The sequence below is a fragment of the Vreelandella rituensis genome, assembly GCF_003336665.1.
GTDB lineage: Bacteria > Pseudomonadota > Gammaproteobacteria > Pseudomonadales > Halomonadaceae > Vreelandella > Vreelandella rituensis.
The window spans coordinates 115,344-212,976 of the sequence record NZ_QPIJ01000002.1; the positions used below are offsets into that span (position 1 = coordinate 115,344).

The 97,633-nt window shown below is 58.6% G+C and carries 93 protein-coding genes and 3 pseudogenes (1 of these 96 running past the window's edge); 40 read left to right on the forward strand and 56 right to left on the reverse strand.

Translation table 11 applies throughout. The annotated features are described in order from the left end of the window. On the forward strand, positions 1 to 2,035 hold the 3' portion of the coding sequence (locus DU506_RS02330; protein WP_114485345.1) for a malate synthase G. It extends 140 nt beyond the left edge of the window; 2,035 of the gene's 2,175 nt are visible here — the last part of the coding sequence; its start codon lies beyond the left edge, outside the window; the stop codon is at positions 2,033 to 2,035. Positions 2,036 to 2,153: 118 nt separating this feature from the next. Beyond that, positions 2,154 to 2,570 carry a PaaI family thioesterase gene (locus DU506_RS02335; protein WP_114485346.1) on the forward strand — a complete coding sequence of 139 codons (417 nt, stop codon included), beginning with the start codon at positions 2,154 to 2,156 and terminating at the stop codon, positions 2,568 to 2,570. On the opposite strand, the gene DU506_RS02340 is transcribed toward DU506_RS02335, so the two are convergent. Then, on the reverse strand, positions 2,567 to 2,965 hold the full coding sequence (locus DU506_RS02340; protein WP_114485347.1) for a DUF423 domain-containing protein: 399 nt from the start codon (positions 2,963 to 2,965) through the stop codon (positions 2,567 to 2,569). The two genes, DU506_RS02335 and DU506_RS02340, sit on opposite strands and share 4 nt — an antisense overlap. A gap of 103 nt (positions 2,966 to 3,068) precedes the next feature. Between DU506_RS02340 and thiS the strand changes: the two genes are divergently transcribed. The 4 genes from thiS to trmB all read left to right on the forward strand — a co-directional run bounded on the left by thiS (position 3,069) and on the right by trmB (position 6,636). Further along, positions 3,069 to 3,269: a sulfur carrier protein ThiS gene (gene thiS, locus DU506_RS02345; protein WP_114485348.1), complete on the forward strand. Its 201-nt coding sequence runs from the start codon at positions 3,069 to 3,071 to the stop codon at positions 3,267 to 3,269. A 30-nt stretch (positions 3,270 to 3,299) separates the two neighbouring features. Continuing rightward, a complete protein-coding gene (locus DU506_RS02350; RefSeq protein ID WP_114485349.1) occupies positions 3,300 to 4,097 on the forward strand; it encodes a thiazole synthase in 798 nt (265 codons plus the stop codon). Positions 4,098 to 4,413: 316 nt separating this feature from the next. After that, entirely contained in the window at positions 4,414 to 5,784 is a 1,371-nt protein-coding gene (gene iscB, locus DU506_RS02355) for an RNA-guided endonuclease IscB (protein ID WP_114485350.1), read from the forward strand. A 90-nt stretch (positions 5,785 to 5,874) separates the two neighbouring features. Then, positions 5,875 to 6,636, forward strand: a complete 762-nt coding sequence (trmB, locus tag DU506_RS02360) for a tRNA (guanosine(46)-N7)-methyltransferase TrmB (RefSeq protein ID WP_114485351.1) — start codon at positions 5,875 to 5,877, stop codon at positions 6,634 to 6,636. 55 nt (positions 6,637 to 6,691) lie between these two features. Here the strand turns inward: trmB and DU506_RS02365 are convergent, their stop codons facing one another. After that, positions 6,692 to 8,071 carry an L-serine ammonia-lyase gene (locus DU506_RS02365; RefSeq protein ID WP_114485352.1) on the reverse strand — a complete coding sequence of 460 codons (1,380 nt, stop codon included), beginning with the start codon at positions 8,069 to 8,071 and terminating at the stop codon, positions 6,692 to 6,694. A 208-nt stretch (positions 8,072 to 8,279) separates the two neighbouring features. Between DU506_RS02365 and DU506_RS02370 the strand changes: the two genes are divergently transcribed. Continuing rightward, the gene (locus DU506_RS02370) at positions 8,280 to 9,206 is read left to right on the forward strand and encodes a LysR substrate-binding domain-containing protein (protein WP_114485353.1); all 927 of its coding nucleotides are present in this window, start codon (positions 8,280 to 8,282) and stop codon (positions 9,204 to 9,206) included. A 233-nt stretch (positions 9,207 to 9,439) separates the two neighbouring features. On the opposite strand, the gene DU506_RS02375 is transcribed toward DU506_RS02370, so the two are convergent. Further along, entirely contained in the window at positions 9,440 to 10,357 is a 918-nt protein-coding gene (locus DU506_RS02375) for an AEC family transporter (protein WP_114485354.1), read from the reverse strand. A gap of 66 nt (positions 10,358 to 10,423) precedes the next feature. On the opposite strand from DU506_RS02375, the gene DU506_RS02380 reads away from it, so the two are divergent. Further along, positions 10,424 to 10,975, forward strand: a complete 552-nt coding sequence (locus DU506_RS02380; protein WP_235825404.1) for a hypothetical protein — start codon at positions 10,424 to 10,426, stop codon at positions 10,973 to 10,975. 2 nt (positions 10,976 to 10,977) lie between these two features. After that, positions 10,978 to 11,577, forward strand: coding sequence for an SCO family protein (locus DU506_RS02385; RefSeq protein WP_114485355.1), 600 nt, complete (start codon positions 10,978 to 10,980; stop codon positions 11,575 to 11,577). Between the two features lie 42 nt (positions 11,578 to 11,619). On the opposite strand, the gene DU506_RS02390 is transcribed toward DU506_RS02385, so the two are convergent. The 7 genes from DU506_RS02390 to DU506_RS02420 all read right to left on the reverse strand — a co-directional run bounded on the left by DU506_RS02390 (position 11,620) and on the right by DU506_RS02420 (position 17,818). Continuing rightward, positions 11,620 to 12,684, reverse strand: coding sequence for an alpha/beta hydrolase family protein (locus tag DU506_RS02390; RefSeq protein WP_114485356.1), 1,065 nt, complete (start codon positions 12,682 to 12,684; stop codon positions 11,620 to 11,622). 5 nt (positions 12,685 to 12,689) lie between these two features. After that, positions 12,690 to 13,370, reverse strand: a complete 681-nt coding sequence (locus tag DU506_RS02395; protein ID WP_114485357.1) for a BamJ family beta-barrel-assembly machinery protein — start codon at positions 13,368 to 13,370, stop codon at positions 12,690 to 12,692. 177 nt (positions 13,371 to 13,547) lie between these two features. Continuing rightward, positions 13,548 to 13,991: a universal stress protein gene (locus tag DU506_RS02400; RefSeq protein ID WP_114485358.1), complete on the reverse strand. Its 444-nt coding sequence runs from the start codon at positions 13,989 to 13,991 to the stop codon at positions 13,548 to 13,550. Positions 13,992 to 14,012: 21 nt separating this feature from the next. Continuing rightward, on the reverse strand, positions 14,013 to 15,296 hold the full coding sequence (locus tag DU506_RS02405) for a TRAP transporter large permease (protein WP_114485359.1): 1,284 nt from the start codon (positions 15,294 to 15,296) through the stop codon (positions 14,013 to 14,015). Positions 15,297 to 15,326: 30 nt separating this feature from the next. Next, entirely contained in the window at positions 15,327 to 15,905 is a 579-nt protein-coding gene (locus DU506_RS02410; RefSeq protein ID WP_114485360.1) for a TRAP transporter small permease, read from the reverse strand. Positions 15,906 to 16,091: 186 nt separating this feature from the next. After that, complete coding sequence (locus tag DU506_RS02415) at positions 16,092 to 17,108, reverse strand: TRAP transporter substrate-binding protein (protein ID WP_114485436.1); 1,017 nt, start codon at positions 17,106 to 17,108, stop codon at positions 16,092 to 16,094. A 137-nt stretch (positions 17,109 to 17,245) separates the two neighbouring features. Further along, a complete protein-coding gene (locus DU506_RS02420) occupies positions 17,246 to 17,818 on the reverse strand; it encodes a TIGR02444 family protein (protein ID WP_114485361.1) in 573 nt (190 codons plus the stop codon). Between the two features lie 28 nt (positions 17,819 to 17,846). Here DU506_RS02420 and DU506_RS02425 point away from each other — a divergent pair, with 28 nt between their 5' ends. Continuing rightward, positions 17,847 to 19,805: an ABC-F family ATP-binding cassette domain-containing protein gene (locus tag DU506_RS02425; protein ID WP_114485362.1), complete on the forward strand. Its 1,959-nt coding sequence runs from the start codon at positions 17,847 to 17,849 to the stop codon at positions 19,803 to 19,805. Between the two features lie 23 nt (positions 19,806 to 19,828). Here the strand turns inward: DU506_RS02425 and dtd are convergent, their stop codons facing one another. The 8 genes from dtd to DU506_RS02465 form a co-directional block, all read right to left on the reverse strand. After that, on the reverse strand, positions 19,829 to 20,266 hold the full coding sequence (gene dtd / locus DU506_RS02430) for a D-aminoacyl-tRNA deacylase (protein ID WP_114485363.1): 438 nt from the start codon (positions 20,264 to 20,266) through the stop codon (positions 19,829 to 19,831). Between the two features lie 27 nt (positions 20,267 to 20,293). Further along, a complete protein-coding gene (gene thiD / locus DU506_RS02435; protein ID WP_114485364.1) occupies positions 20,294 to 21,103 on the reverse strand; it encodes a bifunctional hydroxymethylpyrimidine kinase/phosphomethylpyrimidine kinase in 810 nt (269 codons plus the stop codon). A 179-nt stretch (positions 21,104 to 21,282) separates the two neighbouring features. After that, positions 21,283 to 22,392, reverse strand: a complete 1,110-nt coding sequence (locus DU506_RS02440; protein ID WP_114485365.1) for a TRAP transporter substrate-binding protein — start codon at positions 22,390 to 22,392, stop codon at positions 21,283 to 21,285. Between the two features lie 90 nt (positions 22,393 to 22,482). Next, entirely contained in the window at positions 22,483 to 23,886 is a 1,404-nt protein-coding gene (locus DU506_RS02445) for a TRAP transporter large permease (protein ID WP_114485366.1), read from the reverse strand. Further along, a complete protein-coding gene (locus DU506_RS02450; RefSeq protein ID WP_114485367.1) occupies positions 23,886 to 24,458 on the reverse strand; it encodes a TRAP transporter small permease subunit in 573 nt (190 codons plus the stop codon). The genes DU506_RS02445 and DU506_RS02450 overlap by 1 nt, the downstream gene beginning before the upstream one ends. Before the next feature lie 168 nt (positions 24,459 to 24,626). After that, on the reverse strand, positions 24,627 to 25,424 hold the full coding sequence (locus DU506_RS02455; RefSeq protein ID WP_114485368.1) for an endonuclease/exonuclease/phosphatase family protein: 798 nt from the start codon (positions 25,422 to 25,424) through the stop codon (positions 24,627 to 24,629). Further along, positions 25,425 to 26,057 carry a thiol:disulfide interchange protein DsbA/DsbL gene (locus DU506_RS02460; RefSeq protein ID WP_114485369.1) on the reverse strand — a complete coding sequence of 211 codons (633 nt, stop codon included), beginning with the start codon at positions 26,055 to 26,057 and terminating at the stop codon, positions 25,425 to 25,427. Positions 26,058 to 26,210: 153 nt separating this feature from the next. Continuing rightward, complete coding sequence (locus DU506_RS02465) at positions 26,211 to 26,831, reverse strand: c-type cytochrome (RefSeq protein WP_114485370.1); 621 nt, start codon at positions 26,829 to 26,831, stop codon at positions 26,211 to 26,213. Positions 26,832 to 27,159: 328 nt separating this feature from the next. On the opposite strand from DU506_RS02465, the gene yihA reads away from it, so the two are divergent. Beyond that, complete coding sequence (gene yihA / locus DU506_RS02470) at positions 27,160 to 27,807, forward strand: ribosome biogenesis GTP-binding protein YihA/YsxC (protein ID WP_114485371.1); 648 nt, start codon at positions 27,160 to 27,162, stop codon at positions 27,805 to 27,807. Here yihA and DU506_RS02475 read toward each other — a convergent pair. Then, positions 27,737 to 28,540, reverse strand: coding sequence for an HAD family hydrolase (locus DU506_RS02475; protein ID WP_114485372.1), 804 nt, complete (start codon positions 28,538 to 28,540; stop codon positions 27,737 to 27,739). The two genes, yihA and DU506_RS02475, sit on opposite strands and share 71 nt — an antisense overlap. A gap of 161 nt (positions 28,541 to 28,701) precedes the next feature. On the opposite strand from DU506_RS02475, the gene DU506_RS02480 reads away from it, so the two are divergent. The 5 genes from DU506_RS02480 to phoU all read left to right on the forward strand — a co-directional run bounded on the left by DU506_RS02480 (position 28,702) and on the right by phoU (position 33,921). Next, on the forward strand, positions 28,702 to 29,664 hold the full coding sequence (locus DU506_RS02480; RefSeq protein WP_114485437.1) for a PstS family phosphate ABC transporter substrate-binding protein: 963 nt from the start codon (positions 28,702 to 28,704) through the stop codon (positions 29,662 to 29,664). 95 nt (positions 29,665 to 29,759) lie between these two features. Further along, positions 29,760 to 30,875 (forward strand): ABC transporter permease subunit, encoded by a 1,116-nt coding sequence (locus DU506_RS02485; protein ID WP_114485373.1) that lies wholly within the window; start codon positions 29,760 to 29,762, stop codon positions 30,873 to 30,875. Beyond that, positions 30,872 to 32,326, forward strand: coding sequence for a phosphate ABC transporter permease PstA (gene pstA, locus DU506_RS02490; RefSeq protein ID WP_114485374.1), 1,455 nt, complete (start codon positions 30,872 to 30,874; stop codon positions 32,324 to 32,326). The genes DU506_RS02485 and pstA overlap by 4 nt, the downstream gene beginning before the upstream one ends. A 59-nt stretch (positions 32,327 to 32,385) precedes the next feature. After that, entirely contained in the window at positions 32,386 to 33,156 is a 771-nt protein-coding gene (pstB, locus tag DU506_RS02495; protein WP_235825411.1) for a phosphate ABC transporter ATP-binding protein PstB, read from the forward strand. A 39-nt stretch (positions 33,157 to 33,195) separates the two neighbouring features. Further along, on the forward strand, positions 33,196 to 33,921 hold the full coding sequence (phoU, locus tag DU506_RS02500; protein WP_114485376.1) for a phosphate signaling complex protein PhoU: 726 nt from the start codon (positions 33,196 to 33,198) through the stop codon (positions 33,919 to 33,921). Between the two features lie 82 nt (positions 33,922 to 34,003). On the opposite strand, the gene phoR is transcribed toward phoU, so the two are convergent. From phoR to argH, 8 genes are all read right to left on the reverse strand, one after another. Beyond that, positions 34,004 to 35,296, reverse strand: a complete 1,293-nt coding sequence (gene phoR / locus DU506_RS02505) for a phosphate regulon sensor histidine kinase PhoR (protein ID WP_114485377.1) — start codon at positions 35,294 to 35,296, stop codon at positions 34,004 to 34,006. 1 nt (position 35,297) lies between these two features. Next, positions 35,298 to 35,987, reverse strand: a complete 690-nt coding sequence (gene phoB, locus DU506_RS02510) for a phosphate regulon transcriptional regulator PhoB (protein WP_114485378.1) — start codon at positions 35,985 to 35,987, stop codon at positions 35,298 to 35,300. 98 nt (positions 35,988 to 36,085) lie between these two features. Beyond that, complete coding sequence (locus DU506_RS02515; RefSeq protein ID WP_114485379.1) at positions 36,086 to 37,012, reverse strand: tyrosine recombinase XerC; 927 nt, start codon at positions 37,010 to 37,012, stop codon at positions 36,086 to 36,088. Continuing rightward, positions 37,005 to 37,715, reverse strand: coding sequence for a DUF484 family protein (locus tag DU506_RS02520; RefSeq protein WP_114485380.1), 711 nt, complete (start codon positions 37,713 to 37,715; stop codon positions 37,005 to 37,007). Before DU506_RS02520 ends, DU506_RS02515 begins: the two co-directional genes overlap by 8 nt. 47 nt (positions 37,716 to 37,762) lie before the next feature. Next, on the reverse strand, positions 37,763 to 38,596 hold the full coding sequence (gene dapF / locus DU506_RS02525; protein WP_114485381.1) for a diaminopimelate epimerase: 834 nt from the start codon (positions 38,594 to 38,596) through the stop codon (positions 37,763 to 37,765). Next, positions 38,596 to 39,867: a diaminopimelate decarboxylase gene (gene lysA / locus DU506_RS02530; RefSeq protein WP_114485382.1), complete on the reverse strand. Its 1,272-nt coding sequence runs from the start codon at positions 39,865 to 39,867 to the stop codon at positions 38,596 to 38,598. Before lysA ends, dapF begins: the two co-directional genes overlap by 1 nt. Next, on the reverse strand, positions 39,868 to 40,041 hold the full coding sequence (gene lptM, locus DU506_RS02535; RefSeq protein WP_220254274.1) for an LPS translocon maturation chaperone LptM: 174 nt from the start codon (positions 40,039 to 40,041) through the stop codon (positions 39,868 to 39,870). Then, entirely contained in the window at positions 40,041 to 41,444 is a 1,404-nt protein-coding gene (argH, locus tag DU506_RS02540) for an argininosuccinate lyase (protein ID WP_114485384.1), read from the reverse strand. Before argH ends, lptM begins: the two co-directional genes overlap by 1 nt. Before the next feature lie 255 nt (positions 41,445 to 41,699). Here argH and hemC point away from each other — a divergent pair, with 255 nt between their 5' ends. The 4 genes from hemC to DU506_RS02560 are packed head-to-tail and all read left to right on the forward strand — an operon-like array spanning position 41,700 to position 46,250. After that, entirely contained in the window at positions 41,700 to 42,644 is a 945-nt protein-coding gene (gene hemC, locus DU506_RS02545; protein ID WP_114485385.1) for a hydroxymethylbilane synthase, read from the forward strand. After that, on the forward strand, positions 42,641 to 43,420 hold the full coding sequence (locus DU506_RS02550; RefSeq protein WP_114485386.1) for a uroporphyrinogen-III synthase: 780 nt from the start codon (positions 42,641 to 42,643) through the stop codon (positions 43,418 to 43,420). Before hemC ends, DU506_RS02550 begins: the two co-directional genes overlap by 4 nt. A gap of 17 nt (positions 43,421 to 43,437) precedes the next feature. After that, positions 43,438 to 44,970: a uroporphyrinogen-III C-methyltransferase gene (locus DU506_RS02555; protein ID WP_181870669.1), complete on the forward strand. Its 1,533-nt coding sequence runs from the start codon at positions 43,438 to 43,440 to the stop codon at positions 44,968 to 44,970. Continuing rightward, on the forward strand, positions 44,967 to 46,250 hold the full coding sequence (locus DU506_RS02560; protein WP_114485387.1) for a heme biosynthesis HemY N-terminal domain-containing protein: 1,284 nt from the start codon (positions 44,967 to 44,969) through the stop codon (positions 46,248 to 46,250). Before DU506_RS02555 ends, DU506_RS02560 begins: the two co-directional genes overlap by 4 nt. A 116-nt stretch (positions 46,251 to 46,366) precedes the next feature. Here the strand turns inward: DU506_RS02560 and DU506_RS02565 are convergent, their stop codons facing one another. The 7 genes and pseudogenes from DU506_RS02565 to DU506_RS02590 all read right to left on the reverse strand — a co-directional run bounded on the left by DU506_RS02565 (position 46,367) and on the right by DU506_RS02590 (position 53,794). Continuing rightward, complete coding sequence (locus tag DU506_RS02565) at positions 46,367 to 47,026, reverse strand: hypothetical protein (RefSeq protein WP_220254275.1); 660 nt, start codon at positions 47,024 to 47,026, stop codon at positions 46,367 to 46,369. Between the two features lie 112 nt (positions 47,027 to 47,138). Then, positions 47,139 to 49,976 carry a two-partner secretion domain-containing protein gene (locus DU506_RS02570; RefSeq protein WP_181870670.1) on the reverse strand — a complete coding sequence of 946 codons (2,838 nt, stop codon included), beginning with the start codon at positions 49,974 to 49,976 and terminating at the stop codon, positions 47,139 to 47,141. Positions 49,977 to 50,081: 105 nt separating this feature from the next. After that, positions 50,082 to 50,207, reverse strand: a pseudogene (locus DU506_RS22735) (ESPR-type extended signal peptide-containing protein); the annotation flags it as partial. Positions 50,208 to 50,248: 41 nt separating this feature from the next. Then, complete coding sequence (locus DU506_RS02575) at positions 50,249 to 51,928, reverse strand: ShlB/FhaC/HecB family hemolysin secretion/activation protein (protein WP_220254277.1); 1,680 nt, start codon at positions 51,926 to 51,928, stop codon at positions 50,249 to 50,251. 578 nt (positions 51,929 to 52,506) lie between these two features. Beyond that, positions 52,507 to 52,953 carry a type II 3-dehydroquinate dehydratase gene (gene aroQ / locus DU506_RS02580; protein WP_114485390.1) on the reverse strand — a complete coding sequence of 149 codons (447 nt, stop codon included), beginning with the start codon at positions 52,951 to 52,953 and terminating at the stop codon, positions 52,507 to 52,509. 20 nt (positions 52,954 to 52,973) lie between these two features. Beyond that, positions 52,974 to 53,405 carry a fluoride efflux transporter CrcB gene (gene crcB / locus DU506_RS02585; RefSeq protein ID WP_235825407.1) on the reverse strand — a complete coding sequence of 144 codons (432 nt, stop codon included), beginning with the start codon at positions 53,403 to 53,405 and terminating at the stop codon, positions 52,974 to 52,976. Continuing rightward, positions 53,399 to 53,794 carry a fluoride efflux transporter FluC gene (locus DU506_RS02590; RefSeq protein ID WP_114485392.1) on the reverse strand — a complete coding sequence of 132 codons (396 nt, stop codon included), beginning with the start codon at positions 53,792 to 53,794 and terminating at the stop codon, positions 53,399 to 53,401. Before DU506_RS02590 ends, crcB begins: the two co-directional genes overlap by 7 nt. Positions 53,795 to 53,853: 59 nt before the next feature. Between DU506_RS02590 and DU506_RS02595 the strand changes: the two genes are divergently transcribed. Then, a complete protein-coding gene (locus tag DU506_RS02595) occupies positions 53,854 to 54,708 on the forward strand; it encodes a DUF72 domain-containing protein (RefSeq protein WP_114485440.1) in 855 nt (284 codons plus the stop codon). A gap of 232 nt (positions 54,709 to 54,940) precedes the next feature. Continuing rightward, positions 54,941 to 56,284: a sodium-dependent transporter gene (locus tag DU506_RS02600; protein WP_114485393.1), complete on the forward strand. Its 1,344-nt coding sequence runs from the start codon at positions 54,941 to 54,943 to the stop codon at positions 56,282 to 56,284. A gap of 88 nt (positions 56,285 to 56,372) precedes the next feature. On the opposite strand, the gene DU506_RS02605 is transcribed toward DU506_RS02600, so the two are convergent. Continuing rightward, positions 56,373 to 56,594, reverse strand: coding sequence for a PA3496 family putative envelope integrity protein (locus DU506_RS02605; protein WP_114485394.1), 222 nt, complete (start codon positions 56,592 to 56,594; stop codon positions 56,373 to 56,375). Positions 56,595 to 56,852: 258 nt separating this feature from the next. Between DU506_RS02605 and DU506_RS02610 the strand changes: the two genes are divergently transcribed. The 4 genes from DU506_RS02610 to DU506_RS02625 all read left to right on the forward strand — a co-directional run bounded on the left by DU506_RS02610 (position 56,853) and on the right by DU506_RS02625 (position 62,880). After that, entirely contained in the window at positions 56,853 to 58,319 is a 1,467-nt protein-coding gene (locus DU506_RS02610; protein WP_114485395.1) for a dihydrolipoyl dehydrogenase, read from the forward strand. A 200-nt stretch (positions 58,320 to 58,519) separates the two neighbouring features. Continuing rightward, positions 58,520 to 59,374, forward strand: a complete 855-nt coding sequence (hexR, locus tag DU506_RS02615) for a transcriptional regulator HexR (RefSeq protein ID WP_114485396.1) — start codon at positions 58,520 to 58,522, stop codon at positions 59,372 to 59,374. Between the two features lie 96 nt (positions 59,375 to 59,470). Next, on the forward strand, positions 59,471 to 61,672 hold the full coding sequence (gene uvrD, locus DU506_RS02620) for a DNA helicase II (protein ID WP_114485397.1): 2,202 nt from the start codon (positions 59,471 to 59,473) through the stop codon (positions 61,670 to 61,672). Positions 61,673 to 61,791: 119 nt separating this feature from the next. After that, positions 61,792 to 62,880 carry a TRAP transporter substrate-binding protein gene (locus DU506_RS02625; RefSeq protein WP_114485441.1) on the forward strand — a complete coding sequence of 363 codons (1,089 nt, stop codon included), beginning with the start codon at positions 61,792 to 61,794 and terminating at the stop codon, positions 62,878 to 62,880. Positions 62,881 to 62,959: 79 nt separating this feature from the next. On the opposite strand, the gene DU506_RS02630 is transcribed toward DU506_RS02625, so the two are convergent. Further along, positions 62,960 to 63,382: an acyl-CoA thioesterase gene (locus tag DU506_RS02630; protein ID WP_114485398.1), complete on the reverse strand. Its 423-nt coding sequence runs from the start codon at positions 63,380 to 63,382 to the stop codon at positions 62,960 to 62,962. Positions 63,383 to 63,627: 245 nt separating this feature from the next. On the opposite strand from DU506_RS02630, the gene cysZ reads away from it, so the two are divergent. From cysZ to DU506_RS02645, 3 genes and pseudogenes are all read left to right on the forward strand, one after another. Next, positions 63,628 to 64,359 (forward strand): sulfate transporter CysZ, encoded by a 732-nt coding sequence (cysZ, locus tag DU506_RS02635; protein WP_114485399.1) that lies wholly within the window; start codon positions 63,628 to 63,630, stop codon positions 64,357 to 64,359. 84 nt (positions 64,360 to 64,443) lie between these two features. Then, positions 64,444 to 64,926, forward strand: coding sequence for a copper chaperone PCu(A)C (locus DU506_RS02640; protein WP_114485400.1), 483 nt, complete (start codon positions 64,444 to 64,446; stop codon positions 64,924 to 64,926). Between the two features lie 88 nt (positions 64,927 to 65,014). Then, positions 65,015 to 65,185 (forward strand): annotated as a pseudogene (locus DU506_RS02645) (zinc ribbon domain-containing protein); the annotation flags it as partial. 161 nt (positions 65,186 to 65,346) lie between these two features. Here the strand turns inward: DU506_RS02645 and ubiA are convergent. Together ubiA and DU506_RS02655 are read right to left on the reverse strand one after the other, a co-directional pair. Further along, the gene (gene ubiA / locus DU506_RS02650; RefSeq protein ID WP_114485442.1) at positions 65,347 to 66,237 is read right to left on the reverse strand and encodes a 4-hydroxybenzoate octaprenyltransferase; all 891 of its coding nucleotides are present in this window, start codon (positions 66,235 to 66,237) and stop codon (positions 65,347 to 65,349) included. Between the two features lie 60 nt (positions 66,238 to 66,297). After that, entirely contained in the window at positions 66,298 to 66,804 is a 507-nt protein-coding gene (locus tag DU506_RS02655) for a chorismate--pyruvate lyase family protein (protein WP_114485443.1), read from the reverse strand. Positions 66,805 to 66,932: 128 nt separating this feature from the next. On the opposite strand from DU506_RS02655, the gene DU506_RS02660 reads away from it, so the two are divergent. The 4 genes from DU506_RS02660 to yccS all read left to right on the forward strand — a co-directional run bounded on the left by DU506_RS02660 (position 66,933) and on the right by yccS (position 71,194). Further along, on the forward strand, positions 66,933 to 68,105 hold the full coding sequence (locus DU506_RS02660) for an NAD(P)/FAD-dependent oxidoreductase (RefSeq protein WP_114485401.1): 1,173 nt from the start codon (positions 66,933 to 66,935) through the stop codon (positions 68,103 to 68,105). A 149-nt stretch (positions 68,106 to 68,254) separates the two neighbouring features. Then, on the forward strand, positions 68,255 to 68,527 hold the full coding sequence (locus DU506_RS02665; RefSeq protein WP_114485402.1) for an HU family DNA-binding protein: 273 nt from the start codon (positions 68,255 to 68,257) through the stop codon (positions 68,525 to 68,527). Continuing rightward, positions 68,527 to 68,883 (forward strand): hypothetical protein, encoded by a 357-nt coding sequence (locus DU506_RS02670; RefSeq protein WP_114485403.1) that lies wholly within the window; start codon positions 68,527 to 68,529, stop codon positions 68,881 to 68,883. The genes DU506_RS02665 and DU506_RS02670 overlap by 1 nt, the downstream gene beginning before the upstream one ends. Positions 68,884 to 68,959: 76 nt before the next feature. Then, the gene (gene yccS / locus DU506_RS02675; protein ID WP_114485404.1) at positions 68,960 to 71,194 is read left to right on the forward strand and encodes a YccS family putative transporter; all 2,235 of its coding nucleotides are present in this window, start codon (positions 68,960 to 68,962) and stop codon (positions 71,192 to 71,194) included. Here yccS and recG read toward each other — a convergent pair. Both recG and DU506_RS02685 read right to left on the reverse strand, forming a co-directional pair. After that, positions 71,185 to 73,266, reverse strand: coding sequence for an ATP-dependent DNA helicase RecG (gene recG / locus DU506_RS02680; RefSeq protein ID WP_114485405.1), 2,082 nt, complete (start codon positions 73,264 to 73,266; stop codon positions 71,185 to 71,187). The two genes, yccS and recG, sit on opposite strands and share 10 nt — an antisense overlap. Continuing rightward, positions 73,263 to 74,198 carry a hydrogen peroxide-inducible genes activator gene (locus tag DU506_RS02685; protein ID WP_114485406.1) on the reverse strand — a complete coding sequence of 312 codons (936 nt, stop codon included), beginning with the start codon at positions 74,196 to 74,198 and terminating at the stop codon, positions 73,263 to 73,265. Before DU506_RS02685 ends, recG begins: the two co-directional genes overlap by 4 nt. Before the next feature lie 125 nt (positions 74,199 to 74,323). On the opposite strand from DU506_RS02685, the gene DU506_RS02690 reads away from it, so the two are divergent. After that, positions 74,324 to 75,205, forward strand: a complete 882-nt coding sequence (locus DU506_RS02690) for an SDR family oxidoreductase (protein ID WP_114485407.1) — start codon at positions 74,324 to 74,326, stop codon at positions 75,203 to 75,205. 33 nt (positions 75,206 to 75,238) lie between these two features. On the opposite strand, the gene thpR is transcribed toward DU506_RS02690, so the two are convergent. The 5 genes from thpR to gmk all read right to left on the reverse strand — a co-directional run bounded on the left by thpR (position 75,239) and on the right by gmk (position 79,316). After that, on the reverse strand, positions 75,239 to 75,760 hold the full coding sequence (thpR, locus tag DU506_RS02695; RefSeq protein WP_114485408.1) for an RNA 2',3'-cyclic phosphodiesterase: 522 nt from the start codon (positions 75,758 to 75,760) through the stop codon (positions 75,239 to 75,241). Between the two features lie 5 nt (positions 75,761 to 75,765). Then, positions 75,766 to 76,155, reverse strand: coding sequence for a RidA family protein (locus DU506_RS02700; protein WP_114485409.1), 390 nt, complete (start codon positions 76,153 to 76,155; stop codon positions 75,766 to 75,768). 30 nt (positions 76,156 to 76,185) lie between these two features. After that, positions 76,186 to 78,321 carry a RelA/SpoT family protein gene (locus DU506_RS02705; RefSeq protein ID WP_114485410.1) on the reverse strand — a complete coding sequence of 712 codons (2,136 nt, stop codon included), beginning with the start codon at positions 78,319 to 78,321 and terminating at the stop codon, positions 76,186 to 76,188. 22 nt (positions 78,322 to 78,343) lie between these two features. After that, on the reverse strand, positions 78,344 to 78,604 hold the full coding sequence (gene rpoZ, locus DU506_RS02710; protein WP_114485411.1) for a DNA-directed RNA polymerase subunit omega: 261 nt from the start codon (positions 78,602 to 78,604) through the stop codon (positions 78,344 to 78,346). 79 nt (positions 78,605 to 78,683) lie between these two features. Beyond that, positions 78,684 to 79,316: a guanylate kinase gene (gmk, locus tag DU506_RS02715; protein WP_114485412.1), complete on the reverse strand. Its 633-nt coding sequence runs from the start codon at positions 79,314 to 79,316 to the stop codon at positions 78,684 to 78,686. Between the two features lie 196 nt (positions 79,317 to 79,512). Here gmk and DU506_RS02720 point away from each other — a divergent pair, with 196 nt between their 5' ends. Beyond that, positions 79,513 to 80,124 (forward strand): DNA-3-methyladenine glycosylase family protein, encoded by a 612-nt coding sequence (locus DU506_RS02720; protein ID WP_114485413.1) that lies wholly within the window; start codon positions 79,513 to 79,515, stop codon positions 80,122 to 80,124. Positions 80,125 to 80,264: 140 nt separating this feature from the next. Here DU506_RS02720 and DU506_RS02725 read toward each other — a convergent pair whose 3' ends face one another. The 4 genes and pseudogenes from DU506_RS02725 to iscB (DU506_RS02740) all read right to left on the reverse strand — a co-directional run bounded on the left by DU506_RS02725 (position 80,265) and on the right by iscB (DU506_RS02740) (position 84,166). Then, positions 80,265 to 80,984 carry a Crp/Fnr family transcriptional regulator gene (locus DU506_RS02725; RefSeq protein WP_235825408.1) on the reverse strand — a complete coding sequence of 240 codons (720 nt, stop codon included), beginning with the start codon at positions 80,982 to 80,984 and terminating at the stop codon, positions 80,265 to 80,267. Between the two features lie 326 nt (positions 80,985 to 81,310). Then, positions 81,311 to 81,770, reverse strand: a pseudogene (locus tag DU506_RS02730) (zinc ribbon domain-containing protein); the annotation flags it as partial. 56 nt (positions 81,771 to 81,826) lie between these two features. Further along, positions 81,827 to 82,705 (reverse strand): YicC/YloC family endoribonuclease, encoded by an 879-nt coding sequence (locus tag DU506_RS02735; protein WP_114485414.1) that lies wholly within the window; start codon positions 82,703 to 82,705, stop codon positions 81,827 to 81,829. A gap of 90 nt (positions 82,706 to 82,795) precedes the next feature. Further along, positions 82,796 to 84,166 carry an RNA-guided endonuclease IscB gene (iscB, locus tag DU506_RS02740; protein WP_114485415.1) on the reverse strand — a complete coding sequence of 457 codons (1,371 nt, stop codon included), beginning with the start codon at positions 84,164 to 84,166 and terminating at the stop codon, positions 82,796 to 82,798. A gap of 71 nt (positions 84,167 to 84,237) precedes the next feature. On the opposite strand from iscB (DU506_RS02740), the gene DU506_RS22430 reads away from it, so the two are divergent. Both DU506_RS22430 and rph read left to right on the forward strand, forming a co-directional pair. Further along, positions 84,238 to 84,360: a hypothetical protein gene (locus DU506_RS22430; RefSeq protein WP_268877298.1), complete on the forward strand. Its 123-nt coding sequence runs from the start codon at positions 84,238 to 84,240 to the stop codon at positions 84,358 to 84,360. A gap of 211 nt (positions 84,361 to 84,571) precedes the next feature. After that, complete coding sequence (gene rph, locus DU506_RS02745; protein ID WP_114485416.1) at positions 84,572 to 85,309, forward strand: ribonuclease PH; 738 nt, start codon at positions 84,572 to 84,574, stop codon at positions 85,307 to 85,309. Between the two features lie 126 nt (positions 85,310 to 85,435). On the opposite strand, the gene DU506_RS02750 is transcribed toward rph, so the two are convergent. Continuing rightward, positions 85,436 to 86,203: an exodeoxyribonuclease III gene (locus DU506_RS02750; protein ID WP_114485417.1), complete on the reverse strand. Its 768-nt coding sequence runs from the start codon at positions 86,201 to 86,203 to the stop codon at positions 85,436 to 85,438. A gap of 144 nt (positions 86,204 to 86,347) precedes the next feature. On the opposite strand from DU506_RS02750, the gene pyrE reads away from it, so the two are divergent. Further along, on the forward strand, positions 86,348 to 87,025 hold the full coding sequence (gene pyrE / locus DU506_RS02755; protein ID WP_114485418.1) for an orotate phosphoribosyltransferase: 678 nt from the start codon (positions 86,348 to 86,350) through the stop codon (positions 87,023 to 87,025). Here pyrE and DU506_RS02760 read toward each other — a convergent pair. Continuing rightward, complete coding sequence (locus DU506_RS02760) at positions 87,010 to 87,489, reverse strand: tRNA (cytidine(34)-2'-O)-methyltransferase (protein ID WP_114485419.1); 480 nt, start codon at positions 87,487 to 87,489, stop codon at positions 87,010 to 87,012. The two genes, pyrE and DU506_RS02760, sit on opposite strands and share 16 nt — an antisense overlap. A gap of 74 nt (positions 87,490 to 87,563) precedes the next feature. Here DU506_RS02760 and rep point away from each other — a divergent pair, with 74 nt between their 5' ends. Continuing rightward, a complete protein-coding gene (gene rep / locus DU506_RS02765) occupies positions 87,564 to 89,621 on the forward strand; it encodes a DNA helicase Rep (RefSeq protein WP_114485420.1) in 2,058 nt (685 codons plus the stop codon). 119 nt (positions 89,622 to 89,740) lie between these two features. Here rep and DU506_RS02770 read toward each other — a convergent pair whose 3' ends face one another. The 5 genes from DU506_RS02770 to DU506_RS02790 all read right to left on the reverse strand — a co-directional run bounded on the left by DU506_RS02770 (position 89,741) and on the right by DU506_RS02790 (position 96,010). Then, positions 89,741 to 90,580 (reverse strand): c-type cytochrome, encoded by an 840-nt coding sequence (locus DU506_RS02770; RefSeq protein WP_235825409.1) that lies wholly within the window; start codon positions 90,578 to 90,580, stop codon positions 89,741 to 89,743. A gap of 189 nt (positions 90,581 to 90,769) precedes the next feature. Continuing rightward, on the reverse strand, positions 90,770 to 92,596 hold the full coding sequence (glmS, locus tag DU506_RS02775) for a glutamine--fructose-6-phosphate transaminase (isomerizing) (RefSeq protein ID WP_114485422.1): 1,827 nt from the start codon (positions 92,594 to 92,596) through the stop codon (positions 90,770 to 90,772). An 85-nt stretch (positions 92,597 to 92,681) separates the two neighbouring features. Next, positions 92,682 to 94,049, reverse strand: a complete 1,368-nt coding sequence (glmU, locus tag DU506_RS02780; RefSeq protein ID WP_114485423.1) for a bifunctional UDP-N-acetylglucosamine diphosphorylase/glucosamine-1-phosphate N-acetyltransferase GlmU — start codon at positions 94,047 to 94,049, stop codon at positions 92,682 to 92,684. 1 nt (position 94,050) lies between these two features. Continuing rightward, the gene (locus DU506_RS02785) at positions 94,051 to 95,163 is read right to left on the reverse strand and encodes an FAD:protein FMN transferase (RefSeq protein ID WP_114485424.1); all 1,113 of its coding nucleotides are present in this window, start codon (positions 95,161 to 95,163) and stop codon (positions 94,051 to 94,053) included. A 46-nt stretch (positions 95,164 to 95,209) separates the two neighbouring features. Beyond that, positions 95,210 to 96,010 carry an undecaprenyl-diphosphate phosphatase gene (locus tag DU506_RS02790; protein WP_114485425.1) on the reverse strand — a complete coding sequence of 267 codons (801 nt, stop codon included), beginning with the start codon at positions 96,008 to 96,010 and terminating at the stop codon, positions 95,210 to 95,212. Between the two features lie 201 nt (positions 96,011 to 96,211). Here DU506_RS02790 and DU506_RS02795 point away from each other — a divergent pair, with 201 nt between their 5' ends. After that, a complete protein-coding gene (locus DU506_RS02795) occupies positions 96,212 to 97,375 on the forward strand; it encodes a cation diffusion facilitator family transporter (protein WP_235825410.1) in 1,164 nt (387 codons plus the stop codon). Positions 97,376 to 97,633: the final 258 nt, after the last annotated feature.

Below are 97,633 nucleotides of genomic sequence, written 5' to 3' on the forward strand. Positions count from 1 at the left end.
ACCCAAGAATCAGCAACTGCTGAAAACTCGTGACACCCTGCAAGAAGAACTCGATACCTGGCATCGCGAAAACCCAGGCCCCGTACAGGACATGCCTGCCTATCGCGCCTTCCTAAAGAAAACTGGTTACCTTGTTCAAGCACCGGCACATGTCTCGGCGACCACCACCAATGTCGACCGTGAAGTCGCCGTTCAGGCCGGTCCCCAGCTGGTGGTTCCGGTAAGCAACGCTCGCTACGCGCTGAATGCTGCCAATGCCCGTTGGGGCAGCCTGTACGATGCGCTTTACGGCACCGATGTCATCTCCGAAGCCGATGGCGCCGAAAAAGGCACCAGCTTCAATCCCAAGCGTGGCCAAAAGGTCATCGCCTACGCGCGTGGCGTGCTTGACCGTGCCGCACCGCTGGCCACCGGCTCGCACCGTGATGCCGTGAAGTACGTGCTGCGCGACGAGCATTTGATCGTGACCCTGGAAGGCGGGCGTGAAACCGGCCTCAAGGACCCGGACAAGCTGATCGGCTTCACCGGCGATGCCGCCAAGCCCGAGACCATCCTGCTTGCCAACAACGGCCTGCACCTGGAAATCCAGATCGATCCGACCCACCCGATCGGCAAGACGGATCCGGCGGGCGTCAAGGATGTCGTCGCGGAAGCCGCCCTCACCGCCATCATGGATTGCGAAGACTCCGTCGCCGCCGTGGATGCCGAAGATAAAGTGGGTGTCTACAGCAACTGGCTGGGCCTGATGAAGGGCGATCTCGAAGAACAGATCGAAAAAGGCGGCAAGACCAGTACACGTCGGCTGCATGCCGACCGTACCTGGCAGACCACCGATGGCGGTAGCGTCACCCTGCCCGGTCGCTCCTTGATGTTCGTGCGCAACGTGGGGCATCTGATGACCACACCGGCGGTACTCGATGCCGACGGTAACGAGCTGCCGGAGGGGATTCTGGATGCAGTGATGACCTCGCTGCTTGCCCTGCATGACCTCAAGAAGGATGCCAGCCAGCCGCGCAATTCGCGTACCGGCTCGGTGTATATCGTCAAACCGAAAATGCATGGCCCCCAGGAAGTGGCCTTCGCCAACGACCTGTTCTCGCGCGTCGAAGACATTCTGGGCATGCAGCGTGACACCCTGAAAATGGGCATCATGGACGAGGAGCGCCGTACCACGGTCAACCTCAAGGCCTGCATTGCAGAAGCGTCGTCACGGGTGGTGTTCATCAACACCGGTTTCCTGGATCGCACCGGTGACGAGATGCATACCGCCATGGAAGCCGGGCCGATGATCCGCAAGGGCGACATGAAAAACGCTGCCTGGATCGGTGCCTACGAGCGCAACAACGTTCTGGTCGGTCTGGCCTGCGGGCTGCGTGGCCGCGCTCAGATCGGCAAGGGCATGTGGGCCATGCCGGATCTGATGCACGACATGCTCGAGCAGAAGATCGGCCATCCCAAGGCCGGTGCCAACACCGCCTGGGTGCCTTCACCCACCGCCGCCGCTCTGCATGCGCTGCACTACCATCAGGTCAACGTGACCCAGGTTCAGCGCGAACTGGAAGACCAGGGCGAGCCGGACCTTCTGGATGACCTGCTTAGCGTGCCGGTGGCGGAGAACGCCAACTGGTCGGATGACGAGATTCAGCAGGAACTCGACAATAACTGCCAGGGCATCCTGGGTTATGTGGTGCGCTGGGTCGAACACGGCGTGGGCTGCTCCAAGGTTCCGGACATCCACAACGTCGGCTTGATGGAAGACCGCGCCACGCTGCGCATCTCCAGCCAGCACATCGCCAATTGGCTGCACCATGGTATCGTTGACGCAGCGCGCGTCGAAGAGACCCTGAAGCGCATGGCCAAGGTGGTCGACAAGCAGAATGCCGATGACCCGACTTACACCGCCATGAGTGACGATTTCAACGCCTCCACCGCCTTCAAGGCCGCCAGCGACCTGATCTTCAAGGGTCGCGTGCAGCCTTCCGGCTATACCGAACCGTTGCTCCACGAATGGCGCCAGGTGCACAAGGCCAAGTAAGCGGCCAATACTGCACGACTCAGCCCCGAGCTCGCACCTCGGGGCTTTTTTAATTATGCTTTCTTACGTTAACGTTAACGGATCCTTACAACCACACCATCATCCAAGGATAACCCCAATGACCGTGATGACTGTCGAGCAAATCGAGCATTTTCTGGACGAGGTATTTCCCCAGCGCATGGGCAAGATCGAAGGTGTGGGTGAAATGAGCGCCACCATGCGCTTGAAGATCGGCAACCAGCACCTGCGCCCCGGCCCTCGGGTTTCCGGCCCCACCATGATGGGCTTTGCCGATGTCGCCTTGTACGTGGCGATACTGGCGCAAATCGGCCCGGAAGCGATGGCGGTCACCTGTGATCTAAATTGCCATTTCTTGCGGGCCGCCTCGGGCGATCACGACATTATCGCCCACGCCAAGCTGTTCAAGCTCGGCCGCCGGCTGGCGGTGGGCGAAGTGCAGATATTCTCGGCCAGCGACGACATCCGGCCAGTGGTGCATGTCACGGCAAGCTACGCGCTACCGGAACAACGCTAGGCGTTGGGTTCCGAAGAGCGGCGGCGCTCGGCCATCAAGGCCACCACCGCAAGCGCCAGCCAGCCGGCGATCAACAGCGCCCCACCGAGCGGGGTTACCAGGCCAAGGTTCCAGCCCCCCAGCGCCATGGCATACAGCGACCCCGAAAAAGCCAGCATTCCCAGCGCCCACAGCCCTAATACCCAGCGCTGGCCCGCCAGGGGCATGGACGCACGCCAAGCCAACACCCCAAGCATCGCCAGAGTATGCCAGGCTTGATAGCGCACACCGGTTTCAAACACCCCGACCATGACGGCACTGGCATGTGCCGCCATTCCATGGGCGGCATAAGCGCCGGCGATCACCATGACCGCACCGGAAAGCGCCACGCCCACCCACCATGCCTTGTCACGCATCCTTGTCTCTCCTGTTGGCATTGTCTTATTCCCCTTTTCCCATACCTTGGTCTTGTCTGAGCCGCTACAATAGGGGCGTTTTCATATCATTTGAGAGGATGCCATGCAGATTCAACTCAACGGCGAACCTCATGCGCTCGACAGCGCCGTCACGGCGGCCGACCTGGTCGAGACACTCGGGCTGACCGGTCGCCGTATCGCCGTGGAGATCAACGAGCAAATCGTGCCGCGCAGTCAGCTGGCCGAAACGCCTCTCTCCGACGGCGATCAAGTAGAAATCGTCCATGCCATCGGTGGTGGTTAAGCTACCGGCTTTATCTTGAGGAAACGTTCAATGACACAACAATTCAACGACAGCCCACTGACACTGGCCGGACAGACCTTTCATTCACGGCTGCTGGTGGGCACCGGCAAATACAAGGACATGCAGGAAACCGGCGAAGCGATTGCCGCCAGCGGCGCTGAAATCGTCACCTTTGCCGTGCGTCGCACCAACCTGGGGCAAGACGCCGAGGGGCCCAACCTGCTGGACGTGGTGCCTCCCAGCCGCTATACCCTACTGCCCAATACCGCCGGATGCTACACCGCCAAGGATGCGGTACGCACTTGCCGCCTGGCGCGCGAACTGCTCGATGGCCATAAACTGGTCAAGCTGGAAGTGCTGGGTGACGAAACCACCCTTTACCCCAACGTCGTGGAAACCCTGAAAGCCGCCGAAACCCTGCTGGCCGACGGCTTCGACGTCATGGTCTACACCAGCGACGACCCCATTGTGGCGCGTGAACTGGAAGCCATGGGCTGCTGCGCCATCATGCCGCTGGGCTCGTTGATCGGCTCCGGTCACGGCATCCAGAACCCGCATAACGTGCGCTTGATCGTGGAACAGAGCTCCGTCCCGGTGTTGGTGGATGCGGGTATCGGCACCGCCTCGGATGCCGCCATGGCCATGGAGCTGGGCTGCGACGGCGTTCTGCTCAATAGCGCCATCGCTCATGCGCGTGAGCCGCTGCGTATGGCCCGTGCCATGCAGCTGGCGGTACAGGCCGGACGCGACGCCTTTCTCGCCGGGCGGATGCCGCGCCGCCAGAGCGCTGAGCCGTCTTCCCCCTTTGCCGGTCGTATCAACAGCTGAAACCCGACCCCACGCTACTCGAGACCTCGTCAACTACCTCGCCCTAAAGGACGAGGCTTGTGACAGCAAGCCCGGTTGACCAGGGAAAGCGGTAGCCAACCCGCTACGTTTGCAATAGGTCGTCAAGACCCACCGCCGAATGCTTCGCTCAGTGCGGCGCTCTGGAAGATCAGGATCATGCTGGTGAAAGGTAAAGCGCCGTAGGTTCTGGTCGCTACCGCAAGGTAGGAGCCGGTTGCAGACATTCCCGGGGGGAGACAGGTTGGAAGACCTGCGTCACCAGGCCCGTAAGGGTTCTATTTAAGAAGGAAATCGCATGGCGGTGTTCGTATTGGGAAAGAACAAGCAGCCGTTGATGCCGTGTAGTGAAAAGCGCGCCCGACTGCTGCTGGAGCGTGGCCGGGCGGTGGTGGTGAACCTGACGCCTTTCATGATCCGCCTGCGTGATCGCTGCCAGCGCGACTGCACCTTACAGCCGACGTTGCTGGGCATTGATCCGGGCAGCAAGGAAACCGGCCTGACGCTTATGCGCCTGGAAGACAACGCAACGGACGAGCAGGCACCGGCGATCCGTCATGTGCTTTGCCTGTTTCAGTTGGTGCATCGGGGCTTCCAGATTCGCCAAGCCTTGGAGCAACGTGCCGGTTTTCGGCGTCGGCGTCGCAGCAAGAACCTGCGCCATCGCAAGCCACGCTTCGACAACCGGACGCGCAAGAAAGGCTGGCTACCACCCAGCCTGCAACACCGGGTCGATACCACCATGGCCTGGGTGGGCAAGCTGTGCCGCTGGGCGCCGGTGACTCACCTGAGCATGGAGCTGGTGCGTTTCGATCTGCAGAAGATGGAAAACCCCGAGATTTCCGGCATTGAGTATCAACAAGGCACGCTCCTGGGCTATGAGGTGCGTGAATACCTGCTCGAAAAATGGGGTAGAAAGTGCGCCTACTGCGGTACCGGTGATACGCCCCTGGAGATCGAGCATGTGGTAGCGAAATCTCGGAACGGCTCTAGCCGGGTGGCCAACCTGACCATCGCCTGTCACGACTGCAACCAGGCCAAGGACAGCCAGTGGCTTGCTGATTTCTTTGCCACCAACAAGGGACTCAAGAAACGCCTCAAAGCCAATGGCTTGTCGGCGGAAGTCCGCCTTGAGCGCGTCCAGCGCCAGCTCAAATTACCGCTGCGGGATGCCACTGCCGTCAACGCCACCCGCTGGGCACTGTTCGGTGCAATGAAGTCCACTGGTCTACCCGTCGCCGTGGGCAGCGGCGGTCGCACCAAGTACAACCGTCAGCGCCTGGGTATTCCCAAGACCCATGCGCTGGATGCGGCCTGTGTCGGCAAGTTCGACACCCTGAAAGGCTGGCGGGTACCCACCCAGGTCATCAAGGCCATGGGGCGCGGCCGTTATCAGCGCACCCGGCTCGACAAGTTCGGCTTTCCGCGTGGCTACCTGATGCGCCAGAAGCAAGTGAAGGGCTTTCAGACCGGCGATAGGGTCAGGGCGATTGTCCCGGCCGGCAAGAAGGCCGGCACGCATACGGGTCGCGTGGCAATCCGCAAGACTGGCAGTTTCAATATTCAAACCGAACAGGGCGCGGTACAGGGCATCTCCTGGCCCTACTGCACTCTGTTGCAACGCGGTGATGGCTACGGCTACCACCAGATACCCACGACTCAACACTAAAGGAGGCGCGGACAGGGAATCCCGAGTCGTGCGGCGCACGACGCGCTATCCCTCCCGGCGCTAAAGCAACCGGGTTTCCCGCGCAAAACGATGATAGAACCATACGACAACGTCGGTAACGAAGAAACGGCTGCGGAAAATAGCGGCCCGGAAAACCCGGACGCCCCGCTGCATCGGCGCGGCATCAAAAGCTACGTGATCCGCGGCGGGCGCATGACCCAGGCCCAGACCCGCGGGCTGGAAGCTATCTGGCCGCGTCTGGGCGTCAGTCTTGCCGACGGCCTCCAGGACCTTGATGCCCTGTTCGGGCGCCGGGCGTCACGCGTGGTGGAAATCGGCTTCGGCATGGGCAATTCGCTGATCGAACAGGCCGAGAGCCACCCTGAAACCGATTTCATCGGTATCGAGGTGCATGCCCCAGGCGTGGGCAAGTTGCTCGATGAAGCCGACAAGCGCGGTCTGACCAACCTGCGCATTTATCGCGAAGACGCCTTGGCGGTACTCGAGCAGTGCCTGCCGGAAGGTTCGATCGATACATTGCAACTGTTCTTCCCCGACCCCTGGCCGAAGAAGAAGCATCACAAGCGGCGTATCGTGCAGCCGGCCTTCGTCGAGTTGATTCGGACCCGCTTGAAGCCCGGTGGCAACTTTCACCTGGCCACCGATTGGGAAGCCTATGCCCAATGGATGGCGGAGCTCATGGACGCCGCTCCCGGCTTCGCCAATACCGCCGAAGCATCGAGTGCCCCTTATGTGCCCCGCCCGGCCTTTCGTCCGCTCACCAAGTTCGAAGCCCGCGGCGAACGCCTGGGTCACGGCGTATGGGATCTGATCTACCAGCGTAGCGACTGAAAACGGCGGCTCTATCAGCCTCGAGTGCTGTGACTCTTCCATGAAACCAGGTCTATCAGCACTCGATGGTATTGACCGCCAAGCCGCCACGGGACGTTTCCTTGTATTTATCCTGCATGTCGGCACCGGTATCGCGCATGGTGCGAATCACTTTGTCGAGCGAGATGAAGTGTTCGCCATCGCCCCGCAAGGCCATCTGAGCGGCATTGATCGCTTTCACCGACGCAATGGCATTGCGCTCGATACAGGGGATCTGAACCAGCCCTCCTACCGGGTCGCAGGTCAACCCCAGGTTATGTTCGAGCCCGATCTCAGCGGCATTCTCGACCTGACCCACGCTGCCCCCAAGCACCTCGGCAAGGCCGGCAGCGGCCATGGCACAAGCCGAACCGACCTCTCCCTGACACCCTACCTCGGCTCCTGAAATTGACGCATTCTTCTTGCACAGGATGCCCACGGCCCCGGCAGCCATCAGAAAATCCACCACGTCTTCCTCTCGGGCTTTGTCGTGAAATTTCATGTAATAGCACAAGACTGCCGGGATAATGCCCGCCGCCCCATTGGTAGGCGCCGTCACCATACGCCCCCCGGCGGCATTCTCCTCGTTTACCGCCAGCGCGAAGACATTGACCCAATCCATGGCCGAGAAGGTCGAGGCAAATACGCTGTTATCCTCCTCCATGACCAGCAAACGACGGTGCAATGCCGCTGCCCGGCGTTTCACTTTTAACCCGCCGGGCAGAATGCCTTCATGTTGAAGACCGGCCTTTACGCACGCCTGCATGGCTTCCCAGATTTTTCGAAGCCCGGCACGAACCTCGGCTTCGCTGCGCCAGGCCATTTCGTTGGCCATCATCAGTTGGCTGATACGCAGGCCATGCCGGCGACAAAGCCTCATCAATTCAGCCGCCGAGTTGAAGTCATACGGCAAGGGCGTGGTATCGCTATCCAGCTCACCGGTGCTGGCCTGCGCCTCGTCGATGACGAAGCCACCGCCCACCGAATAATAGGTGTTGCGGTACAGTTCGCCATCCCGACTGTAGGCGATCAAACGCATGGCATTGGGGTGATGCGGCAGGCTTTCCTCGTGCAATTGCATATCCCGGCACCAGTCGAAGGCAACCGCCAGGTGGCCGTCGAGCTGCAAGGTTTGGGTGGCTTGTAGGGCCTCGATGGCGGGCGTGATCATCGCCGGGTCGATATGGTCGGGGCGCTGCCCCATCAAGCCCATGATCACGGCCCGGTCGCTACCATGGCCAAGGCCCGTGGCGGAGAGAGAACCAAACAGCTGTACTTCCATTCTTGCCACACGCCTCAGCCGGTTGGCGTCGCGCAGTGCCGCCACGAAGTCGTAGGCGGCACGCATCGGGCCTACCGTATGCGAACTCGACGGCCCAACGCCGACCTTGAAAAGATCGAATACACTGATGGACATCTCGTTTGCTCCAAGGCGACATCGAGCATCGCCATCAACTCAATATTTAGCTGAACTCTATCTGGCAGCCATGCATGAGCCCGTCTAAATCATAAAGGAAACTATCAATATGGCCAGCTGCCTAAAATAGGCGTTTTCGCTATATTCAACGCACTTTGCACTGGGCACAATCGATAATATCTTTCCTACACTTTAGCAGAACTCAAACATGAACCGTCAGCTCAACGCCCAGACCCACGCCTGGCTAAAAGTTTTCGCGGTCAGCGCCAGACACTTATCCTTCACGCGTGCCGCCGAGGAATTGAATGTCACCACCGGCGCCATCAGTCAACAGATCAAGCAATTGGAGAAGCGGCTGGGCTTCAAGTTGTTCCTGCGTCGCCCGCGCCAGCTTGAGCTGACCGAAGAAGGCAGCCGTTTGGCCGCCGTGGTGGATGAGGCTTATCAAGCGGTGGGGCTCGAGGTTAAACGGCTGCGCTCCGGGGTGATGAGCGGTATCATTCGGCTACGTAGCGTGCCCTCTTTTCTAGCCCGCTGGCTGATGCCGCGCTTGCCACGCCTGCAGGCGCGCTTTCCCGATATCGAGCTGCATCTGCTGGCCGAAGACAGCACCATCTCGCTGCGTGACGTCGACTTTGACTTGGCCATCGACCTCAACGATGGCCAGATTCCAGGGTTTTCGATCACGCCGTTGATGGAGGAGTACATCTTTCCCGTCTGCTCTCCGGCGCTGCTACGCAAGCACCCACCGTTGCGCCGCCCCGAGGATCTGGCCGAGTACCCCTTGCTGCATGACGTCACGGCTTGGCGTGGTAGCCATGACTACGCCGAATGGGAATATTACTTGCAAGCCATCGGTGCCCCGCATGTCAACGTGCAGCGTGGCTACACCTTCAACCGCAACCAGCTGACCATTGGAGCGGCGACCGCCGGCATGGGCGTGGCCATCGCTCGTCAGACGCTGATCAGCGGCGAGCTGGAAAGCGGCACCTTGGTTGCGCCTTTCTCCGAGCGGGTCGCCACCGGCATGCATTACGGTATCCTGAATAGCCCGGGCGCTCTGGATGATCCCCGGGTTCTGGCGGTGCATGACTGGATCGTCAATGAGGCGCGCAGCCCTGTTCCACTGGGCTGATGTGTAACCTACACGGGGGCATGGCATAAAGCTGGGGGGGCGTTGCGAAAAAAGAAAGCCGCCCTGCAGGAGGGCGGCAAAAGACCGTGACTAGCAATGAGAGGGAGAAACCATGACAGAAACTGGCAAGTTCCGTCTTGGTCGTGTAGCGCCTCACCAACGCCACACCCACACTGTAATCATTCTCATTTAACGCGTCAATAATAATGCGAATCTTTTTTATTTAGTTTTTCTCATCCTCCCGCCAGGCGTAGCCAGAGAGGCAACGTGACCATGGCCAAGAGTGTCTGACCGGTAATCAAGGCGGCCATCATTTCAGCATCACCGCCCAATTGGCGCGCCAAGATGTAGGCTGATGTGGCCGTGGGTAGCGCGGCGAACAGCAAAGCAACATCGCGGCTGACCGTATCCAGCCCCAGTAATGTCGCCAGCACTAGCACCATTAGCGGCATCAAGCCCAGTTTGATCATGTTGGAGGCAACGAGGCCGCGATCAAGACGCAACAACGCCATCGGGCGCAGCGCCACCCCCACCGCCACCAACCCCAGCGGCAGTGCCGCGCGCCCGACAAGCTCCACGGCACCTCCGCTCCAGCCGGGCAAGCCCACCCCGGAAAGATTCAACGTAATGCCTGCAATACAGGCCAGGATCAAAGGATTGCGCGCCAGAGCGGCAAAACTCTTGCCCAGGCTGGAAGGCCCCAACGTACCGGCAGCGATAAAGCTTCCCACACACAGCACATTGACCACCGGCACCATTAAAGCCACCGCGACCGCAGCTGTGGTGGCGCCCAAGCTGCCATGCAAGGCCGCCGCTCCGGCGACGCCCACATAGGTATTGAAGCGTACCGCCCCCTGAAATACCGAGGTGAAGGCCGGCGCCTCCAGCCCGAGCCAGTGACGCAGCCGCCACAGCAAGAAACTGCCTAGTAGAATGGCGCCCAACAGCACCAATGCCAGGCGGCCTACCGGCACCTGGTTGACGTCGGCAGTGGCCAGAGTGGACACCAACATGGCGGGGAACAACAGGAAATAGATCAAGCGTTCCATCTGCGGCCAGAAAGTGGCACTCGGCTGGCGCCAATGGCCCAGCAAGGCACCCAGTAGAATCAGCAAGAAAAGTGGCCCCAGCGCACCCGCAACACTTCCCATTATGGTTATTCCTCCTCGTATTCTGCGACATCCCGGCACAGGGGCTTCACGCTAAATGCTGCTAGTATGGAAAACACTTTCCGCCACACTTGCGTAGTCACTTATTCTGCCATGAACACCACTCCGGAATCCGCCGGCGCATCGCCAGGCTATCCCATCCTACGGCTGTTGACGTTACTCACCTGCCTGGCGCTTGCCGTCAGCGGCTGGTATTTACTCACGCATTGGCTACGTGACGATACCAACGTAACCTGGTTTCCTGCCCAGCCGGGGTGCAATTTGCATGAAGCACCCTGCTCGGCGACGCTGGGTAAACATGGTCGCATTTCCCTGGCCATCGATACGGAAGGCCATATCGAGGCGCTACAACCCCTGCCCTTGAACCTGCATCTGGAAGACATTCAGGCAAGCTCTGCCGAGGTGGATTTCGTCGGGCGTGACATGGACATGGGCCTGCACCGTTTTCCGCTTGAAAAAACCGCACCCAATCTGTTTTCAGGGATCGGCCAAGTGGGTATATGCACTCAAGCAGTCATGCCTTGGCGTGCCCGTGTGATTATCGATACCCCACAGGGCAAGATGGGCAGCTGGTTCGATTTCGACGTAACCCGGAGTTAACGATGTCACGAAAAATACTCGGTCTGGGAATCGGCGCCGTTACGCTTGTATTGATAGCGTTCGGCGGCATTGCCTGGTACGACCACCAGCAAGCCTCTTCCTCCAATGGGGATATCATCGGCGGCCCGGTAGAGTTACCGTCCACTCAAGGCGATTTTTCACTGACCCAGCTGGCCGACGACCAGATCGCTGTACTCTCGTTCGGCTATACCTACTGTCCCGACATCTGCCCCATGAATCAGTCGGTCAAGCGTCAGGCATTACAGAAACTGAGCGCCGAGCAGCGTGAAAGAGTCGTGCCGGTGATGGTTTCCGTCGACCCGGAGCGCGATACACTGGAACGCCTGAAGGAATACATGGGTTATTTCGGCGAGGAATTTATCGGGGCTACCGGCAGCCAGGCGCAGCTTGAAGAACTGGCTGAGCGCTACGGGGTGATCTGGCGGCGGGTAGAGACGCCGGAGTCGTCCATGGAATACACCATCGACCACAGCGCCTCATTATATCTGGTCAACCCTGAGGGCAAGCTTCTTCAGCGAGTGCTGTATTCACCCACCCCCCATGCCCTGGTTTCAGCGCTTCAAGGCGTGCTGGAAGGTTGAGAGGGGCCCTCTCTTGAGACGCCCCTCGTCGTGAGAAGGGCTCTATTGAGATGACCTCTCGGTAGATTCCTGCAGACGCGACAGCATGGCCATCAAGGCTTCGATTTGAGTACCGCTGCGTGTTTCATGCAGGGGACTTATCTGCCAGGTGCTTTCGGCAAACCCCCACCAGTCCCAACAGCCCTGGGGGTTGCCCAAAGTGGTGGTTGCCTGGGGATAAAGTACCACTTGCTCATGTTCAAGTGCCCAACGGTTCAAGCCACTGTAACGCACAAAGGTCTCACCGATCTGTTCATGGCTCATCTGGCAGCCATGCAGCGCTAGTGTTACCCCACAATCGCCGTCGGCACAGCCCGGCGGCAGGAACAGGTAGCCCACGTCAGCCAGTCCCTTGGCATCGAATTCCGCCTGATCGAAGCGCAGTAATTCACCGTCCTGCCCAGAGGCTTGCGCCTCCCGCTGAGGATGCAGCCACTCCATCATATCGTCGGCAACACCCTTGTCGCAGGATAAAACGTGGCTTCCCCCACCTTCCTGACAGTCTCCCAACGTCTCGGGCGCTACGGTTTCCTCTTGGGGCAGGCGTACCGGCCAGCCATGTCCCGCCTGTTCATCGCGCACCACCTTGAGCTGCTGGTCAGGCGCATCCAGCCAGGTGGAAAACTGCTCCGCCAACGCATCGCTCAACCTGGGGTCGAACACCGGATCATTCTCGCCATGCCAAATGAAGACCTTCAGTTGGCTAAGCGCCTCTCGGCTACCGATTTCGCCGCGCTCGGCATAATCCTGGCGACGCTGCTCCAGTTGGTCGAGATCAGGCAATCCCCGGCGCGTCATCATGCATTGATTCAACGCCAGGCTAAGCGAGCCTTGCGAACAACCCCAGGGACCGGCAGCCAGCACGCCCAGACCGTTAAAACGCTCTGGCCAAGCCACTGCCAGCTGGCTGGCCATATATCCCCCGGAGGATACCCCCACCACACTCACTTGCTCGGTAGAGGTTGCCAAAGCAGGCAACGCCATCGGGGTTTCAGCCGTTTCCTCCGCATGCAGTGACGCTGACATTCCCAGACCCATCAGCACACAAACTGTCATGGTGCGTTTCATGGCGGTTACTCGACGTCCAACAATTCCACGCGGAACGTCAGTGTTTCATTGGGGCCGATGGGACCTTGGCCTTGAGCGCCATAACCGAGTTCGGCGGGAATATAGACCATCCAGGTGTCGCCTACGCTCATCAGCTGCAGCGCTTCCTGCCAGCCTTCGATCACTTGGCTGACCTGAAAGCTGACCGGTTCACCGCGATCGTACGAGCTATCGAATACGGTGCCATCCAGCAGCATGCCTTCGTAATGAACTTCGACGGTGTCTTCAGACCCCGGTGTAGCGCCGTCTCCAGCCTCGACCACTTCGTATTGCAGGCCGGATTCGGTTACCTTGACTTCCTCGCGAGCGGCATTCTCTTCCAGGAAGGTCTCACCGACGTCCAGGTTGGCTTGAGCAGCCTCCTCCTCCTCGGCCTGACGAGCTTCCAGAGAGCGTTGCTGAAAAGCCATCAAGGCGTCGGACATCTGCTCTTCGCTCAAGGCAAGTTCATTGCCTTCAAAGACATCACGCATGCCTTGGGTAAAGGTATCCATGTCCAGATCGCTGATGTCTTCCTGCATGCTTTCGCCCAAGGTTACCCCAAGGCTGTAGGCCAGTTGTTCTTGCTCGGTTTCCGGTGCGGCCAACGCCAAGGGCGAGGCGACCAACAGACCTGTCAGAACAGTAGAAGAAAGCAGTGTTTTCATTACATAACCTTAATTAGACGATTGATAAGAAAAAGCTAAAAAGAAAAGCTAATAGGAAAAAGCGCCATGCATCAATAAATAACCAGTTTCACACAAAGCCTAACACCAGCGGGCCGAGGCTGCATCCGCCTCGGCCCGCTATCAGTACGAATCAGAAATCTCGGTAAGACGTCTCGATCACACCACCAGTGTAGGACAGTGTGCCGAGCCCGCCACACGTTGCGCCACACTACCCAGCAACGCACCTTTTTCGCCATTGGTGCCTTGGGCACCGATCACGATAAGGTCACAATCGTGCTTGAACGCAAAACGCGAAATAATGCGCGACGGCTGCCCTCCCTTGATAAAGGAACGCACACTAAGCGCATCAACCCCAAGCTCGATAGCGTGCGCCTTGGCGTGCATAGCGATTTCCGTGGCGTACTCCTTGAGTGCTTCATCAGGTATATCGAGTTTGGCCGGACGTACCATGGAAAGCGATGCTTCAAGCAAACTGTGATGTTTGAAGACACACAGCAAATAAAGTTCGGCACCGGTCAACAAATGTAGCGCTGCCGCTTTTTCCAGTGCGTTCAGGGCGCCCCTCGAACCATCCACCGGTACCAGTATGCGATTGAACATTCAGCGACTCCTTATGGATGGTTACCGGAAGGCCAAGTCACGCAAGAACAGCGCGATTTGCGGGAACATGATCAACAGTGCCGCAGCCAATATCAGCATGAAAACAAACGGAGGCGTGCCTTTTATCACATCCCAGTAGGGCCGCTTGAAAATCGCGATGGCTGTGAATATGTCGCACCCGAAGGGCGGTGTCGCCGACCCTATCGCAACCTGCAAGGTGATCAAGATACCTACCAACACCGGGTCCAGGCCTGTCGACGCCACGGCCGGTGCAAAGATCGGCGTCAACACCAGGATCACCACGATGGGGTCGACGAACATGCAAGCTACGAAGAAGGCGATACAGATGGCGATCAACACCCCTGTAGGCCCAGCCTCGTTGACCCCGACGGTTTCGAGGATAGCCTGTGGAATCTGGGCGAACGAGATGATCCATGAGAAACCGTTGCCCACTCCCACTAGGATAAATACCACCGCGGTGATCAGGCCGGTGGATTTGGCAATCGCATAGATATCGTTCATCTTCAGCGAGCGGAACACCACGAACTCAAGCAGAATGGCATAAAGCACACAGGCAGCGGCGGCTTCCGTAGGGCTGAAAATACCGCCGTAGATGCCTCCGACGATGATCACCGGAAAACCCAGCGGCCATAATGCCTGACGCACGGCGGAAAGACGTTCCCGCCAGGTGGATTTGGGCTCGGTAGGCACGTCACGTATCACCGCGTAAAGCACGCAGTAAGCTGAAAACATCAAGAGAATCAGCAGCCCTGGCCCGATACCTGCAATGAACAGCTCGGCGATCGACGTACCGGAAATGACCCCATAGATGATCATGCCGATACTCGGCGGGATCAGAAAGGCAATATCACTGGCATTGATGATCAAAGCCAAGGTGAAGGAGTCGGAATAGCCGGCCTTGAGCATCTTGGGGCGCAAAGGTGAACCGACGGCGACTACCGTGGCCTGAGTGGAACCCGAGACAGCGCCGAACAAGGTACAGGAAGCGGCGGTACTCACTGCAAGCCCACCTTTCACGTGCCCGATAAAGGACATCACCATGGCGATAAGGCGATTCGCCGATTGGCCACGCGTCATGATGTCGGCGGCAAGGATGAACATGGGAACCGCGATCAGCGAGGCTGGGCGAATACCCGCCACCATCTGCTGAATAAAGGTCTCCATTTGACCCAAGCCATTGAACATCATGTAAAAACCGATGACCGCCGCGGTTATCAACGGCACCATCATGGGAAAGCCCAGCAACAGCAAGGCAATCATGGTCACAACCATTATCGTCGTCATTATTCGTTCCCCCGGGCATGACGCCCTAGATCAGACTTCCGTTTCCGTATCCTTGTAACCATCAAGTACAGCGGTCGATAGATACACATCACGCGTTGTCATGTTCTTGATAGCCGTCAGCAGGTACTGGATACCCGTGATCAAGAACCCCAATGGCACCCAGATATAGATCACCCAGATCGGGAATCCCAACGCCGGAAGAATCCTGCCTCGCGAATAGAGGTCAAGAATGTAGTAGATCGAGTAGTAAAGCAGGAAGAACATCACCATCGCGGTGAACAGGGAGATGAAAATCATCAGCGCCTTGCGCCCTCCCACCGGGAGCGCATCGTAAATCGCCGACATGCGGATATGACGACCGTGACGCGCCGCATAACCGACCCCCGCAAAGGTGATCATGATGATCAATATCCGATTGATTTCACCGGAAAAGAAAATGCTCTCCCCGAATACGAAACGGGCAATGACATTGGCAATGGTGTTGAAAGCCATCAACAAGACGCCCATTGCTAGAATGACTGCTTCAAGTTTGCTGATTAGCGTATCGACCGTGCCGAGTACCCCCGGAAGGCCGGACCGGTAATTTCTTTCATTTTCTTCATCAGACATGGCCGCACTCCCTTTTCTGCAGCTGATGCAGTAAAAACATGGCTTCCTAGCAGCTTACCGGCAAAGCCCCTGTTGGTATGCCGTTCGGTTCAACGCTGGCTGGACGCAGATACAGATACAGGTACAGGTACAAACGACAAGGGGGCAGCTTAGCTGCCCCCTTGTCACTTGCTCTTGCCAGTAATATCAGTCCTCGGTCACTGCTTCGAGGTCTTCATGGAACTGGTTCAGCAATTCACGGCCGCCTTCGCCCGTCATTTCGATGTATTTTTCCTCAACCTGCGGGGCACGTTCCTTGAATGCCTGCATCTGCTCTTCGGTGAGACGGGTCACTGTCACTTCATCGGAGGCTTCCTGGATCTTTTCCAGTGATCTTTCGGCCAACCCTTGAATGTGCTCGATGGTATGGTCGTAGGCCGCATCAGAGGCATCCTGGACCAACTGCTGGTCGTCCTCGGAAAGCCCTTCGTAGAAGTCCTGATTGGCCATCATCGCGGTAGTGAACCAGCCGTGACCGGTGAAGGTCAGGTGTGGCGATACTTCATAAAGACCGCCGGACTCGATCCAGAAGATCGGATTTTCCTGGCCATCGAGAATGCCTGTCTGCAAACCGCCATAGACTTCGCCCCAAGGCAGCGGCGTGGCGGTGGCGCCGAAGGCATTGTAGGTCTCGGCCAACAGCGGATTGGTCATCACGCGGATTTTCTTGTTATCGAAGTCCTCGGGAGAAGTAATCGGCTCGTCGGCTGTCACCACCATTTCGCCTTCCGGGTACATCTGCAGCAGTTCCAGGCCGTGCTCTGCGTATAGCTCCGGGAACATCTCGTTGATGGCTTCGCTTTCGTCGAAGAACTCGAGCACAGTTTCCATATCGGTAGGTAACAGATAGGGAATGAAGAAGATTTGCGCCTCGGGAATCAGCGAGCCGGTAAAGCCGGGGGACTGGTTGACGAATTGCAGGATACCACTCTGCGTCTGCTCCATGATGTCATCCGACTCGCCCAGCTCGCCGAAGCGGTAGACCTGAACCGAATGATCGGAATTCTCTTCGATATAATCCTTGAAGGCATGAGCGAACACATCCTGAACGTCACCTTCGTATTCTTCGTGGGCATAACGCCAGTTGTCGGCATAGGCGGCTGCCGATAGACCAAATAGCAGGGCACCAATACTTGCGGTGGTTAGAAGCTTGCTTGTTTTCATCAATTGGGCTGTTTTCATCAAGTCGTTCCCCTTGCAATAGGTTGCATAACCATTGGCTATGCAGATTACCCGAAGCGGTATCACCACCCGGCGTTTAAGCAAGATGGCAGTCATTTCAGACGTAATTTGAATTCAGGCTAGCGCGCTACATGCAGGGGGTCAAGCTGTCGCCCCAACGTCTGCCAGGCACTTTCAAGGGTTGAGGCTGAATAATCCAGCGCTTCATCCCGGTCTGCTTGGTCTTGCGTAACCACTTGGTTTTTTAGCCACCAAGCACTGTCACCCGGGGATACTGGCATCACTCGCAAGCGAGCTTCAAAGGTCGTTTCGTCCAACGCCCACTCCTGCCAGCGTTGAAGGTTTTCACGCTCCGCCAGAAGCTCCGCCTGCTTGAGCGTTTCTCTCAGCGCCATCACCCCTTGCCTGGTAGCTGCCTCGGTTTTGAGCCCACGACGCAACTCGCGTAACACAGCAGTGACCTCATGCTGCCAACGCAGGCGTTCTTCCTGGTACTTTTCCACCAGCTCAGGCGAGGCCTGAAGGCCGTGACTATACAGCCAGCCATGAAACAGCAATTCGCATACATCCACCCCGGCCTCGTCCTGCAAGCGCAGGCAAGCGGCTTCAACACCGGGGCATGAGTACCATTTCAAGGCAAAGTCCCACAGAGGAGTCTGCTCCAAGTGCGCCAATCGGTTAGAATCACCCATCGTATTACCCTTTGATTCGGGAGCCTGCATGATCGCACTGCGCCAAGTTGCCCTGCAACGCGGCACCCAGCCGCTACTGGAAGACGCCGACCTTACCCTCAATGACGGCGTCAAGGCCGGCATCATCGGAGCCAACGGGGCCGGTAAAACCAGCCTGTTCAAACTGTTGCTGGGTGAACTGGGTCCGGATCGTGGCGATATTCACATGAGCGGGGGCCAGCGAATCGCTCATATGGCCCAGGAAGTGGAGACACTCGACCGTGCCATTCTCGACTACGTTCTGGATGGCGACCATGCCTTGCGCGAAGCCGAAGCTCAACTGGAAGACGCACGCCGGCGCGACGACGCTCACCGTGAAGCCGAACTGCACGGCTTGATCGAAACCCTGGACGGCTATCGTGCCGAATCCCGCGCGGCCCAGTTGCTGGTGGGGCTCGGCTTCGTCCAGGCAGATCTCAAGCGTCCATTATCGGCTTTTTCCGGGGGCTGGCGGATGCGCATCAATTTGGCACGCACCTTGTTCATGCCCTCGGATCTATTGCTGCTCGACGAGCCCACCAACCACCTGGATCTCGATGCGCTGTTGTGGCTTGAGCAGTGGCTCGGCCGTTATCCCGGCACCTTGCTGCTGATTTCCCACGACCGAGATTTTCTCGATGCGGTCTGTGATCACATCGTTCACGTTCATCAGCAGCAACTGACCCTGTATCGCGGAAATTATTCACGTTTCGAGCGTACCCGGGCGGAGAAACTTGCCCTGCAACAGGCCGAAGCCGCCAAGCAACAGGCGCGCCGCGAGGAAATCGAGCGTTTCATCGCCCGCTTCAAGGCTCAGGCCACCAAGGCCCGTCAGGCACAAAGCCGGGTCAAGATGCTGGAACGCATGGGCACCATTGCCATGGCCCATGTCGATTCACCCTTTCACTTCACCATTCCTGCCGCCGACAAGACATCTCACCCCCTGCTGGTGCTGGATGACGCTCGGCTGGGCTACCGCGACAAGGATGGCAACGAGAACGTACAGCTGGAGCAAGTGAAGGTGTCACTGCTTCCCGGCCAACGTATCGGTTTGCTTGGCCCCAATGGCGCGGGTAAATCCACCTTGATCAAGTCGCTGATCGGTGACTTACCGCTTCTTTCGGGCAAGCGGGTTCCCGGTGAGCATCTGGCTATCGGCTATTTTGCCCAGCATCAGCTGGAAAGCCTGGACCTTTCCACCACCGCATTCGTGCATGTTCAACGCCTGTCGCCTACCGCCAGCGACCAGGAAATTCGCAACTTTCTGGGGGGCTTTGGTTTTCATGGAGACGACGCCTTCGGCAAGGTGGCGACCTTTTCCGGCGGGGAGAAAGCCCGGCTGGCGCTGGCCCTGGTCGCCTGGGAAAAACCCAACCTTTTGCTGCTGGACGAGCCCACCAACCACCTCGACTTGGAAATGCGCGAAGCCTTGACCGAAGCCTTGGCGGCCTTCGAGGGCACCGTCATTCTGGTCTCTCACGACCGTCACCTGTTGCGCGCCACGGTGGATGAATTCTGGCGCGTGGCCGACCATCGCGTCGAACCATTCGATGGCGATCTCGAGGATTATCGCGCCTGGTTGAAGACGCGCCTGGAAAACGTGCGCCGCGACAGCCGCAGCGAAAAGGCCGAACGCCAGGCGGAACAGGGAGGCGGTGAAAGCCGCGAAGAGCGCAAGGCCGCACGCAAGGCCGGCGCCGAACTTCGGGAAAAATTGCGTCCGCTCAAGCGCAAGCGCGATAAGGTCGAACGGGAGATGGAAACCGCTCAGCAGGCACTCAGTCAGGTGGAAGAGCAGCTCGGCGATGCCGACCTCTATACCGATGGCGCACGCAAGGAAGAGCTGACTCGGGTATTGGCGCGCCAAGCCGAACTGACCACCCGCCTCAATGCCGCCGAGCAACAGTGGCTTGCCGCCGAAGAGGAACTCGAAGCCATGGAGGCACAGTTAGTTTCCAGCAGCGAATGAACACATGCTGAAAGTCGCAAGCTTCAGCTTTCGAGCAGGAACGTCACCGGGCCGTCGTTGATCAGCGATACCTGCATGTCGGCACCGAATTGTCCACTGGCGACAATCGGCCAGGCACGCCTTGCCTGGGCAAGCAGGTAACTAAACAATTGCTCACCCTCGGCGGGCACGGCGGCACTGGAAAAGCCGGGGCGCAGCCCTTTGCGCGTATCGGCGGCCAAGGTGAACTGTGGCACCAGCAATATGCCGCCCTCTACTTGCTGCACGTTGAGATTCATCTTGCCGTCGGGGTCGCTGAACACCCGGTAATGCAGCAACTTGTGCAGCAGCTTGTCAGCCGCCTCTTGGCCATCCTGCTTTTCCACTCCGACCAGCACCAGCAGGCCCTGGTCGATGGCGGCTACGCTGGCCCCGGCGACGCTGACATCCGCCCGGCTGACACGCTGAATCAATGCCTTCATGTTGTCTCCTTCTCTACGATTGACCGCTTACCACCAACCATGAAAATGATGCACCGGACCCTGGCCCTTACCCACTTCCAATCGGTGGCTTTGCGTCAAAGCCTCGCTCAACCAGGCCTTGGCGAAGGCCACCGCCGGGGATAATGCATCGCCTTGAGCCAACCGTGCGGTAATCGCGGAGGATAACGAACAACCGGTGCCGTGAAGATTGCGGGTCTCGACACGCCTGCCTTCCATCCATTCGCAGCTATCCGCGTCGATAAGCAGGTCGGGGCAGTCGCTTTGCTCCAGGTGACCGCCTTTGAGCAACACGGCTTTCGCCCGCAGTCGACGCAGGGCAGGCACCAACGCCAGCATTTCTTCGCGGCTTCGGGGAACCGCTGTCCCCAACAAGACGGCGGCTTCCGGCAAGTTAGGCGTAATCACATCCGCCAGAGGCACCAGAACGTTACGTACGGCAGTGATGCCGGCGTCATCCACGAGCGTATCGCCACTCTTGGCCACCATGACCGGGTCGAGCACCACCCAGCGCGGCCGTTGGCGGGCCAAGGCCTGCGCAATCACCTCGGCGACCTCAAGGCTCGCCACCATGCCAATTTTTACCGCATCGATGCGCACATCTTGCAACAGGGTGTCGAGTTGTTGGCCGATAAATCCCGCCGGAACAGGGCAGACGCCGGCCACCCCTTGAGTATTCTGGGCGGTCAGCGCGGTTATCACACTGGTGGCATAGGTCCCCAGGGCCGAAAACGTCTTGATATCTGCCTGGATACCGGCACCGCCCGAGGGGTCGGAGCCGGCAATGGTCAATACATTGGGAATAAAGTTTTTTGCCATGACATCCTGCTTTGCGGTTCTTGAAAGCTGTTTTTAAATCATTGCTCTTGAAAACATCTGCTCTTGAAGACACCTGCTCTTGAAAAGATCGTGTTGAAAAGAACGTGCCTCAGTGTACGCAAAAAGCCGCCCGGAGGCGGCTTGGCTTGGTATTGGAGGGGCTTTTTAATCCCGTCAGATCACTCGACGGTGCCGCCTTCCGGGTTGCGAGCATTGTAATAGGCCTGCTCAGAAATCGCATGATAGTTGACGACCTTGTCCTGAAAGTCACGATACGATTCATGGATGCGACCTGCCAGCTCACTGGATTCGGCCAGCTCAGCCACCACATCTTCGGAGTGCTCGCGGGCCTGGTCCAGCACGTCGTCAGGGATGCGACGCAGTTCGACGTCGTGCTCGTTGATCAGCGTTTCGAGCGCATCGTTGTTACGGGCGGTGTACTCGTCCAGCACCGAGGCATTGATGTCGCGTACCGCCGTTTTCAGGATCGCCTGCAGATCGGCAGGCAATGATGCCATGGCTTCTTCGTTGATGATCGCCTCGAACATCACGGTCGGCTCGTGCCAGCCCGGATAATAGTAATAGTCCGCTGCCTGGTGCAGACCGAAGGCCAGGTCGTTGTAGGGACCGATCCATTCGGTGGCATCGATGGCACCGGACTGCAGTGAGGTGAATATCTCACCACCCGGCATGTTGACGATAGCCACACCCATGCGATTCATCACTTCCCCACCGAGGCCGGGCATGCGCATTTTCAGGCCGTCCAGATCATCGACGGAATTGATTTCCTTGTTATACCAACCGCCCATCTGCACACCGGACGCCCCGGCGACCAGCACATCGACACCGAAAGGCTCGTACAGCTCATTCCACAGCTCCATGCCTCCGCCGTAATGCAGCCAGGCATTCATTTCCTGGGCATTCATGCCGAACGGTACCGCGGCGAAGAATTGCGCGGCTGGTGCCTTGCCCTTCCAGTAGTAAGAAGCGGAATGTCCCAGTTCGGCAGTGCCTTCGGATACCGCATCGAATACCTCAAAACCCGGCACTAGCTGGCCGGCACCGAAGACTTCAATGGTGAGACGGCCATCGGACATTTCCTCGACCAGTTCCGCCAGACGCTCAGGGCCTTGGCCAACCCCCGGGAAATTCTTGGGCCAGGAAGTGACCATTTTCCACTCGAAGGTTTCCTGGGCCTGAGCTGCATTATCGAAGCTTGATACCACCATCATTCCTGAAGAGGCGACGGTGGTCATGGCCACGGCCATGGCAAGTGACTTGAGTTTCATGCGATGTACCCTGGTTTTGTTATGAACATTGTTTCGAGATGCCCGTTACCGAGCAAAGGTGCATTGCAGCACCGCGTTCAGCTCTCATGTTCAGAACTGATCCGGCAGCCAGGTCGCTAACTGTGGCATGAATGCCAGCGCAGTCAACATGGCAAGTTGCAATACGATGAACGGAATGACGCCGCGATAGATGGCCGAGGTCGGTACCGATTCAGGCGCAACCCCGCGCAAGTAGAACAGGGCAAACCCGAAGGGCGGGGTAAGAAAGGATGTTTGAAGGTTGATCGCGATCATGATGCCCAGCCAGATCGGATCCACCCCCATGGCCAGCAGGATAGGACCGACAATCGGCACCACCACGAAAGTGATTTCGATAAAGTCGAGAATGAACCCAAGCAGGAAGATGACCAGCATGACAATAATCGTGGCACCGACCACACCGCCCGGCATGCCCTCGAACAGCCCGGTAACCAGCTCTTCACCGCCATATGCACGAAATACCAGCGAGAACAATGCCGCACCGATAAGAATCAGAAACACCATGGTGGTGACGTTGACGGTGGAACGCAGCACTTCCCCGAGCACTTTGAAACTCAAGCGCCGATAGGCAAGCGCGAGCATCAGGGCGCCGAAGGCACCCACGGCGGAGGCCTCGGTAGGCGTGGCGAAACCACCCAGAATCGAGCCCAGTACGGCGACGATCAACACGATCGGCGGCACCATGCCTTTCAACAACAGCAGCCCGATCCCCCCGGTATGGCCCAGCTCTTCCATCAGTTCTTTGCGGTCGGCGGGAGGAGCCGCTTCCGGTTTCCACCAGGAAATGAAGGCCACATAGGCGATGTAGAGTACGACCAGCAGCAAGCCGGGTACCAGAGCGCCCATGAACAGATCCCCCACGGAGACCGTCTTGGGGCTGAAGATTCCCATGGAAAGCTGGGCTTGCTGATACGCCGATGAGAGCACGTCACCCAGAAGCACCAAAGCGATGGACGGCGGGATAATCTGCCCCAGCGTACCCGTGGCACAAATGGTACCTGTGGCTAACGGCACGCTGTAACCACGCTTGAGCATGGTGGGCAGCGACATCAACCCCATGGTGACCACGGTAGCGCCAACGATGCCGGTAGAGGCTGCCAGCAGCATCCCCACCAGGGTCACGGAAATGCCCAGCCCGCCACGCATCGAGCCGAACAGCAGTGCCATGGCGTCAAGAAGCGTCTCGGCTACCTTGGATTTTTCCAGCAATACCCCCATCAGCACGAACAAGGGTACCGCCAGAAGCGTCTGGTTGGTCATGATGCCGTAGAGACGATTGGGAAAGGCCGAGAGATACCCCCCATCAAAGTGGGCGTCGACACCCATGGCTTCCAGCCCCATTCCCAGACCGGCAAAGGCCAGTGCCGTCCCTGCCAGGGATAGCGCCACCGGATAACCGAACATCAATACGATACAAATAACTGCAAAGAGCACCAGTGGCATGAATTCCAACATCAGATGCGCTCCTTGAGGTGGGGCTCTTGTTCAACGGTCAGAGGGACCAGGCGTCCTGTAAGAATCCACCAATGGCGCACCGCCTCGACCAGGCCTTGCAGGATCATCAAGCCGGCAAATGCAGGGATCAGCGTCTTGAGCAGAAAGACACCGGGGATGCCCCCGGAGTCCGGCGAGCCTTCAAAAATACGCCAGGAGCTACTCACATAACCCAGGCTGGTGAGAATCACGAATATCATGACCGGCATTAACAGAAAGAGCGTACCCAGGAGGTCCACCAGCGCTTGGCGCTTGGGACGCATGCCGCGATAGAAGATGTCCACGCGAACATGCCCATCGTGGCGCAGGGTATAGGCAGCCGCCAGCATGAAAACCACGGCATGCATGTACATGACGGATTCCTGCATGAAGATACTGTTCACACTGAACATGTAGCGCAATACCACAATCAGAAACTGCACCAGCATCATTGCCAGAACCAACCAGGAAAGGCTACGGCCCAACAGTTCGGAGCAACGATCCAGTTTGGCTATCACGGCAGGCAATTCACCGGAATAGGACGTGGTGGACATGGCGTTCTCGCTATGAAAGGGGGATGATATTGTAGGATTTATCTTCCAGAGTGCCAAAAAACGCCCAAAAGCGCACGCTAAATCAACCAACGCTGCCTATACGTTCGCGTCGCCTTCACCACAAGCTTATCGGTATAAAACCGTCAGTATGGAAACGTCGCTATGACGTTATTGTAATGCCAGGCGGCATTTCTCAGGCAGCGCAACATCCACCGCAATGGGCAAATGATCGGAAAACAGATGGTCAAGCACACGGACGTTAGTGGCTTGGAGCGATTGCGACAACAGGATGTGATCGAGCCCACGCCGCGGCTGCCAGGAAGGATAGCTCAACAGCGGCTTGACTGGATGCAAAGGAAAGGCGCTAGTGAAACGCTCATGAGCGTGCAGCTGATCCTGGGTACAGTTTAGATCCCCCATGACCACCACATGCCGCAACGGCTGGATAATCTCGCTCAGGTAATTCAACTGGCGTACACGGCCACGATGGCTAAGCGCCAGATGCGCAACGAAGATATGCAGCGCATCCGGCCCTTCGCCATAGCGAGCATGAATGGCTCCCCGCCCCGGTAAGGTGCCGGGCAGGCGATATTCTTCGATCCGGCTGGGCACCAAATGCGAGAGCAAGCCATTACTGTGCTGGGCGATGCGCCCCAGGTTGCGATTGAGTTGTTGGAAATGATGAGGAAACCCGGCGTGCGTGGCCAGATACTCCACCTGGTTGATTCGGCTTGAACGAAAGCTACCCCCATCTACCTCCTGTAACCCGACAATATCGAAATTTCCGAGCACGTCGCTCATCATCTCCAGTCGTTTTAACCGCTGGGGATGAGGCAGAAAGTGCTGCCAGCTGCGGGTGAGATAGTGGTGGTAGGCCGAGGTCTGAATGCCGACCTGAAGATTGAAGGTCAACAGACGCAAATTGCCGCCTTTCTGCAGCGGCAACCTGTTGCCCAGTCTGGACATTTACTCAGCACGCTCCGTGCGCACACGTTCGACCAGGGCACCCGCGATCTGCGGCATATTGTCCAGGCTACCGGCACTGCTGGGAGTGATCACGTAACGGCCGTCCACGATCAAGGCCGGTACGCCCATCAGGCGCATGTCGCGCATACGGCTATTGGCTTCATTGACGTGACGACGCACATTAAACGAGGTAAAAGCATCACGCGCCTCGTCTTCGCTGACGTCGTAATCACTGAAAAATTCAGCCACGTCATCGACTGCGGTCAAGCTCTGGCCGTCTTCATGAATGGCATGAAAGAAGTCTTCATGAACGGCGTCGAGAATTCCCAGTTCCTGAGCGGCATAGAATGCCTGGGCATGCTTGTTCCAATCGCCCCCCATGGTAGCGGGCAGCCGCTGGAAGGTGACGTCATCGGGCTGTTCGGCTACCCAGGCGTTAAGCGGATCTTCGAGGTTGTAGCAATGCGGGCAGCCATACCAGAAGGCTTCGGTGACTTCGATCTGACCTTCTTCGACCTGCGTTTCCACCGGTTTGTCGAGCACCGTGTAATGCTCGCCTTCGACCAACTGGGCGGCGTTGGCCAACGTGGAAAGGGTCAAACCAGCTACCGCTACCATTAGCGTCTTTAACATGTCATTGATTCTCCGTGGGAAAGCAACGTTACGACAGCACTTGCCGCGCCGGGTTCCTCAACCGTTTCGTAATGGCGCTGCTGAATCCGGCCATGGCCGGATTCGTCGATCAACCGCTGCGCTACCGGGCTGGATCAATTCAGGCTGTGAAGATCAATTCAGACCATGAAGATAGTTGGCCACGGCCTGCATGTCGGCATCGCTCATCTTCGAGGCAATGTCACGCATGATACGGTTCGGATCATTGGCACGCTCACCGGCAGCAAAATCTTTCAGAGTGGCGATAGTATACTGAGTGAACTGTCCGGAAAGTGCCGGATAGACGGCACTCCCAATGCCTTGGCCGGTCGGTGTATGACAGGCGGCACAGGCGGGGATGCCCTTGGCCATGTCACCGGCACGGAAAATCTCTTCGCCACGTGCCAATAACTCACCTTCATCCACGGCCTGGCCTACGTTGGGGTCTTTAGCGGAATAGTAAGCCGCAACGTCCCACGCATCCTGGTCGGAGTAGTTATCGACCAGACCGGCCATTTGAGCTACCACACGGTTGCCGTCACGGATGTCCATGATTTGCTTGGCGATATACGACATTTGTTGCCCCGCCAAGTGCGGGAAGGTAGGCACGGAGCTAAGACCTTCCTGACCGTGACAGGCTGCACAGGTTTGCGCTTTTTCCCGACCCGCCGCCGCATCCGCGTCAGCTTGAAGGTCGGCGTGAACGGTGCCGACGGCACCCATGGTAATTGCCAGGCTTGCCAGTAACTTTCTCATTGCTGTTCCACTATGCCGTTAGGTTATTGACTGCTACGCATCCTGGGCGCCGCCCGGTCTTATCAACATTACCAAGCTGAGCCGCCCCTGTGCCACGGTGGCGAACAAGGCGTTGGTTGGTCGCTGCCGGCCAGAGCGCGATGGTACACTAACGCCACAGGTCGCAGATACAAAACACTTGCATTATACCGAATCACCTAGGCGGCGGGAATGCAACTCCCGACCTGCTTTAGGGGTAGATTCACCACTTTGCATCCAAATCGCTGTTTCAAGGAGTGATTTGCGTGCTATTGCCCTTGCGGTTTTGTCATTTTCAGGATCTTTCTACATGCCTACAAGCCCCCAGGACAACGCGCCTATCAAGCGCTTGAACTACCCTACTGCCAGCTTCATGACCAGCGCACCGACACTTGCCCAGTGCCCGTCCGACATAGGCGCTGAGGTGGCATTCGCCGGACGATCCAATGCCGGAAAGTCCAGCGCTATCAATGCCTTGACTCAGCAGAAAGGGCTCGCCCGCACCTCGCGCACGCCGGGGCGTACTCAGCTGATCAATTTCTTCAGCGTGGCCAACGACGAAGCCCTGCGCCTGGTCGACTTGCCCGGTTATGGTTACGCCCAGGTACCCGAGGCGGTCAAGCTCGAATGGCAACGCCACCTGTCCGAATACCTGCGCGAGCGATTCAGTCTGCGTGGTCTGGTGTTGCTGATGGATGTGCGTCACCCCTTGACCGAATTCGACCAAATGATGCTGGGCTGGGCCGACAAACGCGAAATGCCGGTACACATCTTGCTGACCAAATCGGACAAACTAAAGAACGGTCCCGCCAAGGCGGCGCTGCAGAAGGTTCGCTCACGCCTGCATGAATGGGAGGACCTGGTGTCGATTCAACTGTTCTCCTCGCTCAAGCGGGAAGGGGTGGATACCTTGTCGCAGCGCCTGGATCAGTGGTTGTCACCCCCGAACGAGACATAGGCGCAAGGCGCTCGATCAACGCCGGCAAATCACTTACGTGAGCCAGGCGGTGCACCCCGGATGGCAAGCGAAGTGGCGGCGCCTGAAGGGGAGCTATCCAGGCAACCTGCATTCCCAGCCGCTGGGCCGGCAACACATCGTCACACCAGGAATCTCCCACATGCAGCGCCGCTGAGGGCGCCACCCCCATCCGCGCCAGTGCCGCCAGAAAAGGCCTCGGATCAGGTTTTGGCGCCAACATTTCACCGGCAGCAATCATGACATTGAAGTGGCTTGCAAAGGGCAGCCGGGCCAGGTGGATATTGCCGTTGGTGATCGCCGCCAGCTTGAAGCGTTGCCCCAGGCAAGCCAGCAACGGCGCTACTTCCGGATGAGGCGTGACCTCCAGACGCAAACGGCGAAACTCATCCATGGCGGCGGCGGCCCACATGATCGCGCTGCTGCGTGGCAGTTTCAGAGTTTGTAGCTGCTCAGCCAAGGCCCGTTCACGCAGCCAGGTGAAGTCGCCACGCCGCAAGGCATGGGTTTGCGCCAGCTGTAAACGGCGGCTCTGATAATCGGCCAGCCCCAGGCGCTCGGCAAGTTGCAGGGGTTCGCCACCCTGCGTCTGCTGCCAAGCATCCAGACACTGGCTCAGCCAGGCGTAATGGCCATGTTCTGTGCGCTGCATCACCCCGCGGTTGTCCCACAATGTATCATCTAGGTCGAAGGTCAGCGCTTGCAATCGCTTCATGGTTTACTCCGCTCATGAGAAGGCGTTCAAGAAGGGCCTGATGGCGGCTCGGTGGTGCTATACACTGCCAAAGGCACAGGAAAACACAAGAGGGCAACCGCTTGAACGAAGACGGCTCACTTCCTATTTACAAGCATATCCACAGTGACATTCACGGCGCCATGGGTAATCCAGGCAATATCCAAGCACCCCTTCACAGAGCACGGGCGCTGTTTATCCGGCTACTGCTGGCGGTGCTGCTGACAAGCTCTCCCGGGGCATGGGCCGGTAATATCGAAGGCACCCTGGGGGCCGTAGGCTCGGACACCATGGCCGGGCTGATGCTGCGCTGGGGTGAAGCCCTGGTGACTCGCCACCCCGACGTTCGGCTGCAATTTCAAGCCAGCGGTTCCGCCAGCGCCCCGCCGGCGCTACTCGCCGGAACCACGCGGTTAGGGCCGATGTCACGCCGGATGACAGCCGAGGAACACCAGGCTTTCGAGAAGCGCTATGGTTATCCGCTGCTTGAACTGAAGGTAGCATTGGATGCCTTGGTGGTAGCGGTGCATCGTCACAATCCTTTGCGCCAGCTGAACCTGGCTCAGCTGGATGCCATCTTTTCCAGCACACGGGCATGTGGCGAACAGGCACCACTGAGACGCTGGCAAGCCTTTCCCGCCACCCTTGACTGGCCCTACGGCAAGATTGCCCTGCATGGCCGCAACCTGGCCTCCGGCACCTATGGGTTGTTTCGCCAACGGGTGCTATGCGGCGGCGAATTTCGCCGTGATATCAGCGAGTATCCCGGCTCCTCGGCGGTCATCGCCGCCGTGGGCGAATCTCCCGGTGCCATGGGCTATGCCGCCTACAATCATCTGACGCCGATGGTCCACCCACTCGGGATAGCCGAGCAGGATAGCCAAGCCGTCCTGCCTACCGAAGAAGCCATTCAGTCCGGCCGTTATCCGCTGTCGCGCTTTCTGTATCTTTACGTCAACCTACCGCCGAATGAGACACTGCCTGCTGCCGAGCGGGCCTTTATCGAACTGATTCTCTCCGACGAAGGGCAGCGTATTGCCCGAGCCGCTGGTTTTGTGCCTCTTTCCGCCCCTACACTCAAGGCGCAAGAACTCTCCGGGGATTAAGCTGTCACCCGGCTGTCATAAAATTGTCTTACGCTGGGTCAGCGTCCCTCTTGCTCACCCAGCGTTTCCACTTGTGAGTCTTCATTGATTTCACCATGACACCATCACCCGATACGCTCAATCAGCGCTTGCGCCTGGCCCGCGACCGCCTCGCTACCGGTTTGATCACCGCTGGCGGCATCGGTGTTCTGTTAGCGGTACTGGCGATCGCCGTGTTTCTGCTCTGGGAAACGCTGCCGCTGCTGCGTCTGGGCGACACCCTAGCCTTGGCCAAGCTGACCCCGCTGGCCTGGGGTACCCTGAAAGCCGCTTTCTACGCGCTGCTGTTCGCCGTGCCCCTAGCGCTGGGTGCGGCAATGTATTCGGCGCTGTTCATGTCCACCCGCCTGCGCCACCGGCTCAAACCCACGCTGGAAATGATGGAGGCCATTCCCGGTGTGGTGGTGGGGTTTATCGCTGGTCTGATCATCGCCCCCTGGGTTGAGCGTCACCTGGCCGGCACCTTGCTGCTGGTAATCGGCTTACCACTGAGCGCCCTGCTCGTGGGAGTGGCCTGGCATCACCTCGGCACTCGCCTGCAGCGCACGCTTCCCTTGAGCTGGGCGGGATTGTGGCTGGTGCCCTGGTTCGTCTTGATGATTGTCTTAATATTCTGGGTCACGCCCCAGCTGGAACAGTACCTGCCCGAAGGTGACTTGCGCCGTTTTCTGGATAAGCAGTGGGGCATCGACTATGCCACCCGCAATGCCATGATCGTGGGAGTGGCCATGGGCTTCGCTGTGATTCCAAGTATTTACGCCCTGGCCGAAGACGCCCTGGCCGACGTGCCTAAAAGCTTGCTCGAAGGCGCCCAGGCGCTAGGCGCCACCCGCTGGCAGGCGCTGTGGAAAGTGGCCTTGCCTACCGCCGGGCCTGGGCTATTTTCAGCAGTGATGATCGGGGCCGGGCGTGCGGTGGGCGAGACCATGATCGTCTTGATGGCCAGTGGCAATACCGCCCTGTTCAGTGCCAGTCCCTTTGAAGGCATGCGCTCGATTTCAGCGGCCATTGCCATTGAGTTACCTGAAGCCGCACCCGACAGCCTGACCTATCATTTATTGATTCTCGCCGCCCTGGCGTTGTTCGTGTTCACTTTCCTGGTCAATACCCTGGCGGAAGCGGTGCGTCAACGACTGAGACGTCGTTACCGGCGCCTGGAAGGCCATCCATGATCCAGCGCCTGGCAAAAAACCGTGATGAGGCCTGGCCATGGTTGAGCGCGGCGAGCGTTGCGCTTTCGCTGCTCATGCTGGCCGCATTGATGAGCTTGCTGGTGGTGCGCGGCCTGGGCCATTTCTGGCCGGCACCGATTGAAGAAGTCACGCTCGCCGATGGCCAGGTCATCGCCGGGCATGCGGTGCGCGAAGCTCCCCTGCCTGACCGCCCCGGCCATGAACGGCTGTATTACACCGCCAATCGCGACCTCGACGGTGCGCTCTGGCAATGGGTGGCGCTGGACGCCATTCAAACGCGTTCCACCCCGGCTGACCTGGTGCTTCTCGACCGCGCGTCCTGGGGAGATTTCGTCGGCCGACTGGTGGCCGTGGTGACGCCGAACGAGCGCTTGGAAGGCGAAGCTGCCTGGCAGGCGTTGCAGCAGCACCTGAACCAGAGAAACGCGGTAGCCAATGGCGCACCCTCCAGTGCCGCCTCCGGTGACAGCCATGTGCCTGGTGATACTTATCTGCCCGGAGATACTTATCTAATAGTGGAAAGCGTCGAGGGGCGTCGACGACAGCAACCCTTACATGACATTCATCGGGCCCAGCGCCCCAATGCCATGTCCATGGGTGAGAATATTCAGACTTGGGGCGGCGCTGTATGGCGTTTTCTCAGCCAGGGGCCGCGAGCGGCCAATACCGGCGGCGGCGTCTGGCCAGCCATTTTCGGTACCGTCCTGATGGTGTTGCTGATGTCACTTCTGGTGACCCCCTTCGGCGTGCTGGCAGCGATCTATCTCAATGAAATTGCGCATCAAGGACGCCTGACGCGGCTGGTGCGCATCGGGGTGCGTAATCTCGCCGGGGTCCCTTCGATCGTCTACGGTGTCTTCGGCCTGGGAGTATTCGTCTACGGCATCGGGGGAAGCCTCGATGAATGGTTCTTCAGCGACACCCTGCCCTCACCCACTTTCGGCACCGGGGGCTTGCTGTGGGCATCCTTGACCCTGGCGCTTCTGACCTTGCCGGTGGTGATCGTGGCGACGGAAGAAGGTCTGGCGCGAATTCCCGATGCCCAGCGCGAAGGGGCGCTGGCCCTGGGCGCCACCCGCCTGGAAATGCTCACCCGGATCGTGCTGCCGATGGCCGCCCCGGCCATGCTGACCGGGGTGATTCTCGCCGTGGCGCGCGCCGCCGGCGAGGTCGCGCCCCTGATGCTGGTAGGTGTCGCCAAACTGGCGCCCCAGATGCCGTTGGATGGTGAATTTCCCTATCTGCACCTGGAGCGCAAGTTTATGCACCTTGGCTACCATATCTTTGATACCGCCTTTCACGGCGAAGATGTCCAGGCTGCTTTGCCCTTGGTGTACGCCACGGCATTGCTTCTGGTGTTGATTGTGCTGGTGCTTAACCTGACTGCCATATTTCTGCGTCATCATCTCAGGCGCGAACGAGGAAACTGATGCAAGCGTCGTTACCGAAATCCGCTCCCGGCAGCTCCGCTTCCGACAGTGCTGCGGTCATGCATTTCGCCACGACCGAGAGTTGTCTGGATATCAATGATTTCAGTCTGGCCTACGCCGGCGTGCCCGCCTTGCAGCACTTATCACTGCAGGTACCGCGTCACCGGGTCACGGCGTTCATCGGACCTTCCGGCTGTGGCAAGTCGACCCTGTTGCGGGCCATCAACCGGCTGCACGACCTGAACGAGTCGGTGACTCTCAGCGGGAACATTCAATTGGAGGGCCGGGACATTCACGCCCCCCAGCTGAACGTGGCGGAATTGCGTCGACGGGTAGGAATGGTGTTCCAGAACCCCAATCCTTTTCCTATGTCGATTTATGAAAACGTCGCCTTTGGTCTGCGCCTGCAAGGCCGAATGCCCAAACGCAAACGCGATGACACTGTCGAATGGGCGCTGCAGTCAGCCGCGCTGTGGGAGGAGGTAAAGGATCGTCTGTACCGCTCTGCCTGGACCTTGTCGGGTGGGCAGCAGCAGCGTCTGGTCATCGCCCGTACCCTGGCGGTGCGCCCTGATGTACTGCTGCTGGATGAGCCGGCCTCGGCGCTCGACCCCATCTCGACGCTCAAGATCGAGGAGCTGATACGCAACCTGAAGTCGCAACTGACCCTGGTGCTGGTCACTCATAACATGCAGCAGGCAGCCCGGGTTTCGGACTACACGGCCTTTCTCCAAGGGGGGGAATTGGTGGAATACGGCCCCACCGATAGCGTGTTCACCAATCCGCGCCTGCAGCGCACCGAAAACTACATTACCGGCCGTATGGCGTAACCAGCGGCTAACACAGGCCACCGGCCCAGGAGAAATACAATGGATATCACCAGCGATACGCATAGCCAGCACATTTCCCGTCAGTTCAATCAGGAACTGGAAGAACTCAAGACCCATCTGATGGCCATGGGCGGCCTGGTGGAACAACAGGTACAGGAGGCAGTCAAGTCCCTTCTGGACAATGACTCTCGCCTGGCGGAGAAGATCCGTGACAACGACCGCCAGGTCAACGACCTTCAGATTCAGATTGACGATGAATGCACCCGGATACTGGCACGCCGCCAGCCGGCCGCCTCCGACCTGCGCCTGGTGGTGGCGGTGATTCGCGCCACCTCGGACCTTGAGCGTATCGGCGATGAAGCCAGCAAGATCGCCCGCAATGCCCTCAGCTTGAGCGAAGGCAACAGTCATGTGAAAGGCTTGGTGGAAGTCCGGCATATCAGCGAGCATGTGCGCAAGATGCTGCGCGATTCGCTCACCGCCTTCGCCCGCTTCGATACCGAACTGGCCATGCGGGTGGTACACGAAGACAAGCTGGTGGATGACGAGTACGGCAGCGCCATGCGCTCCTTGATGACCTTCATGATGGAGGACAGCCGTTCGATCAGCTCGGTGCTCAACGTCATGTGGGTGCTGCGCGCCCTGGAGCGGGTGGGTGACCACGCCAACAACCTGGCCGAATACGTGGTCTATCTGGTCAAGGGCCTGGATATTCGCCACACCGCTCCGGAAGAGCTCGATGAGAACATGCTGAAAAAGCCCTGACTTGAGGTTAAAAAAGCTTGAGGTTGAAACGATAAGATCGACGCCCGCCTGGCGCTAGCTACAGAAGATGCCTGGACACAGATTAGACAGAAGCCACAAGGCGCTTGGCGGGAAACACACAACGAAAGCGGGCTCCCTCGCCTGGGTGGGAGTCTATTTCCAGGTGCGCCTCATGGCGCAATAGCACATGCTTGACGATTGCCAGCCCCAGGCCGGTACCGCCGGTTTCAGTACTGCGTCCCTTATCCACACGGTAGAAGCGTTCGGTGAGGCGCGGAATATGCACCGGGTCGATGCCCTCCCCGTCATCCTCAACTTCAATGCAGGCGCCCCGAGGGTGAGTCTTCCAACGCAGGGTGATGTGGCTGCCTTCCGGGGTATAGCGCACGGCGTTGAAAGCCAGGTTGGAAACCGCGCTGCGAATTTCCTGTTCACTGCCCACCAGTTGCGCCTGGTACTCAAGCTCGATAGTCACTGCATGACGGTGACCGGAAAGTGCCAACGCATCGCGGCGGATGCCATCGAGCAACGTCTCCATGAGCAGCGGCCGATGATCTTCACCGCCCTGGTCGATCTCCAGGCGCGACAGCATCAATAGATCGTTGACCAGATTCTGCATACGGCTGGTTTGCGCCTGCATCTGTGAAAGACCGCGGCCCAGACGCGGCGGCATCTGTTCAGCCAGATCGCTGTAGGTTTCCAGATAACCGGAAAGTACCGTCAGGGGTGTGCGCAACTCGTGGGAGACATTGGCCACGAAATCGCGCCGCATCTGTTCCAGGCGATGCAGCCGGGTGATATCGCGAGCCATGAGCAGGCATTCGCCATCACCGTAAAGCGTCAGCTGGTATTCAAGGATGCGGCGCTCGTCGATGGGAGACGTCAAGGTCAGGGATTCGCGATAGTCTTGGGCCTTGAAGTAACTGACGAAGCGTGGGTCACGCAGCAGATTGGTGATGTGCTGGCCCCGGTCATGCGCGGCTTGCAACCCCAGCATGGCGCTGGCGGCACTGTTCCACCACTCCAGGTCACCATGGCGGTCGAGCATCACCACGCTGTCGCGCATGGCTTCCGAGGATTCCTGTATCCGTGCAAGTATCGCGCGTAGGCGTTGCTGGGTGACGCGCTGGCGTTTCTGATAACGGTAAAGCTGGTCGAACAGCTCACCCCACATCCCGGTCGCGGCAGGAGGTTCCTGCTCCGGGTATAACGTCATCCAGCGGTACAGGGCGCGCAATCGGCGCAAGTGATAAACCAGGCATATCGCCAAGCCCGCCGCAAGACCCAGCCCCGGCGTCACTATCAGCCAGCCGACCAGGGTTCCCAGCGTTGCCGACCATACCAGACGCCATAGCTCACGGCTCCACAATCGCACCCTAGCCTCTGGCCGAAAACCGGTAGCCGGTACCGCGCACGGTCTGAATCAAGTGCTGATGGGCATCGCCTAATGCCTTGCGCAAGCGACGGATATGCACGTCCACGGTGCGCTCCTCGACATAGACATTGCCTCCCCATACCTGATCCAGCAGCTGGCTACGGGTGTAGGCGCGTTCCTGGTGGGTCATGAAAAACTGCAACAGACGGTACTCGGTAGGCCCCATTTCCAGGGACTTGCCATGCGCACTGATGCGATGACTCATGGGGTCCAGCAGAAGGCCATCGATCTCGACGACCTCTTCGACACCGCGTGGCGTCGCTCTGCGCAGCACGGCCTTGAGCCTTGCCACCAGCTCGCGAGGGGAGAAAGGCTTGGTAATGTAATCGTCGGCCCCGGCTTCGAGACCCTGGATCTTGTTGTCCTCTTCACCCTTGGCGGTAAGCATGATGATGGGCAGCTCGGCGGTAGCTTCTTCACGTTTTAGCCGACGGGCAAGCTCGATACCACTGATGCCCGGCATCATCCAGTCCAGCAGCAGCAAATCCGGTTGATGATCCACAATCATGGCGTGGGCGTCCTGAGCATTGCTCGCTTCAAGCACATGGTAGTCAGCCATTTCCAGGGCAACCGCGATCATTTCGCGAATCGGCGCTTCATCATCGACAATCAGAACGGTCTTGGCGGTCATTATGGGCGGCCTCGTGATCGAACAATGACAGGTCAGTGACAATCACACCATGCCCTGATGACAATTCCATGACAAGAAGCGTTTTTCCCAAGCAGACGTTACGGTTTTTCGGGTTTCTGTTCAGGCGCGGCCGAGGTACGTTTGGCACGCGGATGGGCCGCATCGTAACTGGCCGCCAGGCTTTGCCAGTCCAGCCGGGTATAGACTTGCGTGGTAGCCAGATTGGCATGGCCGAGGAGTTCCTGCACCGCGCGCAAATCCTGGCTGGACTCGAGCAGATGGCTGGCGAAGGAATGACGCAATCGGTGCGGGTGCAAGTGCTCCGGCAAACCGCGGGCCACGGCCAGTTGCGCCAGACGTTTTTGAATCGCACGATGGCCCAGGCGAGCCCCGCGCACCCCGACGAACAGAGCGGTTTCGCCCTGGCCGGCAAGCAATGGGCGTTGCTCCTGCCACTGGCCCAGCGCCACCTGAGCACGCTGGCCCACCGGTATCTGGCGGGGCTTGCTTCCCTTGCCCATGACCCGTACCTGATGGCCATGAACGTCAGGCTCATCCAGAGCGGCAAGCTCCGCCAGGCGCAAGCCACTGGAATAGAACAGCTCAAGTATCGCCTGGTCGCGTAATGCCAACGGCGAGCCATCATGAGGGGTATCCAGAAACTGGCTGAGCTGGTCCACATCCAGTGGCCGCGGCAGGTGGCTGGGCTGGCGCGGCGTGCGCAATAGCGTTACCGGGTTATGCGCCAGTATCCCTTGCTTGACCAGGTAATCGGCAAAACGTGAGAGTGCCGCACGGCGTCGGGCCAAACTGCTGGGAGCCAGTCCCCGGCTACGTTCGCGTCCCAGAAAAGCCCGCAACAGGGCGGTATCCAGTGCTTCCGCGACATGCACATCACGGCTCATCGTGAAGGCTTGCAAGGCGCTGAGATCCTGTGAATAGGCTTTCAACGTGGCAGGGCTGGCATGGCGTCGCATCTGCGCCAGAAATGCCGTGATACTTCCCTCGAGCGGGGTATCAAGCATAAGGTCCCAGGCGCGTCAGCAAGCGGGCCATCACATCACCCAGATACTCGGTGAACAGGGTGTCCATGCTGGCGCAATAACTTGCCGGGTCGGGACTGGCGAGCAGCAGATACCCCAGCGGCTGCCCGGCGGAAAGTCGAGTGATGGCGCAAGAACCCGCCTTGCGCGGTGGTTTGGTATGCGGCAACAGGCATTTCCAGTCGCTGACACTTAACTTGGCGCAGCGGCTGGTACGTCCATCAAGCAGCGCGGTCAGGCGCTTGGTAGCATGCTGATCCAGCACCTGACGCGGTGGCTGGGGCGGAGCGGGTTCGTTATCGCTGAGTTCCGCCGGACACCAGAGCGCCATGGCCGGCGTTGCAAAACGCTCGCTGAGCTGGGTGGCCAAGGCCTGAGCCAGGGTGTCTCGATCTTCGGCTTCTACCAAGGCCAGCAAGGTTTCCCGCAGGCGCCGATACTGTGTTTCATTGTGGCGCGCGGTTTCCAGCAGGTGTTCCAACCGGCTTTCGGCATGCTCGGCACGCCGGCGCAGGTCGAGCACCAGACGTTCCAATAGCGAGATCGCACCCTGGGTATCCGGATGAGGAACCTTGAGCTGCTGCAGCAACCCTTCACGCCCGATAAAAAAGTCCGGATGACGCGCCAGCCAGAAGGCTACCTGATCGGGGTCGAGGGTTTTGCGCGGCTCGGGGGCTGAAGACATCACCTTACTCCTGTTTACGCTATCGCGACGGTTTGCGCTTGGCCGCGTCAGCTTAACGCGACGCGGCCATCAAACACACGTGTTGCCGGGCCGACCATAATCAACGCAGCTTCCGGGTCCGGCCATTCGATCATCAAGTCACCACCCGGCAGCGTTACCTTAACCGGGCTTTTCAATAGCCCTTGGCGAATTCCGCTGGCAACGGCGGCACAGGCGCCGGTACCGCAGGCCAAGGTCTCGCCGCTGCCACGCTCATAGACACGCAGACGAATCTCGCTGGGCGAGAGCACCTGCATGAAACCAACATTGACCCGCTGGGGAAAGCGCGGATGCGCTTCCACCAAGGGCCCCAGACGCTCCACCGGCGCAGTATCCACATCATCGACCTGGATCACCGCATGCGGATTGCCCATCGATACCACCCCCAGCTCAAGGGTCTCGTCGCCGACCGCCAGGCTATGCAACGGTTGGTCGCCCGGCGCATCGAACGGCAATGCCGAGGGCGTGAAGCGCGGTCGTCCCATGTCCACGCGCACCATACCGTCATGCTGCACCTTGAGAACCAGCGGGCCACCGGCGGTCTCGACCCGAATCTCATGCTTGTGGGTAAGACGTTGATCGCGCACGAAGCGGGCGAAACAGCGGGCTCCATTGCCGCAGTTTTCCACTTCACTGCCATCGGCATTGAAGATACGGTAGCGAAAATCCATTTCCGGGTCGCGAGGCGGCTCGACGATCAACAGCTGGTCGAAACCGATCCCCAGACGACGATCGGCAAGCTGTCGAATCTGCTCATTGCGCAGACGGGCGCGCTGAGTCACCAGATCGACCACCACGAAATCATTGCCCAGCCCGTGCATCTTGGTGAAATGCAGCAGCATCAAACGCTCCCTGCCGGTAGCAAGGTTTCGCCGGCCCACAAATCCGCCAGGCGCTCGCGAGCACGCACCACATGACACTCCATGCCATCCACCATAAGCTCCGCCGGGCGGGGGCGGCTGTTGTAATTCGAGGCCATCACAAAGCCATAGGCGCCCGCTGAACGTACCGCCAGAAGGTCCCCCGGAGCAATCGCAAGCTCACGCTCCTTGCCCAGGAAGTCCCCGGTTTCGCATACCGGTCCGACCACATCGTAAAGCGCCGACTCCCGGGCATGGCGCGTGTCCACCGGCACGATGGCCTGCCACGCCTGGTACAGCGCCGGGCGAATCATGTCGTTCATGCCAGCATCGATGATGGCGAAGTTCTTGGTCTCTCCGGGCTTGAGAAACTCGACCCGGGTCAGCAGCACCCCGGCGTTGGCGGCAATCGAGCGACCGGGCTCGAACAGCAGCGTCAGACGCTTGCCGCCCTCCCAGCGCGAAAGCCGCTCGAGCAAGGCGGTGGCGTAATCGAACGGCTGCGGCGGTCGTTCATCGCGATAGGTCACACCCAGGCCGCCCCCCAGATCCAGGTGGTCGATCTCGATCCCCTGGTCGCGCAGACGCTCAAGCAACACCAGCAGGCGTTCCAGGGCATCCAGAAAGGGTGCGGTTTCCGTCAACTGGGAGCCGATGTGGCAATCCAGCCCGACCACTTTCAGGTGCGCCATCCCCGCCGCCTGGGTATACACATCCAGGGCATCATCCACCGCAATGCCGAACTTGTTGTCCTTCAAGCCGGTGGAAATATAGGGATGGGTGCCGGCATCGACATCCGGATTGACGCGCAACGACACCGAGGCAACCTTGCCCAGGCGCTCAGCCACACGATTGAGGCGTTCAAGCTCAGGGCGCGATTCCACATTGAAGCACTTGATACCCACTTCCAGGGCACGGGCCATTTCCGCTTCCTGCTTGGCCACGCCGGAAAACACCACCTTGGCCGGGTCGCCGCCCGCCGCCAGGACGCGCTCGAGCTCGCCGACGGAAACGATATCGAACCCCGCCCCCAGCCGTGCCAGCAGCCCCAGCACCGCCAGGTTGGAATTGGCCTTTACCGCATAGCAGATCAAATGCGAATGGCTGCCCAAGGCTTCGGTGTAGGCACGAAAATGCCGTTCAAGCGTGGCCTTGGAATACACATAGCACGGCGTGCCATGCTCGGCGGCAATGCGGGAAAGGGGTACCTCTTCGGCATACAGCACGCCGTCGCGATAATTGAAATAATCCATTCAGGTCTCCTGCTCGACCGCTGGCGAGGTGGATGGCGCTTGCTCGGGCTGCGCTGGTGAAGTCGGCTCTTGTGACGACTGCTCTGGAGATGGCAAGTACAACGGCCCTTTCTGGCCGCAGCCGGCCAGCAGTATTGCCACGGCGAATATTACCAAGCCGCTGACAACACGCATCACATCGCGTCCTTGAGCACGCTCACTGCATCACGCGCACGCTGCGCCGCTGCCCGCACCTGATTGGGAGCGGTGCCACCGATATGGTTACGCGCCGCGACCGAGCCTTCTAGGGTCAAGACCTCGAAGACATCCTCTTCGATGATGTCGGAGAACTGCTTGAGCTCAGTGAGGCTCATCTCGGAAAGGTCTTTTTCTTCGCGTAACCCGAACGCGACCGACTGGCCGACGATCTCATGGGCATCGCGGAACGCCACGCCCTTGCGCACCAGGTAATCGGCGAGGTCGGTGGCGGTAGAGAACCCCTTGAGCGCCGCGACCTCCATGTTGGCCTTTTTGGGTTCGATGGCGGGCACCATGTCGGCAAAGGCTTTCAGGCAGTCGCGCACGGTGTCGACGGCGTCAAACAGCGGCTCCTTGTCTTCCTGATTGTCCTTGTTGTAGGCCAGCGGCTGGGATTTCATCAGCGTCAGCAAAGCCATCAAGTGGCCGTAGACACGTCCGGTCTTGCCGCGCACCAATTCCGGCACATCGGGATTCTTCTTTTGCGGCATGATCGAAGAGCCGGTGCAGAAACGATCCGGCAAATCGATGAAATCGAATTGGGCACTGGTCCACAGCACCAGTTCTTCGCTCATGCGCGACAGGTGCATCAGCAGAATGCTGGCGAAGCTGGTGAATTCGATCGCGAAATCGCGATCCGACACCGCATCCAGGGAGTTCTCCGCCGGGCGCGAAAAGCCCAGCAATTCCGCGGTAATGTGGCGGTCGATCGGGTAGGTGGTGCCGGCCAGGGCGGCAGCGCCCAGGGGCATCACATTGACTCGCTTGCGGCAATCGAGCAGGCGTTCGTGGTCGCGGGCCAGCATTTCCTGCCAAGCCAGCAGATGATGGCCAAAGGTAACCGGCTGGGCGGTCTGGAGGTGAGTGAAGCCGGGCATGATGGTCTCGGCTTCGCGGTCGGCGAGCTCGATCATGCCTTCACGCAGACGCACCAGCTCGACTTCGATCACATCGATTTCGTCACGCAGGAACAAGCGAATATCGGTGGCTACCTGGTCGTTACGTGAGCGCCCGGTGTGCAGCTTCTTGCCGGTAATGCCGATCTTGTCGGTCAACCGCGCCTCGATGTTCATGTGAACGTCTTCCAGCGGCACCGACCACTGGAACTCGCCGCGCTCGATCTCGGCGGCGATCTCGTTGAGACCTTCAACGATGGCGTTACGCTCTTCGTCACTCAGCACACCGACGCGGGCCAGCATGGTGGCGTGGGCGACCGAGCCTCGAATATCCTGGCGTGCCAGGCGCTGGTCGAAGGTGACCGAGGCAGTAAAACGTTCGACAAACGCATCGGTGGGCTCGCTGAAGCGACCGCCCCAGGACTGGTTAGTGGCTTGGCTCATCTGGCGGATATCCTGCAAACAATGAAGTCGAAAACACACATGAAAAATAATCACGAAAAATGATCATGGAGATTGCCGGAAAGTGTACCAGAGTCACCCCCTCTCGCGGCACGCCGTTTTACTCACCCCACAGCCATCGCACGGCGGGGAACCTTGCTAACTATTTTTACGACTATTTTTACTGTGTGGCCGGGTGCTTTATGATGAGGCCTATCACAGGTTGATTGGCCGTGTCAGCGGCAAAGGGAGAATCACGTGCAAACCATTACCAAGCTACGCATTGCCACGCGTAAAAGCCAACTTGCCATGTGGCAGGCTGAATACGTTCGTGACCGCTTGATGGCGGCCAACCCGGGGCTTGAGGTGGAGCTGGTTCCCCTTTCCACCCGAGGCGACAAGATTCTGGATACACCGCTTTCCAAAATCGGCGGGAAGGCCTTGTTCGTCAAGGAGTTGGAAGAAGCGATGCTCGACGGTCGTGCCGACATCGCGGTGCACTCCATGAAAGACGTGCCCATGCACTTTCCCGAGGGTCTGGGGCTCTCGGTGATCCTGGAAGGTGCCGACCCCACCGATGCGTTCGTTTCCAACCACTACGCCAGCCTGGATGAGCTGCCGGAAGGCGCCCGCGTGGGTACCGCCAGCCTGCGGCGTGGACTACAGATGCGCGAAGCCCGCCCGGATCTGGAGATCCTGAATTTACGCGGTAACGTCCAGACTCGCCTGGGCAAGCTCGATGCTGGTGAGTTCGAGGCGATCATTCTGGCCACCTCCGGCTTGAAGCGCCTGGGACTTGAGGAACGCATCGCCCTGGCGCTCCCGCCGGAAGTCTGCTTGCCCGCCTGCGGCCAAGGGGCGCTGGGCATCGAGTGTCGCCTGCACGATCCCGAGCTGATCCATTTGTTGGCACCGCTGGATGACCCGGACACCGCGACCCGCGTGCGTGCCGAACGTGCCATGAACACCCGCCTGGAAGGCGGCTGCCAGGTTCCCATCGGGGGTCACGCCATCATCGAGGCCGACAATGTGACCCTGTGGTTACGCGGCTTGGTGGGCAACCCGGACGGCACCCAAGTGCTGCGTGCCGAAGGCCGTGGTTCGATGCACGAACCTGAAGCCCTGGGCATTCGCGTTGCCGAAGAGCTGCTTGACCTGGGCGCCGGCGAGATACTCGCTGAGGTCTACGGCGCCAGCGAATGAGTGCACCGGTGTTGATCTGCCGCCCGGGTGAGCGCGGTGAGGTATTGGCTGACGCCATTATCGCGCAGGGCTTCGAGGTTGAACGCCTTGAGGCGATGACCCTGGAAGCCCTGCCCGACCCCCCCGCCTTGCGTACTACCTGGCTAAACATCGACAATTTTCATAAGGTTGTAGTGGTCAGTCCCTTTGCCGCCCAATGTCTGAGCGAGGCATTCGACCGTTACTGGCCACAGTTGCCGGTCGGGATCGACTACTATGCAGTAGGTAACGCTACAGCGGCCACGCTCCATGAAACTCTCGGCGTGGCGGTACATGTGCCGCCGCCTCAAGCCGGGGAAGACACCAGCGAAGCGCTGCTGGCGCTGGGGTCGCTGCAAGGGCTGGCTAACCAGCGCATCCTGCTGGTGGCGGGGGAAGGCGGCCGCGCCTTACTCGGCGAAACATTAGCCGAACGTGGTGCAAACGTGACGCGCCTGGCGGTCTATCGGCGCTGTTTCAAAGCACCGTCTATCGACTTGCAGCGGCGTCTTCAAGATGGAAATTATCAAGCGTTGGTCGTCACTAGCGGCGAATTGCTTGAACATCTGGCAAAATGGTGCGATCAGGCAGCCTTGAACCAACCGCTAATCGTTTCCAGTCGCCGTTTGGCTACACTGGCCGACACACTGGGCTTTCGTGCCCCCATGGTGGCGTCGGGAGCAACACCGAATGCACTGACAGCCGCGTTGGCTCGGGCCTGTAACCCGAAGGGTGCCGATGTCGATCCAGGAACTTAACAAGGGCTAGCGACAGAATGAGCAAACAACCAAACGAACAGGACGACGCAAAGAAGACGTCCGACGCCCGTAGCGAAAGCTCAGAGCCACGCGGGGATACCGCCAAGGCGTCACCCTCTTCTTCCGCCACGACCGATCCATCGGCTAGCGGCACCTCTTCCGCCCCTGAGCCAGGCAGCGAAAATGCTGCCAAAAGCGATACGGCCGCAAACAAAGGCCATTCATCGCGTAATCATCGCTCCCGGCGACGTAACCGGCCCGAGAGCAATGCTGATGCCAAGCCGGCGGAACACAGCGTCGAGCCGACGACACCCGGCGGCAAGCCTGCCTCGTCCTCTTCTGCCAGCGGTTCTTCCAGCAGTGGCTCTTCTACCAGCGGCCCGTCCGCTAACAGCGCAACCTCTGCGGCTACCGGTAGTGATAGCGACAAGAAGACCGCCAGCGCCAAGGGCGCCTCGACGCCACCACCGGCGTCCACCTCCTCCCAGGCCAGCAAGGGGGGCAGTGGCGGCAAGATCGGTGCTCTGGCCTTGGTGTTGGTCATTCTGTTGGCCATTATCCTGGCGTTTATCGCCTGGCAAGGGTGGCAGCGCCTTGAAACACAGCAACAACGCCTGGAAAGTGTGGCCCAGCAGGCCGAAGCCAGCGCTTCCATGCAGGCTTTGAACGAACTGGAAGCACGCCTGGAAAGCGGCGAAACCGAGCGCGACCAGGTGCTGAACAGCGCCGTCGAGGAACTACGTGACGATTTCGCCAGCTACCGCAGTAACGTCAATGACACACTGGATCAAGTGTTGGATGAGCTTTCCAGCGAACAGGACACTGACGAGCGCGAGTGGCTGCATGCCGAAGCCGCTTACTTGTTACGCCTGGCCAACCAGCGCCTGCAGCTCGAACGTGACGTCGAAGGTGCTGCCGCCTTGCTGCGCACCGCTGACGCACGCCTGCAAGAAGCCGACAACCCGGCACTGACCCCGGTTCGCCGCGAAATCGCCAATGAACTGGCTGCTCTGGAAGCCGTACCCGAGCTGGACCGCACCGGTGTCTATCTCGCTCTCAACGCCCAGCAGGAACGCATCGCCAAGTTGCGGCTTTCCCAGGAAATCGAAGAGCCGGCGGTGACTGCCGAACAACGGATCGAGGAGCCGCCTGAAGGGTCTTTCCAGCGCCAGCTGGCCCGCTTCGGTGCCGAGCTGAAAGATCTGGTGGTGATTCGTCATCACGATGAAGCGCTGGAAGCCTTGATCACCCCGGAACAGGAATCCTACCTGCGCCAGAGCCTGCGCCTGGTTCTCGAACAATCGCAGCTGGCCCTGCTCAAGGAAGAACAGGAACTGTTCGAAGCCAGCATCGACAAGGCCCTTCAGTTGCTCAATGGCTACTATGACACCAGCCGCAGCGAAACCCAGGCAGTGATCGATCGTCTTGAGGAACTCAAGCAGACACAAATTCAGCCGGAACTGCCGGACATCAGCGCGTCTCAGCAAGCGTTGGCGCGTTTCATCGAGCGCAGGTTCCAGTCGCGCAGCGATGATGGAGGTGATGCATGAGAAAACTGCTACTGCTGGTAGTCCTCGGCCTGGCGGTGGGGGCCCTGTTCGGGCATCTCATGATGTCAGTACCCGGCTACTGGCTGATCCGTATTGGCGATACCTCAATGCAGACCTCGTTCTGGTTCGGCCTGGTACTGCTGCTGGGTGCCTTCATCGTCTTGCACTTCGCCTTGCGCCTGCTGGGCGCTCTGATTCGGCCGGTCGGCCGCTTCAAGCGCTGGAACACGCGTGCACGCAATCATCGGGCGATGAAAAAGACCGTACACGGTTTGGTGGCACTGACCGAAGGGCGCTGGAAACGGGCGGAAAAATCCTTGGTCAAGTCGGCTGATGATTCCAGCACGCCATTAGTCAACTACCTCTCCGCCGCCCTGGCCGCGCATTACCAGGGGCATTACGAAAAAGCCCAAGAGCATCTCAACCATGCCCAGTTGACCACGCCGGGCGCCGATACCGCCGTGGGCCTGATGCAGGCTCAGCTGATGATCGATCGTCAGCAACCCGAAGAGGCGCTGGCCATCCTGACTCGGCTGGACAAGAAGCTGACCAACCATCCCCAGGTACTCAAGCTGCTCAAGCAGGTGTATCTCAGCGTCAGTGACTGGGAAGGCTTGCGCCATCTGCTTCCCCGGCTCGCCGCTCAACGTCTGATTTCGCTGCAGGAACGCGAGCAACTGGAATACCGCGCCTACCGTGAACTGATCGTTTTCGAAGCGCAGAATCCCAGCGATATCGAGCGGGTTCGCAGCTTGTGGGCGGACATGCCCGATTATCTGCGTGCCAATAGCGAACTGATCATGCTCTACACCGAAGCGCTGGTGCGGGCGGGTGAAGAGCCGATTGCCGAGCGTTTGCTCAGCCATTCGCTGGATCAGCATTGGGACACACGCCTGGTAACCCGTTACGGCTTGATCAACGTGGATGCCGCCCGCCAGCTGGCAAAAGCGGAGAAATGGTTGCAGGAACGGCCCAACGACCCGGAACTGCTGTTGGCACTGGGGCGTTTGTCACTGCGTACCGGCCAATGGGGCAAGGCCCAGGAGTATTTCGAAGCCAGCCAGCGCCAGCGACCCAACGGCGTGGTATGTGCGGAATTGGCTCGCTTGTTCGCCAGCCTCGGCGAGCATCACAAGAGCCAGCTTTACTACCGTCACAGTGTGGAAATGCTGGCCAAATCGTTACCTTCGCTGCCCCAGCCAAGCGACGCCGAAGCGACCAAAGCCGACAAAGGCAAGGACAAGGAGACAGACAAGGACAAGCCGAAAAAGAGTGCTTGAAGGCGTGACTTCCGCCAAGGCGAAGGAACGGCCAAAAAAGCCCTACGGGGCCTTTAAGACGACTGACGAACCCCACTTCTTGTGGGGTTTCGTCGTTTTTGGGGCCCCCAAACGAATCACTTCACATCATAGTAGGATGCAAATACGGCATGATTCGGGCGGGTTTCAGGCAGCACATAGACGATACCATTCGAGTTCTTGAATGCGGTGCTTACCAAGGTTGTATAGAACGCTTTCGGCACATTGATGCAGCCATAGGATATCCGTTTGTCTTCTGCATGAGGTGACGCCAATCGTTCCTCCCGGCGCTCCCTAGGGGTGCCGGTGACGACCGGATGAAGGGAAATGGCGGTTTCATAATCTATCCAGAGTATCTCGCCACCCTTGAGGTTGCGTCCCAACGAGGCCACGAAGCGGCCCGCCGGCGTCGTGCGCTCTTCTGGAAGAATGCTCGCCAGAGCTCGCTCGCCAATGCCCGGCACCGAATCATCCCCCACCGCCATCCCCAGCAAGGCGGATGACTCCCCACGAAGTTGGCCTTCTGCATTGAACATGAAAACCTTGGCCTCTCGCTTGTCGATAATCATGAAGGGCATGGCGAGATTATCCTCCGAGTCGATAATCCAGTTAACGATGTCTTTCACTTGCTCTGATGCATGTTCAACGGTGAATCGTTGCGCTGAATCTGAGGCGTCATAGGAATTTGCCTGAGCAGCTTGAGGCGCGACAAAGGCAATTATCAGCCACCATAGACATAGGGTTTTCAATCGATTCAAGGGCATGTCTCCTGCGGCGATTTTCCAACGGTTAGGTTAGGTTAGGTTACGCACAACGGCTACCAGCGCCTGGATAGCGCTGGTAGCCGTTTATTCTCCTAATATTTCAGATTTAGAAGCGGTCTTGCTTGGGCGCATAGACTGGTGGTACATAGGCATCGGGCTGCGTCACGAGGTCGTTTTCCGCTGGCGACTCCAGGCGCTCCAGCTGCGATGTCGGCATATTGACGGCGGCGGTCGCGAAGGTCAGCGCTAGCCCCTCGCTGATATCCTCGGGCGAGTAGCCGCTCTCATCTGGAAAAGAGATGACTGGCCTGAGGGCCTCTTCAGGAGGCAATGCTGCTGCCAACGGCAAGCTCGGCTCCGATCCAGAGTCTGTCTCGTCGGGGTCGGTGGTGCTTGGATCAAGCGGATCAGGCTCGACAGGATCAGTGGTTTCCGGATCTGTCGAAATCGGAGCGACAGGGTCGCCGGGATCGGTGGTGCTTGGATCCGTTGTACTTGGGTCAGTAGTGCTGGGATCTACCGGATCAGTCGTGTCGCCAGGAACAGTGGTATCAACTGGATCGGGAATTGGATCCACCGGATCGACTGCAACAGCGGTGACTAACAGCGTCCCCTCGACGTAATTGATGGCGTAATTACCAGGATCGAAAGTGCCTGGCTCCGCATCACTGGGCGTGATGACATAATCACCAACATCAGCCGTTGCCACTATCCCAGGACTGGTCAGGGTGACGTCACCAATAGTTTCTCCTGGCACAAGGCCCTCTTGCTCGTAAGTCAAGGTCTCCGGATCCAGCTCCACGCCGGATTCCTTCTCGGCATCGTTAGCCGTGATGGTCAGCTGTGCCGGGGTGATATCCGCTCTGGTGACATAGGTTCCCTCCGTAGTGCCGAAGGGGGCAAAGAGCTCATAGTCGGTGTCATCAAAGCTGGCTTGATAAGTAATCAGCTTCTCGGTGCCCACATCCTTGGTATCAAACTCGGCATTACTTACCTCCAGCTCACCGGTTGGCTCTGGCTGTATGCCGTTGATATCGGGTTCGAGGCCACTGACGGTAGTGTCGCGCAGGCCGTCGTAGACCTTGTCGTCGCCCAGCCCGAACACCCAGGCCTTGGCATCCAGGGTTCCGCCACCGTCTTTCAGGTTTAGATCGTAAGCACCTATCTCGGTGTTAGTGTCGGCATAACTGGCGGGGTTGAAACGCACCCTCAAGGTGCCGGTATTGATGGTTATGCATTCGGCACAGGTAATGTCTACGGTGCCGCCGATGTCGGCGCCCGGTCCGGTACCGTCATTGTCGGCGATCAGTATGACGTCACCAGTCGTCACCGTAATCGCTGCCCCCACATTGACATCCTTCCCGGCAAGCGCCGTCAGGTTGCCGGTGGTGATCGTTGATGCCCCTGTCAGCGTCACGTCGTTTTTCGCATTGAAGGTAAGGTCGCCGGTGGTAGTGGTGACGACGGCGTTTACGTTCACATTACGGTCAGCGTTGGCTACTAGGCTACCGTCGGTGCCGGTAATCGCCGCATTGATGTTGACGTCGCGATCGGCGTTAAGCGTCAGGATAGTCTGATCGGTCCAGGTGATGGCATTCATGACTGTGATATCGCCATTACCGGTGCCGCTTGCGCCGCTATTTTCCGTGGCCACGGTGATATTGCTGGCGCCCAGGCCGGTGACCAGGTCGGCAACATTGATATTGGCGGCACTCACCCCCGAATCCGGGGCGAAGACGTTGTCGGTTGGTGTGGCGCCCGTGGTTGCCGCACTGGAGATGGTGATATCCGCCGGGTCGAGCAACCACATGCCCACGGTCCCATTGGGTGCGCGTGTATCGATCCTGATGTCCGCCACGTCCAGCCAGCCACCGGAGGTCTCCATCAGGCCGCCGTCACCAGCTTGTTCACCACCACGCGCGCTGATACTGCCGTAGGCGCGGGTTGAGTTGTCCGCCCACAACACTGCCGTACCGCCGTCACCCGTCGTGATGGCGTCAGCATAAATGTTTGAACCAGCGCTCATGTAGGTAGCGCTGGCATTCTGCACAGCGAGGTCCTTGCCTTGGTATCCGCCACCGATCAGCACGCTGCCACCGCCGGCGTCGCCGGAGGCATCGATCAACGCATCATAGAGGCCGACGTGATGGGCGGTCGCGGTGACGCTACCCCCGGTTTCCCCGGCATCGGCGCTGGACACATCCAGGCTGCCGCCGACCTTCACCGTGCCGCTGCGTATGTCACCCATCAGCATGATGGTGCCATTGCGGTTTTCGATGCTCTGGGCCCGGAGCACCCCGGTGTTGTTGACCGAGGACTGCAACAGATCGCCCGCCGATTGAGCGGTCATCAAGACCTTGCCGCCATCGGCTTGAATCATCCCACCATTCTGCACCAGCGCATCCAGCGCGCCTTGGTTGACAGCCACATTCAACAGGCCGTCGCCCGCCACGTCGAGGGTGATGGCGTCGCCTGCCGCCAGCGCTACAGTGCCGAGATTGGCCTGAAGGGTGCCCTGGTTACTGACATTGGCGCCGAGCAGGGCGACATAGCCGCCATCGGCATTGATTGTGCCCTGGTTGACGATGCTGCCGTCACCCGTCCCGACAAAATTGAAGTTTCCCGCTGCAAAATCACTGTCGCTGATTGCCAGCGTAGAGGCCACCAGGCCGCCGACATTGACCGAGGCGTCTTTACCGAACAGTACGCCGTTGGGATTGATCAGGAACACGCTGCCGTTTGCAGTGAGAGTGCCCATGATGGCCGAGGGGTCCGACCCCAGCACCCGGTTGAGGCTAATCGAACTACTGTTGGGCTGGACAAAGTTCACCGCCTCTCCCGAGGTAATATCGAACGCCTGCCAGTTGATGGCGGCATTCTGGGTGGTTTGAGTAATATCCATCACCGTAGTGTCGCCACTAATATTGACGCTGCCGACTGACACCTCGCCTCCCACCGGCAAGGCCCAGGCATTGCCGGCGACAGCCAGAAAGATCGACGCGATAAGAGGCTTCAGTATAAATAGGACTCTGTTTTCTGAAACTCTGTTACTACCATTGGAATTTTTCCTGCTTCCACTCTTTGCAAACTCGGATCCCGCGACAAAGGTACCGATGTTTTGCTTCCAGATTGATTGGTAGATCTTGTTCATGATGTTTTTCCAAGTATGTTGCATGTCTTGTTAATTGGGTAACTACCGTTGTGTAAGAAGAGCGATCAGAAATACTTGACCAGCTGTAACCAGAATTGACCGTCCGAATCCGGTGCTGAAGTGGCTTCTTCATTACTCAACTTATGGGCGTAGTAAGACTTGACGGAAAAGTTGTTATAGTCGACCCAGTTGACACCCACACCGGTTCCGCTCAGGGTCCGATCATTGTCAGCATCATCGTCGTCCGAAGGATCCTTATAGACAGTCACAGTACCCGCATCGACAAAGCCGATAAGTTGCACGTTGCCAGGCACTTGTTCGGAAAGGCCCGCCAGCAGGAGACGTGCTTCAAGGGTGGCCAGATAGCCCTCATCGGCAAAGGCTTCGCCCTGGGGATAGGCGCGCACGCCATACATGCCACCGAGTGACATCTTCTCCGAGCTGTCGAGATTGTCCGCGGTGAACTGGGCACTTACCGACCCATAGAGAGATAGCGTGTCGGTGAGTTGCTGCAAGCGCATGACACTCAAGCTCAGCTTGTCGAAATGGTCGTTGCTCTTCTCTGTAAAGGTTTTCTCATCAGTTGTTTGGGTATCGACTTCGCCGGTATGCCAGGAGACGGTAGCGGCCGTCAGACCGCCCGCACCCAATTCATCGCGGTGGTCACCGTGGAGACCCGTCGTGACCACATTGGCAGTCTTTTCGCTGACATAGATGTCGTTTCCATACCCGTCTTCGAAGGTCTTGTAGTCGTAGCCAAGTTGCGCGTAGAGATTACTCTGGCGTGAACGGACCAGCGGGTAACGGCCGAAGATACTGGCAACCTGTGCATCGCCTTCGACACCCAGACCACTGAATTCCTTGCCCAGCTCGTACTCGAGATGACTGTAGGCCACGCCGGCCGTCGCCTTGCCAAACTGCATCTGGTAGGCGGCGCGAGCATAATCGAGGCCGTCGAAACTGCTCATCACGCGCAGGCTGGCCACGTCTCCTCGTCCTGCCAGATTATTGACATGAATCGTTCCGCCCAGACGCTCCTCGCCGGTATAGTAGTTGCCGGCGTTGTCGGCATCGATACTGCCTGTCACCCGCTGGCCGGGGGCGACATCGACAATCAGGTCAGCCGCACCCACCGACGCACCCGGCACTAGGGTCGATTGGACGTTGACACCGCGAATGTCCGACAGCAGCAAAAGCCGGCTCTCGAGCGGCGCGCGGTTGATCACTTCGCCACTATCGAGGCCACTGAGCAGGCCATCGGCCAGGCCGTCCGAGAGATCGCTCTGATTGCGTAGAGTGACGTCTTCGTAGCGACCTTCCATCACCGCGATCGTCACCGCACCACCCTCTATTTCCTGTGCAGGCAGGTAGGCTTGCGCGACAAAATAGCCGTTCTGGTGATAAAAATCGGTAATCCGGGAGGCCATTGCCTGTAGCTCGCCCAAGCTAAGTTGCGCGCCCGGCCTGAAACCGGTGAGCGTGAGCAGCTCCTTCTCGGAGTACAGGCTCTGCCCGCTTAGATGCAGTGAATTGACCTCGATCTTCGCCGTGCCTGCGGCACCCATCACCGGTACCTGTGGCTGTTGCACCTCAATTTCCGGCGCAATTCTTTCCACGGTCGGCGTTGGCGGGATCTGTTGAAGCTGGCTGCCGGCACTGGGTAGAGTGCCGCCGGGAAGTTGTGCGGCAAACACCCCTGGGCTTAACGCGAGTAGTGCAAAGGGAATAAGTTTTTTATACGCCATATTAATTTTCCTTGGCATTTTAATTTCTATTTAATTAAAGCCTGTAGGAAAACACAGACTTTTATTTGTTAGGATATTTAGAATTTTTTCAAAAATTACAGATACACTCACCGGCTTCCGGCGCTTTAAAGCGTCGAATAACAAATAGTGTTTATTTAATTTCTTTATCTTCTCGCCGCAGTCGGCAAGAGGTTACTGGAACAGGAAAAAGCAGTGAAAGAGAGGGCGCTGACTAAAAACAAAAACGCACTTCACCGAATCGGAGTGTATTCCGCTTTAGATAGAAAGTCTTATTTTTTTATTACAAAAAACTAATTATTTTAGATTAATTTTTTACGTCACGATTTTTACACTCTTTATAAAATCATCAAAGCTGTAGCGTGAAAGAAATTTTTCAGATAATACGTTTTAACTTCATAGACTTAGACTAGGGTTCGGCGAGTTTTACTCGAGCGCCTGCCAGAACGGTTCCGCGAGCAACTGGCTCAGATCAGGAAAATTCAAACAGCCAGGGTGCCGCAAGGCACCCTTTTTTATCTCGCCTGGCTTGAAAGACGAAGCGTTTTGAACAGCGATGTTCAGGTTCCTGCCGCCTTGATCAGGGCGTCCAGCGACGCCTGGTAGCCTTGGGTGCCCAATCCCGCGATCACACCGTCCGCACGTAGCGAGACATAGGAGTGATGACGAAAGCTTTCACGCTTGTGCACATTGGAAATATGCACCTCGTAGACCTTCCCCTCGAATGCATTCAGCGCATCGAGTATCGCAACCGATGTGTGGGTATAGGCGGCGGGGTTGATGATGATGGCGGTGGTTCCATCAAGACGTGCCGCCTGGATGGCATCGATCAGCTCACCTTCATGGTTGCTTTGTAACGCCTTGATCTCCCACCCATTGAGAGTGGCTTTCTCATAAAGGGCGTGATTGACGTCGGCCAAGGTCTCGTAACCGTAAATCTCCGGTTGCCGGCTTCCCAGAAGGTTGAGATTGGGGCCGTGAAGCACCAGCACTTTATCCTGACTCATCGTTTTAGTCTCCGAATTCACTAGATTGCTTGTCGCTTCGCTAAACGTTGCCCGCACCAAGCCGCTCCCAGCCACAGTAAAGGGCTACCCAGGGCGTAGATCACCGCCAGGAAGGCATCATCGCCTTGCCACAGCACGAAGACTTCCAGGCTGAACAACGAAAAGGTGGTGAAACCTCCGCAGAATCCCGCTACCAGAAAGGGCTGCCAGCGGGCCAGCAAGCCTTGTCTGTGAGCCGCAGCGGTGACCACGCCGGCAATCAAGGCCGACCCGAGTAGATTGACGCCCAGAGTGCCCCAAGGGAAATAAGCACCGAACAGATTCAGGGACACGATGCTTACCAGATAGCGACTCGCCGTTCCCAGGGCGCTACCCAGCCCAGCGGCAAGATAAATCATCGCCTCTCGACGACGCCTCAGGGAAGTAGCCGTCACCGAAGTAGTTGTCACCATAAAGCACGCCCCAACCAGAATCCCAGCGCCAGCAACATCAATCCTCCCAGGCAGGTCCCCCCCATATTGAAGATAGCCGCCTGATGCCTGCCACTTTGCCATAGACTCAGTGTTTGCAGGCTTAATGAAGATACCGTGGAATAGCCTCCCAGCAAGCCGGTGACCAACATATACCACACAAGGCTCCGGGCACTGAGATCAGGCGCCAGCAGCATCCCCGCCACTAGCCCGATCGCGGCGGCTGCGGATAGGTTGACGGCCAGGGTGCCCCAGGGAAAGCGGCTGCCCATCAGGCGGGCCAGTGCATTGGAAACCGCCAGGCGCAACATGCCGCCCAGTGCGCCCCCTATCATGATCATACCCAGCCATTGCCAGTTGATCCCCACCATTGCCTCCTCGTGCTACATTGCGCTGGAATCGATGAATGGGCCTTGAACGGATCGACGCCATGACCTTGCCGATATACCTCGGCCTACCCATGTGGGCCAACGCCGACTGGCTGGGCAGCCTGTATCCACCCCACGCAGGGCGTGAGCTCCTGCATGATTACGCAAAGGTGTTTTCCAGCGTAGAAGGCAATACTACCTTTTATAGCGGCGCGCCACGAAGTGACATCGTAGCGACTTGGGCGCGGCAGGTCCCCCCTCACTTTCGCTTCTGTTTCAAGCTGCCCGCCTCGATTACGCATGAGCAACGCCTGACTCGCCTGGAAGATGCCTGGGCGTTCTTGCATGCCCTCGCCCCGCTGCATGCACGCCTGGGTCCCACGATGGTGCAATTACCTCGGGATTTCGGATCCCGAGAGCTACCCAAGCTGAAGGCATTGCTGGCAGGTTGGCCGCGTGACTTACCCTGCGCCGTGGAAGTACGCCACCCCGAGTTTTTCCACAAGGGAGAGGCTGAAAAAGCCCTCAACCGATTGTTGATAACTTATCGGGCCAATCGGGTAATGCTGGACGTTCGCCCCTTGTTCTCCACGCCGGCTCATGGTCATTCCGGCCTGGCCAAAGCGCAGCAAGAAAAACCCAAACTCCCATTACACGTGCTTTCCACAGGAGATTCTCCGGTAATTCGGTTTATTGGCCATATTGACAAATTAATCAATAAGCGTTATTTCGCGCCTTGGGAAAAACGCCTGAACCTGTGGATAAGTCAGGGGAAAACCGTTTTCTTATTTGTGCATACCCCAGACAACCGGGAAGCTCCCGAGATGGCACGTAGCCTCTACAAGCCACTGGCCAAGGACTCATATCTACCCGAATTGCCTCCTTTTGCTGGTGAACAGCAAACCCGGCTGTTTTAAGTTAACTTTTCAGGCCGCTTCGCTGGCATACACCGCTTTGATCGGATAAATTGCCTTCACTTCGGAAAGTAATATCAATTTATGACGTTCCGAACCGTTGTTTTCCTCGCAGCGCTTTATCGCGCTGGCCCGAGGTACGCAATTCACTATCCAGCTAAAAACTATCCAACTAAAAACTACCTAGCTAAACACTATCTAGCTAAAAACCATCCAGCTAACAAAAAGGTGATGTATGGCAAAGCTTGCACATGCGCAATGGTCATCCAGGATGACCTTTGTGCTAGCCGCTGCCGGCTCGGCGGTCGGCCTGGGCAATATCTGGCGTTTTTCTTACATGGTGGGCGACAACGGCGGCGCAGCGTTCGTGCTGATCTACCTGGCGTGTGTGGCACTGGTCGGTTTACCGGTGCTGGTTGCCGAATGGATGATCGGGCGGCGGGGGCAGAAAAACCCGATCAATTCGATGGCTGAGCTAGCCAGTAAGCACGGCAAGTCGCCGGCCTGGGCGCTGGTGGGTATCAGCGGTGTACTGGCCGCATTCTTGATACTCTCGTTCTACAGCGTGATTGGCGGCTGGTCGCTCAACTACACGCTCGGCACGGTCATCGGCACCTTCAACGGCCAGGACGCCGACAGCATCAGCGACTTGTTCGGCAGCATGCTGGCAAGTCCCGGTACCTTGCTGTTGTGGCACACTGCTTTCATGCTGCTGGTGATCGGGATTGTAGCGCGTGGCGTGACCAAGGGGCTGGAAAGTGCGGCACGCTCGATGATGCCCGCCTTGGTTGTGCTGATGTTGGTACTGGTGGGTTATGGGGTGGCTAGCGGTCACTTCGGCGAAGCGCTGGCCTTCATGTTCCGCCCCGATTGGAGTGCGGTGAATGGCGGCGTCGTATTGGCCGCGATGGGCCAGGCATTTTTCACCCTGTCGTTGGGCATGGGCATCATGATGGCCTATGGCTCCTACCTGGGAGAAGACGTCAATCTGATCAGCACAGCGCGTACCGTGATCATTCTGGATACCGGTATCGCCCTGCTTGCGGGCCTGGCCATCTTCCCCATCGTGTTTGCCAATGGCCTGAGTGCCGGCGAAGGCCCCGGGTTGATCTTCGTCACCCTGCCGCTAGCCTTCGGCAACATGGCGGGAGGCACCCTGCTCGGCCTGATGTTCTTCCTGCTGCTTACCTTCGCTGCCCTAACTTCGGCTATTTCGCTGCTTGAGCCGGTAGTGGAAATGATGGAAGAGCGCACTTCCCTGCCACGTGTCAGCGCCACATTGGTCAGCGGCGTTGCGGTATGGATGCTGGGAGTTGCAGCCCTGTTGTCGTTCAATGTGTGGGCGGACTTCCAGATCATCGGGCTAAATATCTTCGATCTTCTGGACACTTTCACCAGCAAGATATTGCTGCCGCTGACCGGCCTGGGTGCCATCGTCTTCGTCGCCTGGTGTCTCAAGCGTGAAAGTGTAGAAACCGAACTGGGGCTGTCCGCCACCGGTATCAGCTTGTGGAATATCGTGGCACGTATCATTGCGCCAATCGGCGTGATCATCGTGTTTGTCGCCGGGCTTATCTAACGCCCTCACAAGCTCTAACGCTAACTATCAGGTTAGTTATCGGGCGATAAAGGGCCTCGTCACTCAGCGGGCGAGGCACTTTTCAATTTCAATGCAATTTGCTTTCCAGCGCATCTTCCTCTTCATCCGGTAAAAGCTCGATATCCCGTGAGAGTTTTTGAAATTCCCGATGCAATTCTATTCCTCGACGGGCGCGAAAATTGCGCTGTGCGGCGTGGCGCCGACGTTCAATATGTTCATCGAGCCCCATGCTCATGAAGATATCCAGAAGCTCACTCTTGACTGAAGTTAACCGTTCGACGTTACGCATAGCGTCGCTCCTCCAGATGCCTATCCCTGTATTCCCCTATCTGCATAGCATCACTTACTGGTGATGCAGCGTGACACGTCATTTTTACTATAATCCAGTTGACGAAATGATGACGTTCTGGAAAGCAATATTCCCTCAACGCTCGTTTTCGCTATTCGCCCTAACGTTCTATTCGTTATAACGTTCGGCTCATCATACCGTTCAGCGGTTTTTCATATGCCGTCGTCAAGTAAATAACGTCACGCCAGAGGAAGCCAAATGCAGCAACGAGACGTCGATATCGCCATCATCGGAGCCGGCAGCGCAGGATTGAGCGCTTGGCATGCCGCCAATAAATACACGGATAACGTGGTGCTGATTGAAGAAGGAGAATATGGCACTACCTGTGCCCGGGTAGGCTGCATGCCCTCCAAGTTACTGATCGCCGCTGCTGAAAGGGCGCATCAGGTGCGTGATGCGGCAGGATTCGGCGTAGAGGTGGAAAACGTAACGATCGATGGCTGCGCGGTGATGGCGCGCGTCAAGCATGAGCGTGACGGCTTTGTGGATAGCGTCCTGACGTCCATGCAACGCATTGATGAAGTCAAGCGCCTGGAAGGTCATGCCCGGTTTATCGACGCCCATACCCTGGCCGTCGGTGAACATAGCCGGGTACGGGCGCGTAACATCATCATCGCTACCGGCTCACGCCCTACCTGGCCCGGCATCTTCGAAGGCGCAGGAGACCGGCTGATCGTTAACGATGATATCTTCGACTGGGACGACCTGCCGGAATCGGTGGCGGTGTTCGGCCCGGGTATCATCGGGCTGGAGTTGGGTCAGGCCCTGCATCGGCTGGGTGTGCGAATACGCATGTTCGGCATCGGCGGTAGCCTGGGGCCGTTTCAGGACGCCACCCTGCGCGACTACGCCGACCAGACCTTCAAGGCGGAGTTTTATCTCGACCCGGATGCCGAGGTGGAAAGCATCGAACGCGAAGGCGACCAGGTCGTGGTGACCTTTCTTGAGCGCGATACCGGTCAACGCCTGACCGAGCACTTCGACTACTTGCTGGCCGCTACCGGTCGACGCCCTAACGTCGATAAGCTTGCGCTGGAAAATGCCGGGCTGACACTCGACGACAAGGGAATCCCCAGCTTCAATCGATTCACCCTGCAATGCCTGGATGCCAGCGGTGAGCCAAGTCACGTCTTCATTGCAGGCGATGCCGACCAGGAACTTCCTCTTTTGCATGAAGCCATCAATGAAGGACGTATCGCGGGCGATAATGCCGGACGCTACCCGGACTGCCGAGTCACTCAACGCAATGTGGCGTTGGCTATCGTCTTCACCGATCCCCAGATAGCCACGCTAGGCCCCAGCCGCGGGGAGCTGGAGCAGCGTTATGGCGGCCATGGCTGCCTTGCGGTGGGGGAAGTCACCTTCGACAAACAAGGCCGCGCGATAACCATTCGCGAAAATCAGGGCATGCTGCGTCTTTATGCAGAGCATGGCAGCGGCCAGTTTCTGGGCGCGGAACTGTTCGGCCCGCGGATCGAACATATGGCGCACCTGCTGGCGTGGGCGCTGGAACAGAAACTTTCCGTGAGCCGGATGCTCGAGATGCCCTTTTATCACCCGGTATTGGAAGAGGGCTTGCGTAGCGCCCTGCATGACCTCAACGCCAAGCTGCGCAAAGGGCCGGGAATCATCGAGCACTGCATGGAGTGCGGGCCGGGAGACTGAGCGATAGCAGCACATCACCGCCCGACAGCCGCTATCCGCTAGAACTGCTCACGGCGACGCTCTCATGCACAGCGGCTGCCAATGTCGCTGTCGCCTGGGTGTCGCCACTTTCCCTGCCCATTTCGTCTATCAGTCAGGCATACTGTGACGGGGCGCCGATTGACCGGCGTCGCTTATGTATCATTACCGAGGAGCTGAACGTGAGTCGCGCCCTGTTCGATGAATTGAGACGCCGCATGGAGCACTTTCGCCGCTCCGAGCAGAAGGTGGCACGCTTCGTGCTGCGCAACCCCGAAGAAGTTATCCACATGCGGATTGTCGACCTGGCCACTGAGGCCAAGGTCAGCGAACCCACGGTGGTGCGCTTTTGCCGAGCATTGGGTTGCAATGGTTTTCAGGACTTCAAGCTGCAACTGGCCCAGATGCTGGCCACCGGCAGCCAGTTCGCCCAATTCTCGATGAACGATAGCGACTCGGTGGCGGAATTCTCCTACAGTATTTTCGACTCCACCGTGGGCACCCTGCTTTCCGTGCGTGACCGCCTGGACAACGATGCCCTGGGGCGTGCGGTCAATGCACTGGCCATGGCCAACCGCGTTGAATTCTACGGTTTCGGCGCCTCGGGCGCAGTGGCCTTCGATGCCCAGCACAAGTTTTTTCGGCTGCAGATTTCCACGTCCGCCTACGCTGACCCGCATATGCAGAACATGTCGGCGGTGACCCTCAAGGAAGGCGATGTGGTGGTGGCAATTTCCCAGACCGGGCGCACCAAGGCACTGGTCGCCAGTGTCCGCCTGGCCCGGGAAGCGGGTGCCACGGTGATCGGCCTGTGCCCCAGTGGCTCGCCGTTGTCTGAGGAAGTCAGCCTGCCGCTGTATATCGACGTCCACGAAGACACGGAAATCTATACCCCCATGAGTTCACGCATCGCTCATCTGGTATTGATCGACGTGCTCGCCGTGGGGGTGGCCAAGACACGCGGACCCAAGCTGGCGCAACAGCTCAAGGCGGTAAAGAAAAGCCTCACCCCGCTGCGCTTTCCCGAGGAAGGATAAGCACCAAGACGCCATGGTCTCTGTGCTAGGCCATGTCTGTGCTAAACCGTAACTGTGCTAAACTTGGCGCCCATTTTCGACCCGGCAGCGGCCTGTATGGAAGACGTCACGGCGATTCTTGATTCCTTGAACCCCGACCAGCGCGAGGCGGTCAGCGCCCCCCAGGGCAACCTTCTGGTGCTGGCCGGGGCAGGCTCGGGCAAGACCCGGGTGCTGGTGCATCGCATTGCCTGGTTGATGCAGGCCGAAGGCCTTTCGCCTTATGCGTTGCTGGCGGTGACCTTCACCAACAAGGCCGCCCGCGAGATGCGCACCCGCCTGGAAGTGCTTCTCGGCATATCCCTGCGCCATGTATGGGTGGGCACCTTTCACTCCATCGCCCATCGCTTTTTGCGCACTCACTGGCAGGCGGCACGTCTGCCGCAAAATTTTCAGATCATCGATTCCGACGACCAGCTACGTCTGGTCAAGCGGCTGCTCAAGGATTATTCGATCGATGTGGAGAACTTTCCGCCACGCCAGGTGCAGTCGTTCATTTCCGGCTGCAAGGAAGAAGGCCTGCGCGCCCAACAGGTGGACGTTCACGGCGATGCCTATCTGGGTCAGATGGTCGAATTGTACGAACGCTACCAGCTGACCTGTGAGCGGGGTGGGCTGGTCGATTTCGGTGAACTTCTGCTGCGAAGCCTGGAGCTGCTGCGCGATAACCCTACGCTTCTGGCCCACTACCGCGAACGTTTCGGCCATGTACTGGTAGACGAGTTTCAGGACACCAATACCCTGCAGTACGCCTGGCTCAAGTTGCTTACCGGCCAACAGACGCCGATGACGGTGGTGGGCGACGACGACCAGTCGATCTACGGCTGGCGCGGCGCTAAGGTAGAAAACATCCGCCGCTTCGAGCAGGAGTTTCCCGGCACCCATACCGTGCGTCTGGAACAGAATTACCGCTCCACCAGCGCGATTCTCGATGCCGCCAATGCCCTGATCAGCCACAACAGTGAACGCATGGGCAAGAAGCTGTGGACCGAAGGCGCCCAGGGCGAGCCGATTTCGATCTATGCCGGTTTCAATGACCTGGAAGAAGCGCGTTTCATCGTCGAGACAATCAAGGAAAAAGTCGCCGAAGGTTTCCTGCGCCGCGAGATAGCCATTCTCTACCGCTCCAACGCCCAGTCTCGCCTGCTGGAGGAAAGCCTGATCCGCCAAGGGGTGCCTTATCGCATCTATGGCGGCCACCGTTTCTACGAGCGCCTGGAGATCAAGAACGCCCTGGCGTACCTGCGCCTGTTGCTCAACCGCGACGACGACGCCTCGCTCGAGCGGGTGATCAACGTACCCACCCGTGGCATAGGCACACGCACGGTGGAAATCCTGCGCTTTCGTGCACGCACGGAAAATGTCTCGTTATGGCAGGCGCTGCACGATGCCTTGGCTGACGCCAAACTCAAGGGCCGCGCCGCCAATGCCATCCAGGCCTTCGCCAACCTGATCGAGCGCCTGGACAACGACTGCGCGGGGCTTTCCCTGCATGAAATCATCGATCATGTGATCACCCATACCGGCTTGATCGAACATCACAAGAGCGAGCGCGGCGAGAAAGGCCAGGCCCGGGTGGAAAACCTCGAAGAGCTGGTCACCGCCGGCCGGGCCTTCACCCAGGGCGATATCTTCGAACCGCCGGTGGCGGGGGAAGGCATGGCCGCCCTGGAAGCCTTCCTCTCTGAAGCGGCACTCAATGCCGGCGATCATGAAGCCGATGAGTTCGAGGACAGTGTCCAGTTGATGACCCTGCATTCGGCGAAGGGCCTGGAGTTTCCGGTGGTGTTCATCGCCGGTGTCGAGGAAGGGTTATTTCCCCACAAGATGTCGCTGGAGGAGCCCGGGCGCCTCGAGGAGGAACGGCGCCTGTGTTACGTGGGAGTGACCCGCGCCATGCACAAGCTTTACCTGACCCATGCCGAAACCCGTCGCCTGCACGGTAAGGAGATTTTTCCGCGTCCCTCGCGTTTTTTGCGCGAACTTCCCGAGCATCTGTTGGAGGAGGTGCGTCTGCGCGGCCAGATCTCTCGGCCGGTCACTGCCTCCCGCCCGTCGCCTTTTGCCCAGCAAGGTGTGGATGGCGGCGATGACTTGCCCAGCCTGCATGTAGGGCAACGGGTCAGCCACCCCCTGTTCGGGGAAGGCGTGATTCTCAATGCCGAGGGCGAAGGGGCGCGAGCGCGGGTGCATGTCAGCTTCGAAGGCGAGGGCGATAAGTGGCTGGTACTGGGTTTTGCCAAGCTGACGCCTCTTTGAGTGGGGCAACCCGCTTGCCCGACAAAACCACCATGACGCATACTGACCGCCGGACATAGGCATGACACCTTATGCATATGTATAAAAAATCAGACAATTTCCGGAGTCACTCTGCCATGATGCAACGCCGTAACTTTCTCAAGACCGTCGGCATCGGCGCCGCCGGCGTCGCTGCCGCACCCTTTGTTTCCACCGCTAGTGCCCAGGAAACCATTACCTGGGATATGGTCACCTCCTGGCCTAAAAACTTTCCAGCACTGGGCACCGGTGCCAATGATTTCGCTGCACGTGTCGAAGCCCTTTCAGGTGGGCGCATGCGTATTCGCGTCCACGGTGCCGGTGAGCTGGTGCCCGCGATGGAAGTCTTTGACGCCGTGGCGGCGGGTACCGCTGAAATGGGGCACTCCACTGCTTATTACTGGCGTGGCAAGGTAGCCGCCTCACAGTTCTTCACTGCGGTGCCTTTCGGTATGAACACTACCGAAACCAACGCCTGGCTGTACCATGGCGATGGACAGGATCTGTGGGACATGATCTATGCCAAGCACAACCTCAAACCCTTTGCCGTCGGCAATACCGGTGCCCAGATGGCAGGCTGGTTCAAGAAGGAAATCAACTCGCTTGAAGACATGCAGGGGCTCAAGCTACGCCTGCCCGGGCTTGCCGGCGAAGCCATGAATGGCATCGGGGTGACCACCGTGACCACACCGGGTTCGGAAATATTCACCTCCATGCAGACCGGGGTGCTGGATGCCGCCGACTGGGTTGGTCCGTATAACGACCTGGCCTTCGGCCTGCATCAGGTGGCGGACTATTACTACACCTCGGCATGGAACGAGCCCAGCGCAATTCTGGAAGGCACCATCAACCTGGATGCCTGGAATGCGTTACCCGACGACCTCAAGGCGATTGTCACTGAAGCCGCTCAGGCGGCCAACCTGGCAATGATCAGCGAGTTTGCCTTCCGTAATGCGCAGGCCCTGGACACCCTGGTCAACCAACACAACGTCCAGCTGCGCACCTTCCCGGAAGACGTCATGCAGGCCCTGTATGAATCCTCTAAGAATGTGATTCAACAGCAGGTCGATAACGACGAGGAATCACGCATGGTCTATGAGTCCTACGCGGCCTTCCAGAAGCTGGTCCGCCCGTTCACCGATGTAGGTGAATACGCTTACCTGAAAAATCGCGATAACGTCATCTCCTGACACTATGTGGACGATCAGGGTCGATGCTCAGTCATGGCAGAGCATCCAAGGGCGCCTTCGGCGCCCTTATTGCAAGTGTTCAGGCATTGTCACCCTGTACGGCGCGAATCCGGCCATTATCATCCAGCGCCACCATCACGAAACGCGCTTCGGTGACTTTCTGGCGTTCATCCAGGCTGCAGCCGTGAGGCGGACGCACCCATACTTCTACGTCTAGCTTGATTGAACTGCGGCCAATCTCACGCACCTCGGTATACACACTCACCATCGACCCCGCTCGTACCGGGCTCAGGAAATCCATGGCTTCGATAGCCACCGTTGCGGTACGCCCACCGGCTTTGCGCCCTGCGGCAAGCTCTGCGGCCTGATCCATGTGGCTGACTAGCCAGCCACCGGAAATATCGCCGTAGAAATTGGTATCCTGGCGCGATGCCAGAAGTTTCAATGTGAGCTGCCCTCGGGGAGCCGGTGCATCATCCAGATCGGTTTCAAGAACGTTCATGGTCGCTTCGCTTTACAAGATTATTGTTATACAAGAGAAAGAGGATATTCCAAACCGGGCGAGACTATCACAACCCCCGGCAACATGGCGTAAAAGTGCGGCTGGATGCCTCTTGGCTCGATTTGCTGCATTGCAGTAAGCTTAGAGGTTCAGTAAAGCACAGGATCCAGACGCGGTGAAGACCTTCCGTCCCACGCGGCTGGTGCTCGATGCATTTATATTGCTCATCTTCTGGAAACACCACCATGCTGAATGCTTCCACCGCCCTTCTTCGGGGAACCCGACTGGTCTATAGCCGGGGGCTACGCCGCTATGTCTTCATTCCCATCCTGGTCAATCTGCTGGTCTACGTCAGTATGCTGCATTATGTGATCACTCACTTCGGCGGCTGGCTCGGAGGATGGATGGCCATGGTGCCCGCTTGGCTCGACTGGCTATCCTGGCTGATCTGGCCGCTGTTCGTGCTGAGCCTGGTGGTGGTGGTGTTCTTCACCTTTACCTTGGTCACGCATTTTATCGCCGCCCCTTTTTACGGTTTCCTGGCCGCCAAGGTGGAAATTCAAGCGACCGGACGTCAGCCCCTGGATGATCGCGGTCTAGCCAGAACCGCCGTGGATGCTGTGGGGCGCGAACTGGTCAAGCTAGGGTATATTTTGCCAAGGGCCGTCCTGCTGTTCATCATTAGCTGGATTCCCGGCCTCAACCTGTTCGCCCCCTTGCTCTGGGCGCTGTTTTCCGCCTGGGTCATGGCGATCACCTACCTTGACTATCCGATGGATAACAACAAGGTTACCTTCGCCGAGATGCGCAAACGTTTAAACGGCCGTTGGTGGCAGAGCCTAAGCTACGGCGGGCTGGTCACCCTGATTACCTGGCTACCCTTGGCCAACCTCTTCCTGATTCCCGGCGCCGTGGCCGGTGCGGTATTGATGTGGGATCGCCATTATCGTGAGCAACGCGACATGGTGACCCAGTAGCGTCTTTTTCAGGATGGCGGCGCTATGATGTCATCTGGCAATTCCTGCCCACTTACCCAGGCCCACTTACCGAGGATATTTATGATGCGCTTTTCTCTTGCGGCTCTTGTCACGGCAGGCCTGCTCGCTGCGGGTGGCGTGCAGGCCCAGAATGTATCCCCCGACGGGCTACATCTGCTGCATCCGTTTGCCACCCCTACGCCCCCCGGTGTGCCTCATGGTGCGGCCTACCTGTCCATCAGCGTGGAAGACGACACCCCGGCGGTTCTCGTCGGCGCCCGCTCTCCTGTCAGTGAAAGCGTGGAAATACACGATATGGCCATGGACGATGGCATCATGCGCATGCGCCGTATCGAACAGCTCGAAGTGGAACCCGGCACGACCCAGGTCATGCGCCCCGGCGGAGGCTATCATCTGATGTTGATGAATCTGGTCAGCCCACTCCAGGAAGGCGAGCGCTTTCCGCTGACGCTTGAGTTTGCTCATCGCGGCGATATCGATGTGGAGGTTGAGGTACAGACCGCACCGGAAGATAGCTCAATGGGTATGGAGCACGGTCAGCACTGAGGCACGCCTGGCCCGGGCGGCTTTTATCTAAAAGCGTGTAATACCTCTTCCTGAGTCGCGTAGCGCGAAGGGAGTATAGGGACTCCTCCCCGGTTGCAAGCGCTGCCATGGCTGCGGCTTTGTACTGGAATCCCTGTCGCTTGATGTTCGCATCTGGGACTGCCCCGGCTGCGGCACCCAAGGCATCGACCGCGACGTCAATGCCGCCCGCAACATCCTACAAGCCGGCACCGCGCTGTTAGCCGGTGCTGAGAGTTGAAGCACTACCGAGGGGCACTCGGGAAGTTACGCCTGTGGAGTTTGTGTAAGACCGGCAATGCCAAGGCATTGAGGCGACGGACAGCGAAGCAGGAACCTGGGAGGTAACGACCAGGGAATCCCCTTCCACAAGCGCGCTAGCGCTGAAGGTGGGGGAGGATGTCAAGTGCCGCTCGGCCACAGGCTCAGAGCGATGCCGGCAAAGACCAGTAGGCCCGACCAGTGATTGTTCAAGAACGCCTGAAAGCAACGGTCTCGCTGACGATCACTAATCAGGTACTGCTGATAGACAAAGGTCGCCGTCATGGCGGCCAGTCCCAGCCAGAAGAAGCCGCCCAGCGCCAGACGAACCCCCACCCAGCCCAGCAATAGCAAGGTGGCTAGCTGCAGCACACCGATCATCAGGCGATCGGCCCGACCAAACAGTACGGCGGTCGACTTGATGCCGACTTTCAGGTCATCCTCACGATCGACCATGGCGTATTGGGTATCGTAAGCCACTGTCCAGGCGACGTTGGCGGCAAACAACAGCCAGGCTTCGAGGGGCACGTGACCCAGGACGGCGCCGAAGGCCATGGGAATCGCCCAGGAGAATGCGGCCCCCAGAAATGCCTGAGGAAAATGCGTATAGCGCTTCATGAACGGATAGATGAACGCCAGCACCACCCCTACCAGCGACAGCATGACGGTAAACAGGTTGGTGAACCACACCAGCACGAAGGCCGCCAGTACCAGCATGACGAACAATGCCTGAGCCTCACCCTCCCCGATACGCCCGGTCGCCAGGGGGCGATTCTTGGTGCGTTTGACGTGGCCGTCGAAGTGGCGGTCGGCGTAATCATTGATCACGCAACCGGCGGCACGCATCAGATAAACCCCGACGATGAAGATCAACAGCACATTACGGCCGGGAATCCCTTCAGCAGCCACCCACAGCGCCCAGAGCGTCGGCCACATCAAGAGCCAGGTGCCAATCGGGCGATCCAGGCGCATCAGGTGCAAGAAATCGGGCACGCGCGCCCATCCCGAAGGCCGCAAAAGGGAACGATCCATGATTACCTCGCGAATAAAAAAACCACTGAGCGTGAATAGAAAAATCACTGAGAGAGTAGCCTAGCGCGAAGGCAGCGCCAGTTCTTCCGCCATTTCGGCCAAAAAATATTCCTGCACCAGCAATGACAGAGCGCCATGGCGAAACACCGAACGCCGTGCCCAAGGCCCCTTTGCCTGAACAAGCTCCGCCTGAACAAGCCGCGCCTGAGCAAAACGCGCCGGGTGATTGCTGACTTCCAGAGGCCCGCGTACCAGATCCGGCTGCTGGAACAACCAGCTACCCAACGAACGCTCGCCAAGCCGCTCCAGGCGTTGTCCGTGCAATTGGGAAAGCGGCGCCACCGAGCGGGCCATCACCCAGGGCGTCTCGCCCAGGCACAGCGCCACTTCACGCAGCCAGGCATGCCGCCCCAGGGGAATTCCCAGCGCCTGGGCTTCATCGGGTAAGGGGCGCCCCACTTCCTGGCGCAGCAGCTTGACGCGAAAAGGTTGTTCTTTGCCCGCTCGGGTCAAGCGTGTGGTCAGCGAATCGGTGGACGCCACCCACTGCCACCAAGCATGACTCATGGCCGGTCGCGCCGCTGCCACCGGACGCCAGACAGGAAAAATAACATCAAGCGTCACTGCGCTCTCCGCAAAAAATAGCCGTGCGCCTAGTGTAACATGGTGGCCACACAGGTTTTTCAGGTGAAACTATGCACGCTTCCAACCACCCTTTGGTGATAGTCGGCAGTGGGATGGCCGGTGTCGGCCTGGTACGCGCCCTCAGAAAACTGGATACCCAACGTCCGATCACCCTGGTCAGCCGGGACAGCGGCAGCGAATATTCCAAACCGCTGCTCTCCACCGGTTTCGCCAAAGGGCTTTCACCCGAAAGCCTCGCTGTACGCTCGGCCTTTGACCTGGCGACACAACTCGATATTGACGTTCTGCCGCATACCTCGGTCACCACCATCAATGTTGCACAGCGTACACTGCTTTTCGCCGATAACCGACAACAAGCCTATACCGATTTAGTGCTGGCCACCGGTGCAGCACCCCGGGTGCCTTTTGCGATTCCCGAAGCGCTGACCTCGCGCCTGTTCACGATCAACGACCTGGACGACTATCATCGATTTCACACCGCCCTGAGCCAAATCAACGGTTCGGCGCGGGTGGCAATCATCGGGGCCGGCCTGGTGGGCTGTGAATTCGCCAACGACTTGCATGCCGCTGGTCACCAAGTGCGTATTATCGCCCCGGAGGCCGCGCCCTTGCCTCGCCTATTGCCGCCCCCGCTAGGCAAGGCACTGGGCAACGCCTTCGTCGAGGCGGGTATACATCTCGAGTTGGGACGCACCATCACCGAGCTGGCCCTCTCCGGCAACGACGTCAGCATTCGCCTAGATAATGCAGACACTGTCACGGCGGACATCGTGCTCATGGCCACCGGCCTTGTACCACGCATCGAGCTTGCGCAACGTGCCGGTATTCATGCCGATGACAGCGGTATCCATGTGGATCGTACCCTGCAAACCTCCCAGCCCGGAATTTATGCGTTGGGCGATGCAGCCTGCGTGGATGGCGTCAACGCCATGTACGTTCAGCCGCTACAAGCCAGCGCCAAGGCACTGGCGGCCACCCTGAGCGGCACGCCGACGACGGTAAGTTTCGGCGCCTGGCCGGTGATAGTGAAGACGCCGTTGCTCCCAGTGGTTGCCTTGCCGCCACTTCAACGGCCTGCGCGCTGGCGAATCGAAGGCGAAGAACACAATTTCAGTGCCTTGGCCGAAGACAAAGACGGACGTTTGATTGGTTTTGCGTTGACAGGCAGCTGCGTGAGAAGGAAAGTGGAGCTTTCCAGAGCGGCACCAGCACTGCTAGGCTGATTTTCGTTACATTCAAGGCTAGGCTGGGTAAGACTGTTACGCTCGACTTGCTGTTACCCGGGGCATCATTTAAACACCCCGTTATCAACAAGCACTTTATTCAACCACTGCATTTAACCACTGCCATCACTACAACGGAGTTTCCCCCCATGCGCAAACCCGAACTCGCTGCCGCCATTGCCGAAGGTGCCGATCTGTCCAAGGACAAAGCCGGCCAGGTACTCAACGTGATTCTCGATGAAATCACCAACAGTGTCGCCCAGGGCGATGACGTGGCCTTGATCGGCTTCGGTACTTTCACCGTGCGTGAACGTGCCGCCCGTACCGGCAAGAATCCGCAAACCGGCGAGCCTTTGCAGATCCCTGCCAGCAAGAACGTAGCATTCAAGCCCGGCAAAGCGCTCAAGGATGCAGTTTCCTGATGAAGCTGAAACTGACGCTGTGGTTCCTGGGCTTTCTGCTCAAGCGAGCCCTGCGCCGCAAGCCGCGCTTTCGCGAGCAACTTGAGCGAATGCGCGGCTTGGACTGGGGCATTGCCACGGAAGACCTGACGGTCGCCCGTTACTACCGCATGTCGCCCAGAGGCATTACCACCGGCAAAGGACTGCCGGTGGATCTTGATCTCGAGCTACGCTTCGATGACCAGGACACCGCACTAGAAGTCCTCAAGAAACCCACCCAAAAAGCCTTTCTCGAGGGCATGATGTCAGGCAAGGTCCGCCTGGTCGGCGATTCTTCCGACATGACCAAGCTACAGAAACTACTCAAGCACTTGTGAACGTTCAAGCACTTGGGAATGTTCGAGTCGTCCATACCCGCCCGCAAGGGCTATACGAAAGTGTCACTTAGCTAGCATGTCGACTTCGCTCTCATTGTCCTTGCGGCGTCTCTGGACGCTCGACAAATTCGCCTACAGCCTAAGGGTTTTCCTGGCGTTTAGCGGCGTCATCACGCTGGGCTGGGTGCTGGACGAGGCGGCACTGGTGATTCCGTTATTTCTGGGGATAAGCGCCAGTGCCCTCTCGGAAACCGACGACAGCTGGCAAGGGCGGCTGCAGGCATTATTGGTGACACTTTCCTGCTTCGCGATTGCCTCGCTGATCGTGCAATGGCTCTATCCTTGGCCGTGGTTATTCGCCCTGGGATTGGGGTCCGCAACCTTCACTCTGATCATGCTGGGAGCGATAGGGCAACGCTTCGCCACCATCGCCGCCGGCACCCTGATTCTCTCCATCTATACGATGATCAATATCGAACATCGTGGTGGCGTGCCCGAAGAGGGCCCTTGGCGCCAGCCATTGCTGCTGCTTGCCGGCGCGGCCTGGTATGGCCTGATTTCGGTCGTGTGGTGCGCGCTGTTCGAGCGCCAGCCGCTCAAGCAAAGCATGGCGCGGGTCTACAAGGAACTGGGCAAGTACCTGATCCTCAAATCGGCGCTGCTCGAACCACTCCGCGATGTAGACATCGAAGGGCGACGCCTGGCCCTGGCGCGCCAGAACGGCCAGGTGGTCGAGGCGCTCAACCAGGCCAAGGAGATGATCTTTCGCCGCCTTGAAGGCCAGCGCGGTGACCACAAGCTCAACCGTTATCTGCGTATTTACTTCGCCGCCCAGGACATTCACGAACGGGCAAGCTCCACCCATTATCCTTACGCCGCCCTGACCGACGCCTTTTTTCATCACGATGTTCTGTTTCGCTGCCAGCGGCTGCTCGACCAGCAAGGGCTGGCCTGCAAGCGTCTGGGCAAGGCGCTGCTGCTCAACCGCCCCTTCGATCATCGCCAGAGCGAACAAGCCCTCCTGGATCTGCGCGCGTCGATCGACAACCTGCATGCCATGCGTGAGCCACGCTGGCGCGAGCTGCTGTTTCCGTTGGAGGCGCTGGCCGATAACCTCGCCACCCTCGAGGAACAGCTGGCCACCGCGCACAACCCCGATGTCAGCGATACTCGGCGTGATGAGGGCCTGTTCAACCGCTCGCCTTCCAGCCTGAGCGATGCCTGGGAGCGCATCCGGCTGAACCTGACGCTGGGCTCGCCGACCTTCCGCCACGCGCTACGCCTTTCAATCGCTCTGCTGGCAGGCTATGGCTTGATGCGCCTGATCGATCCCGAACAAGGCTTCTGGATTCTGCTGACCACCCTATTCGTGTGCCGACCCAATTTCGCCGCCACCCGACGTTTTTTCACTCAGCGCATCATCGGCACCGTGCTCGGGCTGGTCGCCGGCTGGGCCTTGATCACGTTGTTTCCCCATCCGCTGGCCCAGAGCTTGATTGTATTGATCGCCGGCGTCGCGTTTTTCGCCAACCGCGAGGAGCACTACATCATCGCGACGGCTTCGATCACCCTGCTGGTACTGTGCAGTTTCAATCAGGTAGGCAGTGGTTTCGATCTGATCTGGCCGCGGTTGTTCGATACCCTGCTGGGTGCTGCGATCGCCGGTCTTGCGGTGTTCTTCATTCTTCCGGATTGGCAGGGGCGGCGCCTGTATCGTCAGGCGGCCAATGCCTTGGACGCCAACCGGCGTTATCTGGAAGAGATCATTCATCAGTACGAAGCCGGCAAACAGGATGACCTGGCCTATCGGTTGGCGCGACGTGACGCCCATAACGCCGATGCCGCCCTGTCGACCATACTCACCAATATGCTGCATGAACCCGGGCATTATCGTAAACACGATGCCGACGACGGCCTTCGTTTTCTGGTGTTGGATCATACCCTACTGAGTTATCTCTCGGCGCTGGGCGCCCATCGTCACCGTCTTACCGAAGAGAAAGACAAGGCCATCCTGATACCGGTGGCACGGCGCATCGACGAGCTACTGGCGTACTGCGCCGATCAGCTGTTGCATCGTCAACCCATCAGAGCGCTGGAAGGGGATGTGGAAGCATTGTTGGTACAGCTGGATGGCGAGCCACCCCGGACGACTTCTCCAGACGAGAGCCAGGCAGTTGTCGCCTATCGTCCGGTGCAGAGCCAGCTGCGCTTGATTTGCCGCCAACTGATACCGCTAGGCGATGCCGCAAATCGCTTGATCCTCAAGCCGCAAACCGGCCCCTCACCGGACCTTGACGCTTCTCACACCTGACCGTAGCGCCCCGCCTCCTCACCCAGCCAGCGGCGAATCAGCTCCGGGGCGGCCTCAGGCGCCTGCTCTTGCATCGTTCGGGCCAGCGCGCTCACCTGGTCCAGAAGGTCAGCATCGCGCTCCAGGTCGGCGACTTTCATCTGGGCAAGGCCCGTCTGACGGGTACCCAGCACCTCGCCAGGGCCGCGTATTTCCAGGTCCTTTTCGGCGATACGAAAACCATCGGTGGTTTCGCGCATCACCCCTAGCCGCTTGCGGGTACCGTTGGTAAGGGGCGGATGATAAAGCAGCACACAGAAGCTTTCGGTACTTCCCCGGCCCACCCGGCCGCGCAACTGATGCAGCTGGGAAAGCCCCAGGCGCTCGGGGTTTTCGATGATCATCAGGCTGGCATTGGGCACGTCCACCCCCACTTCGATCACCGTGGTCGCCACCAGCAGATCCACCTCGCCCGCCTTGAACGCTTCCATCACCTCGGCTTTTTCGGCCGCCTTCATGCGCCCATGCACCAAGCCGATGGCAAGTTCGGGAAGGCCCTGGGTCAGTTCCTCAAGGGTGGCTTCCGCGGCCTGGCATTGCAGAACCTCGGATTCTTCGATCAGGGTACATACCCAGTACGCCTGACGACCTTCGCTGCAGGCGTTGCGAATGCGCTCGACCACTTCGGGGCGGCGTTCATCGGGCACCACCACGGTCTTGACCGGAGTACGCCCCGGCGGTAGTTCATCGATCACCGAGACATCCAGGTCGGCATAGGCACTCATCGCCAGGGTACGCGGGATGGGCGTGGCGGTCATGATCAATTGATGCGGCGTCAGCCCCCCGGCTTCGCCCTTTTCTCGCAACGCCAGGCGCTGGTGAACGCCGAAGCGGTGTTGCTCATCGATAATCGCCAGACCCAGACGGTGGAAGTGCACATCGCCCTGAAACAACGCATGGGTCCCCACCACCATTTGGGCGCGCCCGTCGGCAATCGCCGCCTTGGCGTCCAGCCGTGCCTTGCCCTTGAGCTTGCCGGCAAGCCAGGCCACATCGATCCCCAGGGGCTCGAACCAGGTGCAAAAATTGCGGTAATGCTGCTCGGCGAGAATTTCCGTGGGGGCCATGATCGCCGCCTGGCAGTTGCCCGACAGCGCGGAAAGCGCCGCCATCGCCGCCACCACGGTCTTGCCCGACCCCACATCGCCTTGCACCAGGCGCAGCATGGGCGCAGGACACGCCAGGTCATGGGCGATCTCATCCAGCACGCGACGCTGGGCACCGGTCAGCGAAAAAGGCAATTGCGTGAGAAAGCGCGCCTGAAGATTACGCCCGGACGGCAATACCGGGGCGCCATCCGCCTGGATACGCCGCCTTACCTCTCGCAGGCTGAGTTGATGGGCCAGCAACTCTTCCAATGCCAGGCGCCGGGTCGCGGGGTGATGGCCGCTGGCGAGTCTCGCAAGGTCGGTATCCGGCGGCGGCTGATGCAGAAGATGCAAGCATCGCTGCAGTTCAGGCAGGCGAAAACGCTCGCGAAGCGGCTCGGGAATCATGTCCGGCAAGGCCTGAGGATCGGCTTCCAGCTGGGCCAATGCCTGTTGAACCAAGGCCCGCAACCGTGGCTGATTCAACCCTTCGGTGGTGGGATAGACCGGCGTGAAATGCTCTTCCACCGGCGGTTCGGCATTGCCCGTCAGGCGATATTCAGGGTGATACATTTCCAGCCCAGTGGCACCGGCGCGGGCTTCACCGAAGGCCCGCACCTGAGCACCCGGGCGCAACTGCTGCTGTTGGGCGGGGGAAAAGTGAAAGAACCGCAGACTGAGAATACCGGCGCCATCGCGTAGGCGCACCAAAAGGCTTCGCCTGCGCCCCTTGACCACATCGCAGGCGGTCACCTCGCCTTCCACCACCGCCTCCTGCCCGGCCTTCAACATACCGATTGGCGTGATACGCGTACGGTCCTGATAACGCAGCGGCAGATGAAACAGCAGGTCGGCGACCGTTTCCAGGCGCAAGCGCGCCAGTTTCAGTGCCAAGGCGTCACCGACGCCCTTGAGTGAGGTGACCGGCGCCTGAAGAGAATTCATGCCAGCGCCGAGGGGGCGGTGGGCTTTTTGGGTTGGCGACAACGCGCGATCGCATTGGCCAGGGCATCAATGGCCTTGGGCCGGGGAAAGCTCGCTCGCCAGGCGATCGCCACGGTACGCGACGGCGAAGGATCGGCAAACGGGCGGCTCACCAGCATGGCATTTTCATACTGCTCGGTGCCCAGTGCCGATTGCGGCAGCACGGTAATGCCCAGGCCCGAAGCCACCATGTGGCGAATGGTTTCAAGCGATCCGCCTTCGGCAATCAGGGTGTTAGTGGGACTATTGAGTTTTTGGGTAATCGCCGGACAGGCCTCGAGAATCTGATCGCGAAAGCAATGGCCTTCCCCCAGCAACAACAGGCGCTCTTCCAGCAGGTTTTCCTTATGAATGGTCTCGCGCGCCACCCAACGATGATTGGCGGGCATCAGCACTTCGAAGGTTTCATCGTAGATCGGCTTGGTCACCACATCGGTCTCGGTGAACGGCAAGGCAATGATGATCACATCAAGCTCGCCACTTCTCAGCTTGCGCCGCAGGTTTCCGGTCATGCCTTCTTCGATGTAAAGCGGCATTTGCGGGGCGGCCTTGGCCAGCGCCGGTATCAAATGAGGGAAGAGGTAAGGGCCGATGGTGTAGATCGCGCCGATGCGCAGCGGGTTGGCCAGCTGGTCCTTGCCTGCACTGGCCAGCTCATAGATGGCGCTGCTTTCTTCCAACACCCGTTGAGCCTGAATAATGATTTTTTCACCCAAAGGCGTGACTTGCACCGTGGACTTGGAACGCTCGAAAAGCGGCGTACCCAGCTCTTCTTCAAGCTTTTTCACCGCCACCGACAGGGTGGGCTGCGAGACATGACAGCGTTCCGCAGCACGGCCGAAATGCTGTTCTTGAGCTAAAGTTACGATATAGCGGAGTTCTGTTAGAGTCATAGCAGTGCCAAATGGCATCCTCGCTTAGCAAGCACCGAAGTTAACAGGTCAAGCCTGATGAAGACATGATGTCTGATACAGTCTTTGTATCTGATAGGGAATATTTATCAAGGGGAGCAAGCAAGGTGAAGCTAACTACATTAATTATCGGCTGTGGCGATATCGGCACCCACCTGGGTAACCAGCTGGTGGCGCAAGGCCATCGCGTTATCGGGGTGCGCCGTAATACTGCAGCCTTGCAGGAAACCGGGATCGAGCCTCTGGCGCTGGATCTCGATACGCTGGATACCGGCAAGCCCAGCGCCTTGCCCCAGGCCGATTATGTGATTTACGCCGTGAGTGCCGACCGCTTCGAGGAAAGTGCTTATCAGAGCGCCTATCCGGAAGGGTTGAAACGCGTCCTCTCGGTGCTGGAACAACAGGCTACGCCCCCCCGGCGCGTGTTTTTCGTTTCCTCGACCAGCGTTTACGGCCAGCAAGAAGGCGAAGTGGTCAGCGAGGAGAGCCCAACGGACCCCACCAGCTTTTCCGGGAGCTTGATGTGTCAGGCCGAGCAGGCCTTGTTGGACCATTCGTTGCCCGGCACGGTGGTGCGCTTTTCCGGGATTTACGGGCCGGGCCGCGACCGTTTGATTCATCAGGTAGCGGAAGGCCGAATCTCGCCGGTCACACCGGTGATCTACTCCAATCGCATTCATCGCGACGACTGCGCCGGTATTCTCGCGCACTTGATCGAGTGTCAGGAAAACCACCAGGACGTGGCCTCGCTTTACCTGGGCAGCGACAACGAACCCGTTACCCTGCACAACGTCATGCTCTGGCTGGCACAACAGCTCAAGGTGGAAGCCTCCGACACCATGCAGTCACCCTTGCGTCGGCGCGTCAGCAAGCGCTGTGACAACCACCGCATTCGTGAGACCGGTTATGAATTCCGCTTTCCCACGTTTCGCGAAGGTTATCGCCAGGTGCTTGAGAAAGGCGGCTTCCTGGCCTCGGAGAAAGCCTGAACGGAGAAAAGCCTGAAGATAGCCAATTCCCGTTCAATCGATAGTCGAATTCGAGTGGGCCAGGGTCGTATAGCGGGCACCCTGATCATCGGTGATCGAATGCACGAGTTCAAGGCGATGATAGTGCCATTCAAGCTCGAATTCGGGCAGTGGCGTGGTGTCCAGCGAGTCGGCACCCCGCAACAGCGTGACATGCGGCACGTAGTCGGCGGGACGCCCATGAATGCCGCGGCTCTCAAGCGCGTTCCATAGAATTTGGTGCAAGTGTGTCAACTCAGGCTCGGGGCGTTGGCCACCCACCCAGACAATGCGCGGCCCGCGAAAGCTGCCCCAGCTGTCCAGTCGCCAGTGGCCCGGTTCGATCGAAAGCCTCTGGACCCAGGCGGCAAGTTTCACGGCACGCGCCCTTTCCAGCTCACCGATGAAGGCCAACGTAAGGTGCATGTTCGGCTCGGGGATACGCCGCCCGCCACAACGGGCGTGGGCGATACCGGCAAGACGCCCGAACCGCTTACACAGCTCGGGCGCAGGTAGCAAGGCCAGAAACAGCCGCATCCTGGTTAGTCGCCGATGACCATGACGGCTTCGGCTTCAACCTGGCTGCCCTTGGGCAACGCCTTGATGCCCACCGCGGCACGTGCCGGGAAGGGTGAGGAGAAAAACTCCTCCATGACCCGATTGACGATGGCGAAATTGTCCAGGTCGACCAGGTAGAGGTTGAGTTTGACGATATCGCTCAATGAACCGGCTGCTTCTTCACACACCGCCTGCATGTTACTGAACACTTGGCGCGCCTGAGCTTCAAAGTCCTCCGAGACCAGTTCCATCGTGGCTGGGTCGAGTGGAATCTGGCCGGACAAATAGACGGTATTCCCGGCCTTGATGGCCTGAGAATAAGGACCAATGGCCGCAGGGGCTTTGGCAGTATTGATAACAGCCTTGTTGCTCATGTTGACTCCTTGAAAGTTTTGAAATAGCGCTTAATTCGCAACGCGGGTAATCTTTTCCACATTAGACATGTTGCGGATACGTTTGATGATCCGCGCCAAATGCACACGACCTTTTACCGATAAGGTAAGATGAACCGTGGACAAACGCACGTCACGCTCCTCGATACCGATACGCTCGATATTGGCATCGGCATCGGTCACCAGTCCCGCCAGTTCAGCCACCAGGCCACGACGGCTCTCTATTTCAATGCGCAGCCCTACCGGGAAGTCTTCACTGATCTCATCGGACCATTCAAGAGCGAACAGCTTGTCGGGGTCATTCTTGTGCTCGACGATATTGCGGCATTCCGCACGGTGAACGACGATCCCCTTGCCTACCGACAGATGACCCACCACAGGGTCGCCCGGCAACGGATGACAGCAACGCGCGAAGTTGATCACCATGCCTTCACCGCCACTGATCACTAACGGTCGCATGCCTTCATGCATATCAGTGCCGTGTCCAGAAGGCGTGTCCTGCTCCATATCCAACAGGCGTCTGGCCACCACATTGGACACACGAGCGCCGAGGCCGATCGATTCCAGCAACGCATCTTCGCTGGGAAGCTCCAGCTCGGCGAGAACCCGGGGCATCACGCCACCGCTCAGCTCTTCCAGGCTGGTATCGAATTCCGCCAATGCCTTGTTAAGCAAACGGCGACCCAGTTGCCCGGCTTCCGCCTGACGTTGATGCTTGAGCGCATGCCGGATGGCAGAGCGCGCCTTGGCGGTGGTGACGAAATTAAGCCAGGCCAGGTTGGGTCGTGCCCCGGGTGCGGTAATGATTTCCAGTGTCTGGCCGCTTTCCAGGCGCGTGGACAGCGGTGCCAGATGGCGGTCGATACGACAAGCGATGCAGTTGTTGCCTATATCGGTGTGCACGCTGTAGGCGAAGTCGATCACCGTGGCACCCTGGGGGAGCTCCATGATGTCGCCTTTAGGCGTGAATACGTAGATATCATCGGGAAAAAGATCGTTCTTGACGTGTTCGATGAACTCCAGCGAATCCCCTGCATGGCGCTGCATCTCCAGCAGCCCCTTGACCCAGGCCCGCGCCCGGGCATGGCTGCCTTCGGCGATAGGATGGGTGGTCTGTCCGGCTTTATAGAGCCAGTGCGCGGCAATCCCGTTGTTGGCCATGGCTTCCATTTCACGGGTGCGTATCTGTACCTCGATAGGCATGCCGCGTGAGCCGAACAGGGTGGTATGCAGGCTCTGATAGCCGTTGGCCTTGGGAATGGCGATGTAATCCTTGAACCGCCCCGGCACCGGTTTGTAGCGATTGTGCACGATGCCGAGAATGCGATAACAGCTGGCCACGTCTTCGGTGACAATACGGAAGCCGAACACATCCATGATCTCGGCGAACGGCTTGCGCTGGTCACGCATCTTCTTGTAGATCGACAACAGATGCTTCTGCCGTCCGATCACGGTCCCCGCCAGCTGTTCGTCATCCAGGCTTTTCTGCAAGGTACTCTGCACTTCGCGAATGGCGCTGCGCCGATTGCCGCGCGCGCTGGATACCGCCCGCTTGATGCGCTCGGCACGCATCGGGTGAATGGCCTGGAACGACAGGTCTTCCAGCTCCACGCGGATGGTATTGATGCCCAGCCGCCCGGCGATACGCGCATAGATTTCCAGCGTTTCACGGGCAATGCGGCGTTTCTTGTCAGGACGCAAGGCACCCAGGGTGCGCATGTTGTGCAGGCGATCGGCAAGCTTGACGATGATCACGCGAATATCGCGAGACATCGCCAGTACCATCTTCTGGAAATTTTCTGCCTGGGCGACGGCCTTGTCCTCGAAGGTGATCTGGGTAAGCTTGGAAACGCCATCGACCAGCTCCGCCACCGGCTTGCCGAATTGCTCGGCTAAGGCCTCCTTGGAAACCCCGGTATCTTCAATTACGTCATGCAGCATGGCGGCCATCAGGCTCTGATGGTCCATGTGCATGTTGGCCAGTATGTTGGCTACCGCCAGGGGATGGGTGACATAGGGTTCACCCGAGCGTCTGCGTTGGCCGTCATGAGCCTGCTCGGCGTAATAGAAGGCGCGCTTGACCTGCTGGATCTCTTCCTGAGGAAGGTAGCCACCGAGACGATCACCCAGGTCATCAATGGTAAACATTCACCGCGCCTCTGTCGTAAGGTTACTCGTCGATATGCGCGCTGGGAGCCAACGCCGGGCGTGTACGTACCGGCGCTTCGACGGGTTCGTCGAGAATGGTGTGATTCACCAGACCCGCCGCGATTTCGCGCAGTGCCATCACCGTGGCCTTGTCGTTTTCCCAGGGCAACATCGCATCGCGTGAGCCACGCGCCAGTTGACGGGCACGGTGAGTGGAAATCATTACCAGTTTAAAGCGATTTTCAACGTTCTCGAGACAATCTTCGACGGTAACACGTGCCATGGGGGGCTTCCTGTAATGACGAAACCGGGCCAGCCCGATAGGCCAGCCCAGTAAACAATGGGGTAGTCGACTGACTAGATTACTCGACCCCGGGCTCGGGTGACAAGAGCGCAGCCAGTAAAGGGGCGTGATGACATTGCATGCATGCCAGCGTCAAGCGGCGGCTGATCACCAGAGACTGAAGTTCTTGCAGCGCCGTGGTGAAGTCATCGTTGACCACCAGATAGGCGTACTCATCATAGTGCGACATTTCATTGACGGCTTCACACATGCGCTGGGCAATCACTGCGTGCTCATCGGTACCCCGGCTAGCCAAGCGACGTTCCAACTCGCTGCGCGAAGGCGGCAGGATGAAGATCGACACCGCTTCGGGCATCTGGATTCGTACCTGACGCGCTCCCTGCCAGTCGATTTCCAGGATCACGTCCTGGCCAGCATCCAGAATGGTTTGCACGGCGCGGCGCGAAGTGCCGTAATAATTATCGAACACCTTGGCATGCTCGAAAAACTCACCACGCTCGATCATTGCCTCAAAGCCGGGCACGTCAACAAAATGATAATTCACTCCGTTCACTTCGCCTTGACGTTGCGCGCGGGTGGTATGGGAAACGGAAACCTGTATCCCGTCCAGGCTTTCGATCAATTCACGTACCAGGCTGGTCTTGCCGGCACCCGAAGGGGCTGAAACGATAAAAAGCGTACCTTGAGACATGAAGCGCTTCCCTGGTATTGGCGAAGGTATTGGTGAAAGTATTGGTGAAGAAAGCAGATCAGCTGCGGGAAAGCCCGCAGTATCGCACATTATTCCCCTCAAGCTGTAGGGCTTGTCTTTCCCGTGACACCCATACCGCCCAAGGACAAACGATACGTAACGTTCATTCTCCTTCATTTTTCAAACCGGAAAGGTTATGCACACATTAGATATCGAACGCGGCATGCAGAATCTGGTACTCGCCGACCCGGATATCGCCCGCGCCTATCCGCTGTTGGGTGCACCTTCCCCTCGCCAGCGCGACCCAGGCTTTGCGACGTTTTTCTCGACCATCGTCAGCCAACAGATTTCCACACAAGCCGCCCGTGCCATCATGGGCCGCGTGAATACACTGATCCCGGAAATAACCACCTCAGCGGTGCTCGAAGTCGATGGTCAAGCCCTGCGGGATGCGGGGTTATCCTGGCGCAAGGTGGAATACGTCAAAGGCCTGGCTGAGGCCGTGCATACAAAGGTATTTGATGCCGAGGGATTGGACATACTGAATGATGACGAGGCGATTGCCGCCATTACCCAGCTACGCGGCTTCGGTCGCTGGAGTGCGGAAATCTACCTGATGTTTTCGCTCAAGCGCCCGGATGTCTTCCCCGCCGATGACCTCGCCCTGCGCGTGGCGCTGGGCCGCCTGAAAGGCATGGACGATAAACCCACGCCCAAGCAGGCGCGCAGCATGGTGGAACACTGGGCACCCTGGCGCAGCGTGGGTTCGTTATTCTTGTGGCACTACTATCGCGGTGAACCGTTATGAAGCCGCCCCACCACGTCAATACCTTGGCTACTCGGACGCACCACAATCATCTCGCCTGGCCTAATGCCAAGCTCTGTTTCAGTACAACAATAGTATGTTTTTTGTGCAATGAAAAATCTTTCAATTCACACCAAAAAAGCTCATCGGGGCAGGTTCTGGCAATGCAGGTAAATCGGGTCGAATTGAGAAAATTGCTTCAATCGCTCCCAGTCGAGAATCGTCAAACGTTTCTTTTCCAGCGACACCAAGCCTTCCTGACGCAATTTTCTAAGAACACGGTTGGTATGTACCGGTGTCAGCCCCATCGACTCGCCGAGTTCCGCCTGGGTCAGTGGAAATTCAAAACTGTGATCTTCAGCGCAGCCGGCAATACGCAAGCGTATCAGCATTTCACAAAAGACATGCGCCAGGCGTGGCCCGGCCGGTCGAGTCCCCATATTGACCAACCATTCTCGCAAAATGGCTTCATCCACTAGGATCGACCAGAAAAGCGCTCGCGCCAGGCGATAATGGTTTTCCATTATGTTGCGCATTTCATCTGCTGGAAACATGATCAGTGTCATTGGAGTAAGCGCACGTATCGAGTGATCCATCACATCAAGGATGGTGATGTGCACATCGCATGGATCTCCCGGGATCAGGTAGGTCATGATGCACACATCACCATTTTTCAGAAGTTTGTAGCGACATGCCCATCCCTTTACTATGAGATAGACGTAATCAGGTCGCTCGCCCTCGTTGATAATGACCTCACCTTTGTCCACATGAAAGCTTCGGGTAGCCGCCTTAACCAGCACCTGTTTTTCTTCGTTGGAGAGAGTCATGTAGTAACTCAGCTTATTAACCAGTGCCTCAATCACTGCCTCTCTCCTCTGTTTGGTTTGGTTTGGTTTGGTTTGGTTTGGTTTGGTTTGGTTTGATTATAGCTACCGCTTATATAGATAAGGTTAGTGTGGCAGGCATGGAGGAAACAAAAAGATGAATTTTTTCAACAAAAAACTGGCCGTGAATAGCTGCTTTTTTGGCATCCTCCCCCACCTTCAACGCTAGCGCGCTTGTGGAAGGGAATTCCCTGGTCGTTACCTCCCAGGTTCCTGCTTCGCTGTCCGTCGCCTCAATGCCTTGGCATTGCCGGTCTTACACAAACTCCACAGGCGTAACTTCCCGAGTGCCCCTCGGTAGTGCTTCAACTCTCGGCACTGGCTAACAGCGCGGTGCCGGCTTGTAGGATGTTGCGGGCGGCATTGACGTCGCGGTCGATGCCTTGGGTGCCGCAGCCGGGGCAGTCCCAGATGCGAACATCAAGCGACAGGGATTCCAGTACAAAGCCGCAGCCATGGCAGCGCTTGCTGCTAGGGTACCAGCGGCCGATCTGGACGAACTGATGCCCCGCCCAGTCTTTGGATACCGTGACGGTGCTGGGGGGCTGACGGAAGCTCGCGGCTCCAGCGGATGTTAATCGGTTCCTTGCACTTGGCCAGCGTGATCTGGCCGTTGCGATACACAAATGCCGAACTGGCAAAGGTGGCGGACTGCCGCTGCTTCTTTGACTTGAATCGCGGGTATCGAGCGCGCTTGGCAAAGAAGTTCTTGAAGGCCGATTGTTGAACGCAAAGCGTCCTCTCGGACGCCGCGCTTGTATCCTCTCCCTTCGCGCTACGCGACTCAGTAAGAGGTATTACGCGCTTTTAGATAAACCGCTTCACTCAATATTTTGAATCTGCTCGCGCATCTGCTCGATCAGCACCTTTAGCTCCACTGCGCAGCGAGTGGTGTCGGCGACCACGGATTTTGACGAGAGGGTGTTGGCTTCGCGGTTGAGTTCCTGCATCAGAAAGTCCAGTCGACGACCCTTGGGGCCCTTCTGGCCAAGTTGATGCTCCACCTCGATGGCATGCGCTTCCAGGCGGTCGAGTTCTTCGTCCACGTCGGCTTTCTGGGCGACCAGTACCAACTCGGCTTCCAGGCGCTGGGGGTCGAGTTCGGTCTTGGCGACGTCCAGGCGTTCCAGCAACTGGGCACGCTGACGCTCGAGAATCTCCGGCAGCAACCGGCGCACGACAACCACTTGCTCACGCACCCCCTTCAGGCGGGCATGAATCATCTCGGCGAGCTTTTCACCTTCGCGGGCACGGGCATCGAGCAATTCGTTAAGTGCCTGGTCGAACAGCGCCTTTGCGGCGGCTTTGATGGCCTCTTGATCAAGATGCTGGCTTTCCATCACCCCGGGCTGGTTTAACAGCTCAAGGGTGGTGGGCGCCACGGCATTCGGCACCTGCGCTTGAACGGCGCTCAGGGCATCAGCCAGCGCCGCCAGCCGCGCTTGGTTGACCGCTGGAGCTTGGGCAGTCTCGGCGGGCTCGAAGCGCAGGCTGCATTCCACCTTGCCCCGCGCCAGGCGAGTACGTAGTGCTTCGCGCAGCGTGGGTTCCAGGTCACGCACGCTTTCGTGAAGACGAAAATGTGGCTCCAGATAGCGCTGATTGACCGAGCGTAGCTCGACTTGCAGAGTGCCCCACGGTGCCGCCTGCTCGGTGCGGGAAAATGCCGTCATGCTGTGTACAGGGAAGGTGTGCTTCATCGTTTTGCGCGGGAAACCCGGTTGCTTTAGCGCCGGGAGGGATAGCGCGTCGTGCGCCGCACGACTCGGGGCTCCCTGTCCGCGCCTCCTTTAGTGTTGAGTCGTGGGTATCTGATGGTAGCCGTAGCCATCACCGCGTTGCAGCAGGGTGCAGTGGCGCCAGGAAATCCCCTGGACCGCGCCTTGTTCTGTCTGAATATTGAAACTGCCGGTCTTGCGAATCGCCACGCGCCCCGTGTGGCTGCCGGTCTTCTTGCCGGCCGGGACAATCGCCCTGACCCTATCGCCGGTCTGAAAGCCCTTCACTTGCTTTTGGCGCATCAGGTAGCCACGCGGACAGCCGAACTTGTCGAGCCGGGTGCGCTGATAACTGCCGCGTCGCATGGCCTTGATGACCTGGGTGGGTACCCGCCAGCCTTTCAGGGTGTCGAACTTGCCGACACAGGCCGCATCCAGCGCATGGGGCTTGGGAATACCCAGGCGCTGACGGTTGTACTTGGTGCGACCGCCGCTGCCCACGGCGACGGATAGACCAGTGGACTTCATTGCACCGAACAGTGCCCAGCGGGTGGCATTGACAGCGGTGGCATCCCGCAGCGGTAATTTGTGCTGGCGCTGGACGCGCTCGAGGCGGACTTCCGCCGACAAGCCATTGGCTTTGAGGCGTTTCTTGAGTCCCTTGTTGGTGGCAAAGAAATCAGCAAGCCACTGGCTGTCCTTGGCCTGGTTGCAGTCGTGACAGGCAATGGTCAGGTTGGCCACCCGGCCAGAGCCGTCCCGAGATTTCGCTACCACATGCTCGATCTCCAGGGGCGTATCACCGGTACCGCAGTAGGCGCATTCCCGGCCCCATTTTTCCAGGAGGTATTCACGCACCTCATAGCCCAGGAGCGTACCTTGTTGATACTCGACCCCGGAAATCTCCGGGTTTTCCATCTTCTGCAGATCGAAACGCACCAGCTCCATGCTCAGGTGAGTCACGGGTGCCCAACGGCACAGCTTGTCCACCCAGGCCATGGTGGTATCGACACGATGCTGCAAGCTGGGAGCCAGCCAGCCCTTCTTGCGCGTGCGGTTATCAAAACGCGGCTGACGATAACGCAGGTTCTTGCTGCGACGCCGACGCCGAAAACCGGCACGTTGCTCCAAGGCTTGGCGAATCTGGAAGCCCCGATGCACCAACTGAAACAGGCAAAGCACATGGCGGGTTGCCGGTGCCTTTTCTTCCGTTGCGTTGTTTTCCAGGCGCATGAGCGCCAGGCCGGTTTCCTTGCTGCCCGGATCGGCAGCCAGCAGGGTTGGCTGCAAGGTGCAGTCACTCAGGCAGCGATCACGCAGGCGGATCATGAAAGGCGTCAGGTTCACCACCACCGCCCGACCACGCTCCAGCAATAGCCGTGCGCGTATTTCGCTACACGGCATTAACGGCTGCTTGTTCTTTCCCAATACGAACACCGCCATGCGATCTCCTTCTTAAATAGAACCCTTACGGGCCTGGTGACGCAGGTCTTCCAACCTGTCTCCCCTCGGGAATGTCTGCAACCGGCTCCTACCTTGCGGTAGCGACCAGAACCTTCGGCGCTTTACCTTTCACCAGCATGATCCTGATCTTCCAGAGCGCCGAACTGAGCGAAGCATTCGGCGGTGGGTCTTGACGACCTATTGCAAACGTAGCGGGTTGGCTACCGCTTTCCCTGGTCAACCGGGCTTGCTGTCACAAGCCTCGTCCTTTAGGGCGAAGTAGTTGACGTGGCTCCTTGTTCGGTCAACGGTTTGCGCCAGTCTATCCGATAAGGCCGGCCCAAGGTGTGTAGAATGGCGCTCCTTTGTTTTCCACTATTCTCCCTGCAAATCATGAGAGGTTCCATGCGCTCTGACGTTGTACGCCCCAGTGGGCGCCAGCCCGACCAGGCTCGTGAAATTACCCTGACCCGCGAATACACCCGCCATGCCGAAGGCTCGGTGCTGGTGGAGTTCGGTGATACCAAAGTGCTGTGCAATGCCAGCGTGGAAGCCGGAGTACCGCGCTGGTTGCGCGGCAAGAACCAGGGGTGGGTAACCGCCGAATACGGCATGCTGCCGCGCGCCACGCACTCCAGAAGCGGGCGTGAAGCCACACGTGGCAAGCAAGGCGGGCGCACCCTGGAAATCCAGCGGCTGATCGGACGCTCGCTGCGTGCAGCGGTGAACCTGAAGAAACTGGGCGAGTTCACCATTACCATCGATTGCGACGTGATCCAGGCCGATGGCGGTACCCGTACCGCGGCGATTACCGGTGGCTGCGTGGCACTGGTGGATGCCCTGCGCTATCTGCAGCGCGAGAAGAAGATCAAGAGCGACCCGTTCAAGCAACTGATCAGCTCGGTCTCCGTGGGTATCTACAAGGGGGTGCCGGTGGTCGATCTCGACTATCCGGAAGACAGCAGCGCGGGTACCGACATGAACGTGGTAATGGCGGAAGACGGCTCGCTGATTGAAGTACAGGGCACTGCCGAGGCGGGCACCTTCACGCGGGCGGAACTCAACGCCATGCTTGACCTGGCCGAGCAGACGGGCAACCAGCTACGCGACCATCAGCGGGAAGCGCTGGGTATTCGCAACTAGAACCACTGCGTCCCCATAATATCCCTGAACCTATAGTGCTGCACGCCGGCTGACAGCCGGCGTGCAAGGCGACGCAAGGTGTTTCGTGCTTTTGCAAGGTTCTGAGTGCAAGCTCTCAATGCAAGCTCAAAGGGTCAGGTCGTACTCGACGATCAGCGGGGCATATTCCGAGAAAGTGGCGTCATAGTCGATCCAGGCATCCACCACATGGCGGCGGAAATTGGGGCCGACCATTTGATAATCGATCCGCCAGCCTTCCTGACGTTCGCGCGGCACTTCCTGATCCAGCTTCGGCCACCAGGTATATTCATCGGCATCGCGATTGATCTCGCGAAAGGTATCGATGAAACCGGTGGGGCCGAGCACCTGATCCATCCAGGCACGCTCTTCCGGTCGAAAGCCTGAGGTCAGCTGGTTATCGGACCAGTTGGCCAGGTCGATGGTCTTGTGAGCCACATGCCAGGTGCCGCAAATAATGTACTCGCGACGTTTCCTGGCCATCTTGCTCAAATATTCCTGGTACTGCTCCATGAACGCCTGCTTGGCTTTTTGATCACTACCGTCGGGCATCAGGAAAGTGGCGATGCTGAAACGGTCGTAATCGGCCTGCAGAAAGCGTCCTTCATGGTCACACTGACCAAATCCCAGGCCGTACATGATGGCCTTGGGTATCTTGCGGCAATACAGTGCCACCCCGGAGAAACCGTCTTCTTCGGCATCCAGAAAGTAACCTTCATAGCCTTCTGGATAGAGAATATAGTCTTCCAGCTCGAAACTCTTGGCCTTGATGTTCTGCACGCAGACCACGTCGGCATCCTGCTGAGCCAGCCAGTCCAGGAAGCCTCGCTCGACGGCGTCACGAATACCATTGACGTTGATACTGGCAATTTTCATAGATCGTCCCTTTTGCGTCGCTGCTGTATGATACCCGACGTTTAGACGTTTGGGTAAACGCCCGCCGCAAAACTTGCCCAGTCTCCAGCCCTTATTATTTCCAGCCCTCCTCATCAGTGAGGACAGCCATCAGTGAGGACAGCCGTGGCCAAGCCGTTACAGCCTTATCAGAGTGAGTTCATCGAGTTCGCCATTGCACAGGGCGTACTCTCATTTGGCGAATTTACCTTGAAATCCGGGCGTGTCAGCCCGTATTTCTTCAATGCCGGCCTGTTTCAGACCGGTTCCGCCCTGGCACGCCTGGGACGCTTTTATGCCCAGGCTATCATCGAGAGCGGCATTCAGGCCGATGTTCTGTTCGGCCCGGCCTACAAGGGCATCCCCCTCGCTGCCACGACGGCGGTCGCCCTGGCCGACCATCACGCCCACGATATGCCTTATGCCTTCAATCGCAAGGAAGCCAAGACCCATGGCGAAGGCGGCAATATCGTCGGCGCACCGCTTGAAGGCGATATCCTGATTATCGACGATGTAATCACCGCCGGTACCGCGATCGGCGAAGTCATGCAACTGATCAAGGCAAGCGGCGCACGCGCGGCCGGGGTGGTGATCGCTCTGGATCGCCAGGAACGCGCTCAGGGCAGCGAAGGCCTTCTTCAGCGTAGCGCCATCCAGGAAGTCGAAGCCACTTATGCCATGCCGGTGGTCAGCATCGTCACCTTGGCGCAGGTGCTGGCTTATCTGGAAAGCCAGGGCGGGAGTGACATGCAACCCCACGCCGAGGCCATTCGCGCTTACCGCGAGCGTTACGGTATCGAGTGATCCATAGCGCCGGCAAACCCTTGCTGGCGCCAGGCTTCATAACTGACGATGGCCACCGCATTGGACAAGTTCAGGCTACGGTTATTGGGCTGCATGGGGATGCGCAGGCGCTGCTGCTCCGGCAGGCTTTGATGCACATGCGCCGGCAACCCGGCGGTTTCCGAGCCGAACAGCAACACATCCCCGGGTTCGAACGTGCAGTCGCTATACGCCCGGGTGCCCTGGGTGGTCAACGCCAGAATCCGCCGCCCGGCCAATGCCCCGATAAAACTCGCATAATCCGCATGACGTGTCACATTGTCGAGGTCACGATAGTCCAGACCGGCACGGCGCAGCTTCTTTTCTTCCAGATCGAAACCCAGGGGTTCAATCAAATGCAAACGGCAGCCATTATTGGCCACCAGACGCATGATGTTGCCGGTATTGGGCGCAACCCGGGGTTCAAACAACGCTATCTCGAACATGCCACTCGCCTGTGTAAATAAGCCCTTGGGCTTTTCGCATTAACCGCCGCCGATTGTAGAGGAAAACCGCCGCCATGACGCCCAGCATCAACCAGCGAATCAAGGCTCTCAATCCCCGCCAGCAACAAGCGGTGCGCTATATCGATGGCCCTTGCCTGGTACTGGCCGGTGCGGGCTCGGGAAAGACCAGCGTGATCACCACCAAGATCGCCTACCTGGTGCAGGAATGCGGCATGAGTGCCCGGCGGATCACCGCGGTAACCTTCACCAACAAGGCCGCTCGAGAAATGAAGGAGCGGGTGGGGCAACTGCTCAAGGGCAAGGAAGGTCACGGACTGACCGTTTCCACCTTCCATACCCTGGGGCTGAATATCATCCGCGGTGAATTGAAGGCGCTGGGCTACAAGCCGGGATTTTCGTTGTTCGACCCTGAAGACGCCAAGGCGCTGCTGCGTGACCTGATGAACAAGGACGCCCAGGTCGACGCTGAACAGATCAACGCCGTACAGCATCAGATTTCCCAGTGGAAGAACGACCTGATATTGCCGACCGACGCCCTTTCGCATGCCGAAGATGACGCCAGCCACTTTGCCGCCCGGGTCTATGAAGCCTATGTGCGGCATCTTAAAGCCTATAACGCCGTGGACTTCGATGATCTGATCCTGCTGCCGGTGGTGTTATTGCAACGCGACCCGGACGCCCTGGCGCGCTGGCGACGCAAGATTCATTACATGCTGGTCGACGAGTATCAGGACACCAATGTCTCGCAGTACCTGCTGGTCAAGCTGCTGATGGCCGAGCGTTCGACCTTCACCGTGGTGGGCGATGACGACCAGTCGATCTACGCCTGGCGCGGCGCCCGCCCGGAGAACCTGGTCACCCTGGGCGAAGACTTTCCCGGCTTGAAGCTGATCAAGCTGGAGCAGAACTACCGTTCCACCGGCACCATCTTGCGTGCGGCCAACACCTTGATTGCCAACAACCCCCACGTCTACGAGAAAACCCTGTGGTCGGACATGGGCCAAGGAGCGGCGATTCGGGTGGTGGTCAGCCGCCACGAGGAGGCCGAAGCCGAACGCGTCGCCGGGGAAATACTCACCCGACGCATCAAGGAACGCGCCGAATGGCGTGATTTTGCGGTGCTTTACCGCGGCAATTTTCAGGCACGGCTTCTGGAGCTGAAACTGCAGCATTACCAGATTCCCTACAAGCTCTCCGGCGGCACCTCCTTCTTCTCTCGGGGTGAGATCAAGGACGCCATGGCGTACCTGCGCCTTCTGATCAACCCGGCGGACGATAACGCCTTTTTGCGCATCGTCAATGTGCCACGTCGCGAGATCGGCCCCGGTACCCTGGAAAAGCTCGCCAACTATGCCACCGAACGGGGTGGCTCGCTGTTTGCCGCCTGTCATGAGCTGGGTCTCGAACAGCAACTACCCCAGCGGGCGGTGGAACGCCTGGGGCGCTTCACCCACTTTATCGACGGCGTGCGCAAGCGCATGGATAAGGGCGACGCCATCGCCGCCATACGCGACATGCTGCGCGACATGGACTACGAAGCCTGGCTGCACCAGAACGCCAGCGCCCCCACCGTGGCTGAACGCCGCATGGCCAATGTATGGATTCTGATCGACCAGCTGGAAAAATCCATGCAACGCGACCCCGAAGATATCAGCGCCAGCGAAGACACGGAAACCGAGGGTGTGGAAGCCGCCATCTCGCGGCTGGTGTTGCGCGACATTCTCGAACAACAGGCCGAGGAAGACGATTCCGACCGCGTTCAGCTACTCACCATGCATGCCTCCAAGGGGCTGGAATTTCCGCATGTCTATCTGATGGGGCTGGAAGAGGATTTGCTTCCCCACCGCAATGCCGTCGAAGCAGGCACCGTGGAAGAGGAGCGCCGCCTGGCGTATGTGGGTATCACCCGTGCCCGACGCACTCTGACCTTGACGCTCGCTCGCCAGCGCAAGACCTATGGAGAGCTGATGGACTGCGCGCCCAGCCGCTTTCTCGAAGAACTGCCGGCGGATGACCTGGAATGGGAAGGACGTCTCGATAAAGAAGACCCAGAGAAAAAACAGGCGCGGGGAAAGGATGCCATTGCCGGACTACGCTCGTTATTGGGGTGACGGCATCGGTTTAAAAAAGGTCACAAACCACAATGGGGTGCCCTGAAAAGGACACCCCATTGTGGTTCAGACGCCTGGATAAGACGCTTTGGCTAGATCACCGCGCTGTCAGGTGCGTCTTATTGTGCTTCAGCCATCATATAATCAACGATCGCCTGCACTTCTTCATCCGCCAGGTTGGGATTACCCCCCTTGGCCGGCATCGCATTGAAGCCGTTAATCGCATGGTCATAGAGTGTGGCAGACCCTTTTTCCAGACGTGCCGCCCAAGCATCGGCATCACCCAAAATCGGGGCTCCGGCCACGCCATTGTCATGGCAGACGTTACAGCCACTGCTGGCATACAACAGCTCGCCATCCAGGCCGTTATCTTTTTCTGCGTGTACCGCTTCAGGTTCAACTTCAGCCTCTTCAACCCCTTCCTCATCGACCAGGGTAACGTCAGTCGTCGCTTCTTCTTCCGCCATCACTTCTTCGACGGCCTCACTTTCCTCGGGCACGTCCATTACCGGTTCCACCAGGTAAGCAACGGCGGCCCGCATTTCTTCATCGGAAAGGTTGGGATTGCCCCCACGCGGCGGCATGGCGCCGATACCGTTGATAGAGTGTTCGAGCAAGGTGGCGAAACCTTGAGCTTTTCGGTCCATCCAGGCTTCTTCAACGCCACGAATCGGCGCGCCGGCGGCACCGGTTTCGTGACACGCCATGCAGACATTGTTGTAGATGCCGGCACCGTCGATTTCATCTCCACCGCCGCTAGCGGCTTGAGCCGGCGCGGAAGCTGTGCCGCAATCTTGCCCTTCGACACATACTTCGCCTACCGGTTTGAGCCGCTCGGCAATTGCCTCACGATTCACTTCCGCCTGCGCGGTAGAGATCCCCGCGACGAAGCCCAACGCCGCCAGACCGCTCATTATCAGCTTGAATTCCACTCTCATCACCTCTTGAGTTTTTCTCATCAAATTGCGCGCGTGGCGGCGCCGTAATCGGCAGTGTCTGACCGAGACGCCATGACGTGCAAAGTCGGTAGTATACCGACAACGCAAACCGCTGGAAAATGCCCACTAAGGTCTCTTACGTCGCAAGGCGCCAATCTTCGGCAAATAGTTGCAGCAGGCCAGCTAAATACACGAATCCTTATCTTACTCCTATTCCACCGTCACACTTTTCGCCAGGTTGCGCGGCTGGTCCACATCGGTGCCCTTGAGTACCGCCACATGGTAGCTGAGTAGCTGCAGCGGCAGGGTGTAGAGCAGCGGAGCCAGGGCTTCATGCACATAGGGTAATGTCAGCACCTGAACCTCGGGCTCTTCGGTCATGCCGACGCTTTCATCGGCAAAGACGTACAAGAGCCCGCCCCGGGCACGCACTTCCTGGAGGTTGGATTTTAGCTTTTCCAGCAGGTCATCGTTGGGTGCCACGGCAATCACCGGCATTTCGCTGTCGACCAGCGCCAGGGGGCCGTGCTTGAGCTCACCGGCGGGATAGGCTTCAGCGTGAATGTAGGAAATTTCCTTGAGCTTGAGTGCGCCTTCCAAGGCGATGGGGAAATGCGCGCCACGTCCCAGAAACAAGGCATGGTGCTTTTCGGCAAAGGATTGGGCGAGGCTTTCTATCGCCGGGTCCAGTGCCAGTACCTCTTGGCATAGCTTTGGCAGGCCGCGAAGGGCGGTAATGATCTCGCGGTCAACCTTGCCTCCCTGTGCCCGGGCGATGGCCAGGGTCAGCAGCATCAGGGCCACCAGTTGCGTGGTGAATGCCTTGGTCGAGGCGACCCCGATTTCCGGCCCGGCGCGAGTCATCAGGCAAAGATCGGATTCGCGTACCAGCGAGCTTCCCGGCACGTTGCAGATCGCCAGGCTGCCCACGTAACCGCGCGTCTTGGCAAAACGCAGCGCGGCCAGGGTATCGGCGGTTTCACCGGACTGGGAGAGCGTGACGAATAGCGTACCTTCGGGTACCACCACCTGACGATAGCGATATTCGGAGGCCACTTCCACCTGCACCGGCACGCCGGCGTAGCGCTCCAGCCAGTAGCGTGCCACCAGGCCCGCATGGTAGCTGGTGCCGCAGGCGACGATATGAATTTGCTTGAGCGTCTGGAAATGCGCCACAGCTTCGGGACCGAAGCTTTCCACCAGCACCCCCTCATCACTCAAGCGGCCTTCCAGGGCGGCGGCTATCACCTCCGGCTGCTCGAAAATTTCCTTGAGCATGTAGTGGCGGTAGTCACCCTTGCTGGCCGCACCATCGCCGTGTTCAAACGTATGCACCGGGCGCTCGACGACGTTACCCCGGCTATCGAACAGGGAAATTTTTCCACCTTCACGCAGCTCCACCACATCGCCTTCTTCCAGGTAGATAAAGCGGTCGGTGACCTGCAGCAGCGCCAAGGGGTCGGAGGCTAGAAAAGCCTCGTCGATTCCCACCCCCACCACCAAGGGGCTGCCTTGGCGTGCCCCCACCACCACGCTGGGGTCGCGGGTGCTCATCACGCCCAGCGCATAGGCCCCTTTCAGGGTCGCCAGGCACTGCTGCACGGCGGCCAAAAGTGACATGCCTTGCTGCTGCGTGTCGGCCAGAAGATGCGCCAACACTTCAGTATCGGTTTCCGAGGTGAAGAGGTAACCCTTGTCGCGTAGCGATTGTTTGAGCGATTGGTAATTTTCGATGATGCCGTTGTGCACCACGGCAATCCGCTCACTGGACTGATGCGGATGGGCGTTGGCTTCACTGGGGCGACCATGGGTGGCCCAGCGCGTATGGGCAATGCCGCAGGTACCCGGCAGGGCCTGTTCGGTAAGGCAGGCTTCAAGCATCGCCACCTTGCCTTGAGCCCGATGGCGAGTCAGCTGATTGTCATGCAGTACGGTCATGCCGGCGGAATCGTATCCACGGTATTCCAGGCGTTTCAGACCTTCCAGCAAGATGCCTTGTACATTGCGTTGCGCCACGGCTGCGACGATGCCACACATACCCTTCTCCTTGTTCAGTGAGCATTAACGGGCAGTGAGCCCTGTTTAGCTAACCATCTGCTCTTGATATACCGACCCTGAAATATCAGAGTTCTTCCTTGCTTGGGCGTGGCCAATCAGGCTTGTTGATCTGGCGGCCACGGGTTACGGCCAAGGAGTGGTCGGCGACATCCTTGGCAATGGTGGAACCCGCGCCTATGGTCGCGCCTCGGCCGATGCTCACCGGTGCCACCAGCGCGGTGTTGGAGCCGATAAAGGCACCGTCACCCATCCAGGTATGATGCTTGTTGGCGCCATCGTAATTGCAGGTAATGGTACCTGCGCCGACATTGACCTCTCGCCCCAGACTGGCGTCACCCACATAACTCAAGTGATTGATCTTGCTTCCTTCTCCCACATCGGCATTCTTGGTTTCGACGAAATTGCCGACCTTTGCCTTGACCGCCAGGCGCGTGCCGGGGCGCAGCCGGGCAAAGGGCCCGATCTGATTGAGCCCCGCCGCCACGGCGCCATCAATCACACTATGGGCCTCGATCACACTTTCAGCGCCCAGAGTACTGTTGCGGATCATGCAGTAAGGGCCGATACGCACGCCCTCTCCCAGCTCCACCTCGCCTTCGAAGACACAGCCGATATCGATCTCGACATCATGACCGCAGGTCAGCTTGCCGCGTACATCCAGCCGCGCCGGATCGGCCAGCGCCACGCCTTGCTCCATCAAGGTTTCAGCCACCCCGAGTTGATAGGCCCGTTCCAGGCGCGCCATCTGGGCACGGTTGTTGACCCCCTCCACTTCCACTGCCGTTGCCGGCTGGGCGGTGGCCACCTTGACGCCATCAGCGGCGGCCATGGCAATCACATCGGTCAGGTAATATTCCCCCTGTGCATTCTCGGCGGAAAGCCGCGGCAACCAGCGCTTGAGCTGCTTGGCAGTCATGGCCATGATGCCGGTATTGCACTCCTTCACTGCGCGCTCGTTTTCCGAGGCATCCTTGTGCTCGACGATCGCCACCGCCTCGCCTTCGGCATTACGCAAGATTCGCCCGTAGCCGGAGGAGTCTGGCAAGGTGACCGTCAACAGCCCCATATGCTGTTCATCGACTTGATCCAGCAACGCCGCCAGGGTGTCGCGGCGAATCAAGGGCACATCCCCGTAGAGCACCAACACCTTGCCGCTCCCCAGGCCATCGAGCGCCTGCGCCACGGCATGGCCGGTGCCTTTCTGTTCCGCTTGCAGCACGAAGCGAGCCTGAGTGTCGGCCAAGGCTTCACGAAGTTGCTCGGCGCCGTGGCCGATCACCACGTGCAAGCGCTCAGGGGTCAGCTTGTCGGCAGTGTCCAATACATGGCGCACCATCGGTTTTCCCGCCAGGCTATGCAGCACCTTGGGACGATTGGAGCGCATCCGTGTGCCCTTTCCCGCTGCCAGTATCACCACATCGAGTTCGTGCATGTTACTCCTCATTATCAGTGCCGAGTGGCTCAGCGTCGCCATGCACGATTTCCAGTTCATCGAGCAATTCAGCCCCGAAGTGGTCGGCAAAGGCAGGGCTGGCCACACTTTTCCAATCATTCTCGTCGCGTATCAGCATCAATACCTTGAGCTTCTGTTCCTGTGCCAGCGCCATGCCCTCTTTCTCTCCCAATACCATCAAGGCCGTGGCCCAGGCGTCCGCCCAGGCATTGGAGGGATGCACCACCGACACCGAGGCCAGTTGATGGTCGATCGGTTTTCCGGTACGTGGGTCGATAGTGTGTGAAAAACGCCGACCGTCTTGTTCAAAGTAGTTGCGATAGTCGCCCGACGTCGCCACCGAGACCTCGTGCAGCGGTAAAACATGCTGGGCTTGCTGTCGTCCGTCTTCGGGTACTTCTATACCGATTCGCCAAGGTGTCTGTTGCTGATGGTCGCGATAGCCACGCACAGCCAGCTCGCCCCCGATGTTGATCAGGTAATGCTCGATATCCTGGTTATCCAGGTACGCTGCGGCCCGGTCGGTACCGTGCCCTTTGGCGACGGCGGAAAGATCGATGAACACATCCCGGGTACGCCGTGCCTGCATGTTCTGGGTATCGACGTCTAGGGCGTCATAGCCGACTTCCTCCAGCCGCTGCTGCAACACGGCTTCGTCAGGCGTCTTGCTTGGGCGCGCTTCAGGACCGAAACTCCACAAGTTGACCAAGCCCCCAACAGTGACATCAAAGGCGCCTTGGCTGGCTTCGGCAACCGTCTGGCTGATCGCCATAACATCAATCAGTTCATTGGAGAGCGGTTGCCATTCATTCAGCGGCGCCCGGCTGAAAATGACCAGTTCGGAATCATCACGGTAGGTGGACATGGCCTGATCCACGCGCTCCAGTTCCTCCACCAAGCCTGTCTCGAGCTCGCGGGCCTGGCCTTGTGTCAAAGGGTCAACGACGGTCAGCTGATAAAAGCTACCGAAAATACTCCCTTCCAGACGTACCGGTGATTCCAGCGGCCGGTCGTTTTCCGAACAACCGGTAAGCGCGATCAACACCACGCCGAGACACCCTGCCAGTAACGTCCGAAGCCCATCGTGCTTCATTATATTTACCTTGCCCTTAGAAATGAAAAATTCAGAAATGAAAAATTCAGAAATGAAAGAACCAAAGCAACCAGATCCCGAATACCACGCGATAGACCACGAAAGGCTGCATACCGACTTTCTTGATCAGCACCAGAAAGTAATGAATACACAGATAGGCGCTAAGCCCGGATAATAGCGTACCCCAAATCATCGCGGGCCAATCGATCAGCTGGGGTTGGCGAAACAAGCCTACCGTCTCCAAACCACCAGCCAACACGATCACCGGAATCGACATCAGAAACGAGAAGCGTGCGGCACCTTCCCGGCTCATCCCCAACATTAGCGCAGCGGTAATGGTAATGCCTGAGCGTGAGGTTCCGGGAATCAAGGCCAATACCTGGGCACCCCCGATCCACACGGCATCTTTCCACCCCAGCTGGTATTCCGTCCGCGTTCCTCGCTTACGAAAATCGGCATAGCCCAACAACAGGCCGAAGCCGATCAGACTGATGCCGATAATCAGCGTGGCGCGCATGCTCGAGGAAATCAGGTCATGAAACACCAGCCCGACGACACACACCGGTAGAGTGGCCAAGGCCACCCAGAACCCCAGCCGGGCATCTTCGTCCACGCCCTTGCCGCTCACCGCAGCCAGGCTGCTTTGCAGCACGCGCCATAATTCATGACGAAAATACACCACCACCGCCGTGAGACTGCCGATATGCAGCGCGACATCAAACGCTAGCCCTTGATCATCCCAAGGCGTCAGTTCCGGCACCAGAATCAAGTGAGCGGAACTGGAAACAGGCAGGAACTCGGTGAGCCCTTGAATCACCGCCAAGACAACAATCTGAAGCCAATCCATAAACCTTCCCGAAGTAAACTGTCTGTAGAAAAGAAACGCTGACTAATCACATTATGTAACGCAAACAATCCAAAAGGATACACTTACCTGGCTGATTTGTCCGTGGGCTTTGATCGTACATTGCCTGGAGTAGCGATGTGAACGACGAAGCCTTAATATCGTTAATCGAAATTTCTTGCGACGTTGGTAATGAGTCACTCCATGGCACCACAGAACCAAAACACCCACGAGGCCAAGCGGGTTACCTATATCGGTGCCTGGCTGGACGGCTTGCTGAGTATTGTCAAAGTTGCGGTGGGCTTTCTTGTTGGCTCGGCGGCACTGATCGCCGATGGCATCCATTCCCTTTCAGACCTGGTGACCGATGGTTTTGTCCTGGCGGCTATTCACTACGGGCGTCAGGAGCCTGACAAGGACCACCATTACGGTCACGGCCGGATCGAGACCTTGGCGACCCTGCTGCTCGGCAGCGTACTGATCTTCGTCGCCGGGGGTATTGCCTGGTCGAGCCTGAATCGTCTGCTCAGCGGCACCGAGGTCAACGCACCCGGGATTATCGCCATTGGTATTACGCTCATCGCCCTGCTCAGCAAAGAATGGATCTTTCGCTATACCATGCGCGTTGCCAAACGCGTGCAGTCCAGGCTTTTGGAAGCCAATGCCTGGCACTCGCGCAGCGATGCCCTCTCTACCGCCGTTGTCCTGGTGGCGTTGATTGGCGCGCAGTTTGGCTTGGGCTGGTTGGATGCGGTTGCCGCGATTATCGTGGGTCTGCTGGTGGGCAAGGTGGGGTGGGACCTGTTGTGGGAGTCCGCCCGGGAACTGGTGGATACCGCCTTGCCCGAAGATGCGCAACACAAGATGCATGAAGTTGCTGAAAGCGTGCCGGGCGTTGAAAACGTGCATGACCTGAGAACGCGCCAATCGGCAGGCTGGGCCATGGTCGATCTGCATGTCGTGGTAGGCTCGCGCATCAGTGTTTCGGAGGCTCATGAGATCGGCAATGAAGTCAGCCGGCGCCTGAGGCGTACCTACCCGGCACTGACCGATGTGACCTTTCACATCGACCCCGAAGACGACCAAGGCGAGGGCGATCCCAGCCGTTTTCCCGGCTTGCCGCTGCGCCCCGAGGTGGAAGCTGCCTTGGACCAACGCTGGTCGGATTTACCCATCTGGCATACTCTCACCGAGCTGCAGCTGCATTACCTGAATGACAAGGTCTCGGTTTCATTGATTATTGATGATGCGGTGAACCAGCCTCCACAATGCCTTGCCAGCCAGCTAAAAGCGCTCGCTAGCGATATCGAATGGTTAGACGACGTGGAGATACTGTTTATTACTCGCGCTGCAAGCAATGCGCTTTGATACCAAGCGATTAACTGGGTGGCTGGGACAATGGCAGCCGCCTCCCTGGCACGCTTTGTTACTGCGTACCGTACTCTACAGTGGCCTATGGTGGGTTCTTACGGAAGGCAAGGGAAGTGGATGGATAGGTATTGCATGAGCTATGGTGACTTCTGGTGTATGGGAGGAAGTAGGAAGGGTGGCGTATCCTGTTGATTGATCACGACCAAGATCTCAACCAACAAGAGTGGATACGCCATGACCGATTCTACCCTCCAA

What these genes read in the sequence shown, in the direction of transcription:
- thiD (WP_114485364.1), bottom strand. Translation starts at nt 21,103, where the DNA reads ATGGCAAAAAACTTTATTCCCAATGTATTGACCATTGCCGGCTCCGAC.
- DU506_RS02685 (WP_114485406.1), bottom strand. Translation starts at nt 74,198, where the DNA reads ATGACTCTAACAGAACTCCGCTATATCGTAACTTTAGCTCAAGAACAG.
- yccS (WP_114485404.1), top strand. Translation starts at nt 68,960, where the DNA reads ATGTCGACTTCGCTCTCATTGTCCTTGCGGCGTCTCTGGACGCTCGAC.
- DU506_RS02750 (WP_114485417.1), bottom strand. Translation starts at nt 86,203, where the DNA reads ATGAAAATTGCCAGTATCAACGTCAATGGTATTCGTGACGCCGTCGAG.
- DU506_RS02555 (WP_181870669.1), top strand. Translation starts at nt 43,438, where the DNA reads ATGAGCAAACAACCAAACGAACAGGACGACGCAAAGAAGACGTCCGAC.
- DU506_RS02390 (WP_114485356.1), bottom strand. Translation starts at nt 12,684, where the DNA reads ATGAAACGCACCATGACAGTTTGTGTGCTGATGGGTCTGGGAATGTCA.
- DU506_RS02595 (WP_114485440.1), top strand. Translation starts at nt 53,854, where the DNA reads ATGACCTTGCCGATATACCTCGGCCTACCCATGTGGGCCAACGCCGAC.
- DU506_RS02395 (WP_114485357.1), bottom strand. Translation starts at nt 13,370, where the DNA reads ATGAAAACACTGCTTTCTTCTACTGTTCTGACAGGTCTGTTGGTCGCC.
- DU506_RS02340 (WP_114485347.1), bottom strand. Translation starts at nt 2,965, where the DNA reads ATGCGTGACAAGGCATGGTGGGTGGGCGTGGCGCTTTCCGGTGCGGTC.
- crcB (WP_235825407.1), bottom strand. Translation starts at nt 53,405, where the DNA reads ATGGTGACAACTACTTCGGTGACGGCTACTTCCCTGAGGCGTCGTCGA.
- DU506_RS02700 (WP_114485409.1), bottom strand. Translation starts at nt 76,155, where the DNA reads ATGAGCAACAAGGCTGTTATCAATACTGCCAAAGCCCCTGCGGCCATT.
- yihA (WP_114485371.1), top strand. Translation starts at nt 27,160, where the DNA reads ATGCCTACAAGCCCCCAGGACAACGCGCCTATCAAGCGCTTGAACTAC.
- DU506_RS02375 (WP_114485354.1), bottom strand. Translation starts at nt 10,357, where the DNA reads ATGGGAAGTGTTGCGGGTGCGCTGGGGCCACTTTTCTTGCTGATTCTA.
- DU506_RS02370 (WP_114485353.1), top strand. Translation starts at nt 8,280, where the DNA reads ATGAACCGTCAGCTCAACGCCCAGACCCACGCCTGGCTAAAAGTTTTC.
- DU506_RS02720 (WP_114485413.1), top strand. Translation starts at nt 79,513, where the DNA reads ATGCACACATTAGATATCGAACGCGGCATGCAGAATCTGGTACTCGCC.
- pstA (WP_114485374.1), top strand. Translation starts at nt 30,872, where the DNA reads ATGATCCAGCGCCTGGCAAAAAACCGTGATGAGGCCTGGCCATGGTTG.
- rpoZ (WP_114485411.1), bottom strand. Translation starts at nt 78,604, where the DNA reads ATGGCACGTGTTACCGTCGAAGATTGTCTCGAGAACGTTGAAAATCGC.
- DU506_RS02480 (WP_114485437.1), top strand. Translation starts at nt 28,702, where the DNA reads ATGGGTAATCCAGGCAATATCCAAGCACCCCTTCACAGAGCACGGGCG.
- DU506_RS02475 (WP_114485372.1), bottom strand. Translation starts at nt 28,540, where the DNA reads ATGAAGCGATTGCAAGCGCTGACCTTCGACCTAGATGATACATTGTGG.
- DU506_RS02560 (WP_114485387.1), top strand. Translation starts at nt 44,967, where the DNA reads ATGAGAAAACTGCTACTGCTGGTAGTCCTCGGCCTGGCGGTGGGGGCC.
- thiS (WP_114485348.1), top strand. Translation starts at nt 3,069, where the DNA reads ATGCAGATTCAACTCAACGGCGAACCTCATGCGCTCGACAGCGCCGTC.
- thpR (WP_114485408.1), bottom strand. Translation starts at nt 75,760, where the DNA reads ATGCGGCTGTTTCTGGCCTTGCTACCTGCGCCCGAGCTGTGTAAGCGG.
- DU506_RS22430 (WP_268877298.1), top strand. Translation starts at nt 84,238, where the DNA reads ATGTCTGCAACCGGCTCCTACCTTGCGGTAGCGACCAGAACCTTCGGC.
- DU506_RS02415 (WP_114485436.1), bottom strand. Translation starts at nt 17,108, where the DNA reads ATGAAAACAAGCAAGCTTCTAACCACCGCAAGTATTGGTGCCCTGCTA.
- glmU (WP_114485423.1), bottom strand. Translation starts at nt 94,049, where the DNA reads ATGCACGAACTCGATGTGGTGATACTGGCAGCGGGAAAGGGCACACGG.
- argH (WP_114485384.1), bottom strand. Translation starts at nt 41,444, where the DNA reads ATGAGCCAAGCCACTAACCAGTCCTGGGGCGGTCGCTTCAGCGAGCCC.
- DU506_RS02795 (WP_235825410.1), top strand. Translation starts at nt 96,212, where the DNA reads ATGGCACCACAGAACCAAAACACCCACGAGGCCAAGCGGGTTACCTAT.
- DU506_RS02440 (WP_114485365.1), bottom strand. Translation starts at nt 22,392, where the DNA reads ATGAAACTCAAGTCACTTGCCATGGCCGTGGCCATGACCACCGTCGCC.
- DU506_RS02420 (WP_114485361.1), bottom strand. Translation starts at nt 17,818, where the DNA reads ATGGGTGATTCTAACCGATTGGCGCACTTGGAGCAGACTCCTCTGTGG.
- DU506_RS02520 (WP_114485380.1), bottom strand. Translation starts at nt 37,715, where the DNA reads ATGTCTTCAGCCCCCGAGCCGCGCAAAACCCTCGACCCCGATCAGGTA.
- DU506_RS02450 (WP_114485367.1), bottom strand. Translation starts at nt 24,458, where the DNA reads ATGTCCACCACGTCCTATTCCGGTGAATTGCCTGCCGTGATAGCCAAA.
- DU506_RS02610 (WP_114485395.1), top strand. Translation starts at nt 56,853, where the DNA reads ATGCAGCAACGAGACGTCGATATCGCCATCATCGGAGCCGGCAGCGCA.
- DU506_RS02445 (WP_114485366.1), bottom strand. Translation starts at nt 23,886, where the DNA reads ATGTTGGAATTCATGCCACTGGTGCTCTTTGCAGTTATTTGTATCGTA.
- DU506_RS02630 (WP_114485398.1), bottom strand. Translation starts at nt 63,382, where the DNA reads ATGAACGTTCTTGAAACCGATCTGGATGATGCACCGGCTCCCCGAGGG.
- uvrD (WP_114485397.1), top strand. Translation starts at nt 59,471, where the DNA reads ATGGAAGACGTCACGGCGATTCTTGATTCCTTGAACCCCGACCAGCGC.
- DU506_RS02605 (WP_114485394.1), bottom strand. Translation starts at nt 56,594, where the DNA reads ATGCGTAACGTCGAACGGTTAACTTCAGTCAAGAGTGAGCTTCTGGAT.
- cysZ (WP_114485399.1), top strand. Translation starts at nt 63,628, where the DNA reads ATGCTGAATGCTTCCACCGCCCTTCTTCGGGGAACCCGACTGGTCTAT.
- DU506_RS02660 (WP_114485401.1), top strand. Translation starts at nt 66,933, where the DNA reads ATGCACGCTTCCAACCACCCTTTGGTGATAGTCGGCAGTGGGATGGCC.
- DU506_RS02400 (WP_114485358.1), bottom strand. Translation starts at nt 13,991, where the DNA reads ATGTTCAATCGCATACTGGTACCGGTGGATGGTTCGAGGGGCGCCCTG.
- DU506_RS02790 (WP_114485425.1), bottom strand. Translation starts at nt 96,010, where the DNA reads ATGGATTGGCTTCAGATTGTTGTCTTGGCGGTGATTCAAGGGCTCACC.
- DU506_RS02410 (WP_114485360.1), bottom strand. Translation starts at nt 15,905, where the DNA reads ATGTCTGATGAAGAAAATGAAAGAAATTACCGGTCCGGCCTTCCGGGG.
- rph (WP_114485416.1), top strand. Translation starts at nt 84,572, where the DNA reads ATGCGCTCTGACGTTGTACGCCCCAGTGGGCGCCAGCCCGACCAGGCT.
- aroQ (WP_114485390.1), bottom strand. Translation starts at nt 52,953, where the DNA reads ATGAGTCAGGATAAAGTGCTGGTGCTTCACGGCCCCAATCTCAACCTT.
- DU506_RS02665 (WP_114485402.1), top strand. Translation starts at nt 68,255, where the DNA reads ATGCGCAAACCCGAACTCGCTGCCGCCATTGCCGAAGGTGCCGATCTG.
- DU506_RS02705 (WP_114485410.1), bottom strand. Translation starts at nt 78,321, where the DNA reads ATGTTTACCATTGATGACCTGGGTGATCGTCTCGGTGGCTACCTTCCT.
- lptM (WP_220254274.1), bottom strand. Translation starts at nt 40,041, where the DNA reads ATGCGTGTTGTCAGCGGCTTGGTAATATTCGCCGTGGCAATACTGCTG.
- phoB (WP_114485378.1), bottom strand. Translation starts at nt 35,987, where the DNA reads ATGACCGCCAAGACCGTTCTGATTGTCGATGATGAAGCGCCGATTCGC.
- rep (WP_114485420.1), top strand. Translation starts at nt 87,564, where the DNA reads ATGACGCCCAGCATCAACCAGCGAATCAAGGCTCTCAATCCCCGCCAG.
- recG (WP_114485405.1), bottom strand. Translation starts at nt 73,266, where the DNA reads ATGAATTCTCTTCAGGCGCCGGTCACCTCACTCAAGGGCGTCGGTGAC.
- gmk (WP_114485412.1), bottom strand. Translation starts at nt 79,316, where the DNA reads ATGTCTCAAGGTACGCTTTTTATCGTTTCAGCCCCTTCGGGTGCCGGC.
- DU506_RS02350 (WP_114485349.1), top strand. Translation starts at nt 3,300, where the DNA reads ATGACACAACAATTCAACGACAGCCCACTGACACTGGCCGGACAGACC.
- DU506_RS02625 (WP_114485441.1), top strand. Translation starts at nt 61,792, where the DNA reads ATGCAACGCCGTAACTTTCTCAAGACCGTCGGCATCGGCGCCGCCGGC.
- DU506_RS02405 (WP_114485359.1), bottom strand. Translation starts at nt 15,296, where the DNA reads ATGACGACGATAATGGTTGTGACCATGATTGCCTTGCTGTTGCTGGGC.
- DU506_RS02380 (WP_235825404.1), top strand. Translation starts at nt 10,424, where the DNA reads ATGGAAAACACTTTCCGCCACACTTGCGTAGTCACTTATTCTGCCATG.
- dapF (WP_114485381.1), bottom strand. Translation starts at nt 38,596, where the DNA reads ATGCTGCTGCATTTCACCAAGATGCACGGGCTGGGCAATGATTTCGTG.
- DU506_RS02590 (WP_114485392.1), bottom strand. Translation starts at nt 53,794, where the DNA reads ATGGTGGGGATCAACTGGCAATGGCTGGGTATGATCATGATAGGGGGC.
- DU506_RS02760 (WP_114485419.1), bottom strand. Translation starts at nt 87,489, where the DNA reads ATGTTCGAGATAGCGTTGTTTGAACCCCGGGTTGCGCCCAATACCGGC.
- DU506_RS02550 (WP_114485386.1), top strand. Translation starts at nt 42,641, where the DNA reads ATGAGTGCACCGGTGTTGATCTGCCGCCCGGGTGAGCGCGGTGAGGTA.
- iscB (WP_114485415.1), bottom strand. Translation starts at nt 84,166, where the DNA reads ATGGCGGTGTTCGTATTGGGAAAGAACAAGCAGCCGTTAATGCCGTGT.
- DU506_RS02465 (WP_114485370.1), bottom strand. Translation starts at nt 26,831, where the DNA reads ATGAGAAAGTTACTGGCAAGCCTGGCAATTACCATGGGTGCCGTCGGC.
- ubiA (WP_114485442.1), bottom strand. Translation starts at nt 66,237, where the DNA reads ATGGATCGTTCCCTTTTGCGGCCTTCGGGATGGGCGCGCGTGCCCGAT.
- DU506_RS02425 (WP_114485362.1), top strand. Translation starts at nt 17,847, where the DNA reads ATGATCGCACTGCGCCAAGTTGCCCTGCAACGCGGCACCCAGCCGCTA.
- dtd (WP_114485363.1), bottom strand. Translation starts at nt 20,266, where the DNA reads ATGAAGGCATTGATTCAGCGTGTCAGCCGGGCGGATGTCAGCGTCGCC.
- DU506_RS02785 (WP_114485424.1), bottom strand. Translation starts at nt 95,163, where the DNA reads ATGAAGCACGATGGGCTTCGGACGTTACTGGCAGGGTGTCTCGGCGTG.
- DU506_RS02335 (WP_114485346.1), top strand. Translation starts at nt 2,154, where the DNA reads ATGACCGTGATGACTGTCGAGCAAATCGAGCATTTTCTGGACGAGGTA.
- DU506_RS02575 (WP_220254277.1), bottom strand. Translation starts at nt 51,928, where the DNA reads ATGGCGTATAAAAAACTTATTCCCTTTGCACTACTCGCGTTAAGCCCA.
- DU506_RS02770 (WP_235825409.1), bottom strand. Translation starts at nt 90,580, where the DNA reads ATGAGAAAAACTCAAGAGGTGATGAGAGTGGAATTCAAGCTGATAATG.
- DU506_RS02365 (WP_114485352.1), bottom strand. Translation starts at nt 8,071, where the DNA reads ATGTCCATCAGTGTATTCGATCTTTTCAAGGTCGGCGTTGGGCCGTCG.
- DU506_RS02485 (WP_114485373.1), top strand. Translation starts at nt 29,760, where the DNA reads ATGACACCATCACCCGATACGCTCAATCAGCGCTTGCGCCTGGCCCGC.
- DU506_RS02455 (WP_114485368.1), bottom strand. Translation starts at nt 25,424, where the DNA reads ATGTCCAGACTGGGCAACAGGTTGCCGCTGCAGAAAGGCGGCAATTTG.
- DU506_RS02515 (WP_114485379.1), bottom strand. Translation starts at nt 37,012, where the DNA reads ATGCTTGATACCCCGCTCGAGGGAAGTATCACGGCATTTCTGGCGCAG.
- DU506_RS02670 (WP_114485403.1), top strand. Translation starts at nt 68,527, where the DNA reads ATGAAGCTGAAACTGACGCTGTGGTTCCTGGGCTTTCTGCTCAAGCGA.
- DU506_RS02640 (WP_114485400.1), top strand. Translation starts at nt 64,444, where the DNA reads ATGCGCTTTTCTCTTGCGGCTCTTGTCACGGCAGGCCTGCTCGCTGCG.
- iscB (WP_114485350.1), top strand. Translation starts at nt 4,414, where the DNA reads ATGGCGGTGTTCGTATTGGGAAAGAACAAGCAGCCGTTGATGCCGTGT.
- DU506_RS02600 (WP_114485393.1), top strand. Translation starts at nt 54,941, where the DNA reads ATGGCAAAGCTTGCACATGCGCAATGGTCATCCAGGATGACCTTTGTG.
- DU506_RS02655 (WP_114485443.1), bottom strand. Translation starts at nt 66,804, where the DNA reads ATGAGTCATGCTTGGTGGCAGTGGGTGGCGTCCACCGATTCGCTGACC.
- phoU (WP_114485376.1), top strand. Translation starts at nt 33,196, where the DNA reads ATGGATATCACCAGCGATACGCATAGCCAGCACATTTCCCGTCAGTTC.
- DU506_RS02385 (WP_114485355.1), top strand. Translation starts at nt 10,978, where the DNA reads ATGTCACGAAAAATACTCGGTCTGGGAATCGGCGCCGTTACGCTTGTA.
- trmB (WP_114485351.1), top strand. Translation starts at nt 5,875, where the DNA reads ATGATAGAACCATACGACAACGTCGGTAACGAAGAAACGGCTGCGGAA.
- DU506_RS02735 (WP_114485414.1), bottom strand. Translation starts at nt 82,705, where the DNA reads ATGAAGCACACCTTCCCTGTACACAGCATGACGGCATTTTCCCGCACC.
- DU506_RS02460 (WP_114485369.1), bottom strand. Translation starts at nt 26,057, where the DNA reads ATGTTAAAGACGCTAATGGTAGCGGTAGCTGGTTTGACCCTTTCCACG.
- pstB (WP_235825411.1), top strand. Translation starts at nt 32,386, where the DNA reads ATGCATTTCGCCACGACCGAGAGTTGTCTGGATATCAATGATTTCAGT.
- glmS (WP_114485422.1), bottom strand. Translation starts at nt 92,596, where the DNA reads ATGTGTGGCATCGTCGCAGCCGTGGCGCAACGCAATGTACAAGGCATC.
- lysA (WP_114485382.1), bottom strand. Translation starts at nt 39,867, where the DNA reads ATGGATTATTTCAATTATCGCGACGGCGTGCTGTATGCCGAAGAGGTA.